Below are 113,022 nucleotides of genomic sequence, written 5' to 3' on the forward strand. Positions count from 1 at the left end.
GAGTCAAAGTCCGGTGCCTTACCGCTTGGCTATAGCCCAATAATAAAATGGCGGTCCCGACGGGAATCGAACCCGCGATCTCCTGCGTGACAGGCAGGCATGTTAACCGCTACACCACGGGACCATCCACAAAAACCGTCGGAAATAAAAAAAGTGACCCGTACGGGATTCGAACCCGTGTTACCGCCGTGAAAGGGCGGTGTCTTAACCGCTTGACCAACGGGCCATTGTTAGAATTTTCTGGCGGAGAAGGAGGGATTTGAACCCTCGCGCCGCTTACGCGACCTACACCCTTAGCAGGGGCGCCTCTTCAGCCACTTGAGTACTTCCCCAAATATGGCTCCGCAGGCAGGATTCGAACCTGCGACCGTTCGGTTAACAGCCGAATGCTCTACCACTGAGCTACTGCGGAATAATAATAAACTTGATCGATAAAACAGTTAACATCTTATCGACTCTTCATATTATAAGGACACGGACTATAAAAGTCAAGCATGTTTTTATAAGTATTTATTAGCCGTTAATCCTGTATTGACCTGCGGCAATTATTAAATATAAAGCGTACCTATTCTCATGTCAATTCTTTTTTAAATACTAATTTTCCTCTGCATTTACCGCAAACGTATTTCTTCGTATCAACTTTTCTTTTTCTCTGAAAAGTTTGGCCGCATTCTTTGCACATATATACAAGAATCTTAGCAGATCTATTTGTTTTGGGACGATCAGGCAAGGCTGAACAAAATCGGGGTGCTCCCACTTTCTTCATTAGCATTTTGAAGTCCTGATCACGATGTTTATATCCTTTTCCTTCTAAGTGCAAATGATAATGACATAGCTCGTGCTTAATAATTCCCTCTAATTCTTCGGCGCCAAGCTGCTCATAATACTTTTTGTTTATTTCAACATGATGCGAATTCAGCATATATCTTCCGCCAGTGGATTTTAGGCGTGAATTAAAATATGCCTGGTGGCAAAAAGGCTTGCCGAAGCTTTCTAATGATATCTTTTCAACAAGTGTCTGAAGCTCCTGGTCATTCATCGCAATGTTTTTCCTCTCTTATCGTAAACATGACAACCTATTATAGCATACATTATATATACCTTTTACAGCTCTGAACTCGCCTTCAAGCCCAGGAAGCCATTATCAGATTCCAATTAACGGGAGGTAAACCTTATGCCTGTATGGTTTCAAAATCAAATCCAGCGTGCCTTTTATGAAAAAGACCGCTATCAGATCAAACTGCTGAATCAGTGCTGGTTTTTCTATAGAAAAAAACATTGCTCATAAATTTCCGGAGACCCTGAGGTCAATTCAGTTTAAGTCCCGCCGCACATTCATGACATATGCCGGAATGTCCTTAGTCCAGTGTGACTCATTCATTCCATCCATTATAAGCATAAGCCAAATCACGCTAGAAATAATGATTTCCGGTGTGATTTGGCTTATGACTCGAATGGGCTTTGAAGCTATTAATTTCTATTAATTAGAATGGCCAAGCATTGTTAAGGCGACTCTTCCCTTGTTTTTATCAACAGAGTCAACCCAGACTGTTACCACATCACCAACAGAAACGACGTCCAGCGGGTGTTTGACAAATTGGCGGCTGAGTTTGGATATATGAACAAGGCCATCCTGTTTGACTCCAATATCGACAAAGGCCCCGAAATCTACAACATTCCGCACTGTCCCCTGCAGTTCCATTCCTTCCTGCAGGTCTTCAAGCTTTAGAACTTCTTTTTTCAAAAGAGGCTTCGGCAGCTCATCACGCGGATCCCTCTCTGGTCTCATTAATGCGTCTATAATATCTTTCAGTGTCAGTTCGCCAATTTCAAGCTCCCGGGCTGTCTGGCTGATATCTATTCCTTTAAGTGCTTCTCTTAGCGATGGTGAACCAAGGTCATTTGATTTAAAGCCAAGATTAGCAAGCAATTTATTTACTTCTGCATATGTTTCCGGGTGGATTCCAGTCCGGTCCAGAGGTTCTTTTCCATCGATAATCCTCAGGAAGCCTATTGCCTGTTCATACGTTTTGGCACCAAGGCGCGGAATTTTTTTCAATTGCTTGCGGTCCGTGAATTTTCCTTCCTCATCCCGTTTTTTGATTATATTTACGGCAACTGTTTTTGACAGGCCGGCTACATGCTGCAGCAATGAAGATGAAGCTGTGTTTACATTGACGCCTACCTGGTTTACCGCAGTCTCTACAACAAAAGAAAGGGATTCTGACAGCTTTTTCTGGGATACGTCATGCTGATATTGGCCAACCCCAACTGACTTTGGATCAATCTTAACCAATTCTGCAAGAGGATCCTGGAGGCGTCGGGCGATTGATACAGCACTTCTTTCTTCCACCTGAAAATCAGGAAACTCTTCTCTGGCAAGATCCGAGGCAGAGTAGACGCTCGCCCCCGCTTCATTGACAATCAGGTAGAATATTTCCTCTTTCATGTCCTTTAATATATCTGCGATGAACTGTTCGGTTTCCCTTGAAGCGGTCCCATTGCCGACGGCAACCATTTTTACTTTGTAGGTTTTTAGAATTTGGATTACTTTCTCTCGAGCCTGATTCGTTTTGGAAACAGGCGGATGCGGATATATGACTCCGATATCAAGGACTTTTCCTGTTTCATCTACAACAGCCAGCTTGCAGCCTGTTCTGTAGGCAGGGTCTACCCCAAGCACGATCTTTCCCTTTAACGGGGGCTGAAGCAGCAGTTTTCTTAGATTTTCAGAAAAAATCATAATTGCCTGTTCTTCTGCTTTTTCAGTCAGCTCATTGCGTATTTCGCGTTCAATCGATGGCATGATCAGACGCTTGTAGCCATCATCAATGGCTTCCTTTACAATCGTGCATGCAGGAGAACGTTCATCCTTTACCCACTTTTTATATAAGTACTTTAAAATAAATTCGGTATTTGGCTTAATGTTAATCTTTAATACTTCCTCTTTTTCACCGCGGTTTAATGCAAGTGTGCGGTGCGGAACAATCTTGTTCACTGGTTCCTCATACTCGTAATACATTTCATAAACGCCTTTTTCGTCATTCTCTTTATTTCTCACAGAGGACTCAATGGTCCCCTTTTTGGCTGTTTCCATACGGATCCATTTTCTGCTCTCCGCTTCATCTGATACCCACTCTGCGATAATATCTTTTGCGCCAGCGATTGCTTCTTCCGGTGTGGTTACTTCCTTTTCATCAGATAAGAATTCTTTGGCTTTGGCAGCAGGGGCTTCATTTAGCGAAAAGGTGAGAAGCCACTCAGCAAATGGCTCCAGCCCTTTTTCTTTTGCAGCAGTTGCTTTTGTTCGGCGCTTTTGCTTATATGGCCGGTATAAGTCCTCTACTTCCTGCAGCTTCACCGCTTTGTCAATTTTGGCTTTTAGCTCTTCGGTCAATTTGCCTTGTTCTTCAATTAAGCGGACTACCTCTTCTTTACGCTGATTAAGGTTTTGTATGTATTGCCAGCGCTCCATGATATCGCGGATTTGAACTTCATCCAATGCGCCTGTCTGTTCCTTTCTGTATCGGGCAATAAATGGAACTGTGTTTCCTTCTTCCAGTAAGCTGATTGTGTTTTTTACTTGTTTGATGGCTATCGATAGTTCCCCAGCGATTAAATTTAGTATTTGATCTTGTCTATCCAATGTCTTTTCCAAGTTCATTCCTCCATCATAGAGTCTCAATATTCATTTTATCAAAAGAACAAACAAAAAGCTTACCCTGTCTAGAGTAAGCTTCCAAGTATGAAAGTAGCATCATCTGAAGTAGATGGATACTGCTTCTTTATATCTTCCGAGATAAGATCAATAGGGAGAAATGCTTTCAGCAAAGATTTAACCCCATGGATATTAAAGCCATCTGAGTATATCAAAAATTTAGACTCCGCTTCATACGTAAACCGCTGGGTATGAAACACCTGCGGCCTTCCTGACAGATATCCTGTTACAGGCAGGGGATAAGTGAGTTTTCCTGCAGATGAATAAAGGAAAAATCGAATATTCCCTACACAGCTGTATACAAATTCCCTGGAAGCAAAATGCACTTTAAACAGCGCGACTGCGGCTCCTCTTTTTTGCAAAAGAATTTCGTTGCAGAGCTTCATAAGCGTATCTACATCTTTCTCATGATGCTGCTCTACAACGGAAACAACAGCAGAAGAAGCCTCATACGCATATTCCCCGCTTCCAAGGCCATCTGCCAGTACACATACAAAGTATTCATCCGTTGCGGTAAAATAATATCCATCACCGCAGAAAGACTTGCCTTCTTTAGCTGTCTGGTGTGCAATCACTTCGATGTTATCTCTAACCAATTTGGTCATGAAAGGCACTCCGAGTTATTTGTTTCAGAGTGGATCGCTTCCTGAAGCTTTTTGATTGCACGGCGCTGAAGTCGTGAAACATGCATCTGGGAAATCCCCAGTTTATCTCCAGCTTCCTTTTGGCTCATATTCTCAAGATATGTGTATTGTATAATTAATTTCTCTCTCTCTGACAGGACATGCAGAACTTTTTCAAGCACCAGCATTTGGTTTACTTTTTCAAAGCCCTCGTCCACATTTCCGACGATATCTAAAAGGGTGACCGTTCCGCCATCAGAATCAGCTTCGATTGAATGGTCGACAGAAAGAGCCTGATAGCTTTTCCCCATTTCCATCGCTTCTAGCACTTCTTCTTCAGAAACCCCAAGCACATCGGCTATTTCGTCTACTCTAGGCGACCTATGAAGCTCTGTTGTAAGCTCTTCAACGGTAGCTTTAATTTTCGGACCCAATTCCTTTATGCGGCGCGGAACATGAACGCTCCAGGTTTTATCCCTTAAGAAGCGCTTAATTTCCCCGATAATGGTAGGCACAGCAAATGCCTCAAATGTTTTGCCGAAAGACTCATCATAGCGGCGGATAGCACCCAATAAGCCGATAATGCCTACCTGAACAATATCCTCATGATAGGATCTTCCTTTTGAGTACTTGCGCGCAATGGCTTCAACTAAATTCTGATATTGAAGAACCAGGGTATTTTGAGCATCTTCATCCTGGTGAAGCTGGTAGGCTTTGATTAAAGCATTTGTTTCTTCTTTGGATTTTTGATTAGGTTGAGATTGTTTTTGCATCCCTCTCCACCTGCTCTCCTTCTAGGTATTTGGTCATAAAGACCGTAACACCCTCTTTGTGATGAATTCTTACTTCATCCATCAATGTTTCAATCAGATATAGACCCAAGCCTCCTTCACGCAGAAATTCCACAGAATCTGTCTGGTCATATGGCCCAATGCCTTGTCTGGCAGATTGGAAATCAAAGCTATTTCCGCTGTCTGCGACCATTACCTCAAGCCGGTCAGTGTATAAACCGAACCCGATGACCACTTCACCTTGCTCATTCTGTTTGTATGCGTGTTGAACTGCATTGGTGCAAGCTTCACTTGTAGCGATCTTAAGATCTTCAATTTCTTCATATGCAAATCCCATTCTGCTGGCAATCCCCGATAACGTCAGGCGGATTACCCCGACAAACTCCGGCTTGGCCGGAATTTTCACCTCTATATAATCAAATGGCTCGTTCATTGTACTCCACCTTCAATCCCGCTGTTAATATCGATAATATCCGCCAGGCCTGTAATTTCGAAAAGTCTCTTTAAACGGTCCGATAAGCCAACAATCTGGAATTTGCCGTTATTGGCACGGACATTTTTAAATACACCAACAAATACGCCTAAGCCGGTACTATCCATATAAGAGACTTCAGATAGGTTGACCACCATTTCTACGCCTTCCTTTTCTGTTAAAGGAAAAAGCTCTTCACGGAGTTTAGGTGCTGTATACGCATCAATTTCTCCGCTTACCATTGCTTCAATTAGCATATCATTTTCTTTTACATCTATAGTAATATTCATAACTGACCCACCTCTTTACATGTCAACTGCTTTTTACTAGTTACCCGCTTTTAAAACTCATTAAACATTTCTTTTTAAAATAATTAAGGTAAAATCATCCCGCAATTGAAAATGCTGAAGTTTTTCAAGTTCTTTATATACGCTATTTACTATTTCCTGTGCATTTAAATGAATATATTTCTTGATTAATTCCAGCAATGATTCCTTTTCGATAAACCCTTCTTCTGTACGGCATTCAGTAACCCCGTCTGACATTAATATGATCATATCTCCGGGATTTACTCCTTTTTCGTACTGGCGGTATTTAGTTTTTTTATCAATACCGAGAAGGAGCCCCTTCGCAGTCAGCTCGGTGAATTGCTCAGTCCCGGCATTATAAAACAGTCCCGGCTCATGTCCTGCAGAACCATATGAAAACATATGGCTGTTTGTATCATATATTCCATAAAACATGGTAATGAACATCGTTAAATCTACGTTCTGTTCTACTACCCGATTAAGATTTTCAAGGACCGTTTTAGGGTCGTTGCGATTTTCAGGCACGCTGTCCATAGCATATTTAATCATGGACATACAAAGGGCTGCCGGAAGCCCTTTGCCGATTACATCAGCAATAGCGATGCTGATTGTGCTGTTTTCATCCTGAACAAAGTGGAAATAATCACCGTTCATATGCTTGGCAGGAACACTTATTGCGCCAATATCCAAGCCTTCAACAGAAGGAACCTGCGTCCCCAGCAGGGTTTGCTGAACGTTCGCAGCTATTTCCATTTCTGTCCTGAGTTCCTGCTGAATATGTTTTAAACTCTGATGTTCTCTATAGGCAAAACCATAGCCTATCATGACTTCCAGAAGGATATCAAAAGAATGGTGAACATATTCAGGCAAGTCCGGATAAAGTTCACCCATCAGACTTTTATGAACGCTGATAATCTCTTCAGGTGAGATTTTGTGCTCGATCGACTTCCTGCTGAACTTCTGGCCCTGATACAAGGCCTGTTCAGATTGTTCCTTAATATAATTCTCAAGAATATCCCGATACTTTGATTCCATCATTTCTCGGAAATCCATAACGCTTCCCCCTAACGAAGCCACTTAGTTGCTTTTATATCTGTACCGGTCCCGGGATTGGAGTCAATTAAGAACTCATCCATTAACCGCTTCACACCTGGCAGGCCGGCTCCTAATCCCCCTGATGTCGAATATCCATCTTCCATTACTTGGCGTAAATCATTGATTCCAGGGCCGCTGTCTACCGCAACTATACGCAATCCCGCTTTTCCGCCGTCGTATATTTTCTCAATACAGATTTGCCCTTGTCCGGCGTATAAGTAAATATTCCGGGCAAGCTCACTAATGGCTGTAGTGATTCTAGCCTGGTCAACTGTACCAAAACCAAGCTCTTTAGCAACATTCCGCCCAAGCTGGCGGGCTGCAACGATGTCCCATTCGTTTATGATTTTAACGCAGGATTGGTTTTCCATACAGTTACTCCCCCAATTCCTGTTGTAATTTCTCCAAACCTTTTTCTAGATCTAATGCAGTAAGGACATCATCTAACCCAATACCTAACTCAATAAGCGTAATTGCTACGGCAGGCTGTATCCCGGTTATGACTACTTTTGCACCCATCAGTTTGGACATATTTATTACGTCGCCTAGAACTTTAGCGATGAATGAATCAATAAAGTCAATGGATGTTAAATCGATCACGACTCCATTTGCGCTCGTCTCATGGATTTTATGGAGCAGATCCTCCTGAAACTGCAGAGCAGTCTGATCATCTAATTCCCACTGGATGGAGACTAATAGGCAATCGTTCAGCTTTAAAATTGGGATTCTCACTCTCATTCCACTCCCTCCACATTCACAATTTTGCGGCTGGTTAACTCAAGAGCCGCTTCTACTCCCTTTTTCAAGGTATTCTTTGTGGTGAACTGATTTAAATCAATTCCCAGGTTTACAATGGTCTGGGCAATCTCTGGGCGTATGCCTACGAGCATGCATTTCGCACCGACAAGTCTTACTGCATCTGCTGCCTGTATAATATGATGGGCTACCATCGTATCAACAACCGGCACACCCGTTATATCTATTAGGACCACTTCTGAACGGTGTTTAACCACTCCAGTTAAGAGGTTCTCCATAATCTGCTTCGCACGCTCGGTATCAATTGTACCTACAAGCGGCATGACCGTAATACCTTCAAATACAGGGATCAGCGGCGCAGATAGTTCCTGAAGGGCAATTTTTTGCAGGGACACTGTTCTTTCCCAAGTTGCCGAATACATATTTACCACTTCATTAACCATGGGAGTCATCCAGCCATCGAACTCGTAAATAACTTTCATCTGGTTTTCCTGGGTGACAATTCCGGCTTCCTGCATACCCTCAAATACAATCTTTCCGAATGTTTGAAGCCCTTTTGTCACAAAACTGAGCGGCCAGCCCAATCGCACAATTTTCTCAGAGAAATCACTCAATTTTGAAGTGAATTCCTCATTAGAGCTTTTTATATTTGAAATAATCAGGTCAATGAATTCCCGGCTTGTCCCGATAAATACCTGATCGGATACTACCTTTGTAACCCTTTCATCCGCATTTTCCTTTGTAGCCTCCAGCCAATGATTAAAAATAGAATCTTTATTATTTTGTATAAAATTCAATATTGTCGAATTCATTTGTTCCTCCCTATTTTATCATATATCTATTATTAGCCTTCCAATTCCCCTTTATTGTAAAGAAGCAAAAAAATCTTCCTGTTTCGTATATACCAATTAAATGATAACAATGAATGCCAGTCAAATGATACCTATAAGGTCTGCAATTAATAATTCCCATCTTTAGGTTAATTCGACAATTTCTTATGAAAACCCTTTTTCCAGTGGACTGATTTCCCATCAAACAGGAAGTTACCCCCAGCTGGAAACGGGTAAATTTACAAAACCAGACAATTTTATATATTAAATGACTTTCTTTTTTACCCTATTGAAAAAAAAGTAAACCTTTTTCGGCTGCAAAAAAAAATAAAAAACGCCCTTCAAAAGAGCGTTTGTTAAAATTCGATGAGGCCTAAGCTGATTTGCACGGCTTCATCCACTTTTTCCATCATTTCGTCATCGAGATGGGTTATTTTATCGGTTAAGCGTTGTTTATCAATTGTACGAATCTGTTCTAATAAGATGACCGAATCCCTTTCAAAACCATAACGCTTCGCATCAATTTCAACGTGAGTAGGCAGCTTTGCTTTTTGAATCTGAGCTGTGATTGCTGCAACAATTACTGTGGGACTAAACCGATTCCCGATGTCGTTTTGGATGACAAGCACTGGACGGACGCCGCCTTGTTCTGAACCAACAACTGGGGATAGGTCTGCAAAATAAACGTCACCACGTTTGACAATCAAAGGATTATCCTCCGCTAACTAGACGTTCAACTGTGTGTTCTGCCTCGTATTCCGCTTGAAATGCTTCAGATGCAATCGTCAAATTTATTTTCGCCATCTCCATGTAGCCTCGCCTCATGGACTCGCGAATTTGTCTCTTTTTGCGTTCTCGCAAATACATTTTGGTTGCTTGATAAATGAATTCACTCCGGTTAACGTTTTCCTGTTTAGCAAATCCGTCTAACTCGGTTAAAAGATGCTGCGGTAATTTCACCATTATCTCTGTTGTTGTGCTGGACTCAGACACAAACATACACCTCCACCATCACTACACACCATTTTTATATCTACCATTTTCAATATTACCATTAATAAAGCCCAATGCAAAGGGGATTTCTTAATTCTTCTGTATTATCGGCCAAAAAAATAGTATTTTATGCATGATTTCAGAAAAGCGGAAGCGCCTTCGGAACAATCCAAAACCGATTGTTCCTGCGAAGAATCATTCAAGGATGCCTTTCCTGTGTGCTCACCCCCGACAAGCACAAGACGAGTCCTGCAAGAAGGTGTTCTTTCCTTCTGGAAGGGATTGGCTTATGTCTCGAGTCCCAAGGAGCCGTAACTAGACAAGCTTGTGACCTCGAGGGGATAGGCGCTGAAGCTAGACAGTTAACTAACTTCAAAATTTATGATTTTTATCTTTTCAGAAAGCCGCCGCGCTTATAACATCCCTTTCTTCGGGCGGAAGCGCTTCTTAACAACAATTAATTTTTTTCAATTATAGCAGATAATTTATTCCCCCGATAATTTTACCATCTCTTTTATATATGCGCGGAACCCGGGAAGATACCATACAAGTAACTTCATAGTTGATGGTTTCAAGCTTTTCTGCGATTTCGTCAACCTGAATTTTTTCTTTCCCCTGCTCGCCGATCAGGGTTACCTTTGTTCCGACAGGCATTTCTTGAGGTATTTTAATCATACATTGATCCATGCATATCCTTCCAACAATTGGAACCCTCAATCCTTCAGAAAGTACCTCCTGTCCCTGAAGTTTTCGGATCCAGCCATCCGCATAGCCAATCGGCAATGTCGCAATCCATTCCTCTTCTTGTGCTTCATAAGTCGCACCATAACTGACTTTCTCTCCTTTATGAAGCTTTTTCACATGAACAATAGTGGTGTGAAGAGAAAAAGCCTCTTTCAGCTCGAATGGAAGTACAGACTTTATTTCCATGGATGGAGCCAGTCCATACATGCTGATCCCCATTCTGACAGCATTCAAATGCGCTTTTGGAAACCTGAGGCCAGCAGCACTGTTGCTGGTGTGGACATACTTCGGCAATACCTCGAGCCAGCCGATCATTTCTTCAAACCTGCTCAGCTGCGTTTCAAAATAGGCATTGTCCAATGAATCCGCGGTGGCGAAATGCGTAAATACCCCTTCAAGCAGAAAACGCTTGTCCTTTTTGATAACGCTCTCAATTCCCGCAAGCTCATCCCGGCTCCGAATCCCCAGGCGGCCCATTCCGGTATCAAGCTTTATATGAATATTCAGGGTTTCATCTTCTACATATACAGCTGCCTGTGACAGCCACTCCTGCTGAAAAACAGTGAGGGAGATTTTATTTGCTGCTGCCTCGCCTGCATGTTCCGGACGGCTCGCTCCCATAACTAAAATCGGCGCTTCAATTTTTTTCTTTCTCAATGCCATTGCCTCATCCAGAGTCGCAACCGCCAGGGAGGATGCGCCGGCTTCCAGTGCCGCCTTCGCTACAGCTGCATCTCCATGCCCATACCCATTTGCCTTAACAACCGCAATGATTTTTGTCCCTTCTTTTACATGTCTTTTCATTGACTCTACATTATATGAAATATGGTCCAGATTTATCTCTGCCCAAGTGTCACGATACATTTTTATCTGTTCATTCATCGATGTATTCACGTCCTTTAGCCATTGCTTTATACATGTCGATTATCAAACTCGGCAGATGGTTTGTCAAATGGATATTTTTTTGAACCTGGATTTACTTGAATGAGAAGGTTAAATCTGTGGTGGTGGATCCGGAAGCCCGGGCTTTCTTTGGACTCGGAATGCGTAAATTTGATGCGCTGGGTCTAAACCTTGGCTTACTTCGGACTCAGAAGGTGAAAATCTGTGGTGCTGAGTTCGAACCTTGGCCTACTTCGGACTCAGAATCCGTAAACCTGTGGACCCTGAGTCCAAACCTGAACCTTCTTCAGACTCAAAATGCCTAAATCCCACGCGCTGTGTCCGAACCCCGAACAAACTCAGACTCAGAATGCCAAATCCCATGCCCAGTGTCCGACCCCGTTCATCTTTCCACTCCAACACAAAAAACAGGCCCCATATGAGACCTGCTTTAGTCAATGATTTATTTCACCATTTCTCCTTGTACCGAGCGGGCAATATCGGACATTTCTTCAGGTGATAGATCGTTAGATGCGATCATATAATCCACGCCCTGGTAGGTCCAGGAGATGGTGTTGTCAGAAAGTGCACCAATGTTGAAGCCAAGGTCAACCGGTTCGCCTTTAACAGATGTAACGACGGATGATGTCGGCATGACAGCAGCCTTTTCCTGTACAAGCGTGAATGACTTTTCTCCATCATATGTCAATACAACGCGCTTGCGGTCTTCTGTTTTCATTTCCTGTTCATCAACCAGCTTTACATCTGCCATATCCATCTGCGGATATTTAACTGTGAATTCCTGATCCTCCACCTCTGCCATGACCGGCACTTCGAGCTGGGCGCCTGTCATATTCTTCTGCATGTCAAAGTCTTTCTTATCGAAGCTTGTATTGAACTTTACATTTGAAAATTCTACTGTTACAAGTGCATTTTTATCAGGATCCATAACCTTCACACTGACTGGGGATAAATCGGACTTCTTCAGTTTGATTTCCTGTACAGGAAGCATCTGATTATTTTGATAGCGTGTTTTTGTTTCAAACACATAATGCTCTTTTGTAGCGGAGAACTTAGCTTCTTTATCTTCCATAATGTCCTTGATTAATGATTCATATAAATAAGCCTGGCTGCTGTTCTGCGGCCAATCACTCTGGAAGCGGAAGCTTTTGTTCAGCGCAGGAGTGAGGACAAATACACCGTCATTGTTTCGCAGAATCATCTGGCTTTGTTCCTTTTGGGCGTTTTTTAAGTTTACCCGGTAAAAGTCCGGATCTTTATGCCACACTTCTATTTCATATGTCTGCGGGTCCGTTCCCATCTGCAGAGTCATTTTTGCCTCTGCCTTGTATCCCTTAACGTCTTCGAGCTTTTTATCAAGATCCTTTACAACATCCTCCTGTGTTTTAGAACCACAGGCAGACAATGCAAGAACAACCAAAAGCCCGGCAAGCAGCATGAACCACTTTTTCTTCATTCCTTCAGCCCCTTTGTCTCATTTCAGTGAGATTGGCCGAACTTCCGGCCTGTCTCTCCTATCGCATTATGAATATATGAGACAACCTTAAGGAATATGCTAGGAGGAATGACAAGCTTTTGAAATTCTTCCTGCAGTAAAAAGTCATTCTTTTTCTATAACCACCTGAGCCACAGCATACTCCCTGCTATGGGAAATCGACAAATGAATCCCATCTGTAAATGGCTTCGAAATAAACGGCTTACCCTTTTCATCCTTTTCAATTTCAATATCCTGAAAGGAAAGTTCTTCGCCAATTCCGGTTCCCCATGCCTTTGAAAAAGCTTCTTTCGCCGCAAATCTTCCGGCAAGAAACTCTGCGCGCCTTCTTTCCGGCAATTGCTGATAGCCATTCAGCTCTTTTGGCGTCAAAATCCGTTCAGGAAACCGCTCCTGTCTGGCAATAATTTTTCGTATCCGCTCCAGATCTGCAATATCAATCCCAATACCGGAAATCATCTCTCATCTTCCTTCTATTTATAATATTCGCTGCATAAAGAATACAGTAGAAGCAGGTTTATGTACACAAGATCCGCTGAATAAGTGTTATGGCATGCTGAGAAGCCGCTTTTCAGTCTATGATGTAGATATACGTTCAAACTATTTAAGCACGGAGGAGAGCCATGTTTACGAGAACGGAAAGCTTAAAGGAATTTATCCGCTACTACCCTGTTGTTTCTGCTATCATTTGTATCCATATTATCATCTATCTATTAACAGTCATTCCCCTTTTCCCAAATTCACTTATTTTTGAGAAGCTGGCTGGTGTCAATTTATATATTGTGGAGGGTGAATACTGGCGGCTGCTGAGCCCAATCATACTGCACAGCGGCTTCTCCCATGTTTTATTTAACAGCTTTTCACTCGTTTTATTCGGTCCTGTTCTGGAAAGGCTCATCGGGAAAACCAGATTCATTCTGCTTTATATCACCGCGGGGGCAGCCGCCAACATTGCTACACTAATCCTTGAACCATTAACGTATATTCACGCGGGAGCCAGCGGTGCGATCTTTGGCCTGTTCGGCTACTTTGCGGCAATCCTCGTCTTTCGAAAAGAACTTTTATCCAGGGAAAACTCACAAATCATCCTGACCATCACGATCATCGGGGTAATTATGACCTTCCTTCAGCCAAACATCAATGTGACGGCACATATATTCGGCCTGATTGCAGGCTTCCTTATTGGTGCAGCCTCTCTGGCCAAAGGCCGTACATCATCTTCATCCGGCAGCATAAGGTCAGGCGGACTTTCCGGCATCAGGCCTTCTTTAAAAGGAGTGCCTGCATCAAGGCTTGCTGTTTGGGGAGTCATCGTTATTTTAGCCATAGTGGGGTTTTTAACCAGATAATGGCGTCCACGGCTGGACAGTTAAACAAAAAAAGCGCTCACTGGCGCTTTTCTTTTTGCTTCAATCCGGTATAAGAATACCATTTATAAATAGCATAAACTTCTTTCCTGTCGAGATCCCGAACGGTTCCGCCTGTCCCGCCTGCCCCGGACATAGCTGCAGCTTCTATGGTAGCCAGACTGCGTTTTTTCTGAAAATAGCTTTCTTTCATGGAGAGGGACTGGATTCGATTTCTTCTCATAAAAACAGTTGTCCTCACTATTCCGCGATATCTGAGTGCAAGCTGCTGCGAGCTGATATCCCAGCCCGCATCCCTGTATTTGAGATGCGACCATCCCAGCGCAAGGATCAGCAGCACCAAAGAAAAGTATCCCCACGGCCTGAAAAAGAGGAGCGGCACAGCCACAAAAGGCAGTATCCACAGAAACCCTCTCCACAAATAGCGGTTGAGCGCTCTTTTCGGAGCTTTAAAGAAACCCGGCTGCAATTCATACTGTGGCAAGTGTGGTTTTAACAAACCGGCAATCCTAGTTTTTTTCACGATCGGCAGGATCATAAGGCGGGCGCTTTCATTGTCTTCAAGGGAACCCCCGGCACTTTCGATATAGACAGTTGCCAGGCCAAATGGCTGCCTAAGCAGGTTTTCCCTTATCTGAATAGCCTGTATGCGGTTCAGCGGGATCGTCATCTGCCGCTTTTCGAGCAAGCCTCTGGTGACAATCAATTCCTTCTCATTTTTTATTAAAGTAAAACCGGCGTATTTCAGCATGCTCCCAATAAGAGCGATCAGCCATGCCATTAGAAAAACGATGAATACCAGTACACTCACAAAGATCATCCCATTGGCAATAAACCCTTCGAGCCCGGCAAACACCTTTTCATAGGGAATGATTTCTTCAAATTGAAAAACAAAAGCAAAGACAGCTGAAATAACGACGCCTGCCCCGCCTGAAGTTGATGCCAGAAGGAACAGTTCGCCAGGCGTAATTTTATAAATCACTTCCCGGTTCTGCACGGCTGTTTCCATTTCTGAAGGATTATTTTTGGCAGCTGAAAATGCCTGCTGAATGAAATCGGCATCTTCTTTAGAAATAGCCGTCAATACCGCTTCTGCCTCACCCGCACCGCTTGAGCCCGCTGTCTCAACCTTCATTTTCACAAGTCCCAAGGGTCTTTGCAGCAAGCCTTCCGATAAGTCGAGACTTTGGATTCTTTCAAGCGGAATATATCTTTTCTTCCTTACAAGAACACCATACTCGATTCGAAGCTCGCCTTCCTCCAGTCTATAGGTATATCTCCACCAGGTAAGGATCCCGATTAACAAAACCGAGATTATGACCCCTATAGATAGGACAAGCTGAACAGTTTCCCCATTTCCTCCTCTGCTTCCAAAGACAACAAAAATAAGAAAAGGCACCAGCATTTCCTTAAGGTGTTTCAGGAAATTGACTGCCGCAGATATTGGGTGCAGCCGTTTCGGATTAGACATCATTTTCTGCAGCCCTTGCCAGCAGAGAAATGAAAAAGCGCAATTCCTCAGCTTCATCCACATCCAATGCCGGTATTTCATGAATCGTCGCAGCTGTCGAGATGGTGACGGTAGCCAGGCGATATTTACGCAATATCGGCCCTTGTCTGGTATCTACATGCTGCACCCGAATCATGGGAATAAGCGTCCTTTTTATCACAAATAGCCCATATTTAAGCTCTATTTCATTTTCCCGGACCTCATACCTCCATCTTTTCCACCTTAAAGCTGGGAAAGTCATAATGACCAGGTAAGCATAGGCGGAATAAAACATTAGAGAAGCTCCAATAATCCAAATAGGCCAATTTAACAGGATGGCAGCAGCAATAGCGCCCCCTGACAACACAAAAGGAAAAACAGAGTGGAGCGTGCCGGAGATTCTCCAGGCAAGCAGCCCCCTTGCCGGGATCCTTTTATGCGGCTCTGTAATCATGCAGTACCCCCCGCAATTCCATAAAATTAATAGCTGTTCAAAAACACCAAACTTTTTAGTGCTTTAAATCCGCTCTTTCACTTCTATAAGTATACATGACAAAAAAAAGAAGTGTCTCCCTTTTATGAAAAAAATGGGGGGTGCCAGTTATATTTTAAAGCTGGATGAATCAATAAAAGTCAGATTAGGGTTCATTTTCAAATCTTCAGCAAGCTTAAACAGGGCGCTGTCCTTCATCTTCGCTTCAATCATGCAATGAATCTCAGGCACTGACCCCTTAATGTTCTGCAGAAACTCCATGAACATATCAGCATCAATATAATCCGCATGCGCTCTGAAGTCTTTGTCTGATTTTGGGCTGGAAATATGCATTTTCACAGGCAGTTCAGAATGGTCCCATGTTGCTGCGACCCTTTCCCATTGCCCTATCCAGTCATCATTCTTGAAGTTGGCAAGGTGGTGATGGTAATCAAATACAAGCGGTATCCCAAGCTTTTCACAAAGGTAGAGCGTATCATCAAGTGTAAAGGTAGTATCGTCATTCTCGAGTATAATCATCTGCTGGATTCCGGAAGGCGTAAAGCCCCAATTATGGATAAATTGTTCGAGCGCTTTTTCTTTATCATCATATCCTCCGCCCACATGCAGGACACAGCGGTGAGCAGGATTCAGACGCATGCCTTTCAGCAGGGCTTCATGCATAGCCAGCGTTTTGATGGACATATTCAATGTGTCAACTTTCGGTGTATTAAGGAGCACAAAATGGTCAGGGTGAAAATCCACACGCATGGGATGTTCATCCAAAAAGTCGCCGATGCCGGACAGAATTTCTTTGAGTGGACGCATATACTTCCAATCAGAAAGTTCCTCATGATTAGCAAGCGGAATCAGTCGTGAGCTGAAGCGGAAAAAATGGATATCATGGGCTGTATTGTGCTTTAGCAGCCTCAGGCAATTCTCCAAATTTGAAACGGCAATTCGCTCCAGTCTTGCTATAGCCGCCTCCCGGTCTTTAAGACTTGAGAATTGTTTGAACGTCATCGTTTGCGATGGCGATGCATTTTTCAGATTCATACTCATCGCCACATACCCAAGGCGTACAATCGTCATGTCGATCACTCCCGTTCAGCATTTCTCTTAGTATGTACGGCGGCCGCAGAGAAATTGCATGTGTGGACGGCTCTTCAAATGCAGACCAAAAAAAGAGAGCAGAATTTCTGCTCTCCAAATTTCTTATCTATAGCTGTTGCTGTTTGAACGGTTGTTATTGTGGCTTGGACGTTTTCCAGTGTGGCCTTGGCGGGATTTGTATGATCCTTTTTGGCCGCCCTGTCTGCCTCTTCCATTGTATCCTCCGCGGCTGCGGTCATTTGGCTTTCTGTCGCGCTTAGATGGAAGCGGCTTTTCCTCTGTTAATTTAACAGGCGTAGTATCCGGTTCCTTTGTCAGCATCTTCAGCACTGCCTGAACAACTGTTGAAGCGTCCTTTTGTGCCAGAAGCTCATCTGCCGCTTCTTTATAGCTTTCAAGATTGTTTTCCTCGATGGTTTGCATGATTTTTTCCATTACAGCTTTTTGCTGGCCTTCAAGCGCCTCATCCAGTGTTGGAGCATCCATGCGTTCCATTTTTTTCTTGGTTGTACGTTCCACGACATGCAGGTACGATTTCTCGCGCGGATTGATGAATGTCATCGCAACACCCGTTTTTCCAGCACGTCCAGTACGGCCGATGCGGTGAACATAGCTTTCAGGGTCCTGAGGAATGTCAAAATTGTATACATGCGTGACGCCGGAAATGTCCAATCCGCGCGCCGCAACATCTGTTGCCACAAGGACGTCAATGCTTCCCTCTTTGAACTTCCTGAGAACAGAAATCCGTTTAGCCTGGCTTAAGTCACCATGGATTCCTTCAGCCATGTATCCGCGAAGATTTAAGGCTTCAGCCAGTTCATCAACACGGCGCTTTGTACGTCCGAATACGATCGCCAATTCCGGTGATTGAATATCCAGAAGTCTTGTCAGCACATCAAATTTATTTTTTTCATGAACTTCAACATAGAATTGTTCAATAGATGAAACAGTCATTTCCTTAGCTTTTACGCGGACAATCTGTGGGTCCTTCATAAAGCGTTCTGCCATTCTGCGGATTGGCGCAGGCATTGTAGCAGAGAAGAGCAGTGTTTGGCGCTCTTCAGGAATTTGAGCAAGAATCGCTTCAATATCGTCAATGAATCCCATGTTAAGCATTTCATCCGCTTCGTCAAGGATGGCCGTATGGACATGGTCCAAACGCAAAGTTTTGCGGTTGATGTGGTCCAGAATACGTCCCGGCGTTCCCACAATGATATGTGGTTTGTTCTTTAAAGCGCGGATTTGGCGGTTAATATCCTGGCCTCCATAAATGGAAAGGACTTTCGTTCTTTTTCCGTAGCCGATTTTATACAGTTCTTCCGATACTTGAATCGCCAGCTCACGTGTTGGGGCAATAACAATTCCCTGAATAAAATCTTTCGTGTTATCGATTTTATCGATCATCGGGATTCCGAATGCAGCCGTTTTTCCTGTTCCTGTCTGCGCCTGCCCGATCAGGTCTTTATTCTCCAAACTTAACGGAATGGTCTGTGTCTGAATAGGAGTCGCTTCTTCAAATCCCATTCGTTTCAGTGATTTCATTGTCTCCGGGCTAATGCCCAAGTCTTGAAACTTTGTCAATGTATTCATTCTCCTTCTAATCATAGAAAAATTTTGTCCCTGCAAACCTGCAGGCAGGAGTTCTCCTGAAAAATTGGCCTATGAGTCACTCTTCCGGACGATTATAAGAAATGTTATGGCACCCTGTAAGGAGCCTATTTACCGGCGTACCCGGCATCTAGATGCTGTAACTTCTCATTTTTATAAAAAGTGCGGTTATGTTTCGTTAAGAAGAGTCCCACTCACTATGAAACCCGCTTGAGGAAAGGATGAGGGTAAATTCTATCCAAATTGTTCACGGACAATCAGGTCTCTTAAGATAAGTGCATTTAAGCACTCATCTATTTATGGCCTTACTGAAGTATGCTTTTTCAGCAATACTTCTGTATTTAATGAAAAAAGACATTCTCCTGCTGGAGTATGTCCGGGTTCTCAAAAGAAGTTCCTGTTGGCACTTTGGTGTTTATATTACCATTTTCAAGTAAGCATTGCAAACGTGAAGGCTGGCTGAAAACCTTATCATTCAGGCTTTTTTTTGCAGAAAGCCAAGGATTTCCTTAAAGAGGCGGTCCCCTTCCCCGCAATGGCAGATAAGATGCTTTGAGTCTTTTATAAAAATTAATTTTTTGGCCGATGAACCAATATTATTATATAAATATCTGGCACTTCTCGGAGGCACAACTCCATCACTTTCACCCTGCGCAATTAATGTCGGCACTGTAATCTGATTTAAAATAGGCCTGATAGAAGCCACAAGCCTGCGGAATTGAAGTGTTGCCGTAATCGGTGTCGCACTAATTTTCCGCTTATATCTGACGAACATTTCATTGTCAGCCAGGTTCCCTCTGAAAGCATCTCTTACCATCTCTTTAATATCGAAGAATAGCTGCTTCGGGTTTACATAATAGGCAGCAGCACTGAGCAGAACCAATTTATCTACAGGGTAATGAACAGTTAAATAGCTGGCGATCAGGCCGCCCATTGAAAAACCGATGACATATACTTTCTCACAGCGGCTTATCAGCCTCTTCAGCTCTTCCTCTGCATGCTCAATCCACTTGTTGTAGGCGATTCCTTTAAGCTTTAACTCATCACCATGACCCGGCAATGTCGGCACGGAAATCTCCCAGTCTGTATGCTCTTTTAAATACTCTGCCAAAGGTTCTACTTCAAATGGAGCTCCTGTAAAACCATGTATGCACATGCAGCCAATCATTCACGAGTCACCGCCATTTTTTTTAAATTTAAGTACATTTTATTTTACACTTTTTCCTTTTCGCCATACTAATCAAACCTGTTGGAAAATAAAAATTACAACGGAGGAACTATTTAAGAATAACTTAAACCCCTGTTTCACGTGAAACAGGGGTTTATTTCCTATAAACAGATATATACATTTACCTGTTTTTCAAAATGATATTATTGAGAATCTTCATGCTGTATCAGTCCTGCTCCCCTTCTGTTGGGGTTAAAGGGTATCTAAGATATTATTGAAGAGCTGATACAACTTCTTCAAGCTTCATGCCACGGGATGCCTTGAACAGCACAATGGTTTCCTGGTCTACATGTTTCTTCAGTTCTTGGATCAGATCCTGTTTGTCAGTAAAGGCTTCCACCCGTTCATGAGGCAGGACTTCCTTCGCCCCCTTGGCGATAAATTCGCCAAGCTTGCCGAAAGTAAACACGTAATCAACCTTTTTTGCATCCACAGATTTTCCGATGGAATAATGGAAATCCTCTTCCTGAGGGCCAAGCTCCAGCATATCGCCAAGAACGAGAACTTTCTTTTTATAGCCAGGCAGATTGGCGACCAGTTCAATGGCTGCATTCATGGATGTCGGACTTGCATTATAGGCATCATTAATGATCTTCTCACCCATTTTTCCCTCGAGAAGCTCCATTCTCATATTCGTCAGCTTTAAGCTTGTAAAGCCTTCGTTCATCTTTTCGTACGGAACGCCGAAATGAGTTGCTGCAATCATCGCTGCCAGGGCATTGAGAACATTATGGGTGCCCAGCACAGGCAGATAAAATTTCTCGCTGGATCCATTGATCTCAAACGTGCTGCCGCTGTCATTCTGCTTGATATCCACCGGATACACATCGTTTTTCCCGGTTCTCCCAAAGGTTCTTAATGCAGCCGAACCATTGTAGGTTTTCAGCTTTTCGTCAAGAAGAGGCTCATCACCGTAATAAATAACCAGGCCATTTTCCTGAAGGCCATTTATGATCTCCAGCTTCGCTTCTGCAATTCCTTCTCTGGAACCTAAATCCTGCAGATGGGATTCGCCTATATTCGTAATGATCACGGCGTCCGGACGGGCAAGCTTCGTAAGAAAATCGATTTCTCCCCTTCCGCTCATTCCCATTTCCAGTACGGCGATCTCCGTATCTTCCTCAAGTGCCAGAATGGTTAAGGGCAGACCGATATGGTTGTTATAGTTGCCTTCCGTTTTTTGAACCTTATAGTTTAGTGACAGAAGGTTTGCGGTCATATCCTTGGTCGTTGTTTTGCCGTTGCTTCCTGTAATCCCTAAGACCTTTACCTTTAATTCATCACGATAGCTTCTCGCCAATTCCTGAAGAGCCGTCAGTGTATCTTCAACAATCAGGATTGGAAGATGCAGTGGAGGATTGGGAACATCCCTTTGCCAAAAGGCCGCGGCTGCCCCCTTTTCAATGGCATCTTCTACAAATCGGTGGCCATCCGAATTTTCCCCTTTGAAAGGAACAAATAAATTGCCCTTCCCGATTTTTCTGGAGTCAATGCTGACGCCCTGTATGGACGTATCATTAAAAGAAGATACGTCATTATCTACTTTAATCATCTGTGTAATTTCTTGAAGTGTTTTTTTAATCATATGGCGCCTCCTATTGGGCAAAATCAAAAGACAGCAGAGAATCCTGATTTTGCCAATTATGTATGAACAAAAGGAACACGACAAAAATGCCGTGTTTCCTTTAACAGTTATGCCCTTTTACATGGTGTGTTTGATGCTTTGTTTCTCAGCATGACGTTCGATGGCCAGATTGACAAGCTTTTCAATCAGCTGAGGATATTCCACTCCCGTATGCTTCCACAGAAGCGGGAACATGCTGAAAGGTGTAAAGCCCGGCATGGTATTGACTTCATTAATGTATAGCTTACCCTCTCTTGTTAAGAAGAAATCAGCCCGGACAAGACCTGAACAGTCAAGGGCTTTAAATGCCTTAATGGCCATGTCCCTCAGTTCATTGTACTCATTTTCGGAAATTTCAGCAGGAATGATTAATGCTGTGTCTCCATCCTCATATTTCGCTTTATAGTCATAGAATTCAACCTTCGGCACAATTTCACCGGCAACAGAGCATTCCGGATTATCATTGCCCAGCACGCCAGCTTCAATTTCTCTTGCAGTGACACCTTCTTCGATAATGATTTTACGGTCAAATTGGAAAGCTTCTTTAAATGCTCCCTCAAGCTCTGAGCGGTTCATGCACTTGCTGATGCCCACACTGGAACCCAGGTTGGCCGGTTTTACGAAACACGGGTAGCCGAGTTCTTTTTCCACTTTTTCATACGCTGCCTCTGTTTCATTTTCCCACTCACTGCGAATAAACCAGACATACTTCACCTGCGGCAGGCCTGCCTGTGCAAATATATTCTTCATGATGACCTTATCCATGCCCGCTGATGAAGCCAATACTCCATTCCCCACATATGGCAGGTTTAAGAGCTCAAGCAGCCCCTGAACTGTGCCGTCTTCCCCGTTCGGACCGTGAAGCAGCGGGAAGATGACATCAAATGGGCCTTTCTCCTGAGCATCCTGGAAAAGGGTCGGTGCCAACGCTGTTGGAGGAAGTGCTTCCCCCTGGGAGAATTCCAGCTCTTTTACATTGGAAACAGGACCTTGCAATTGAGGCCCCTTCACCCATCGGCCTTCTTCAGATATATAAATAGGATGAATTTCAAATTTCTCTAAATCCAATGCTTTAATGACAGCCATTGCAGTCTGCATAGAAACTTTATGCTCTGCAGATTTCCCGCCGTATAAAAGGCCAACCTTTGTTTTCATAAAAAGAACCTCCAATATTCAATCATGGACTAACCGGCTTCTAATGCCGCTTTTGTTTTTCTTAAGCTGATTTATATGTTCATTCAAGCTACTCTATATTGTAACACTTTCACATTTAAGATAGGGAGTGATTACCTGTTCAATTCTTCAGGAATTTTTTTCTGCACATACGCCCATATTTCTATATGTATGACAGAGCACTGAAAAAGGAAACTTCAACAAAATAATTTCCTTTTCTGGGATTAATTATTTCAGGAAAACGTTTACCTGCCTTCCATAGTGCAATACCCTTAATCTACTAGTAATAATCAGAGTTTTTTTATTATTAAAACAAAAGTTTTAGCTATTAACTTTTACAGCAAAACAGGATATAATCCTCCTATCAAAAACAATTGTATTCTTTAGGAGGACAAAAAACATGAAGTTCGGTTTGCTTCCCAGAATTATTGCAGCTATTGCATTGGGTATTTTAATAGGTTCTTTTTCTCCCCAATGGCTTATTCAGCTATTTGCTACTTTTAATGGTCTGTTCGGAAACTTTCTTGGTTTCGCGATTCCGTTAATTATTATCGGATTCATAGCGCCAGGAATCGGCAGCATGGGGAAAGGCGCAGGGAAACTGCTTGGGATTACAACCGGTTTTGCTTATGCTTCTACGATAACTGCCGGTTTAGTCGCCTATTTTTCTGCGACAGTGTTATATCCTGTCCTATTAAAAAACCAAAGCTTCAAAGAGTTTGAGAATCCTGAGGATGCTTTGCTTTCACCCTTTTTCCAGGTGGACATGCCTCCGGTAATGGGTGTCATGACGGCACTGCTGATTTCATTCACTCTAGGTCTGGGATTGGCTGCGATTAAAGGGAACACTCTGCAAAATGCGATGAATGATTTCCGTGATATTATTGAAAAACTTATTGAAAAGGTCATTATTCCTTTGCTTCCCGTCCATATTTTCGGGATCTTCGCCAATATGACGCAGGGCGGACAGGTTGGCGCCATTATTTCTGTATTTGCTAAAGTATTTGTCATGATTATTGCTCTTCATCTTTTATTTTTACTGCTTCAATATTCAGCGGCAGGCAGCCTGATGAAAGCCAATCCGCTAAGACTTATGAAAAATATGATGCCTGCTTACTTTACGGCGCTTGGAACCCAGTCATCCGCATCCACGATTCCTGTAACGCTTAAACAGGTTAAAAAGCTTGGTGCACGCGAAAAAGTTGCGGATTTCTCTGTACCATTACTGGCAACGATTCATCTTTCCGGAAGCACAATAACCATTGTGAGCTGTGCGATCGCCGTAATGATGCTGCAGGGTCAAACCACATCATTTGCAGAAATCCTGCCATTCATATTAATGCTTGGAATCACAATGATCGCGGCTCCAGGTGTACCTGGAGGAGCTGTCATGGCCGCATTGGGTCTGCTTGAAAGCATGCTCGGATTCAACGAAACCATGCTTGCGCTAATGATTGCCCTATACCTTGCCCAGGATAGCTTCGGAACTGCGTGCAATGTAACTGGTGACGGTGCATTGACCCTGTTGTCTGATAAGGCAAGCGGCAAAGAGAAGAAGCTCAAGCCTCAAACGGCTGTGAAAGCTGGCTGATTGAAAAAAGATGTCCCTGTTGGGGCATCTTTTTTTATTTTCAATGACAAAAAACGCCACAGTCCAAGCAGACTGTGGCAGTGAATTACAATTGTTTAATGGCCCGATAGGTTTGCGCCGTCTTTACGGTGAACCCCTAAACGGTTAATCAAATTCGAGCTTGATGCGTTTAATCCAGTCAGGCGGACTAAAGTTCCATGATCTCGAGGTTTCAGCACTATTTATCTATCGCAGCGACACCTGAGTCATCCCAGACATGCGCCTGTGTAGTGGACTTTCACCACCTAGATAGTTGCCATGCCTGGCACACACAAAAAAAATGACCCTGAAACAGAGTCATCTATTATCCGATAGGCGAACAAATCTCAATATAATGCCCATCCGGATCTTGCACGTATGCCACTTTCTGCCCCCAAGGCTTTTCAACAGGCTCGAGCAGGACAGGCACTCCTGCAGCCTTCAGCTTTTCAACAGCCGCTTCTACCTCTTCCGTGACAAAGCCCAGCTCGAATGTCTGCTCCTTCCTCACTCCATCCGGTATCGGCAGCCCGGTGACTTCCCGTCCGCCTTCTCTCGTATTGAAGGAAAGAATGGTGCTGCCTGTATCATACTCGATGTAAGTTCCAAATTCATTTCTCAGCTTCAGGCCCAGCAATTCACCATAAAAATGCTTCGTTCTTTCCAGGCTCTCCGCATATAAAATGACATAACCCAGCTTCAATTCCATTACGTTCACCTCTTCAAAGTTTCTTTACATGATATGATTTCAATATAGGAGGTATTTTCTCCTTTTAGACTCTGGAATCATTTTTAAAAGGTGCAGTAATTAGAAAGAAATTGAGCAGCTTTTTTCATAATTTTATATTCAATAAATGAAAATAACAGCCTGCCATCTTCCTGATCTCTTCCGATTTCTTCTCAGGAAATACCGCGATAAAGCAAGTGGATGGACCTGCTGATTTTTCCAGGTCCAATTCTGATTCAAGATTCTCAACCTCAAACTTCCTATTGGAGAACAGCCCGTTCAGCTCGTTCAGAATGCCCTTTGAACCTATAGGAAGCGTCTTAATTTCTTCAATGGAGTTGATGATTTTAAAAAGTTTCAAGGGTGCTGCCTCCGCCTCCCTCTCAATCAGCTCCTGGCCAACCAAAGGGAAACCGATCACCGCTATCCTTGTATCATCTGTATACGTTAGGGTATCAGCGGGAAACTCTCCCTTCCTTTTGCCAAGTACAGATAAGCCTACCGCAGATTGAAGCAGGTTAAAGTTGCTTTCTGTACTGCCCGTTATTTGCAGTTCCGTAAGGCCTAATTCATCAGCCCCCTTTTTAATGCCCCGTATAAGCTGGTCCCAGGCATCATCTCCGCAGAAATTCTGAATGGCAGCAGCAAATGGCTGAGCACCTGATGACAAGCATTCCATGACAGCGACACGGAAGGAATAGTACGAAACGGTCTCGTAAGGAACCTGGACAGCATCCTGCTCTTTCTCGCCGATTGCTCCGCTGTTATCACTGGCTACCACAATGGTTTCTTCAGCATTAAAAGGGAAATTCAGGACATCCCTCACTGCTCAGCACCCGCTTTGGTCATAGCCGGGCCCACAAGCTTGACAAGTCTTGGAATCGCTATATAAGCAATAACAGCATTAATCACAGAACCTATAAAAAGGGAAGGCACAATCGCCAGGTAAAAGGCTTGACCCATTAAAAAGATAAACGGAAGCGGGGCTGCAAAGGCATTGCCGAGCACAAAAAGAATTCCTGCCAGAAAGTAGCGGCCTCTCTGGTACAATGAGCTGAAAACAAAGGCTAGAAATGCCATTTCAACAGCAATCAGGAGATGTAGGGGACCTAAAGGCAAGCCGCCCAATAATGCTGACAGCAGATGCCCGATGGCAGCAACGGCCGCTCCGCCATAGCCGCCAAGCAGCACGGCTGCGAGCAATGCAGGAAATGCATCCAGTGCTACGCTTCCGATAACGGCAGGAACTTTAATCGCTGCACCGATTGCTGTCAGTGCAATCAGCATGGCGGCCATGCCCAGTCGCATGCTTTTCATTACTTATCCTCCTTGCGCTTTCCTTCACGGAATACATTCGCACTGCGCACATATTCCACATCCTTCTGGTTCAGACGGAAATTAATCACTCTTGCCAGGGCAAAAAAGTAATCAGATAAGCGATTCAGGAATTTCAGTGCCACTGCGGAGGTTTCCGGATCCGCTTTTTTTAGTGAGACCACAAGACGCTCCGCTCTCCGGGTTACTGTCCTGGCAATATGAATGGATGCAGATGCAGGTGCTCCCCCAGGCAGAATAAACCTTTCAAGCTTTGGCGCTTCTTCAATCAATCTATCAATCTTAGTCTCCAAATAATCAACAGAATCCTTCGTTAATTTAAGCTCCCGCTTTTTCGTAACATTTGCAAGGTCGCCGCCACAGTCAAAAAGCTCATGCTGAATCTTCTCCAGATCCTCCAGGACATCCTGAAAAATGGCCGGATCCAGTTGTGTCATAGCCTGCCCGACAAAACAGTTGACTTCATCCACTGTTCCGTATGCTTCAACCCTTACATCATCCTTCTCCACTCTGCCCCCGATAATGCTTGTTTTTCCCTCATCGCCAGTTCGTGTATAAAGTTTCATCAGCAATTCCCCATTTCATTTTATTTTTTGATTGATGCCATACCAAATCAAATCGACTCTATCTGCAGCAGCAGCGGCATCCTGAAAGGCCCATCCTGAAGCATCCCGCCACTTTCGGTCAAGCGCCTCCATCGGAACAATCCCTTTTGAAATATCAGATCCGATTAGAACAACTTTCCGGTTAACCTCTGCTTTTTCCCATTGGAGCCACTTTTCCAGCCTCTCCTGCCACTTTTCCCGAATCTCTTCAAACTCCAGTGCTTGTGACCACTCCCGAATCATTAGCTCAATTCCCTCAAAGACAATCAGGTTTCGATCCAGATCGCCGGCCGACTCACCATGATAAGCTGATATCCATTTATGGGGAGTATCATCCAATTGATAAAATCCCTTCACCCATTCGGATTTCCCGTTAAACCTGCCTCCTGTAATGAAGTGCATCGTTCTCCCCTCCTAAACGCTTTCCGTGTCCATTTAAGCTCATAGCCTCTTCCAAACGGAACCTGCCATTCCCAGAATTCCTTTTGCTCCGGTGCATACTTTCCAAGAAGGTACCTTATGACTCCGCCATGTGTAATAACAGCAGCATCACGAATATCTTTCCGAAGCAATTGATCGGTTAAATTTTGCCACCCTTTATCCACTCTTGCTGTAAATGCTGCAAAAGATTCCCCTCCAGGCAGCACTCCTGAGAAAGGGTCTTCCAGCCATTTTTGATATGCAGGGTTATCCTTCAGCTCTTGATATGTCCTGCCTTCCCACTCGCCAAAATGCATTTCTCTCCATTCGGGACAAGATTCAATAGAATGATCCGGGAAAAGAATTGCTGCGGTCTTCATACATCTGCCTAAATCACTTGCAAAAACTCTTCTGTAGCCTTGAGCTGCCGCGGAAAGGTTATCCAAGTATGCCGGACACAGAGGAGAATCTGTCCAGCCCAGATAAGCATGGGACTTATTGGCTTCTGTCAGCCCATGACGAAATAATGCAACAGCCACAGTATCATCCATAAAAGCACCTCCGTCCCTTCCACACTGGCCCCAAGTACATCCCCTGTCATTCCGCCAAACCAGGCAATGACTTTCCTAGATAAGAATGCGAATAACAATATTGAAAAAAGAACCATGAAAAGAAACCCAACAATAGCCGGGTAACCAGCCAGCCACGCAGCTGCCGCGATCCCCAGAAGGAAGACAGGGTAAATAGACAGGGTGGTTTTAGAAGCAGCCTGCTGAAATAATGAGCCCAGCCCTTCTTTTTTGGCTGCCTTAACGTTTATCAGCAATACCCCCATTACCATCTTGCTTAAAAATGGAATCACCGCGATTAAAAAATAGGAAGATGGATTTGATAAAAGCACAATTTCATAGATAAATAGAAATCGGGCACCCAGCAGGACAATAACAGACAGCACCCCGAACGCGCCCACCCGGGGATCACTCATGATTTCAAGCCGCTTCTCCTGATCGCGATAGGAGTAGAACGCATCGCTCGCATCCATCCACCCATCGAGATGGATCCCGCCAGTCAGCAAAATGCCGGCCAGCCAGACGGCAAAGGCCGCTGCCAATAGAGAAAAAGGAGTCCATTCAAGAAAAGCATAGAGTATAGATGCATATATCCCACCCTGGATGAGGCCGGCTATAGGGAAGGTTCTGATTGCCTTCTCCAGATGAGGCTTATCCATGGGCAGGGATATCGGAATGGGAATGCTTGTGAAAAATTGAAGATTGATCAATAATCCTTTAAGCCATTTCATTCTGTTTTCTCCAGCTAAAGACAATTTCCTTTAATTTTTTCCAATCAAGATGCTGCATCATATTTTCCGCCAGTTCGTTGTATTTCCTATCCTTCAGGGCTTTTATTCGGACAGGCTCCTTACTTGGAATGCCTTTTTGTTTGCGCAGGGAATTAAGCCACGCACCCCTCCATTCATCATTATGGAAGATGTGGTGCATATAAGTCCCTACCAGACGGCCATCATTCCCATAAAATCCATCTTCTTCGCCATTTTGAAGCAGCAGAAGGCGATTGCCATCAAAATCATTTTCAAGAACTGTTTCACCTAAATGGATTTCATATCCATCCAAGATCTCTTTTACGGGAAGGTTCGTGCTTGAATGCAGACTGCCCTTCACTTGCACGGTCTTCTTACGTTCATGAAAAATGGTGTCTGCCGGTATCAAATTTAAGCCTTTTTCCTTTTCATTAGGATTTCCGGTATCAGAACCCGCCATATCGATTAATCTCCTGCCGAGCATCTGGTATCCTCCGCAAATGCCGGCAATTGAACCTCCAGCGGCAGCATAGCGCACAATCCAATCCGCCAGACCTTTTTCCTTGAAATAGCGCAAGTCTCGAATCGTGCTCTTTGTGCCGGGAATGATCACCGCATCAGGCGAGCCAGCCTCCGATAGATGTCTTACCCACCTAATGTTCACGTCATCTTCATAGTAAAACGGATCGATGTCACTGAAGTTTGAAATAAATGGCGGCCGCAGCACTGCAATATCCAGAATACCCTCTCCAGCTCTTGGAACAGCAGCCTGAATGGATAGGGAATCCTCTGCATCGATCATATGGTCTTCCAAGTAAGGCAGAACGCCAAGGACAGGGACGCCCGTCTTTTCCTCGATCCAGCGGATGCCATCCTCAAACAGCGTGATATCTCCGCGGAATTTATTAATGATAATGCCCGCAACCCGCTGTCTTTCCTGTTTGGTGAAAAGCTCCAGAGTTCCAACAATACTGGCAAAAACACCGCCCCTGTCAATATCAGCAACCAGGATTACTGGCACATCCGCCATTTCGGCGACTTTCATATTCACAAGCTCTTTATCTTTTAAATTAATTTCAACAGGGCTGCCAGCTCCTTCGATCACAAGCAGCTCGTATTGAGCATCAAGCAGACTCAGTGCCTCTTTGATGGTTTCAAGCCCTTTTTCATAAAAGGATTCCCGATAGCTTCTTCCTGATAGGGAGTTGACTGCTTTTCCCAGGAGAATGACCTCAGCATTCTGAGCGGATTGAGGCTTAAGGAGGATGGGATTCATCCAGACAGCAGCTTCAGTTCTTGCCGCTTCAGCCTGAATGCCCTGTGCCCTGCCGATTTCATTTCCATCCTTTGTCACGTATGAATTATTGGACATATTCTGGGATTTAAAAGGAGCCGTGCGGAAACCTTCATTGGAGAATGCCCGGCAAAGAGCCGTAGCAATCAGGCTTTTACCGGCATCGGATGAAGTCCCCTGAATCATGATCCCTTTCATGCCGGTTCTCCTTTCATTTGTATGGGGATGCCTGCTTCAACAAGATAGGCTTCATCAGCCATCTTTACGATTTCCCTGTGGAGCATCCCCAATATTCTCGCATATGTAAATACCAATTCGTTTTCGCCAATTGGCTCATTCAAGACTTCATTGCTGACTACGATAAAGGACCTGCACTTTAGGCGGATTTCATGGATGGCCCTGAGAATATCTGATGAAAGTTTTTCCTGGAATTCTCTGGTCCGCCAGCCATCCTCCGCTCTAAAAAGCTCATTATTCAAGAGAGTGGTCAAGCAATCGAATAGAATAATATCCTGATTGCTAAAGTTTCCCGAGATCTCTTCAAGTGCGGAAGGCTTCTCCCAGGTTGTCCAGCCCAAGCCGCTCTTTTCCCGGTCATTCTGGTGCCTCCGAATCCGTGCCTTCATCTCGGAATCGTATACTTTTCCGGCAGCAATGTAATGAAGCTTTCCGTCTGTTTTTTCTGCCAGCCCGGCTGCAGTCCTCTCCGCAAATGAGCTTTTTCCGCTTCGCACGCCCCCCGTGATAAAAATCAGCGATCCTTCCGCCATTGCTGCATCGCCTCCATCAGTACATCGTTGTCTTTGGGCCCTTTAATCGCAAAGCGTAGCCATTTCCCTTCCAGGCCAGGGAAATTCATTGTATGCCTCGGAATAACTCCTTTTTCAAGCAAAAATCGAAATAGAGGCAGCTGCACATCAATGCTCGGATCTCTTAACAAATAGAAATTAACTGAAGAAGGAGAAATCTCAAAATCCAATTGCTGATAAAATTGAACAAGCCTAGCCCTCTCCTGCCGGATCAAATTCTTTGTCAGCCTGACATGCTCTTTACTGTCCAGACACCATTCACCTGCTTTTAATGCAAGAGCATTCACGCTCCAGTGCGGTTTCAGCGCATTTGCTCTTTCAATTAACCGCTCACTTGCCATCATGTATCCAAGACGCAGGCCTGGTATCGAAAACATCTTTGTCATGGAGCGCAGCACCACAACATTTGAATCCTTTCCTATGAAAGGAACGATAGATTGATAGTCGCAGGCAAAGTCATAAAAAGCTTCATCCATAATAAGGAGGCAGCTATGGATATGACACTTCTTAATCAATTCCTCTACAATGGCAGATGGGTAAAAAATACCTGTCGGGTTATTTGGGTTGCAGAAGAAAACAACATCAGCGGCTTTTAGCTTTTCAGATAGCGCTTCCAAATTAAGATCCCAGTCGCCGGGCACCAGCTGATGATAGGAGACTGTACATTGATTAACGCGGCAGGCCTCTTCATATTCCGAAAAGGCCGGCTGAATAATCAGCGCCCTTTTTCCGGCTATCATCCGGCCAATCAGGGTAATCAGCTCGGCGCCTCCATTTCCGACCAGAATCTGTGATTCTTTTATTCCCTCTGCAGCCGCTAATTTGCTTTTCAATAAGGAAGAGTGGGGATCCGGATAGTCGCTAATATATTGGAATAGGCTTCCCCACCTCTCTTTTAATTCATGGGGAGGCCCAAGTGGATTGATATTGGCACTGAAATCAATCCGCTCCTCAGGCATTTGCTTATCCATCGCTTCATATAAATATTGCGGATTAGATCCATGTGAAGGCCAATTCAAGGAACATCCCTCCTGTCCATAATAAAAGCAAGAATAAGAAAACCGTCTTGTTCATGATCGAAATGGTTTTTATGATATGTTCTTTTTCAAGCAGCACCATTGGCTTTCCCATCGTTGCACGGTTTGAGATTACACCTTTATAAAAATTGATTCCTCCCAGCTGAATTCCCAGAAGGGCTGCAACAGCTGCTTCGCCCCAGCCGCTATTTGGGCTCGGGTGCATTGGTGCATCTCTTAATAGAACTCCCCATGCTTCTCCATATGGAGAATGTTCCGGCTTTTGTGTGAGCATGATGCAAACCGATGTCAGCCGGCTTGGGATCCAGTTTGCGATATCATCCACCTTGGCTGATGCCCATCCAAAATCCATATATCTATCATTTCTATGGCCAACCATCGAATCACATGTATTAATGGCCCGGTAGATAAGAGCCAGCGGTGCACCGCCAATCAGGGCCCAAAATAATGGAGCAGTAATGCCATCACTTGTGTTTTCCGCCACTGTCTCCACGGCAGCCCGGACAATGCCTGGTTCATCCAGCCGATCTGTATCCCTGCCGACAATGTAAGAAAGCTTTACTCTTGCTGTTTCCATATCACCTTTTGCCAGAGGCTCATATACCTCCAGAGCTGCCTCTTTTAAACTCTTTTGAGCAATGGCTGTGAATATAAGAATTCCTTCTGCCAGGATGCCCGCGATCGGATGAATTTCATAGAAGAGCCGGGTAATGAAAAAGGTGATGCCGCCTGCTGCCAGCAGTACGATCAATAGCATGAGGCTCCCTTTTAATTTTCTAAAGCGGCCTTTATTCAGAGCTTGTTCAAGTTTATGTATCAGGGCACCCATCCACCTGACTGGATGCGGCCAGTTTGGCGGATCACCTATCAGCTTATCCAGTAACCAGGCAAAGGTTAGCGCGAACAGGTGATATAAAATCATCTTTTTATCCTGCTTTGCGATTTTTTTATAGCCTCAACGGTACATTCGTAGACACCCTTGCCAATCACTTTGCCAAGCGGTGTAATGGTACCCGCATACTCCAGGTTTTCTCCCTGCTGTGCGGCGGCAATCAAAATACTGTCAGTTGATGTTCCGGTCGCTATCGTCCCTGTGACGGCATCTATAACTTCCTGATCATATAGTGCTCTGGTCTTGGCCTCGGTTGCGGTCATAATGGATTGGATAAAGGCTTCCTCTGTCAGATGGCCATTAACGAAAATCCATGTATTGATTGTACCTGGAGTAAGATGATAAGAATGCTCTTCACTTTTCGAGGCATCAACAGCATTGCCGACACCAGCTGTCACGACCACATACACAGAGAATGTATCTTCTTCATAAAATTGGCTGCTGTAATCCTCAATATATACAGCGGTCATCATCCCCACAGTTTCCCCGGGTTCAAAGCCGATTTCCCGGACAAATTCCGCCATCTCTGCCCGATGATCACTGCAGTCATAATTCTTGCTCACATGCCGGTTAAGAAAAATCCGATTCCAGCCAGTCCCCGATCCGGTTACACCTGAAGACATGGTTTTAAGCGGAAATGGCGAGCGAAGGACCAGCAAGTCTTCCTTTACCTCCAGGCTGGCTGGATCGATCCGCTTCTCTAATTGGCTTTCCGCCTTTGAGCGTTCAGGCACCAGCAACATCTGAGGGGCCGCCACTCTTGGATGCGGCAGCTTCTCGATCTTCGTCCTGTAAACCTCCCGTATCCGCCCTTCTTTTAAAACCTCATTAGGAACATGGTTAATATTGACTTCGCCATTCTCCAGCAGCAATAGGCGGTCACAGTACAGGCCGGCCAGATTCAAATCATGGAAAATGGAAATGACCGTCAGTCCGCAGTCCTTTGACCATACAGAAAGGAGATCTAGCAATTCTTTTTGATAGGATAAATCAAGATGGTTCGTCGGCTCATCCAGCAATAGAATTTCCGGCTCCTGGGCAAGGGCCTGGGCTAAAAACACCCTCTGTCTTTCGCCGCCGGATAATTGCTGAATATCATCATCCTGAAATCGGGAGATGCCCGTCTGCTCCATAACCCGTTTTACCGCTTCTTCATCTTTACCGGACCAGCTCTGGAACCAGCCCTTTTGATGAGCATACCGGCCAAGGGAAACTGTTTCCTTTACGGTATATGAAAAGGCCTGAGAGGAATGCTGGGGCAGAACAGCAATGATTTTCGCCAGTTCTTTGGGTGTATACTGTGAAAGGTTCTTACCTTTAATCCGTATTTCACCTGACTTATAAGGCAAAATGCCGCTCAGCATCTTGAGAATCGTGGTCTTGCCGCTTCCATTCGGCCCCAATATCCCGAAAAGCTCCCCTTTTTCTACTTCAAAGCTGATATTTTTAACAACCGGCGCACCGGCATATCCGCCAGTAACCTGATTAACGCTAAGCATGATTAACCACTTCTTTCTGAACTAAGATATGCCTTCGGAACAAGGTGAAACCGCTTGTTCCTGCGAAGAAAATCCGCGGAAGCCTTCCCCTTGAATGGGTGGACACTTATGCTGGACAGTTATCGAAGTTCAAAGTTTATTCTTTCTTTTAATTAAAATAATGGCAAACGCAGGTGCACCAATGATCGCTGTAATCACGCCGATTGGAAGCTCGGTAGGTGCAATGATCGTCCGTGAAACCAGATCGGCAATAATAAGAAAACCTGCACCCATAAGAATCGATAAGGGCAATAGGTGCCTATGATCCGGCCCCCATAACAGCCTGGTCAGATGAGGGATCACAAGGCCGACAAATCCTATCGTTCCAGACACAGCTACAGCCGCACCAGTTAAGATGGAGCCAGCTACCAGAACCATCATCTTTCTCTTCTGAACGTCCACCCCTATATGCTGGGCCTTTTCTTCCCCAAAGCTCATAGCATTCAGCTCTTTACTGTTCACTAACAGAAGGATGGCACCAATTACAAAAAACGGAAGGATAATGTTAATATACGCCCAGCCTCTCATGGATACACTGCCAAGAAGCCATCCAATAATCTGTCTAAGCTCCTCACCGGTCAGGGCAATCATCAGAGAAATTAGAGCGCCAAGAAAAGAACTGAAGATAATGCCCGTTAAAATAATCGTTTCCACTTTCATGGATCTTTCAATTTTTCTGGCAAATAGCAGAACGGCAAAAATGGTTAAAAAGGAAAATAAGATGCTGAATAAAGGCAGTGTAAACATTCCTGCAAACGGAATGGATAATCCCAGGAACAATGTTAAAACAGCACCGAGTGAAGCCCCGGAAGAAACTCCAATGGTATATGGATCTGCCAGCGGGTTTCTTAATAAACCTTGAAAGGCGGCTCCCGCAATTGCAAGAGACGCCCCTACTAAGCCAGCCAGCAAAACGCGCGGCAGGCGAATGTTCATAATGATATTTGCATGCATAGCATCCGTGTTTCCCAATGAAATAAAAGGGAAAATCTCAGCGCTTATTACTCTGATAATAGTGATGGGGTGAACAGACACTGTACCAATTGAAATCCCCATCAGCATAGCACAGAACAGGAAAGCTGCTGCTGTTAGATAAGCCAGAAATTTATTATTTAAATACGTCCGGATATACTGCTTTTGCAAGTTCCTCGACTCCTTCAATAATACGAGGGCCAGAGCGGGTTACCATATCGGAATCAACATCGGCAACCTGCTTATTTTTCACTGCTGTTATATCCTGCCAGCCATCCCTTTTCATTACATCGCCAGCAGCATCTTCAGTGTAATAGCCATGAGTTGTGATGATTACATCCGGATTCCGTTCGATAATCGCTTCCGGATCCATTTTCGGCCATCCTTCTTCCGTAATGATATTTTCTGCATTAATCGCACTTAGCATTTCGTCCATAAAGGTTTCTGCACCAGCTGTATAGATTTCAGGAGCTGGTGAAACTTCCACGAATACCGATTTGCGGTCTTCTTCTTTTATATCCTGAGCTTTTGTCTTAATTTCCTCAAGCTTGCTCTTCATATCTGAAATGAGCTGCTCTGCTTTATCTTTCTCCCCTGCTGCGGTTCCAACCATTACAATGGATTCAAAAACCTGGTCAAAGCTCTTCGCATCATTGACAACAAGGACGGTCACGCCTGCATCCCTTAATTGCTGAAGGCCTGCTTCGGAATTATGTGCGCTCGACGCGTGAGCAAGGACAAGATCCGGGTTTAAAGAAATAATTTTCTCGACATTAAATTCCATGCCGCCAATCTTTTCTTTTTCTGTGGCTTCGGGCGGGTAGTTATCAAAATCGGAGACTCCGACTACCTCTTCTCCAAGCCCCAATTCAAAAGCAATTTCTGTGTTGCTTGGAATCATGGAAACGATTCTTTCTGGCTTGGATTCGATAACGATTTCATTATCAAGGGCATCCTTTATCGTAACAGGAAAAGCAGCCTCTTCCCCGCCGGCATTCTGCCCTTCCTCAACTTTTTTCTCTTCTTTTGGCTGTTCAGCACTCTCGCCGCAGCCTGCAAGCACTCCTGCAGCAAGCAGCATAGTTAATAAAAATGCATAAAATTTCTTCATACTAAGCAATCCTCCATTACTTTCGACAAAATTCGGGTGGTGCCTGTCACCACCGTTTAAAATAAAAAAACATCTCCTCGAACGGCAAGGAGATGTTGGTATGGTCATTTACAATAAATGCAGATTAGATGGCCGGACCAAACACCTCCCTATCCTCGTAGGTTAATGGGTGCTTAAGAATCAGGCAGGTCTCCTGGCTCATGGTCAATGCATTCTGCTCCTTCCCATACTTGTATGTACAGTGGATTTGCAGACAGCTTCCATTTACAGTGGCGGGACCGCGCTGGAATTTCACCAGCTTCCCTATTAAGTCTTCAAAAGAGCTTGCTTTAAAGCCCTTTTGAGAAGACACCTGTTCTATTGCGGATATAAAATTTTCTATTTCCGATTATACACCATCCCGCAGAAAAAGTAACAGAAAATTGCTGAATGTTGTAAAAAAGTTCAGAATTCTAACGCGAGTATATTTTCCATTCCCTTGTTTTCTTATCGAACACAATCTTCGCCTCACATGGCTCTTTCGCTATGGCTTCGTACTCATCATACATATCATCCATATTCGCAAAATCACCAATAATCCAAATAGGAATTTCGATCCGGATCCGATTCTGTTCAATATCCTTAATGGAAAGGACCGCTCCTTCTTTCATAAGGGGCTTTAATGAAAGCAGGACATCTCTGGTGATTGGAGGATACGTCTTTTTCTTTTTAATGCCAAGGAGCGTTTTTTCCACCTTCATCTGTCCCATTTTACCGGGGATCACTTCCCCAAGCATACGGTAAAAATCGTTCAGATCGCGATAATATGTGCGGTTAAACCAGCCATCATCATGGGCAAGGTACACATAGCGGTTGCTCAGATAATTGTAAAAAGGGAGCTTAAGATGCTCTTTGATATGGCCGAGATAAAGAAGCTCCGCGATTGTCTGGCCGGGAAGCTCATTCACCGCTTCCTCTTCCTCGAAGTCGATCCAGCAAAAATCGCCATAGCCGTATACATCATCCTCAACCAGCCTGCCCAGCTTGTCCCTCGACACATAATCGAACATCGTGTGGCTATTAAAGTCCCCATGTTCATAACGGTGCTTTAACAGCAGCAAGTTATTAATAGAATCTGATAGAGTTTGGGCAAACTCTGCAAACTCAATTCCATAAGTCATCACATACTGATCCTGTTCATTAAGATGGATGTAGATGAGATCACGAATAGCTTGATTCCTTCTTTTCAATGACGAAACCTCCGAACCGTTACCCACAGTAGTATTTTCATAGCCTTAATTGATAAAAAGACAGCTTCTTATGAAACTGCCTGCCAAACTTCCAATATTTTATTCTCTTATTGTAGCAAAAATATCTGAAAATATCTTTGCCGATGAGAAAAAAATTTAAACCCGTTTTTTTGAAAATACAGGAAACCATCATCGTGATTTTCTCGTCTAACTAATGAAATCTCTTTCTCTATTGTTAGGTTAATTTTTCTCTGATAGGATAAAAATGTAAAAAGGTAAAGAAACCAGGTGCATATAATGAACCAGAATAATAGATTCTCAGACCGATTCGATTGGACGTTATGCTTTCTTCTGCTGCTGTTTTTTCTCATCAGCTGCATTGCGATTTACAGCGGACAATCCTCCAATCAATATGAAGGGAATTTTGTTGTCTCACAAATTAAAAATTATATTGTTGGTGCCGTCATTGTAGGGATTGTCATGTATTTTGACAGCGAGCAAATCCGAAGACTCACATGGCTGCTGTACGGTTTAGGCATCCTGTTGCTTGTCGGGCTATTCATTGCACCGGAAAGCATCGCACCAGAGCGCAAAGGGGCTACATTGTGGTATATCATTCCCGGACTCGGATCGGTGCAGCCTTCAGAATTTGTAAAGGTGTTCCTTATTATTGCCCTCAGCAAAATCATCGCTGATCACCATCTGAAGTATCAGGCTAAGTCAGCCGGCACGGACTTTTTTCTCCTAATCAAACTAGGTGCGGCCACATTGCCTCCATTAGGATTGATTATTATAGAAGACCTGGGTACCGCTCTTGTCATCATCGCGATATTAGCAGGAATCATCCTGGTATCCGGAATCACCTGGAAAATCCTTGTTCCGATTTATGGAATCCTCGGTGCTTTAGCAGGAACCGTTCTATACCTGGTGATCATAGCACCGGAGATTTTAGAGAAATACCTTGGGATCGATCCCTATCAGTTCAGCAGAATTTATTCCTGGCTTGACCCGGTCAATCACAAGCAGGGGGCCGGTATGCAGCTGTATAATTCCATGCTCGCTATCGGCTCGGGTTTAATTTCCGGTAAAGGCTTTACCGACAGGCAGGTATATGTGCCGGATGCCCACACTGATTTTATCTTTAGCGTCATCGGCGAGGAATATGGCTTCTTCGGCGCCAGTGTGGTAATCAGCCTTTTCTTTCTGCTTATCTATCACTTAACGAAAACCGGCCTTGAGACGACTGATCCTTTTAATACCTATATTTGCGTAGGGGTCATCAGCATGATCACCTTCCATGTATTCCAAAATATTGGAATGACCATTCAGGTCCTTCCAATCACCGGCATTCCGCTGCCGTTTATCAGCTACGGCGGAAGTTCACTTATGGGAAACATGATGGCAATGGGACTGATATTCAGCATTCGCTACCATCACAGAACCTATATGTTTTCAACCGATTCAAATTATGTTGCAAAATAATCCCAACCGCGTATAATAACAGTAATATATTTAGTGTCTATGATGAAGAAAGTAGCAAAGGGCTCTTTCCTAAAAGCGAGACAGGGTCGGTGCAAGCCTGTCGGAAATCCTTTTTGTGAAGCGCACTTCGGAGATGCACAGCTGAAAAAAAGTAGGCTGTGCCGGGTAAGGAGTCCCGTTACCAAACCCCTAAAGGAATGTGTTCAAATAATTTGAAACGTCCTTTCGCAAGAGGTCCTTTGGACAATCAGAGTGGTACCGCGGGAAGATTTCAGCTCGTCTCTATTTTATATAGAGGCGGGCTTTTTTATTTTCAGGGAGGTGTGTTTAAAATGATTGATTTTAAAGCGATATTTACAGATCAGCTGGCTTCTGTGCTGAATGGGCAGCTTTCTGAGGAAGCAATTTCAGCCTTAATTGAAACGCCAAAGAATCCGGCATATGGCGATCTTGCTTTTCCCTGTTTTACACTGGCAAAAGCATTCCGAAAATCACCTGCCTCCATTGCTGAAGAGGCTGCTTTCCAGATAAAAGGTGCGTACATTGAAAAAGTGGAAGCTGTTGGGCCCTACATTAATATCTTTTTTTCCAAAGGAACTGCTGGTGCAGACATAATGGAAAAAATCCTGAAAGAAGGAAAAGAATTTGGACTGCTGAAGGATGCTGCAGGCAAAACAGCCGTGCTTGATTTCTCTTCGCCCAACATCGCAAAGCCCTTTTCCATGGGTCATCTGCGGTCAACCGTCATTGGAAATGCCCTCGGAAACCTCGCTGAAAAATGCGGTTATACAGCGGTCAGAATCAACCACTTAGGCGACTGGGGCACACAATTCGGCAAGCTGATCACCGCTTATAAAAAGTGGGGCAATCCGGATAAAGTGAATGAACATCCGATCAGGGAGCTGCTCAGTCTTTATATACAGTTCCATAAAGAAGCAGAGGCAGATCCATCCCTTGAAGACGAGGCGCGTTCCTGGTTCAAAGAGCTTGAAAACGGAAATAAAGAAGCACAGGCACTCTGGAATTGGTTTAGAGATGAATCATTGAAAGAATTTCAGCGGGTTTATGACAGGCTTGGCATTCATTTCGACTCATACAATGGCGAAGCTTTTTATAACGATAAAATGAAACCCGTCATAGAGGAGCTGATGGCAAAAGATCTGCTGGCTGAATCAGATGGTGCAGAGGTCGTTGAGCTTCCGGATGAAGACCTGCCTCCATGCCTGATCAAGAAATCCGACGGAGCGACTCTTTATGCAACACGGGATCTGGCTGCAGCTTTTTACAGAAGGGAAAACTATCAATTTGATCACTCCCTATATATTGTCGGCCAGGAACAAAGCATCCATTTCAGGCAGGTCAAAAGCGTGATCAAAAAGATGGGCTATGAGTGGGCAGACAGTATGAAACATGTCCCGTTCGGCCTCTATTTAAAAGATGGAAAAAAGATGTCTACCAGAAAAGGCAGAGTCATCCTCCTGGAGGAGGTTCTGGATGAAGCAGTTCTTCTCGCAAAGAACAGCATCGAGGCTAAAAATCCCGGCCTGGAAAATAAAGATGAAGTCGCTGAAGCAGTCGGCATCGGAGCCATATTGTTCCATGATCTGAAAAATGACCGCATGAACAATATTGAATTTTCCCTTGAAGATATGCTGACATTTGAAGGAGAAACAGGTCCCTATCTGCAATATACCAATGCCCGGGCCTATTCCCTGCTCCGTAAGGCAGACGATCTCCCATCTGCCGCAAGCGGGCTATCCGATCCTTACAGCTGGGAAATTATTAAGCTGCTCCATCAATATCCTGAGAAAATCAGACAATCTTATAGGCAGCTTTCCCCTTCCGTTCTCGCTAAATATCTGATTGATGTGGCCCAGGCCTTCAATAAATATTACGGGCAGGTAAGAATACTGGAGAAAGATGCCGGCATCCAGGCAAGACTTGCCCTTGTCAAAGCAGTCACCATTGTTCTTACAGATGGCATGCAGACACTCGGCATGAAGGTGCCCCGTCAAATGTAAAAGGAGAAGCCGTTATGGCCTCTCCCTTTTTGCCTTTGTCCGGGCTTTTGCTTTCTGCATTTTCACAAGGCTTCTTACCAGAAATCCGCCGACAAAAATGGCCATCAGCACTAACCCGGTATAATTCAAATGTATTAATTTCAGAATCACACTTGCCACTGTCGCCATATATAAGGCTCCGAGCATATAAGTGATCTCTTCGTTCTCAAAATAGGAGGTAAGTTTCGCACCAAACTGTGAGCCAATGAGGCCTCCTCCTACGAGTGAAAGGCCAATCCAATAATCAATGCTGACTGTGGAAACGTAGGACAGGAAGCCTGCAGATACGATTAACATGACAGCAAACAAGCTGGTCCCTACCGCATTTTTCGGCATCATCCCTAAATAGGCGACCGATAAAGGCACCATAATAAAACCGCCGCCCACCCCTAATGTTGTAGAAACAAATCCTGCAAAAAATCCAATCAGCAACATCTTCAAAATGGAAGGCAAATGTTCAGAAGAGTGAACAGCATTGGCTGACTTTTCCCTTCTTTTCAGCATGCTCAAAGCAAAATAAGACAGCAATATGATATAAAAAACAGGCACGGCCCACGTGTCCCAGCCTTTATTCTCAAGAAACAGAACAAATGGATGTGCGGCCTGAGTAGCTGCCATTCCGCTTAATCCAAGTATCAGCCCCTGCTTAAGCTTTATATTCTTCAGCCTGATATGAGCGGAGATGCCAGAAAGGGACGTTCCAATCGAAAACAGCAAACTCGTGGTGATCGCTTCTACTGGAGAAAAACCAAAAAGCATAAGCGTTGGAGTAAGAATGAATCCCCCGCCTACCCCAAAAAAACCCGAGAGCACACTAATAAGCGCCCCGAGAGTAATAAAGAAAACATATTCCATTTATATTCCTCACTAACTGTCTCTGCTATTAATCGGTACTATATCACTTTACCATAATTGGCCACAGTTATACTGTGGATTTTAATTTACTTATTTATAATAATTATAAATAAGTATTGATTATAATTTAATATCTGTTATAATAAGTATATAAATTACTTAGGGGGAATTAAGATGGAAAAATTATATGATGCATTAAACGTACAAATCGCTGACTGGAGTGTCCTTTATACGAAATTGCACCGCTACCACTGGTTTGTAAAAGGCCCTCTTTTCTTTACCCTTCATGAAAAGTTCGAAGAATTATATAATGAAGCAGCGGAAGTTGTTGATGAGGCAGCGGAACGCCTGCTTGCAATCGGCGGTTCACCAGCAGCAAGCTTAAAGGATTTTCTAAGCATTACGACTCTAGAAGAATCTAATGGGGAAAAGAAAGCAGAAGACATGGTTGCCGCTCTTGCTTCGGATTATAAACATATTAAGGAACAATTAATCTCATTAGCCCAGCTTGCCGAAGAACAGGAAGATCAAGTGACAGCCGACTTCGCCATCGGGTTAATGGAAAAATTGGATACGCATATTTGGATGCTGCAAGCCTACTTAGGAGAATAATCGATTTTGGCAAGAGAGTCAGTGAGAATGATCACTGGCTCTTATTTTTGTGCTGAAAAATTTTTTGCCCTTTGGACACTCTAAGGTGTTATGATTGACCTGATTGCTTCATTTATTTTCAGAAAGGAGTCTCCCTAATGGCAAACTTAAAATATTCATTATTTATTTTTCTGGGCGCATGCAGTTATGGCATTCTTGCATCGATTGTTAAACTAGGGCTTCAGGCTGGCCACTCTGTTCCCGAACTGACCGGAAGCCAATATTTAATTGGGCTCCTTTTATTATTGCTTTCTTTCCCATTTATCAAAAGAACGAAAATCACCCTTAAACAAGCGGCAGCTTTGTTATTGACCGGCGCCTCCCTAAGCTTAACCGGCATTCTGTATGGAATGAGCCTTGACCGGAACCCGGCCTCCATCGCTGTTGTTCTATTATTTCAGTTCACCTGGATTGGAATTCTTTTTGAAGCACTATATGAAAGAAAGATGCCCAGCAAAGCAAAAGTCATTTCTTCGATCCTGCTTATTATAGGAACGGTATTTGCAAGCAACCTGATTAATTCCGGGTCCCATGCTATTCAAGCAGATGGCCTGATTTATGGCTTATTATCTGCGGTTACATTTGCCGTGTTCATTTTTGCAAGCGGCAAGGCAGGCAAAGGAATTCCAACCATCCAGAGGAGCATCTTCATCACATTTGGCGGACTTCTTCTGGTTGCAGCTGTTTCTGGCCCCGTCTTAATAAGCGGCGGCGTTCAGCTTGAGGGCCTATGGAAATTCGGACTGCTGATGGCATTGTTCGGCGCCATTTTCCCTATTGTATTCTTTGCAATCGGTTCACCCCACTTAGATTCAGGGCTTGCCACGATTGTAGGCTCTGCCGAACTTCCGGCAGCTGTTGCTGCCGCTATGCTGATTCTTGGCGAAAGAATATCAGAAGCCCAGACTTTCGGGATTGTCCTGATCCTGATCGGAATCAGCATACCGCAGTTCTCATTTAAGAAAGCAGCAAAGAATCGTTTGAGCACGTAGGATTTTTTATGGCTGGATTCGCTGGGCACCGCCTGAGCCGGCGATCTGCTTGCCCAAAGAGACTTTGGAACTCATTCCAAGGTCTTTTTTTTGCAGGCTGGTGTTTTGCGGGTGTTTATTGCTGGTGCAGCTGGGTTCCGACTCTGACTGGCTCTTTTCTCCACTTTGTGTCCGAAGTTGGACCGAGTTCAGACTCTGACTGGCTCTTTTCTCCACTTTGTGTCCGGAGTTGCACCAGGTTAAGACTCTGACTGGCTCTTTTCTCCACTTTGTGTCCGAAGTTGGACCGGGTTCAGACTCTGACTGGCTCTTTTCTCCTTTCTGTGTCCGAAGTTGGTCTGGGTTCCGACTCTGTTCACCGGATTTAGCTTTTTGTGTCCGAGTCTACTCATGGTTGTATCCATCCCCGCCGCTTTCTTCTTCTCAGGACACCAGCCTCCTTAAAAACTTGTTAATGAAGCTGTTTACCCCAATAAGGTTTGGGTATATGAAAGTATGCAATTCTACAAATTCTTTTAAGGAGTGACAATATTGGACAATAATCGGTACTGGGGCGGATTTGATTATCTTTTGGCCAAACTGCCTGATTTATTACTAGCGGTATTAGTATTATTAGTTGGCTGGATTATTGCAAAAGCAATCGAAAAAGCCGTTCTAAAAGGCCTGCGCAAAACCAGCCTTGATGATAGAGTATTCCCTGATAAAGCAAATAGAAAATATTCATCTGAGAAAATAATCAGCAAGATTATCTACTATCTGCTTTTAGTCTTTGTGTTTATCCTGTTCTTCAATATATTGGACCTCGATATTATCGCTGCACCGCTTGTGGGTATGTTCTCCTCCATAATGGCAGCAGTGCCAAGCATTTTAAAAGCAGCTCTAATTCTATTATTCGCATGGCTAATCGCTACTGGAATCAGCGTGCTGATCAGAAAGAGCGGCAGAACGCTCAAAGTTCATGAAAAGCTGAGCAAATGGAATTTAACAGACAATAAAGAGCAGCCTGCCAATGTTGTTGATAACGTGGCTAAAATTGTATTCTACCTAACCTTGCTGGTATTCCTGCCGGCTGTATTGGGAGCTCTAAACCTGAATGGAATCGCCGGACCGTTCACCGGCATGCTTGAAAGTATCCTGGCCTTTTTGCCTAAGCTTCTTGCAGCAGCTCTGATATTATTTGTCGGCTGGTTTGTTGCAAAAATCGTCCGCGATATTGTAACGAATTTCCTGCAGGCTGTTGGAAGTGAAAAACTGACTGCCAGACTTGGCTTAAACCGATTGTTTGAAGGGACAAGCCTGGCATCTGTGATTGGCTCAGTCGTGTTTGTGCTTATTCTAATTCCAACCGTCATCGCCGCTCTCGAGCGATTGGATATTGAAGGCATTTCTGCACCTGCCATTGCCATGCTGAATGATGTCCTGACGATGCTCCCGAATATTGCTGTAGCTATATTCTTCGTGCTGATTGGAGTTTGGCTCGGAAAATGGGTCCGCAAATTCGTCTCCAGTATACTCGAACGCATTGGATTAAATTCTTACTTCTCCGGTATGGGATTAAACAAGTCTGCTGCAGCAGGCAATGGTTTAAGCTTCTCCCAGGTAATTGGCTATATCGCAGAAGTGATTATCGTCCTGCTGTTTGTGGTGCAGGCTCTTAATATCCTTGGCCTCGACTTCCTGGTTACATTAGCGACAGGTGTAATTGCCTACCTGCCTCATGTGATTGCAGCTCTTGTCATTCTTGGTGTAGGTTTGTGGCTGGGCAGCCTGGTTAAGAAATTGCTGAGCACAGTTCTTCAAGGACCGCATTATAAATTCCTAGCCAACGTCGCTCAGGCAGCCATTATCGCGATTTCAATCTTTATGGCACTTGATCAGCTTGGTCTTGCTGCTTCCATTGTCAATGCTGCGTTCATTCTAACGCTTGGTGCACTTGCACTGGCGTTCGGCTTATCATTTGGTCTGGGAGGGAAAGACTTTGCTGCCAAGTATCTTCAAAAGCTTGATCGTAAAATTGAAGAAACAACCATTAATAAAGATGCCGATACGAAAGCAGTGATGAAAGAAGTCATGCCTGAAATGAAACCAGACAACGCCACTAGCACTGTTGATAAACCGTTTAACCCAACAAGTCCGGATCCATCTATGAATCCGGCAAATGACCCGTTAAATCCGCGCAATAACCGGATGAATGAAAACAATGGGCCGTTGAAATAATAGTGGAAGCACGTCCCTAGTGGGCGTGCTTTTTTATTTTTCCAGGCTTTTTCTCTTCACAAAACCACACAACTTCAGTAAACTATTAATACCAATAAAACCAATGAGAAAGGTCGGAAAAAATGGCAAATACACCGGTTTCGATTCCCCGTCCGCTCGTAAGAACCAATCAATGGTCAATTGTATTAAGTGTTTTAGCTTCGTGGTTTACCGGAGAAGCATGGATTCTTGCCATTCCCCTGCTTGCAGGTGCAATGGGATTATTGTTCGGCTTCAATCCAATTATGCGTACAGCAAGGCATTTTCTTAGAAAGAGTCCTTCTGAGTACATTCCCGAAGACTGGGAACAGCAGCAATTTAATCAGGTGATTGCCGTTGCCTGCCTGGCGCTTGGGCTGATCAGCTTTTTCCTAGGCTGGACAGCTGCAGGGTATGTTTTTACAGCTATGGTCGCTCTTTCAGCATTTATTGCCATTCTGGGATTTTGCATCGGCTGTTTTATCCGCTTTCAGCTTAACCAGTATAAATACCGAAAATCGTAAGGCAGCCATCACGGCTGTCTTTTTCGTTTCCTAATTCACCCAGCTAGTTTCAAAGGACTTTATAAGGGGTACATATTTCATAAGTAAATCATTCTGAGGTGAAAAAATGAAAACTGCCAGTAAGTTTCTTTTAACAAAAGAAGATATGACTAACCCCGATATTGTGCCTGAGTGGGTTATTCAGGAATATAAAACATTTCATGATACAGTTACAGATAAAACCTTCCCGTGCTATTTTGGAATGACTGCAGAAATGCGCGGCGAATTGAGATATGCCTATATTACACAAGAGGACTGGTCTAATCTTCCGGAAGCTCTTGAATCCTTTATCGAGCTCTTTGACGCACCAAAGCTTATTCGCCATGGCCTGTTTGTATTTGTGGAGCCGGAAAAAGATGAAAAGCCGCTTGAACATTACAGAGAATATTTCTGGAATATCCTTCAGTATTTGCATAAGGTTGATACAAAGCCTTGGCCGAAGGATTATCCGACAGATCCGGACCATCATTTATGGGCGTTTTCTTTTGCGGAGGAGCCATTCTTTGTGTTTGGAAATGCGCCTGCATACAAGCAGAGAAAGACGAGGGATTTAGGCAATAGCCTTGTGCTCGGATTCCAGCCGCGCCGCATTTTTGAAGGCCTTGAAGGCACCTCTAAAGGCGGCATCATGTCCAGGGAAAAAGTAAGGGAACGTGTTGAAAAATGGGATGGCCTTCCTACCCATCCAAACATCAGCCACTATGGCGATCCCGAACACCGTGAGTGGAAACAATACTTCATCGGTGATGACATTAAGCCAATTGAAGGGAAATGCCCTTTTCATCATAAATAATTGAAATGCCTTGGGCACAAATTAATTTATGGGATATCCGGGCAGATCTGTGGTCAGCCTAAAAAGTAAAAACTGCATAAATAAGGAACCGTTCTCAGCGATCGGTTCCTTATTTATGTGTAATATATTGATTAATACGGCTGCCAATTGCGGACAGTACTTCTTTGCCGGCTGCCTGATTTTGGAGCCTGTCCACAAGTACCGCAGCGCAGACTGTTTTTCCTTTATGGGTAAATATGGCGCAATCATGCTCTATGCCGGGAAGTTCGCCTGTTTTATTGGCAACCATGACTTTTTCCTCGTCTATCGTGTTGGCAAGTTTATTTTTAAACTGCTGGTTTTCCAATATATACAGTGCTTTTTCAGTATACTTCCCTGATAAAAGCTTTTGCTCTGCCAATGCCTTTATGCCATACACCATATCCCGGGCAGTCGTGGTGTTGTCGATGCCGTTTTTCAGTGCTTCAAAATCCATCATTTTTCTGTTTAATGATGTATTATTAAACCCCAAATCTTTGAAAAGCTGATTGATTTTCTCTATACCGAGCAGCTCAATGATAAGATTAGTCGCTGTATTATCAGACACAATGATCATTAGTGTCATTAGGTCTGTCACCTTGATCTTCAAATCTCTGGCCATGGCCTGCAATACACCCGATCCGCCAACCCGGGCAGAAGCAGTGACTTCCACTTCCTCCTCAAGCTGAAGCAGCCCTTTCTCCGCCTGTAAAAGTCCCGCAAGTAAAATCGGCACCTTTATTAAGCTGGCTGAAGAGAAAATGGCATCGGCATCTTTTTCGATGAAATCATCTTCAGTATGGATATATACAGCAACGCGGCCTTCACAGCAGCTGGCCAATGTAAGAATTTCCGCTTTAAGAGTATGAAAGTCCATTTTATTTCGCAGCCGCTACTTGAGGCCGGTTATGGTCGCCCGTTACTTTTTCATTATATAAATGGCAGGCCACAAAGTGATCCTTCTCAATCTCCTGCCACACAGGCTTCATGGAAGCACAAGCCTCCATCGCATAAGGGCAGCGCGTGCGGAATACGCAGCCGCTTGGCGGATTCATTGGACTTGGGAGCTCCCCTTCCAAAATGATTCTTTCCCGGTTATCCTCGACATCAGGGTCAGGGATGGGAATCGCCGACAACAAGGCCTGTGTATAAGGGTGAAGCGGATTTTTATATAAGTTTTCGCTTGTGGTTAATTCCACTAGATGCCCTAAGTACATAACGCCGATTCTGTCGCTGATATGCTTAACCATTGAGAGATCATGGGCGATAAATAAGTAGGTCAGCCCTTTTTTCTTCTGGAGCCCCTTAAGCAGGTTCACCACCTGGGCTTGTACCGATACATCCAGTGCTGAGATTGGCTCGTCAGCAATAATGAATTCCGGATCCAGCGCCAAAGCGCGGGCAATTCCAATTCTTTGTCTCTGCCCGCCGCTGAATTCATGTGGATAACGGTTAGCATGGTCGCGGTTAAGACCTACATCCTCCAGAAGCTGATAGACCCGCTCGAGGCGCTCCCTCTTATTCGGATATAACCCATGAACCTCCATGGGCTCGGAAATAATCTCCTGTACGGTAGAACGCGGATTCAAGGAAGCATACGGATCCTGAAAAATCATCTGCATCTTCCTGTGAAAAGCAAACCTCTCTTTTTCAGTCATGTTATGGACATTTTTTCCGTCATAAAGGACTTCACCTTCTGTACGGTTATATAAACCAATGATGGTACGCCCTGCGGTTGATTTTCCGCAGCCGGATTCACCGACAATCCCGAATGTTTCTCCCTGTTTGATATGAAAGGAGACATCATCAACAGCCTTCAGGGTTTGTCCTTTTCCCATTGAAAAATGCTTTTTGAGATTGTTGACCTGTAAAAGTGCTTCTTTTGCCATGTTTATTCCCCCGTCTCTTGCCAGTAACGTCTAGCTGCACATAGTTCCTTTTCATAGATGGTATCTTTCAAGTCGATAACTTCGATGCTTTTACCGGTATTTGGAGAATGAAGCAGCTTTCCATCACCATAATAAATGCCTACATGATGGAGTTTGCCTTTCCCTTCTTCATAAGCAAAGAATAATAGGTCCCCTGGTTCAATGGCATCCAGTTCGACCGGCTTCCCTGCTTCCGCCTGATCATGGGCATCACGGGGAATGATCACTCCATTTGCTTTGCACATTGAAAAGCTGAACCCTGAACAGTCATATCCATAGCTGCTCATGCCGCCCCATAGATAGGGAAGGCCTATAAATTGTTCACCCGCAGCAATGATGTCTCTGCCGCTGCCTTTCCGTATAGCCTCAAATGATTCAAAGACCTTTACGTCAGCAGATTTTAAGAATCCTTCTCCTCCAGGTGTCTGAACCTGGATCCACTCGGCTCCTTCTTTTAAGACCGGAAGTACAGTTTGATAACTTAGAATTAGTTCCGGCTCTCTGTCAGTCGAATAGAGAGTTGCTTTTTTGTTCTGGATGACAGCGGCCTTTTCACTATCAAGCTTCCAATCTTCATTCTGAGTCAGCTGGGCCTTCGGCAACCAGCCGGGATACCCTCTCCCGTCCTTTGAAGAAGGCTGGCTCGGGACAACAACATGTACCCATCCATCTCTCTCCTCCAATACAATCACTTCTTCTCCGTACAGAACTTGTGATTGCACAAGATTCCCGTCGCAAAGCTCCAGTCGGGGCTCATAGGTGAGCTTTTCAAGCCAGGCATCCAAATTAACTGGATTAGTGATGGCTTCAAAGTCAATTTCTCTTGATGAATCGCTCGCTGTCCACAAGGTAGCAGCAGGAACCGAAACCAGCCATTTCTGCTTAATTGCCAAACCGAATTCCTCCTTTTTAAAATTGTCAGGATGTCAATTCCTGCTTGTTCACTGCCAATGATACATTCCTGATGCCAAGGCCAGTTTCAGATGGCAGGGTAATTTTGCGGCCGGAATAGCGGATTCCGCCTTCCACAATTTCTTTTGCCATCATCAATGGGGCATCAAAATCAAAGCGGGTTATATTCTTTTTGCTGGCTGCAAAATGGGCTGCGGCCGTAATGCCGATCTTTGTTTCAATCATGCTGCCTACCATGCATTCCATCCCGCATACTTCAGCAAGCTGATTAATGATCTGCGCCTGATAAATGCCGCCTGACTTCATCAGCTTGATATTAATCAGGTCAGCACTTCGCGTTTTAATGACTTCAAATGCCTGCTTCGGGGTAAAAACACTCTCATCTGCCATAATCGGTGTATTAACCGCATCGGTAACCTGCTTAAGCCCCTCTATATCCCAAGCCTTTACCGGCTGTTCGACAAGCTCAATGTTCAAGTCAAGTGCTTCCATTTTTCGGATGGCATAAATAGCATCCTTTGGTTTCCAGCCCTGATTGGCATCCAGGCGGATTTTAATTTTCGATCCTACCCGGGTGCGGATTTCCCGTATTCTCTCTATATCTGTTAAAATATCATCCTTGCCGACCTTTACCTTAAGGACATCGAAGCCTTGCTGAACATAGGAAACCGCATCTTCTCCCATTTCTTCCGGACCATTGACGCTTACTGTATAATCCGTTTCCACCTCATTTTTATGTCCGCCTAAAAATTGGTAAAGAGGCAGTTTGCATTGCTGTGCAAGACAATCGTACAAGGCCATATCCAAAGCTGCCTTTGCACTCGAATTTCCTATTAAAGCGGACTGAATCCCCTGGAATATCTCCTCATAGTTTAGAAGACTCTTATTGATCAGCATTGGCTTTAATACATGATGGATGGCTGACTCTATGCTTGATAGGCTGTCCCCGGTGATCACCACAGTGGGTGGTGCTTCCCCCCACCCGGCTATCCCGTTATCACATGTTACTTTTACAACAAGCGTTTCAGCTGTCTCAACTGTTCTCAAAGCTGTTTTAAATGGTTTTTTCAGTGGTACTGCAGCTCTAAATGTTTCGATCGTGTTTATTTTCATCTATACCACCCTTTTACTTAACTCCGCTTTCAATTGTCAGCTTTTTACCGGCTGCATCCAATTCTGCCCTTACACCTAATGGCACAGAAATATGCGGAGAGCAATGGCCTATATGAAAGCCTTTAACTGCAGGCTTATTCACCCTTTTGATATACGTATCCAGAACTTCATCCAGTTCCAGGGAAAGTTCTCTTTCCGGAACACAATTATTAAAGTCCCCAATGATAAAGCCGGCCGCATCCGAAAGCTTCCCTGCCATATGCAGCTGGTTTAGCATGCGGTCGACCGCACGGGGCTCTTCGTTAATGTCCTCAATAAGCACAAGTTTATCTTTTGTATCAATTTCAAATGGTGTTCCGATTGTACTGGCCATAAGAGACAGATTTCCGCCCGTTAAGACACCCGCGGCACTCCCGTTCACCATCGTCTCCAATTCTGAAATTCCTTCTGGATAGTCAAGAGTGACTGACTCAAATAACTGGTTAAAATATTGCCTGGATAGCGGATCCGCACCCTCTTTGCCAATATCAGAGGCGAGCATCGGCCCATGGAAGGTGACCAATCCTGTTTCCTGGCGGATGGCTGTGTGCAGGAATGTTATATCACTGTATCCCCAGAAAATTTTCGGGTTTTCTTTTATCAGACCGTAGTCGATTTGGGACGCAATTCTCCCGGTTCCATAGCCCCCGCCTGCACAAATGATGGCTTTGACTTCCTTATCCGCAAACATGTTATGTAAATCAGCCAGACGGTCTTCATCCTTCCCGGCCAGGTAACCATATTGATCTGTCACATGCTCGCCCATCTTTACCTTTACACCAAGCTCTTCCAAAAAAGAAAGGGATCGTTTCAGGTTCTCCTGATTGGGCGGGCTTGCCGGTGCTATAATTCCAATCGCATCACCTTTTTTCAGGCGCTGAGGTTTGATTGCCATGCTGTCACATCCTTTTCGTTTTATAGCATTATATGCTCCTTCAGCAAAAGCATTATTTGGGAAATGAAATAATTGTCGAGGATATAAGCTAAATTTCGGGAAAATGTATTATTTTTCGGGAAATAAACTAGAAAAGCGCAGAGCGCCAGCTTATCGGCGACAAGCTTAAGACAAGCGCTGACGGAAGGCGTATTTTGCCTTCAGAAGTGATTGTCCGAAAAACGAAGGCGACTGCTTAGGGACGACAAGCATAAGACGATTACTGTAAGATGGTGTTCTTTCCTTCTGGAAGGAATCGTCTTATGACCTCGAGTCCCTAGGAGCCGCCGTTAGCCAAGCTTAAGACCTCGAGCCGATGGCGCTCGGAGCTAGACAGTTATCAAAGTTCAAAAATCCTTGTTCTGCAAAAAAAATGAGCTTCTGAAAAAAAGGGATGTTCACACGAACACCCCTTTTCCTGTCACTTTCACATCAAGCCGAAGAAGTATTACTTCTTATCTGCCCATTTAAGCTCCAGGTATCCAACCGGATGGCGGACGATTCCTGAAACAGCATCATTGTAGAGATATACCTGGTTGTAGAAATGGATAGGGATAATCGGCATTTCTTCGAATAAGATTTTTTCCGCTTCATACATCAGTTCAAAGCGCTTTGCTTCGTCTGCTTCATTCTTCGCATCTTTGATCAGCTGATCGTACTTCTCATTGCTCCAGCCAGTGCGGTTCATGGAATGTCCTGTCTGGAAGTTTTCAAGGAAGTTGATTGGGTCAGCATAGTCAGCAAGGAATGAGCTTCGGGATAATTGGAATTTAAGCGCTTTTTGTTCTTCAGCGAATACATTCCATTCCATGTTGGCAAGCTTCACTTCAACGCCAAGGTTTTCCTTGAACATTTGCTGAAGAGCTTCTGCGATCTTTTTGTGAGAATCACTTGTGCTGTACGTTAATGTAACTTCAGGAAGTGTTTCATAGCCTTCCTCTTCCATTCCTTTTTTAAGAAGGGACTTGGCTTCTTCTACATTCGTTTGGACAAGATCTCCTGCTGTTTCACGGAAATCCTTGCCATCAGCATCCTTAAATCCATAGGATACAAATCCGTATGCAGGCTTTTCTCCATTCTTTGTTACAAAGTCAACGATTTGCTTCTGGTCCACTGCCATTGCGAAAGCTTTACGGATGTTTTCATTCTGGAATGGCTCCATATTTACGTTAAATCGGTAGAAATAATCACCGGCCTGGTCTTCAACCTTCGCTTCGCCTAATAGCTTTTCACTCAGCTCAGATGGAACAGCCGATACATCAAGCTCTCCGGTTTGATACATTTGGTATTCTGTATTGGTATCGTCAATGATCGCCCAATTAATTTTATCCAGTTTTACATTTTCGGCATCCCAGTACTGATCGTTTTTCTCCATTACAAAGTGGCTGTCATGCTCCCACTCTGTCAGGTTGAAAGGACCGTTGCCCACAAAAGATTCTGCTTCAGCAAACCACTGAGGGTTCTCTGTTGCTACTTTTTCATTGATCGGGAAAAATGCAGGGTTTGTGATTACACTTAAGAAATAAGCCTGCGGACTGACTAAAGTCACTTCAAATGTTTTGTCATCAACTGCTTTTACTTTCACATCATCAGCTGATCCTTCCCCATTGTTATAAGCTTCTCCGCCTTCAATGAAGTAGCCGAGGAAAGCGGCTGAAGAACCTGTATCAGGATTTAAAAGACGCTTCCAGGCAAATTCAAAATCACCTGCTGTTACAGGATCGCCATTTGACCATTTTGCACCTTCGCGGATATGGAATGTATAAGTCTTTCCATCTTCAGAAACATCCCACTTTTCGGCAATGGCTGCTTCTGGCTCATGATTTTGTCCCAGACGTGTCAAACCTTCCATTAAGTTGTTCAGCGCACTCCAGGAAACAGAGTCAAAGCCGATTGGAGGGTCAAACGAAGTCGGCTCCTGGCCATTGTTCAAATAAAGCACTTTTTCAGCACTTTCTTCTTCTTTCTTGCCATCATCCTTGCTGTCTGTTTCTTTGCCTGCATTTTCATTTGCCGTACAGGCTGCCATGACGAATAGCAACACACCTGCAAGCAGCAGAGATAAAAACTTTTTCATTCCTTTTCCCCCTCTTAAAATATATTTCTTTATCTACCAGATGCCTGCCTGACAGCTGATAGAATCATAACTTTCGCCGTACCGGGCCGGCACTGCGAAAGGAAGTACCTACTTTACACCTGCAAGCATTTTCTGTGCCCGCTCATCCTGGAGCCAGCAGTCCACATGATGATCCCGGCTTAAATGCGTTTTATAGGGATAGACCCGGTCACATACCTCCATTGTGTATCCGCAGCGGGCAGCAAATGGGCATCCGGCCGGCGGAGCAAATAAATCCGGCGGGGATCCGCCAATAGGAATAAGATCAGCCCCATCCAGGTCAAGACGCGGAACAGAATTCAGCAGGCCCTTCGTATAGGGATGCTGCGGATTATAGAAGATTTCCCTTCGTTCCCCAGCCTCCACTATTTTTCCTGCGTACATGACTGCGATGCGGTCTGCTACTTGAGCGACAACCCCCAGATCATGGGTGATGATAATGATGGATACACCAGTTTTTTTCTGGATATCTTTAAATAAGTCCAATATTTGCGCTTGGATCGTTACATCAAGTGCTGTGGTGGGCTCATCGGCAATCAGCACTTCCGGCTCGCAGACAAGGGCCATGGCAATCACTATCCGCTGCCTCATCCCTCCGCTGAATTGGTGTGGATAATGCTTCAATCTTTCGGATGGATTTGGTATTCCAACTAAATTCAGCATGTCCAGAGCCTTTTTACGGGCACCCTGCCTTGATACGGTTTCATGCTGCATAATTCCCTCTATAATTTGCTCCCCGATGGTAATCGTAGGGTTTAAAGCCGTCATTGGATCCTGAAAAATCATCGAAATGTCTGCGCCGCGGATATCCCGCATTTCAGACTCTTTTAGTTTTGTCAGGTCCTTCCCTTTAAAAAGAACAGCGCCATCGGCTATTCTCCCGGGTGGGGATGGAATCAGCCGCATGATGCTTTGGGACGTTACACTCTTTCCGCAGCCGGATTCACCGACAATCGCCAGGGTTTCCCCCTTGAAGAGATCAAATGATACACCCCTTACAGCCTGGACTTCCCCGCCATAAGTGGTAAATGTGACATGCAGGTCTTTTACTTCTAGTACTTTCTCCATGCTGCTACCTCCTTAACTTCGGATCGAGGGCATCCTGCAATCCGTCTCCAAGCACATTAAATGAAAACATAGTCAGGGAGATGAAAAAGGCAGGGAAGAACAGGCGCCACCAGTGACCTGATAGAATCGTAGACAGCCCATCATTGGCCATGGAGCCCCAGCTGGCAAAAGGCGGCTGAATGCCTAATCCCAGAAAGCTCAGGAATGCCTCTGCAAAGATGGCCGATGGCACTGTTAATGTCATCTGTACAATGATAGGGCCCATCGTGTTGGGCAGCAGGTTTTTCTTTATAATCCTCGATGTTTTTGTTCCGAAAGTCTTTGATGCCAGTACAAATTCATAGTTCTTGATCTGCAGAACCTGTCCGCGGACAATCCGGGCCATCCCGACCCAGCCCGTTACGGAAAGGGCGAATATAATGGTGAACAAACCAGGTCCCATTACAACACTGATTAAAATAACAACGAGCAAATATGGGAGTCCATACAAAATTTCCACTACCCTCATCATGGCATTATCTGTTCTGCCGCCTTTATAGCCGGCAATACCGCCGTAAATGACTCCAATTGCAAAATCAATCATGGCTGCCACGATTCCAACGAATAAGGATATCCTTGCTCCGTACCATGTTCTTGCGAAAACATCCCGACCTAATTCATCTGTTCCGAACCAATATTTTGAAGACGGTGGAAGGTTCTGATTAGCCAATGACTGCTGGGATACATCATGCGGGGAAATCATCGGGCCGAATATGGCCATAAAGGCTAAAGCAATAAGAAAGAATAGCCCTGCCATCGCCAGCTTATTTTTCAAAAGCCGGCGCCATGCATCCTGCCAATAAGAAAGGCTTGGCCTTACAACTGCTTCCGCTGCATCCTCGTCTTTGGCCTTTGGGACAAACCAATCATCCGGAATATCGGGTGCCAGGTTGCGGTTATCATGCTGTTTGCGCAGTTCCATTAGCTCGCCTCCTTTTTGTGAAGCTTAATTCTCGGGTCTAGAACTCCGTATGCAATGTCCACCAGGAACAGCATAATAATCAAAATGGAGCTGTAAAAAACGGTGGTTCCCATTATGACGGGATAATCACGTGTATTGATGCTTTCTACGAAATACTTTCCCATTCCGGGAATGGCAAATATTTTTTCAATTACAAAGGTTCCTGTCAAAATGCTTGCAGCAAGCGACCCCAATACGGTTACAACAGGCAGAAGGGCATTTCTCAGTGCATGTTTAAAAACAATTTTCACCGGTGACAGGCCTTTAGCCTTGGCCGTCTTGATGTAATCCTGTGTCAGAACTTCCAGCATGCTTGAACGTGTCAGACGGGCGATGATCGCCATGGGTCCTGTCGCAAGCGCCAGAGTCGGCAGAATCATATGCTTTGGGCTTGACCAGGTAGCCACCGGGAGGATTGCCAGATTGACAGCAAGCTGCTGAATTAATAATGTGGCAAGCACAAAGTTCGGCACTGATATTCCCAGAACTGCAATGGTCATCGCTAAATAATCAATAAAGCCATTGTGCCGGAGGGCTGCGATGATTCCGAGGGCAATCCCTGAGAAAACAGCCACAATCAAAGTGACGATTCCCAGTTCAAACGACACCGGGAACCCCCGTCCCAGCATTTCATTAACCGTCTGGGAGGACTTTTTAATAGATGGTCCAAAGTCAAATGTTGCAACTGATTTCAAGTACATCCCATATTGGACATACAGCGGTTCGTCCAAATGATAGAATTTCTCCATATTCCGCTGGACCGCTTCGCTGGTATTTCTTTCTTCATTAAAAGGCGACCCGGGTATGGAGTGCATTAAGAAAAACGTCAGAGTGATAATGAACCAAAGTGTGACGACCATTGCGATGAGGCGTTTTATTATGTATCCAGTCATTCATTAACACTTCCTAACAGAATGTAGTTCTCATGGCCAGCTCAGTCATCACGAGCATAGCCTGGTATGCTTCAAGAATATCTTTAGCCTGATAGCGGACAATGGTTGTATTTTCTTCTATCTCTGCACCAGGCATCAAAGCAGCCCACTCAGCCTGGCCATAGTTGGCAAATTCAATTTTCAATACAGGATTTTCCGGCGGAACAAGCGGCTTGACAAGCTCCTTTTTGCTGAGCGCCTCTGCCGCTTTTTCTCTTAAAAGCTGGCCGGCTTTCGCGGGAGTAAGCGATTTCACAGCAGACCGTGATATCGTCTCTTTTACAACAGCTGTTGTAACATTCGGGATTAATTTCTCTGCTTCCAATGCAGCCTGGTCATCTCCGGCCACCATTAGAATCGGCACGCCATGATAGCCAGCCACATAAGCATTGAAGCCCATTTCTCCAATGGCATGATCATTGATGTACATATGTCTTACACCGAAAATCATAGAGTGGGACATAACACCTTTCATGGAAGCACGTGCATGATATCCAACAAAAATGGCACCGCTAAAGCTTGAATCCAGGCCCTGAACCATTGAATATGGCTTAACATCACCAGTAATCAGCTGTGTCTCAGGGTGCATTCTTTCAATAAGCAGGTTGTTCATTTTGGAGTGGCTGTCATTGACAATCACCTCACTGCAGCCTTCTTCAAAGGCAGCTGTCACCACATGGTTTGCCTCATCAGTCATAATCACCCTGCTGCGTTCATAATTGTGCTTCGAAGAGCCGACATGGGTATGATCAGCAAGACCAGTAATTCCTTCCATATCAACAGATAGATAAAGCTTCATTCAGAATCCCCCAAAATATTATATTATTATAGTTTTCTATATTGCGAATTATTTTGATATTTTCTGTAAATTGAATCAGCAATTTATCTTCTTACTGTTAAATGCAAAAAATCCAGCTATCGGAGATGTTCTCTGATAGCTGGATTTCATCTGCGGAAAACAGAAAAAGCAGCTTTATTTATTCATAATTTGTGTATATTTTATATGGGCGTTTTTAAAGGCAACGATCAGGGCCTTTTGCGAGGAGCCGAAATAGCGGCTTTCGATTTCTTCCATTACCTTGTCTGCTTCCAGTATGGATTTGCCGACAAATATCGATTTAATAAATAATGAGGTTAAATTAATGGTAGATGAACATTCGGCATCTACAATTTCATCAGTTTCCCTGTCGATCACAAGACCGATAAAGAAGCCATTATATTTTTGCATAATCGGATTGTTCAGTGATGTTTTGCTGTCTCCGATGATATAGACGGTATTTTGTCTGTACATGAACTTGCCTCCTGCAGACCGGATATTATATGAGGCGTTTATGAGGTTATCATAAACATTCATTATAATGCATGGCCCGTACCAAAATTGTAATACAACAGAAGCTGTATTACAATCATTTTTCAATACTTTTCTAAATATTTTATCAATTGAATCTGTCCATTAGATGCGGATTCAATTACTTTTGGCCTGCAAGTCTCATTGCATATTCCAGCAGGTCCTCCCCGCTCATGAGCTTGTCTCCTCCACCCTGTGCAAATTGAGGATTCCCGCCGCCTTTGCCGTTAATCTTCTGCAGAAGTTCTGCTGAAAGGCTCTTCATATCAGATTCAGAATCTGCTCCCCTGGCACAGACAAATTGGAGTTTATCGGCGGTTTCATTGATTAGGATAACATCGGCATTTTCAGTTTGGGAGGCGATTAAGCGTGCCAGCTTCTGCAGCTCCTGGATGGATCGCCCCTCAAAGACCTTGCTGATGCACTTCTCCTTTCCGCCTGTGAACATTTCTTTAGCTTCATAAGCTAACAGGGCTTCCTTTGCTGCTTCCAGCTGCTTCTCCAGGTCCTTTCCATTTTCAATCAGGCGGCTGGCCGCTGAAGGCAGGTCCTGCTCTGGTGCATTTAGAAGCTGACTCAGATTCCCGGTAATTTCATGTTTCGTCTGAAGCTGCTTGAGAATCCGGCTGCCGCAGATAAATTGTACGCGGATTTTCTTTTTTTGGCGCTCCCAGTCCAATATTTTTACACCGGCTACCTGGCCGGTTGATGTTGGGTGTGTTCCGCCGCATCCGTTATAATCAAACTCCGGAATGATCACAAGCCGGATATCTTCACTGACAGACAGCTGCTTACGGAGCGGGAATTGGGAAGCTTCCTCTGCACTCACCCACCTGGCTTCAATCGGACGATTTTCAAGAATGATGGCATTAGCCAGTCTCTCCGCTTCCTCTGCGTGCCCGACAGGCAGTTCACTAATTTCCAAGTCAATAGTTAATATTTCTTTGCCTAAATGAAAGCTGACTGTTTTATAGCCGTAAAGCTCTTCAAATGCAGCCGATAATATATGCTGGCCTGCATGCTGCTGCATATGGTCCAACCGTCTGTTCCAATCGATTTTTCCTGATATTTCGGAAATAGAAGGCTCCAATTCTCTTTCTAAATAATGACGGATCTCCCCTTCCGCTTCTTCGACATCCACCACTTTTATGCCATTGAGTGTCCCCTCATCATGAGGCTGTCCTCCGCCAGTCGGATAAAAGGCCGTTTCTTTCAGGACGGCATATATCCCCCTGTCGTCTGCTGCCTGATATACAAGTTCTGTTTCAAATGTTTTGATATATGGGTCTTCATAATAAAGTTTTTTCATAGAGATCAACCTTCCTTGTGCCTGTTCTATTTTTAAAACTACCGATTATCCAGTTACAGGTCAAGCCACCTATCAGTCAAGGGGAAATTATTAGTAATTTTATCCACGCGGTTTATGGGCTTAATGAAAAAGGTATGTACACCAATAGATAAACAAAAATTATTAAGGAGGATGATGAACATGGCAACAAACAAGCATGTTGTAGGTGCATACGATACAGAACAGGAAGCTATTCAAGCGGTTGAAAAGTTAAGAGCAGAGGGATACCGTCCTGAAGATATTTCCGTAATCAGTAAAAATAAGGACGATGTGGATGCCGTTACAGAAGAAACAGGCACAAAAACGGAAGAGGGATTAGCTGCTGGTGCGGCTACTGGCGGTGTTCTGGGAGGATTAACAGGTCTTCTGGCCGGTGTAGGCGCATTGGCGATTCCCGGAATCGGGCCAATTGTGGCAGCAGGACCAATTGCTGCTACATTAACAGGAGCCGCTGTTGGTGCAGGTGCGGGCGGTATTGCCGGAGCACTTATCGGCATGGGCATTCCAGAGGAAGAAGCACATCGCTATGAAGCAGATGTCAAATCAGGAAAAATCCTTGTGTTAGTCGATCCTGATACGAAGTCTGCAGACTTTACTGACGGCTATACAAATACGGACCGTTCCGTTTTAGATGGAGATCGGACGACGTACACAAGCACTGATCCTTTGAACCCTGGCGAGCTTGATCGCGGAACGAATGCTTTTAAGGATAACACCAGAAACAGCAGCGGTGTTTGGACTGATGAGAATCTGGATTTAAACCGTCCGCTGAGCGGAAACCCTGAAGATCTGAGCACAAATGACCGCACGGTTTCGGCCTATAACGATGATGTCGATACCCGCAATCGAGATGCGTATGATTTTAACAATGTCAGGGAAAACCGTAATAACCCTTATAAAGGATAATGGAAAAAGAGCTATTCCCATGTGGGAGTAGCTCTTTTTAATTAAATTAGCTTGGCCACAATTTTCCCCTTAACAGCCCGCTCAGATAAGCGCTTCAGAGCAGAAGGAACTTCCTCGAGAGCAATCACTTCTTCAAGAAGCGGACTTATCTTTTTTTCTTGCATTAATTTCAGCATTTCATCCCCCATTACCGAGAGATCTGTCTGTTCTGCCAGGTTATTGGATTGATGAGCACTCCCAAGAGCAACCATATGAAAAGATAATGGATGAGCAAAGGAAACGGCCTGTGAAAAATCAGGCTGTCCTGCTATAAAAGCCAGCTGGCCATTAAATGCTAAAGCTTTCAGTGACTTAGTGGCATTATCTCTGCCTACCGTATCCAAGACGGAATGAACACCTTTTCCTTCCGTGATTTCCAGGGTTTTTTCAACAAAGTCATCCCTTTTATAATCTATAGGATAATCAGCACCAAGACTCCTCACATATTCATGATTATGGGAAGATGCCGTAGTAAGAACGGTTAAACCTGCAAGTTTGGCCAGCTGAACAGCAAATCCGCCTACACCGCCTGCACCTGCATGGATTAAAATGGTTTGTCTTTTTTGAATGTGGAGCTTGCGGAAAAGCGATTGATAAGCTGTATATCCGGCACACGGCAAAGCTGCTGCCTCTTCAAAAGATATGGAGTCAGGAATGCGCGAAACGGTATGTGCGGTCGTTACTGCAAATTCAGCAAAGTTTCCCTTTTTGGTTAAATCGCTATGGTAAACAACTCTGTCTCCAGGCTGCCATCCTTGTACGCCTTCGCCGACTTCTTCGATAATACCCGCCGCGTCAACTCCCAGAATATGGGGATATAGCCAATTTGGATTGCCGCCAGTCGCTGTTTTATAATCCACAGGGTTCAAACCAGCCGCATGTACTTTAACCAGAATTTCTCCTTTTTGAGGCTTTGGTTTTTCGGCTTCCCCGATTTTCATCTCTTCCCATAAGCCTTTTCCTTCTAATAATAAAGCTTTCATGATGCTCCTCCTTTAATAAGCGCCCTGTGAATAGGTAAGCTCATAACTGTGTGAATAGATTTCCAGCAGGTTCCCGAACGGATCTTCACAGTACACCATTCGATACGGCTTTTCTCCTGGATAGTATTCCCGAATTGGCATTCTCTGTTTTCCGCCATGCTCCACAATTTTCTCCACAAGCCCTTCGACATCCGGATCTTGCACACAAAAATGAAAAATGCCTGTCTTCCAGAACTCGAAGTTATTTTCAGGATCCTCATTATTCGGAAATTCAAATAGTTCAATTCCCACTTTATCAGAAGTAGACAGGTGGGCAATTTTAAAGCTTCCCCAGCCTGGACCAAACACGTCTGTGCACATCTGCCCGATTGGGCTGTTATCTTCAATTACCTCAGAAGGCTCCATGATGACATACCAGCCGAGCACCTCCTGATAAAAATGGACAGCTTTAGTGATATCCGGCACGGAAAGCCCTATATGCGAAAACGAACGAGGATATGGATTATTCATTTTTTCATCTCCTTATAAAGAATAGTAATTAGTATAGTATTCCCGCTTATTGTTTGTTAAGCAGGCACTTTTAAGTACCTGTTGCTTACTTCCCATCCACCTTCCATAAATTCCATATTTTTCAGGTTTGTCCCTCTTATTTTTCAAAGTTATACTTAAATGTAATGGAATGGAAAATATGAATTCTAGCGGGGGGATATGATAATGAGAAGAGTGTTGCCGGCACAAATTATTTCTCATAGTCAATTTGGTTATAGGAAGATACCATCAAGTGTCCGATGCGAGTGTCCTAAATGCAGTAAGCCGAGCCTTTTTACGATAAAAGCAAATTACAATCATACAAGCAAGTCAAGCATACTTTCCCATGGGAATTGTTCGGCCTGTAAAAAGGAATCCGTTTTTATCATGATACTCAATCAAGATGACCAATCAAGCGACGAGACTATTCTTTATATCTATGATCCTAATTCAGCGAAGGAGCTCCTTACTCAGCTGGAGAAAATAAAGGAAGTGCCGGGAGACCTGACACGCGCCTACCGATCAGCTTTAAACGTCAGCTATTCCAAAGATACGATTGCAACAGCCGTGATGTCCAAGCGGGTCCTTGAGAGTATCCTGAAAAACTTCCTTGGTGAAGAAGTCAAAGGGCAAAACCTTTCAAAGCAGTTTGAACTGCTGCCAAAACATGTTGATTTAGCAAGGCCTCTGCAGTCTTTAAGCCAGCTGGCACAGCCAGGCAGCGCCTTTTACGAGATGCTTGATCTTGAAAAGGATATTGATCTGGATATGGCCTCCCTGCTGATGGAGCTTTTAGAGAGTTTAATAGAGTACTTATTTGTCCTGCCAAATAAAATTGAAATGCTGCAGCAAAAACTAAATCAAAAACTTCACTGATCCCATATTTAACCCCCTTATCTTCACTGATTAAGGGGGTTCTTTTTTACTCTTAATTATTCAACTGTCTTCTGATCTGGTCTTCTGCCTGCTTTAAAATTTCTTCGTCACCGGCTTCTTTATTTGTTATGATATTTGTTTGGTATTTTAAACCTTCATAGTCAACTGTAACTGTAATTTCTTTCATTTTTCCTGATCCTTTCCTGATGTTTTACTATATAAATACCAACAAAAGAACGATTTAAAACTTCTCTATGCCGGTTTCATTTGCTCTTCCAAAATACGGGCCAGCCTTTCTTTCATTTCCTCTTCCGTTACTACCAGGCTGTGGCTGTACATTTTCGTCTTTAGAATAAGTTCGCAGCTTTCATTTACTTCCGGAGAATACCCATAGTATTTGTGATCTAAATCTATTTTTTTGAACTGGAAGGATTTCAGGTTTTTCCATGGAACAAACCTGCTTCCGCTTATAAAGCCGTCATCATAGACTGCAAATACATTAAGGATATCTTTGGCGTTGATTAATGGGATAAACAGTAGATAGAGATATGTCCAGCTAAATTTCATATTATATTTACCGAGTATAAACATAGCGATTAGAAATACAAGCATAACAGCATACATAGTGAGCCCCAGCTTGTTCTTGGAGATAACAGCGCTGTTCGCTGTTTTTTGGGGGAATTTCCTTACTCCTCTCAGATCATTCTTATCTGAAGGAATAAGGGCAGTTTTCTTCATCTTAGTTATGAGGATAATATAGTGATAGCTGAAATAGATAATAAATAACAGAAATATGACCTCGAATAATAATTTCATCGCACCCGCCTCCTTATTCATCTTTACGATTCTATATTGGTAAAGTTTCATCATTACAAAATTTATTATTGTGTTAACAAACTAATTTGAATATAATCTAATTAGATATATATCTAATAAATTACCTCTTCCAGCAGATTAAATAACTATCGAATCAATTTACGCTGAGGTGCGTTAACATGACAAATTGGATTGTATGGAAACAGGAGAAAAATTATCAAAAGCTCTTTTGGGCTGGTGTCATAAATGGAATTGGAAATCGATTTACACAGGTTGCGCTGCTTGCGCTGCTCTACCGTGTAACCGGCTCTGGAGTCGCAATCGGACTTTTATTCGCCATTCGCATGGCACCCTTTTTCTTCATTGCCCCAATAGGGGGCATGCTCGCAGACCGTTTTTCCAAAAAAGCCATTCTGGTGACAGTGGACTTGCTGAGAGTGCCGGCGGTCCTCTGCCTTCTTTTCGTAAGGGAACCGGGGGATCTATGGATTGTTTATACAAGTGCACTCCTGATCTCAATGGGCGACGCCATCTATTCACCGGCCAGGATGTCTGCGATACCTGCCCTTGTAAAATCTGATAGGCTTATATATGTAAATGCGATTGAACAAGTCATGATTGGGGCAGTTCTCATTTTGGGATCAAGCACCGGAGGGATCCTCGCCTACTTTCTGGGAAACCATGCTGCTTTTATGATTAACGGCCTTACCTTTCTGTTATCAGCGTATCTGATCTCCAGGATGGTTTTCCCGTCAGTTTCTGAGGAACACAGGAGGAAACCGGGAACATCGGGAGCCATTTCACCAGGGAAACTGATTCTTGGCTCTTCCGCACTGATTGCCTTTTTTATTATGATGCTGACCATGCCGCTCGCCAATGGTATAGATAATATTCTTGTCAGCATATATGGACTGGAAGTTTTTGATATGGGTGAGTTGGGTGTTGGTTTTATGTATGGCGCACTGGGTATTGGCCTTATTCTAAGCTCCTTTTTTTCCCATATGATGAAACGCAGCCTCCTGGTGCTTGCGATCATCTTTATCGCATTAGAAGGCACCGGCCATATTTTATTGAGCCTTGCACCAAGCTTTTATGCTGCTCTTCTCACCGTTGTGCTGATCACTTTTGCGGGCGGGCTTGGCAACATATGCCTGGACACGGTCATGATGAAATTTATACCCCGATCCAAACAGGGAACCTTTTTTGGTTTAATGCAGATGGTTTCAAACCTTTCACTGGCTATCTCCATGGGCACAGCAGGATTCCTGCTGGAGATATTTGCTCCAAGGACCCTTAGCCTGATCATTGGCCTGGCCTATCTTATTTTTGCTATTATGTATGCACTTTTATTTGCAAGAGTCGATCTTGTAAAAGAAAAGAGGGAGTTTATCAGGGGGATTTAGTTGAATAAGAAAAGCGCAAGCGCCTTGCCCACCCCCGACAAGCACAAGACGAGCCTTACGGAAAGGCGTTCTTTGCCTTTTTGGGAGGATCGGCTTGTGACCTCGAGGAGGTAGGCGCTGGAGCTAGACAATTATCGACGTTCAAAATTTTATACTTTCTTAAAAAGCCCTGCAGGCATTCATTTATCCTGCAGGGCTTCCTTTTAGTTTTCTTCGATTTCTCTGCGGTTTTTCTTAAACATCTTCGATAATACTTCGTACACAATCGGCACAATGATCAGGGTCAATAGTGTCGAGCTTGCCAGACCGCCGATAACGGTAATCGCAAGGCCTTTGGAGATAAGCCCTCCACCGCCGCCGGATCCGATGGCCAGTGGAATTAATGCGCCAATTGTTGCAATGGCTGTCATCAGGATAGGGCGAAGGCGGGTTGCTCCAGCTTCCAGCACAGCTTCCCTCATGACCAGGCCGTCACGTTCCATATGGATGATCCGGTCCACCAGAACGATGGCATTGGTTACGACGATACCAATTAGCATCAGCATTCCCATCATGACCGATACAGAAATGGTTTCACCGGCAATTAATAAGCCAACAAACGAACCAATCACGGCAAATGGAAGGGAGAAGAGAATCGCAAATGGCGCCACTCCTTCTCGGAATGTGACAACCAGAATAAAGTACACAATCGCGATCGCAGCAAGCATCGCAGCGCCAAGCTGTGTAAATGTCTCATTCATATCCGCCTGAACGCCGGCTACACCGACTGTTACACCTTTCGGCAGATCCAATTTATCAATCGCTTCATCTGCTGCAGATGTAGCCTTTGAGATGTCATCGCCTTTTACCTTACCTGATACGGTTGCATAGTACTCACCTTTACTGCGGGCAAGCGTGTTATGTGTTGTCCCCTCTTCCACTGTGATCAGCTCGGAAAGAGGCATGGTTGTACCCAATGCTGTCGGTACTTGAGTCTCCAGAATATCCTCAACGGATTTCGGCTGTTCCGCCTTCTCCTGCTGGACAATGACTTCAAGGGTTTCACCATCTTTTTCAATCGTTGTCAGAACATCCTTGGTGTTTGAAGGATTCAGCATCATGACAATTTGACCCGCTGTCAGACCGTACTGCAGCAGTTCATCCTGCTCCACATTGAAGGTATACTCAACAAAGGCATCTTCTGCACTTGAAGAAATATCCTCCAATTCTTTATTTTCCTTCAGCACATCTTCTACCATTTTGACAGCATCATTCAGTTTATCTAAATCTTCACTGTAGAATGTGTAGCTGACGTCATTGGTTGAACCGGACATAGATGTAAAGCTCTGGCTCTTCCACTCACCAGATTGTCCAATATTAAACACATAATCTTCTATTTCTTCACGGACTTCAAGAAAATTATCCATTTCAGGGTCAAAGATCAGGTACATTAAAGCTCCGCCTGCACCTCCGCCCATCATGGCAGCCATTTGGTCTGCTTCTTCGGTTACAGATATTTGAACGATGTCAATATCATCACGTTTAAGCATTTTTTCTTCTACTGCTTCAACGTTCTTTAATGTTTCTTCTTTCAGTTCTCCAGCTTCAGGTGTGTACGTTAAGTACATCACTTTTTCTTCTTCACTGCCCATAAAGCTGAATCCGATCATTGGTGTCAGTGCTAAGCTTCCTGCCAGCAGGACAACGGCAATGATGGAAGTAATAATCTTATGATTAAGAGACTTCTCAAGTATGCTTTTATACCATTTTGATAGCTTTCCAGCTTCTTTGTGGCTGCCTTCCGTTTTTTCACTATATAATTTCTTTTTAAACAAGAAATGAGATAGTGCCGGAACAATGGTGATCGCTACAAGAAGTGAAGCACCGAGCGCGAAAGTCATGGTCAAAGCGAATGGCGTAAACAGCTCGCCAACCATTCCTCCGACAAAAATGAGCGGCGCGAATACAGCAACGGTTACCAATGTCGAGGAGAGGATTGGCTTGAACATTTCAATCGTAGCTTCTCGAATAAGTGCGCGCCCTGTCAGTTTTTCTTCCTTCAGATGAAGGCGGCGGTAAATATTTTCAACGACTACAATTGAGTCATCAATAACACGGCCAATGGCAACCGTAACGGCTCCCAATGTCATGATGTTCAGCGTAATATCCATCCAGTGAAGCAATAGGAGCGCCATAAAAATCGAAACTGGAATTGATACGATCGAGATGATCGTTGATTTAAAATCACGCAGGAACAGCAAAATAATCAAGACTGCGATCAGCCCGCCGAACACAGCCTTTTCAATCATAGTTGAAACGGATTCTTCAATCGGCTTCCCCTGGTCAAGTGAAAGATCTATGACAAGGCCATCAATCTTTTCCTTTTCTTCCTTGATTAATTCTTTGACATTGTTGACCACTTCAACAGTGTTAGCCTGCTGTTCTTTGACGATTTGAATGGCAATGGCATCATCACCATTTGTACGGGATACAGATTGCACCCTGCCGACCGTATCAATCTCGGCAATGTCGCTCAGCTTTACAAAAGGTGACTGGTTTTGTGCAGTTGGTGTTACCGGGATGAGCATGTTCTTTAATTCATCCTCGGTCATGAACTTGCCGTCCACTGCGACAGCCTGCTCACCCTCTTCAAATTCGTAAAGTCCCAATGATACAGCCATGTTGCTTGCCTGAATCATTTCCTTTACTTTATCTTCGGTGAGCTCAAGCTCAGCCAATTTTTCTTCGTTGTATGTGAGCTGCACTTCTTCCACATGCTGGCCCGTGATGGTCGCTGATGCTACACCATCAATCTTTTCAAGTTTTGGCAGTATGATATCTTCTACCGTTGAAGTTAACTCAACGATATCCTCTGATTTGCTGCTTACACTCAGCGCAGCAACCGGCATCATGTTCATGCTGATGGCCGTAATTGTCGGTTCCTGTGCTCCTTCCGGCAGCTCCACTGCATCCAGAGCAGATTGAAGAGCACGCTTGGCTTCGTCCATATCAATACCATATTCATATTCCACTTGGATATTCGACATGTTAGAATATGAATTTGAGTAAACATATTTAACGTCTTCAAGACCTTCGACGGCTTTTTCGATTGGGATGGACACATCATCCATCACTTTTTCAGGAGTTGCCCCCGGATATACGTCCATTACCATTAAGTAAGGAATTGAGACATCCGGAATAGTCTCCATATTCATCCGTGTACCTGAATAAATGCCAGATACCGTGATAATAATTGTTAACAGCCAGACTGCAAGCTTATTCTGCAGGACAAAATTCACTAACCCTTTCACTTGTGCACCTACCCTAAATTGACTTATTAGACTCAATTACATATAATAATGACCAGGTGGTCATTTGTCAATCATAAAGGAGTGACATTCTTACATGAGCAAGAAGCAATTAATTATGGAAAGCGCTTTAGAACTCTTTGCCAAGCAAGGGTTTGAAGCTACCTCTGTTCAGCAGATCACCGAGCACTCCGGTATTTCCAAAGGAGCTTTCTACTTATCATTTAAATCAAAAGATGAATTGATTATGGCTTTGATCGATCAGTTTATGGAGCAGTTCATCTCAGATGTTGACCGAATAGTCAAAGACCCGAATAACACAGGCGGAGAGCTTTTAAGGAAGTTTTATTACACCACTTTCCACTCCTTTCAAAAGCATTCTGACTTCGCCAAGGTTTTTATTAAGGAACAAGCGCATACTTTTAATGAAGAACTGCTATCAAAAGGCCGCCACTTTGACCAATTAATTGATGATATCACCCTATCGATGCTGGATCGGCTATATGGTGAGGCTGCCCAGCATACAAAATATGATTTAATTTATTGCATTAAAGGCTTCATGCATGTGTACTCTCATTTATTTTTATTTTTCAATATACCTTTGGATTTGGACCTTCTATGCCGGTCACTTGCGGAAAAAACGGACCTGCTGGCAAAGCACTCAACCATTCCGTTTATAACAGACGAGCTCTATGACACGTTCAGGAAGTCCGGACATGAAGAGGTGACAGACGGGCAAATGATTGAAATCATGGAGCAGAAAATAGAGGAATTAGAAGATTCAATTGAAAAAGAATCCCTCGTCCTCCTAAAGAAGGATGTACAGGAGCGCAGCCTGAGTCCTGCTATCGTTCAAGGGCTGATTACAAATATTAGAAACATTCCTCAAAGCAGATGGATTGCTTATCTGCTTTTAAATTACTATGATCTATAGAAAAAAAGGCAGAATGCTTTATCGAGCATCCTGCCTTTTGTATTCAACTTGCTCCTGACATGGATACCAGCAGCATTGTTCAACTAATCTCCCGTTTTCTACTGGCGTTTAATTGTTGTTCCCTAATTTGCTTCTTTATTCTCCTGTCTTTTGTTAGAATCCAGCTTCCCCGCTTTTGGACAAAAAAACGAGGAAAACTGGAGGCAATCCTCCAATTTTCACTCGTTTTAGGGAACATCTTTTTTATGAAATACCCCTTACTCCACAGTAACCGACTTAGCCAGATTACGCGGCTTATCTACGTCACACTCGCGGTGCAGCGCAGCAAAGTAAGAGATCAATTGTAATGGTATTACAGAGATAAGAGGTGTTAATAGCTCGTTCACTTCCGGAATGATAAAGCTGTCTTCTTCTGTTTCCAGCCCTTTCATGGAAATGATGCAAGGGTTTGCTCCGCGGGCAACAACCTCTTTAACGTTGCCGCGAATGCTTAGGTTTACACTTTCTTGAGTTGCCAGAGCAATGATTGGCGTACCGTTCTCAATTAAAGCAATGGTTCCGTGCTTTAATTCTCCGCCTGCAAAGCCTTCAGCTTGAATATATGAGATTTCTTTCAGTTTAAGTGCACCTTCAAGGCCGACATAGAAGTCGATTCCACGGCCAATAAAGAACGCATTGCGAGTAGTGGAAAGGAATTTGCGTGCAATGTCTTCGAACTCTTCCTTTGCATCACAAAGAACTTCCATGGCATTCGCAACGATGCCGAGCTCCTGTACAAGGTTGAAGTCCAGCTCCAATCCGCGGCTCTTCGCAGTTACTTCTGCAAGAATGGATAATACAGCAATCTGGGCTGTATAAGCCTTTGTAGAAGCAACGGCAATTTCAGGGCCTGCATGAAGCAATAAAGTGTAATCCGCTTCACGGGATAGAGTTGAACCTGGAACGTTTGTAATCGTTAACGCCTTATGGCCCATTTCCTTAATATTCACAAGCACGGCACGGCTGTCTGCTGTTTCACCGCTCTGAGAGATAAAGATAAATAACGGCTTCTCTGAAAGCAATGGCATATTGTAGCCAAACTCACTTGAAATGTGAACTTCAACTGGGATTTTTGCGATTTTTTCAATAAACTGCTTTCCAACAAGTCCTGCATGATAAGAAGTACCTGCAGCAATGATATAGATGCGGTCCGCATCGTTCATCGCGTCAACGATTTCCTGATCGATCGTCAGCTCGTCATTATCATTTTGATACTTCTGGATGATTTTGCGCATCACTAAAGGCTGCTCATCGATTTCTTTCAGCATGTAGTGCGGGTATGTTCCCTTTTCAATATCGCTTGCATCCAATTCAGCTGTATATGGATCGCGGCTGATAGCCTCACCATTCAGTGTCTGAATCTGAACAGCATCTTTTGTGACAATAACGATTTCTTTGTCCATCAGTTCAACGTACTGATCTGTAACCTGCAGCATCGCCATTGCGTCAGAAGCGACTACATTGAAAGTTTCGCCTAATCCAACCAGAAGAGGGCTCTTGTTTTTCGCTACAAAAATCGTTTCATTGTTTTCCGCATCCAAAAGGGCAATAGCATAAGAGCCTTTTAATAGTGTCAGCGTTTTACGGAACGCTTCTTCAGTACTTAATCCCTCGCTCACGAATAAGTCAATCAGCTGAACGATGATTTCTGTATCTGTATCACTTTGAAGAGCTACTCCCTGCAAATATTCACGCTTTAAGATGTCATAGTTCTCAATAACGCCATTATGAACAAGCGTAAAACGACCGGAATTGCTTTGATGAGGATGAGCATTGACTGTGCTTGGAACACCGTGAGTCGCCCAGCGGGTGTGTCCAATTCCAGTGTTTGCCATCACATCTTCATCAACAATATTGCGAAGGTCCGCAATACGGCCTTTTTCCTTGAAAACCTGAACGCCATTTTCATTCATAACTGCGATTCCAGCTGAATCATAGCCTCTATATTCAAGCTTTTCCAAGCCTTTTAATAAAATTTCCTTTGAATCTAAATTTCCGATATATCCAACGATTCCACACATACTTCTTTTCCTCCTAATAATGAAGGGGCAAGAAGCCTTTTCGGGGCAGTCCTGCCCCTTATCTCTGATTTTTTATATTCGCCGCTCTGTGGGCATTACAGCCTTTTGAAAGAGCGTTTTTTAATATTAGCATTTCCTTCTCTTTGTCCATTCAGTTGCCTGAATGTTTTAAAGAAGAAATCATCGGTTGTGCTTTCAACCGGGAGGCATCCGCCGAACATTCGATAAACCTCCTCCTCGTCAACTAATCCTTGCGTCCAGGATCAGTTCAGGCGCTTTAAATTAATAGTCTCTCTCACTATCCACCTTTCTCTTTTTGAATGAAGCTGTCCTGTATTCTTAAATACAAAAACAGGACTATCATACATCAAAGTCAGACTTCCGTCAACAAATATGATATAGAAAAGATGGAAGCTGCCATATATAAAAATATGCATAAGGGAGCTCAGGAGTTCCCTTATGCATATGAATTGTGCTTTTTACTCTTTCAATCCCATTTCACTCTCTACAACAGCAGCAATGCGCTCTACATATGAAGCACATAGTTCACCTGTTGGCGCTTCTGCCATTACGCGGACCAGCGGCTCTGTTCCGGAAGGACGGACAAGAATGCGGCCGTTTCCGTTCATTTCTTCTTCAACCTGTGCAATGACTTCTTTTACTTTTTCATTGTCTGTCACATGGTGCTTGTCTGTTACACGGATATTCACAAGCTTCTGCGGAAACTTCTTCATTTCGTTTGCAAGCTCAGATAATGGCTTTTTAGTTACCTTCATAATGTTCACAAGCTGAAGCCCGGTCAAAAGTCCATCTCCTGTAGTGATGTAGTCCAGGAAAATAATATGTCCTGACTGTTCTCCACCAAGGTTATAACCATTCTTCTTCATTTCTTCCACAACATAGCGGTCGCCTACAGCTGTCTGCACACTTTCGACCCCGTTGGCTTCCAGCCCTTTATAGAAACCAAGGTTGCTCATGACAGTAGAAACGACTGTGTTCTGCTTAAGTCTTCCCTGTTCTTTCATGTATTTTCCGCAAATATACATGATTTGGTCGCCATCCACAATATCGCCATTTTCATCAATAGCAATCAAACGGTCTCCGTCTCCATCAAAAGCCAGACCAACATCTGCTTCTCTCTCCTTTACAAAGGCAGAAAGTGCTTCAGGATGAGTAGATCCGACGCCTGCATTGATATTTAATCCATTAGGAGATGCGCCCATCATGGATAAATCTGCATCAAGGTCAGCGAATAAGTGCGTTGCAAGAGGCGAAGTAGCTCCATGCGCACAATCAAGCGCAATATGAATGCCGGAGAAATCTTCATCAACTGTCTGCTTTAAGTACTGAAGATATTTCTGTCCGCCTTCAAAGTAATCATTTACCTGCCCCAGGCTTCCTCCGACCGGTCTTGGAAGCTGATCCTCTGCCATATCCATTAATTCCTCAATCTCCGCTTCCTGAGCATCGGACAGCTTAAACCCATCCGGGCCAAAGAACTTGATTCCGTTATCTTCAACCGGATTATGAGAAGCAGAAATCATGACTCCAGCCTCTGCCCCCAATGCTTTTGTCAAATAAGCAACACCAGGCGTTGAAATAACTCCAAGACGCATAACTTCTGCTCCAATTGATAATAGCCCTGCTACAAGTGCGCCTTCCAGCATATGGCCTGAAATACGGGTATCCCGGCCGATTAATACTTTCGGACGATCATGGTCTTTCGTTAATACATAACCCCCAAAACGGCCCAGCTTAAAGGCCAGCTCCGGTGTCAATTCACTATTTGCAACTCCGCGTACTCCATCTGTACCGAAATATTTACCCATTTTATAATCGCTCCTTCTTACTTTTAAAAAACTATATTAAGCTTCTTCTTTTTTTGTTATCGTTATGGTCGCTTTACCTGCAGCAGGCTTTATATCCACATCTGTAGGGCCCTCTACGTTGATTGGCACCTCATGATCACCTTCTCCAAGGTCTGCCAGGCTCAAATACAGATTAAAATCGTCCGCTTTGAGATCTTGAACTCTGCTGCTTTTCCCGGTAACCGTAATACTTGTCCTTCCGGAAGCAGGATTTTTAAGGACCGCTTCATATTCTTCTGATAAGCCGGCTAAGTTAATGGCAAGGCTGGAAAAGGTCTTGGTTACCTCCTGATCCTGTGCCTGTGCCTGTGTTTCTTCGGCAGGCTCCTCTGTGTTTTCCTCTTCTTCTTTTCCTGCATTCTCCTCAGTGCTGACGTCAATGGACGCCTTCACTGTTTTAGGATCTACTGCTGAAATCCCATCCGGGATAATAACCGGCAGGGTTAGCACAGTATCTTTCTGAATCTTGCTGACATCTACCTCTACCCTGACACTTTCAGTCTCATTCAAAATATCTTCCCGGCCCGTTATTGAAGCCTCATTAACATCAAGTTTAATCGAATTAATGGTTACCCCATCTTGAGCTTCCCCATTCCGGACGATCGTAATAGGCACCGTCTTGCTTAACTGCTTAACCGGAACTGTTACCCGAATCACCTGAGGCTCCACAACGACATCAAGCTTATTCATCTCACGGTCCAATACCCTGACTGTTGCATCATCAGCGATTGTCTCGGTTATAGGGCCCTTCACATCCAGAGTGGCTTTGACAAAACTGATCCGCTCGATCACTTCTTTGGCTCCCGTGATTTTAACCGTCTTTGGTTCTGCAGATGCCGCTTCAGCTGTATAGCCCTCACCAAGAAGGCCATTATTAAATTCTGCATCCACTTTGAATTCCTGTGTGACTTTTTCGTGGACGGTCACATCTGCATATTGAGGGTTAATGGTCACATCCAGTTTATCTGAGATATCGCGGACCTTTATTTTCACTCTTTGAGAGCCAATTTCAGCATTCGTTAAATCTGCATAAACTTCAAAGTTCTGCAGTTTTTTTGCTTGCTCCAGGTGGCTTTTGGGGCCTTTGATACTCAAATCAACTGTGTCAGGAATACCGGTAACGACCAGGTTTTCCGTATCATAATAGCTTTTCACGGGGACATCTTCAATAATGTCTGAATCCTGCTGGCCAGGAACGTTTGTTACTTTCAGCTCCTTATCTGCATCATATACAGAATAAAACAGAAAAAAGGCCAGGATCAGGGCGACAATTTTCATGAACCAGCGGGTATCAACCAATTTATCAATTAATTTATCCATTCCTTTTTCCCCTCCAGTTCCAACGACCTGAAGAAGTCTGCTTTATTTTTTGCTGCACAAGCAATTCATTGGAAAGCATATCTTTAAAAGCCTCTGCTTTTAAATCACGATGCAGTTCACCGTTTTTGGTTAAAGAAACATTTCCCGTTTCCTCTGAAACAATAATGGTAATACTGTCGGTTACTTCACTAATGCCTAAAGCAGCCCTATGTCTGGTGCCCAGTTCTTTTGAGATGAAAGGACTTTCTGACAGAGGCAGATAACAGGCTGCTGCCGCCACACAATTCTTTTGAATGATAACAGCTCCATCATGCAGCGGTGTATTCGGTATAAATATATTAATCAGGAGCTCAGATGAAATTTTGGAATCCAGCCCAATCCCGGTTTCAATATAATCGTTCAACCCTGTTTCCCGCTCAACTGAAATTAGCGCGCCAATGCGCCGTTTAGCCATATAATCTACAGCCTTCGCAATAGACTCGACCAGTTTCTCCTGATTTTCCTCCTCCTGATTAGCCGTCCTTGAGAAGAATCTTCCTCTCCCCAATTGTTCCAATGCTCTTCGCAGCTCCGGCTGGAAAATGATTATGATGGCCAGAAATCCCCAAAGAAGCACTTGTTCCATCATCCACCCTAAAGTTTGCAGGTGAAACATGTCACTTGCTACTTTAACCAGGATAATGACAAAAATCCCTTTCAGTAATTGGACAGCCTTTGTTCCTTTAACAATCATTATGAGTTTATAGATGACGTACCAGACAAGGAGAATGTCTATTGTATTAGCCAACAATTTCATTATAGAGAGATCCGCAAACGACATTATCCTTCCTCCAAATATATATTTCAAAAGCAAAAATGCCTAATGTTCCTTTATGTAACTTTCATATTATATCATATTCATCGCTAATTCCAATTTTGAAACAGCATATGCCATCTGGAAAATTCAGCATTGTCATTTGCATACTAAGAATCCCTGCTTTATAGCAGGGATTCTCTTTATTATTGACTACTTTTCTTTGTCTGTTTCTCCGGTTTCAAAGACATTTACAGCATCCTTTGTTGCGGTTTTGATGTGATACCACAGCCATTCGAATATGGCATCTACCTCTTCAATTTCACCGGTAACATTACCGGCCGAAGCCATATACTGCTGGCCATTGATGACCGTAGCATTTCCGTCTATTTCGCCCTTGATTTCCAAGTCGCCGTTCTTAACTACAACATCGCCTTTTACCACTTCACCTTCAGGTACAATCACTTTATCGTTTTGCACCACGAGGTTCGGCTGCTTAGAAACGGATAATTGTTGATCCTGATCCCAGGAAGATGCGATGCTTCCCATCATCAGAACAAGAAAGAGTGACGCCGCCGTTAAAAGCGGATGATGCCTGAACCAGCGCTGAACCCCGACCTTCCGCTTTTCTTTTGGCAATTTTGCCATAACATTTGCCGTGAAATTTTCAGGTGCCTGTATATGTGAAGTGCTTTGGACTAAAGCGATCGTTTTCTTTAATTCATGGAAATGAGTCTGACACTCCACGCAGTTTTGCAGATGTGCCCTTAATTCCTTCTCATGTTCGGCTGAGATCTCTTCATCTAGGTACTCGTGCATATAAACAACCATTTCTGCTGGACATTTCAAAGTTCTCACCCTCTTTATTAAACATATCTTAATTGATTTCTAAGAGCTTCCCGTCCCCGGTGAATCCGGGTCTTTACGGTTCCCAATGGAAGATCGAGCGTTTCACTGATCTCGTTCAGCGATAATTCTTCAATATATTTTAAAACAATAACCGAACGATATTTTTCAGGAAGCTTCGATATTTCTCTTTGGATTGTTTCCTGCAGTTCCAGGCTTTCTACATCATCCTCCGGCAGCCTCGCATCTGAAGCGATTTGAGAATACATGTTCAATCCATCCGTTCCGGCGACCTCTGCATCCAGATAATAATCAGGCTTCTTTTTTCTGATTCTGTCTATACAAAGGTTAGTGGCAATCCGATAGAGCCATGTGGAAAATTTCAAGTCAATATTAAAGCTGGCAATATTTACATAAGCTCTTAAGAAGGCCTCCTGAGCGATATCCTCTGCCTCATGCCTGTTTCCCAGCATTCTGTAGCAAATCTGAAAAACTTTATCTTTGTATATTTCAACAACTTCAGCATAAGCATCCTGGTCGCCTTTTAATACTTGCTTTATCCTATTTTTTACGAGTGTCTCCATTTTTTTACCTCCGCTCCAGTGCGGCTAATCGATAATACGAATCGATAGCGGAAAAGGTTTCGTTTTAATTAAAAAACATTCAATTTCTATATTAGCAAATTTTTACTTATTCTGGTTTATTTTTTTTCTTTTAGGGTATAAAAGTACTAAAATTATCGAAAAGGGTTGGTTACAGTGTGTGTTAAGGAATTATTGAGAGATATAGAGGATTGCCGGACAAGAATGATTCAATTAGCAGCTTCCGGATCTTTTACAGATCACATGGTAGTTGATACCAGCAATAAACTTGATGAACTTCTAAATAAATATTATACACTTACAGCAAAAAAATGAGCAGAACTTGTCTAAGTTCTGCTCATTTTTATTTTCCTTTATTATAGAAGCTTTTCTCCAAATAGTGAACCCATAAGTGCAACTGCTACAGTAGCTGTTTTGTTTTTGTCATCCAAAATGGGATTAACCTCTACAAATTCAGCCGATGTAATAATTTGTGCTTCTGCAAGCATCTCCATGGCCAAGTGGCTTTCACGGTAGCTGATGCCGCCAATAACCGGAGTTCCGACACCCGGTGCATCATGTGGATCCAGCCCATCCAAATCAAGAGACAGATGAACACCATCTGTATTTCTTTCTTTTAAATATGTAATAGATTCTTCCATGACCTTTGTCATACCAAGACGATCAATTTCATGCATGGTGTACACTTTAATGCCTTTTTCCTTAATAAGCTCCCGTTCTCCTTCATCCAATGACCTTGCCCCAATAATGACAATATTCTCCGGCTTAACCTTTGGACCATATCCCCCTACATTGGTTAAAAGCGGATGGCCCATACCCAGGCTTACAGCAAGCGGCATGCCATGAATGTTTCCTGAAGGTGATGTCTCAGCTGTATTTAAATCACCATGGGCATCATACCAGATTACCCCAAGATTGGAATAGTGCTTCGATACCCCTGCCAATGTTCCAATCGCAATGCTATGGTCGCCGCCGAGCACTAATGGAAAAGAACCGCCTTTTATTGCGTGATCAACTTTTTCTGCAAGCATTTCTGTTTTTTCAGCAATAAGGTGCAAGTTTCGAAGATTTGAATTTGGATCGATTTGAACCTCCGGACGGCCGACAGCAATATCGCCCTGGTCATGAATTTCTTCAAATAAACATTTTAATCGTTCATTCACTCCGGCATAACGAATCGCACTTGGCCCCATATCCACACCGCGTCTCATCTGGCCAAGATCCATCGGCATCCCAATTATCGATAATTTCTGTCTATTCATAATATAAGTCCTCCCTTTCCCTTCATATATACATTTTAACCGCTTTCAATCATATGACTCAACTCGACAAAATCGTGTATATATATGCGCTGCCGGGGGTGAAGGTCCTAATTTTCCGATGTATATATGATATTTATAAAATAAAAAATCCTTAAACCACATGGGTTTAAGGATTGGTATATTATGTATGTTGGTGGAGCCTAGCGGGATCGAACCGCTGACCTCCTGCGTGCAAAGCAGGCGCTCTCCCAGCTGAGCTAAGGCCCCATTTGGAGCGGAAGACGGGATTCGAACCCGCGACCCCCACCTTGGCAAGGTGATGTTCTACCACTGAACTACTTCCGCAGTATATTTGTATTTACAAGTAAGACCTTCAGGACTCGATTCCTAAGGTCTGCGTTTTTCTATAAAGTGAGCCATGAAGGACTCGAACCTTCGACCCTCTGATTAAAAGTCAGATGCTCTACCGACTGAGCTAATGGCTCATAATATAATACTGTTGCCTAAACTGTGCTTCAAAGCCCTTTGGTCTTTGTCGCAGATTTTAAAAGCTTGCCATTCAGAGATGTAACGCCTCGATGCTGCAATCTTTTAAAATCCTCTACCGATTGAGCTAATGGCTCATACTCATAAAAATGGCTGGGCTAGCAGGATTCGAACCTGCGAGTGACGGAGTCAAAGTCCGGTGCCTTACCGCTTGGCTATAGCCCAATAATTACAAAATAAAAAGGACATTCTTAGCTTGTCCAGTTTTTGTGATTTTATTAAGTATAAGTGGTGGAGGGGGGCAGATTCGAACTGCCGAACCCGAAGGAGCGGATTTACAGTCCGCCGCGTTTAGCCACTTCGCTACCCCTCCATCTGCGAAAAACAGATGGTGCCGGCGAGAGGACTTGAACCCCCAACCTACTGATTACAAGTCAGTTGCTCTACCAATTGAGCTACACCGGCAAATATGGTGGAGGATGACGGGATCGAACCGCCGACCCTCTGCTTGTAAGGCAGATGCTCTCCCAGCTGAGCTAATCCTCCATTATGGTGACCCCTACGGGATTCGAACCCGTGTTACCGCCGTGAAAGGGCGGTGTCTTAACCGCTTGACCAAGGGGCCTAGTATTCTAGTTGTCTACATTAAGAGAGCTTCCAACCGGGCTCGAACCGGTGACCTCTTCCTTACCATGGAAGTGCTCTACCTGCTGAGCTATGGAAGCAGCAGCTCATAATTCCCATAAGGGGCTTTATGAAAATGGCTCCGCAGGCAGGATTCGAACCTGCGACCGTTCGGTTAACAGCCGAATGCTCTACCACTGAGCTACTGCGGAAAAGTGGTATTATAAAACAGCCTGGCAACGTCCTACTCTCACAAGGGGACAGCCCCTAACTACCATCGGCGCTGAGAAGCTTAACTTCCGTGTTCGGTATGGGAACGGGTGTGACCTTCTCGCTATCGCCACCAGACTATTTTCAAAAGACAAGTATGATTATACTTTCTTTTGTAGTTTTTTTCAAGAGGAAATTTCATTTTCGTTCCCTCAAAACTAGATAATGTATGAAGAAGCATTTGCCGAGTATTCACCAATGACTTGGTTAAGTCCTCGATCGATTAGTATCAGTCAGCTCCACATGTCGCCACGCTTCCACCTCTGACCTATCAACCTGATCATCTTTCAGGGATCTTACTAGCTTGACGCTATGGGAAATCTCATCTCGAGGGGGGCTTCATGCTTAGATGCTTTCAGCACTTATCCCTTCCGCACATAGCTACCCAGCGATGCCTTTGGCAAGACAACTGGTACACCAGCGGTGCGTCCATCCCGGTCCTCTCGTACTAAGGACAGCTCCTCTCAAATTTCCTGCGCCCACGACGGATAGGGACCGAACTGTCTCACGACGTTCTGAACCCAGCTCGCGTACCGCTTTAATGGGCGAACAGCCCAACCCTTGGGACCGACTACAGCCCCAGGATGCGATGAGCCGACATCGAGGTGCCAAACCTCCCCGTCGATGTGGACTCTTGGGGGAGATAAGCCTGTTATCCCCGGGGTAGCTTTTATCCGTTGAGCGATGGCCCTTCCATGCGGAACCACCGGATCACTAAGCCCGACTTTCGTCCCTGCTCGACTTGTAGGTCTCGCAGTCAAGCTCCCTTGTGCCTTTACACTCTGCGAATGATTTCCAACCATTCTGAGGGAACCTTTGGGCGCCTCCGTTACTTTTTAGGAGGCGACCGCCCCAGTCAAACTGCCCACCTGACACTGTCTCCCGCCCCGATCAGGGGCGCGGGTTAGAATTTCAATACAGCCAGGGTAGTATCCCACCGACGCCTCCACCGAAGCTGGCGCTCCGGTTTCTCAGGCTCCTACCTATCCTGTACAAGCTGTACCAAAATTCAATATCAGGCTACAGTAAAGCTCCACGGGGTCTTTCCGTCCTGTCGCGGGTAACCTGCATCTTCACAGGTACTATAATTTCACCGAGTCTCTCGTTGAGACAGTGCCCAGATCGTTACGCCTTTCGTGCGGGTCGGAACTTACCCGACAAGGAATTTCGCTACCTTAGGACCGTTATAGTTACGGCCGCCGTTTACTGGGGCTTCGATTCAAAGCTTCGCTTGCGCTAACCTCTCCTCTTAACCTTCCAGCACCGGGCAGGCGTCAGCCCCTATACTTCGCCTTGCGGCTTCGCAGAGACCTGTGTTTTTGCTAAACAGTCGCCTGGGCCTATTCACTGCGGCTCATCAGGGCTATTCACCCTAATGAGCACCCCTTCTCCCGAAGTTACGGGGTCATTTTGCCGAGTTCCTTAACGAGAGTTCTCTCGCTCACCTTAGGATTCTCTCCTCGCCTACCTGTGTCGGTTTGCGGTACGGGCACCTTTTCCCTCGCTAGAGGCTTTTCTTGGCAGTGTGGAATCAGGAACTTCGGTACTAAATTTCCCTCGCCGTCACAGCTCAGCCTGTGTGGTAACGGGATTTGCCTCGTTACCGGCCTAACTGCTTGGACGCGCTAATCCAGCAGCGCGCTTACCCTATCCTCCTGCGTCCCCCCATTGCTCAAACGGTAAAGAGGTGGTACAGGAATATCAACCTGTTGTCCATCGCCTACGCTTTTCAGCCTCGGCTTAGGTCCCGACTAACCCTGAGCGGACGAGCCTTCCTCAGGAAACCTTAGGCATTCGGTGGATGGGATTCTCACCCATCTTTCGCTACTCATACCGGCATTCTCACTTCTAAGCGCTCCACCAGTCCTTGCGGTCTGGCTTCAACGCCCTTAGAACGCTCTCCTACCACTGACATCGGAAGATGTCAATCCACAGCTTCGGTGATACGTTTAGCCCCGGTACATTTTCGGCGCGGAGTCACTCGACCAGTGAGCTATTACGCACTCTTTAAATGGTGGCTGCTTCTAAGCCAACATCCTGGTTGTCTAAGCAACTCCACATCCTTTTCCACTTAACGTATACTTTGGGACCTTAGCTGGTGGTCTGGGCTGTTTCCCTCTTGACTACGGATCTTATCACTCGCAGTCTGACTCCCATGGATAAGTCTTTGGCATTCGGAGTTTGTCTGAATTCGGTAACCCGATGGGGGCCCCTAGTCCAAACAGTGCTCTACCTCCAAGACTCTTACTACATGAGGCTAGCCCTAAAGCTATTTCGGAGAGAACCAGCTATCTCCAGGTTCGATTGGAATTTCTCCGCTACCCACACCTCATCCCCGCACTTTTCAACGTGCGTGGGTTCGGGCCTCCATCCAGTGTTACCTGGACTTCACCCTGGACATGGGTAGATCACCTGGTTTCGGGTCTACGACCACATACTCATTCGCCCTATTCAGACTCGCTTTCGCTGCGGCTCCGTCTTATCAACTTAACCTCGCATGTAATCGTAACTCGCCGGTTCATTCTACAAAAGGCACGCTATCACCCATTAACGGGCTCTAACTACTTGTAGGCACACGGTTTCAGGATCTCTTTCACTCCCCTTCCGGGGTGCTTTTCACCTTTCCCTCACGGTACTGGTTCACTATCGGTCACTAGGGAGTATTTAGCCTTGGGAGATGGTCCTCCCTGCTTCCGACGGGATTTCTCGTGTCCCGCCGTACTCAGGATCCACTCTGGAGGGAACGAAGTTTCAACTACAGGGCTTTTACCTTCTCTGGCCGGCCTTTCCAGACCTGTTCATTTACCTCGTTCCTTTGTAACTCCGTGTAGAGTGTCCTACAACCCCAGGAGGCAAGCCTCCTGGTTTGGGCTAATCCCGTTTCGCTCGCCGCTACTCAGGGAATCGCGTTTGCTTTCTCTTCCTCCGGGTACTTAGATGTTTCAGTTCCCCGGGTCTGCCTTCCATATCCTATGTATTCAGATAAGGATCCCATCCCATTACGGATAGGGGGTTTCCCCATTCGGAAATCTCCGGATCAAAGCTTACTTACAGCTCCCCGAAGCATATCGGTGTTAGTACCGTCCTTCATCGGCTCCTAGTGCCAAGGCATTCACCGTGCGCCCTTTCTAACTTAACCGTATTTGACAGGTTCATCGAAGATGAACAAAATCAAAGGTTTTTAACTCTATTTAACATAGAGAGAATTCACTAAAATGGCGATTACTCGGTTATTGCTTCTTCATAATCATTATCTAGTTTTCAAAGAACGAATCTTTCATTGAGAGATTGAACTCTCAAAACTGAACGAACAAAGAACGTCACGTTTCTTGTAAATATTCCTTAGAAAGGAGGTGATCCAGCCGCACCTTCCGATACGGCTACCTTGTTACGACTTCACCCCAATCATCTGTCCCACCTTAGGCGGCTGGCTCCAAAAGGTTACCCCACCGACTTCGGGTGTTACAAACTCTCGTGGTGTGACGGGCGGTGTGTACAAGGCCCGGGAACGTATTCACCGCGGCATGCTGATCCGCGATTACTAGCGATTCCGGCTTCATGCAGGCGAGTTGCAGCCTGCAATCCGAACTGAGAATGGTTTTATGGGATTCGCTTAACCTCGCGGTTTCGCAGCCCTTTGTACCATCCATTGTAGCACGTGTGTAGCCCAGGTCATAAGGGGCATGATGATTTGACGTCATCCCCACCTTCCTCCGGTTTGTCACCGGCAGTCACCTTAGAGTGCCCAACTGAATGCTGGCAACTAAGATCAAGGGTTGCGCTCGTTGCGGGACTTAACCCAACATCTCACGACACGAGCTGACGACAACCATGCACCACCTGTCATCCTGTCCCCCGAAGGGGAACGCCCTATCTCTAGGGTTGTCAGGAGATGTCAAGACCTGGTAAGGTTCTTCGCGTTGCTTCGAATTAAACCACATGCTCCACCGCTTGTGCGGGCCCCCGTCAATTCCTTTGAGTTTCAGCCTTGCGGCCGTACTCCCCAGGCGGAGTGCTTAATGCGTTTGCTGCAGCACTAAAGGGCGGAAACCCTCTAACACTTAGCACTCATCGTTTACGGCGTGGACTACCAGGGTATCTAATCCTGTTTGCTCCCCACGCTTTCGCGCCTCAGCGTCAGTTACAGACCAAAGAGTCGCCTTCGCCACTGGTGTTCCTCCACATCTCTACGCATTTCACCGCTACACGTGGAATTCCACTCTTCTCTTCTGCACTCAAGTTCCCCAGTTTCCAATGACCCTCCCCGGTTGAGCCGGGGGCTTTCACATCAGACTTAAGGAACCGCCTGCGCGCGCTTTACGCCCAATAATTCCGGACAACGCTTGCCACCTACGTATTACCGCGGCTGCTGGCACGTAGTTAGCCGTGGCTTTCTGGTCAGGTACCGTCAAGGTACCGGCAGTTACTCCGGTACTTGTTCTTCCCTGACAACAGAGTTTTACGATCCGAAAACCTTCATCACTCACGCGGCGTTGCTCCGTCAGACTTTCGTCCATTGCGGAAGATTCCCTACTGCTGCCTCCCGTAGGAGTCTGGGCCGTGTCTCAGTCCCAGTGTGGCCGATCACCCTCTCAGGTCGGCTACGCATCGTGGCCTTGGTGAGCCGTTACCTCACCAACTAGCTAATGCGCCGCGGGCCCATCTGTAAGTGATAGCGAGATGCCATCTTTCAGCTTTTCCTCATGTGAGGAAAAGAGTTATCCGGTATTAGCCCCGGTTTCCCGGAGTTATCCCAGTCTTACAGGCAGGTTGCCCACGTGTTACTCACCCGTCCGCCGCTGACTTCAGGGAGCAAGCTCCCATCTGTCCGCTCGACTTGCATGTATTAGGCACGCCGCCAGCGTTCGTCCTGAGCCAGGATCAAACTCTCCATATAAGAGTTGATTAAGCTCGTTTTGTCTTTTCATAAAAGACTAATGATTTAAACGTTGACGTTTTTGTTCGTTCAGTTTTCAAAGATCAATCCGCCGCTCAGAAGCGACTTTCTCAATATATCACATGTCAACTTCGACGTCAACAACTTTTTTCAAGTTGTTATTATTAATGCTTTCCGTCATCAGCGACGTTTATTAATATACCAAGATACCAATAAGAAGTCAACAGCCTTTTTAAGTTTTTTTCTTCAGCACCAAATTATATTACCCCTTCTTTTGATGATGCTGGCGGGAACGCATGTATTTCAGGCAATCTGCTGGTGCTGCCAGACGCTGAAATAATGAAAATAAAATTTTATATCGTTCCTCCATGGCTCTTTTGACAATATGATCGATACGGTCATCTTTTAAATCAAATAATATTTCGTCCATTTCCCGCTTAATCAGATACTCCATTTCTTTTAGCTCTTTTTGGCTTAAAAGCATTCCCATCATTTTGATTGCCTCCAATACATTTTTCAATTTGTATTTTGTAGTATTTTTCCAATTAAGATTTTTTATGAATAAATTTTTTTATACATGGAAGAGACAAGTTCAGCATAGGTATGAGACTAGGAAGGTATCGGACGAGGTGATCGATTATGAACTTTTTTTATGTATTGAATGGTAAGTCTTTAAAACAAATATCGCTGGTTGTCATTGCAGCATTTTTCACGGCTTGGTTCCTCTTCATGCAGAGTATTGTCCACTTGCCTGCTTTTTCAGCTAAAGACGGGCCTAAGGCGATATACAAAGGGGAAAAGGATTTAGCCCTCACCTTTAATATAGGATGGGGGGATGTTAAAGCAGAGCCCATATTGGATATCCTTAAAAAAGAGAATGTTAAATCTGCGACCTTTTTTCTTGCCGGCTCCTGGGCTGAACGCCATCCGGATTTAGTTTCAAGAATCGTGAAAGAAGGCTATGAAATCGGAATTCTGGGCTATGGCTATGAAGATTATACAGAGCTTGAAGAGGATAAAATCAGGAGGGACCTCGCAAAGGCGCAGGAAGCATTTAGAAAGCTGAACATTAAAGATATTAAGCTCGTTCGCGCCCCAACAGGGCACTTTGACCAGAAAACCTTAAAGGTTGCTGACCGGATGGGCTATACCGTTGTCCATTGGAGCGTCGATTCAAAGGATTGGACGAATCCGGGTGTCGAGAGGATTGCAGAGAATGTATCAAAGGCAAAAAAAGGAGATATCGTACTTTTGCATGCTTCCGATTCTGCCAAGCAAACAGCCAAAGCACTTCCGCTCATTTTAAATGATGTAGAATCCAAGGGGCTCAACTTCGTTTCCGTCTCAGAAATGATTGCGAATGCAGAGACAAAGACAAATGAAATTAAATAAACAAAAGCCATCCGTTATTTGGATGGCTTTTTAGCTATATGGCTTCTTTGCTTTTGGGAATCTTCATTCAGCTTATGAAGAATAAGCAGCTGATAGGTGTTGCAGACTAATAACGGGATCAGCATAAGATATAGCCAGCTTTCTTCGTTTACCCTTAATACAGGCACCCACTCAATGGCGGTTACGACCACCATGAAGAAGACTGCAGGAATAAAGGCATGCTGGTTGGTCTGTTTGGTTTTAATTGCTGCGACCACAAGAGCGACTATAAGAAGAAATGCTGCAACGCCAACATACGGAAGCATGCTGTCTCCCGCACCAGCAAAAGCCTTATAGCGGAAATAAACCAAGTCAAATAATGCAAATAAAATAAGGACAATCTGAATAGGATTCCATAATCCTTTGAAAATCCCCAATCCAAAGCGGTGTACAGTCAAATAAGCAAAAAAGCCCATTTGGCTAATAATACTGAAGATTAATCCTACACCGATAAGCCAGAACAATACTGACAGAATCTCCAGGAAATCGAAGTCAGTAAAAATAGGCGCAAATTCATCCCAGCGCACAATGAACCCGACAACTCCAGTCGTTATTCCTCCGACTAAAAGAGTTGTTATAAAAAGCTTTACCCAATTACGGCTAGTCAATTTATTTTTCCCCCATAATAAATAAATTCATTCTTATTGATTGTACCAACCAGAGTTTGAAAAATCTAGGCATTGTATTTCCAGCGCATAATATTTGCTGAAAATCTTCATTCTAAAGGTAAGGACACCTCTGAAAGGAGCTTCACCATGAAGAAAAAATTTCGTTTGCTCCTTCCATTAGCGCTAGTGTTTTTCATATCAGGCTGCGGCCAAGGTGAATCGGGCGCCGGCCAAATGGATTATGAGCAAACTAAAAAAATGGTTGTTGATATATTAAAGACAGATGAAGGAAAAAAAGCACTCGAAGAATTGATGGCTGATGAAAAAATGCAGCAGAAGATGGTCATGGACCAAAAGGTAGTAAGCGAAACCATTGAAAAAACCTTAACTTCCGATAAAGGCACAGAGTTTTGGAAGAAGTCTTTTGACGATCCAAAGTTTGCCGAAAGCATGGCAAAAAGTATGCAAAAGGAAAATGAGCAGCTTTTAAAAGATCTTATGAAAGACCCTGAATACCGGGGAATGATGATAGAAGTATTAAAAGATCCCGAGCTTGAAAAAGAAGTTACAAATGTCCTTAAAAGCAAGGAATATCGGGAGCACATTCAGAAAGTAATGACTGAGACATTTGAAAGCCCGCTTTTTAAAGCCAAAATTCAGGACATCCTTCTGAAAGCAGCAGCGGAAACGAAAAGCGGCGGTGAGCAGGGCGGACAAGAAAGCGGGGGTCAAGGCGGCGGCCAGGGTGAAGCCCAGGGCGGTGGTGGCGGTGGCGCCCAGGGCGGCGGAGCATAACCCTTTTAAAAAGAAAACCTCTTCCATTTCGGAAGAGGCTTTTTCATTATTTGCTTTCAATTGTTTGGATAACTTTGCGGGCAATTTCCGTATAGATTTGACCGAGCTTATGGTCTTTATCATAAATGGACGGAGCGAAGTCTTCTTCATTCCAATCAGGCTGCTGAAGAGGCAGCTGGCCCAGCACTTCTGTCCGCAGTTCATCAGCAAGCTTCTCGCCGCCGCCCTGCCCAAATACGTGCTCTCTTTCTCCAGTCAATTGACTCTCAAAGTAGGCCATGTTCTCGATAACACCCAGGATTTCATGCTCTGTGCGAAGTGCCATTGCACCAGCTCTGGCCGCAACAAATGCGGCTGTAGGATGCGGAGTTGTCACAACAATTTCCTTGCAGGAAGGAAGCATTGTATGCACATCCAGGGCAACATCTCCTGTTCCCGGAGGCAAATCAAGAAGAAGGTAGTCTAATTCACCCCACTCAACTTCATTGAAGAAGCTGTTCAGCATTTTGCCAAGCATCGGCCCTCTCCAGATAATCGGCGCATTATCTTCCACAAAGAATCCCATTGAAATCACTTTTACGCCAAAACGTTCAACCGGCAGAATTCGCTCTCCTCTGACCACGGGACGCTTCGTAATGCCCATCATATCCGGAACGCTGAATCCATAGATATCAGCATCGATCAATCCAACTTTTTTGCCCAGCCTTGCCAGGGATACAGCCAGGTTGACCGAAACGGTGGATTTGCCGACTCCGCCTTTTCCGCTGGCAATGGCAATGAATTCCGTCTTATTACCAGGAGAAAGCAGGCCTTTGTCTTCTTCCGCCGCTGCCTCTCTATATTGTGAAAGCACTTCATCCGGAAGCTCGCTGAAGCGGATGCCGACGGTCGCCGCCCCTGCTTCTTTTAAAAGATTGACGACTTCCGTCTGAAGCTGAAGCTGTTCAGCTGTACCTGTCTTGGCGACTTGAATCTTAACGCTGACATGATTCTTTTCTTCCTTGATTTTAATTTCTTCAATGGCGTTAAGTTCGCCCAATGTTCTATGTATAAATGGTTCCTTCAAGCCGCTTAAAGCTTCTCTGACTTTCTGTTCAGTTAACATACATTGCACCCGCCTTTTGAATTCGTTTCCATTTCAGTATAACATATTGAAAATTCTTTACAGTTAATTGTATCACACCGGAAAAATATTCAAAAAAGAAAAGGCACTCTATCAGCACCTTTTCATTCCCATGTTTCGGTCAATTCTTTTTCATTGGTATAGTAGCGCATAATTCCATTATAGATGGAGGCAGCGATTTTATCCTGATATTCATCCGTTTTCAGGCTGGCCCGTTCCCCCGGGTTTGATAAGAATCCCACTTCTACTAAGACACCCGGCTTTTTGGCGTATTTTAAAATGAATACATTGTTTAAAGGCTTGGAATTCCGCTTCGTATTTTCCAGATTGCGACGGAGTTCATCCTGTATGAATTTTGCGGCTTTGGCATTTTCCTTAATCCCAGGCGCATAGAAAGTCTGCGCTCCGCTCCATCGTGGAGAAGGAATGGAATTTAAATGGATGCTGACATAAAAATCAGAATTTGACGTATTTATCATTTCAAGCCGTTTCTTCAGGTCTTCAACTTTTCTCCGGCTGTATCCCCTCGTTCCCTCTGGTGCGAGGTCCCTATCGTCCTCCCTCGTCATGAGCACAAGCGCTCCCTGCTCCTGGAGGTAATCCCTTACTTTTAATGATACTTCCAGTGCAATATCTTTCTCGAGTGCCCCTTCGTCACCTGCCCCGCCATCCGGGCCGCCATGGCCGGGATCAAGCAAGATGATCTTCCCGGTTAAAGGCAGATTCCACGATTCCCAGGAATCATCATCCATAAAGTCATATTGTAAAATAAGAAAAAGGACGATAAGCCCGATCGCAAACCCGCCTATTTTTAATTTTTTCTTCATACGCCCTAATCAGTCCCCTCCTGCTTATCCTCATTTCAATATATGGGACAAGACGGAGATCTAGAACTTCGATCAGGACAGCGGTCTGATCAAATTAACTTTTCAGTGGAGACGCAATTTATGCCTTCTCTCACCTTTATTGAATCCTTCCGACCACCAGCTGTTTACATATTGCTCGCACATATAATAAAGGGATTCACTCATAGCCGCTTCCGAACCATGGCCCCAATAAAGAAAAAAGTTATACAAGGTATCCACTAAATGCTTATGCTCTTTTTCACATCTATTGCGGACCTGATCCAGCGATTCGCCATAGCGCCCAAAACGGCTATAGTTGGCCCCCAGCAAATAGGCTTCAATCGCTACATCATAGCAGGCCTCCTCAATTCCGGCATTCATCATCAGACCGGAGACAAATCTGGAAGAACCAAAAAACTGCTGTACTTTTTCTTTTAAGACTTTTATCGAAATTTCCCTAAGGACTGATTTTTCATATTTGATCTGCTTCTCTCTTTTTTTCTCTTTGAACGTCGTTATGACAGTCACGCTTTCTCACCCCTTGTAAATAGTCTTTATCTGCAGCGGGAGAGAAATGCAAAAAGAAGCCGCGAATCGGGCTGCCAATTTTTTATCAGAAAAGCGGAAGGCGCCCGCTTATAAAGGAACGCAGACTAAAACCGCCACGTCCTGTGGCAGCGTCTGCATGACCCGCATCCTCCCAAAAGCTGTCGCTTTCGGTCGTGCGACGTTTATGCTGACGAAGCCTTCCTTGTCCTGCGGGCCTCAAGCATAAGACAAGCCGGCTGAAAGGTTGTTCTTTACCTTTTAGACGGATTGAAAGAAATGTGGAGGCGACTGCCCAGGGACGACTAGTATAAGACGAGCCCTGCAAGAAGGGGTTCTTTCCTTCTGGAAGGGATTGGCTTATGTCTCGAGTCCCTAGGAGCCGCAACAAGACAAGCTTATGACCTCGAGCCGATGGCGCCTGTAGCTGGACAGTTATCTAACTTTCAGGATTAATTCTTATTATTTTAGAAAAGCACCAGCCGGAGCTGATGCTTTTAAACATTTTTTATCGAATCTGTCCATTTCCGGACATTAGGTATTTGCGGGTTGTTAATGCAGGCAGACCCATCGGCCCTCTCGCGTGGAGCTTCTGTGTGGAAATGCCGATTTCAGCTCCAAAGCCAAGTGCGCCTCCATCCGTGAATCTCGTCGAAGCATTATGGTACAGCGCCGCAGCATCTGTCAGCTGCATGAACTTTTTGGCTGTTTCCCCATTTTCGGTGATAATCGCCTCTGAATGCCTAGTGCCATATTGATCAATATGATCGATGGCCTGTTCAAGACTATTCACGGTTTTTACAGCTAAGTCCAGGCTTAAATATTCATTGGCCCAATCGCTATAAGCTGCGGGTACCACATCAGGCAATGCAGCTGCTGCAGAGTCATCACCATGTACAGTTATCCCGTGATTCTTCAGAGCTTCTGCAAGCAATTCTTTATGCTGATCCAGCCATGCTTCATGAACAATCAGCGTTTCTGCCGCATTACAGACTGCGGGACGGTCGGTTTTGGCATTAATCAGGATATTGATCGCTTTTTCCGGATCTGCCTCTTTATCAACATAGATATGGCAGTTTCCAACTCCTGTTTCGAGTACAGGCACCGTCGCATTCTCAACCACAGCTTTAATGAGGGATGCGCCGCCTCTCGGAATTAAGACATCAATATGCTCTTTCATGGTGAACAGCTGCTTTGTCGCTTCTCTGTCTGCTGTGGCAATGAATTGGACAGTTTCTTTAGGTATCTTCGTTTTTTCAAGAGCTTCATGAATAAGCTCGACGATCGCCTGATTCGAATTCAGTGCTGATGATCCGCCTTTTAAGACTATGGCATTTCCAGATTTCAGCGCAAGACCTGCCGCGTCGGCAGTTACATTAGGTCTTGCTTCATAAATCATGCCGATGACACCAAGCGGAACACGGACCTCTTCCACCTTCAGCCCATTATCCAAAGTCCAGCCCGACATAACATCTCCAATCGGATCGGGAAGTTCAGCTACCTGGCGAAGGCCGTCTGCAAATTCATAAACCCGCTCCTTCGATAATGACAGGCGATCCATATATGCCTCTTCGAATCCTTTTTCCCTGCCATTATCAAGATCGGCCATATTAGCTGCAAGTATCGATTCATATCCGGTTTCCAAAGCATCTGCAACTGTACGGAGTGCTTCGTTCTTTTCTTCCGTTGTTAAAATACTTAATGTTTTTGCAGCCTTCCTTGCCTTTTTTGCCTGTTCTTCTACATTATTTATCTTTACTGCTGATGCAGTAATCATTGAATCCCTCCTAAAAAGTTTAAACAAGTGCCGGCAGCTTAAAGTCGCGGGAGCATACAAATTTTTCCTGAGCTACGGCCGGTTCAAGCTCTTCATCTGCTGTATGGCCGCTTAACTGTTCGTTTGAATAATTAATGCGGCCGAGGCCGATTTCTATTCCCTCTTCATCCAGAATGCGGACGACCGCTCCATCCTTAAATCGCCCTTTGACTTCCTGAATATCAGCGCAGTATAGATTTTCCTGCTGATCCACAATAGCCTCTATCCCATGGGAATTGATGGTCACCTTTCCTTCAGGACCTGAGTGGAACGCAATCCACTGCTTCTCATTATCCAGATTAAATGCATCCGGCTCCGGCGTGAAGTAGGTGCCTCTCGCTCTGTTTTCCACAGCTTCCATTAAAATATTTTCCGTTCCTGCTTTTCCTAAAAAGGAGTCAATCCCTGCAGCCATCGCAATTTTCACTGCCTGGATTTTTGATTTCATGCCGCCTGTTCCTACAGCACTGCCAGATCCTCCTGCAGCTGCTTCAATTTCAGGTGTAATGCTGTGAACCCTCTCCAGAAGAGTCGCATGGGGATTATCATTCGGGTTGCTGTCATAGAGGCCGTCAATGTCAGATAAAATAATCAGTAAATCTGCATCAATCAGACCGGCCACTTTTGCAGCCAGAGTATCATTGTCCCCGAAGCGCAAGCGGTCGACCGTAACCGTATCATTTTCATTTATGATTGGGATGATGCCTCGCTCCAGCAGCACATTCATGGTGTTATGCATATTGCCATAGCGATTTTCATCAGAGAAATCACTTCTGGTAATCAAGATTTGTGAAGCTACGTAACCATGAGATAAAAAGAGTTCTGAGTAAGATTCCATTAATAGCCCCTGGCCAATAGAAGCCGCAGCCTGTTTTTCCGGAAGGGAAGAAGGCCGGTCAAGGCAGCCAAGCTTCCTATATCCTGCTGCAACAGCACCTGATGACACAACCGCTGCTTCATAGCCTTCATCCTTCAGCTCGACAATTTGCTCAGCAAATTTTTCAAGCTTTCTGCGGCTGATCTCCCCGTGCATGCTTGTTAATGAGCTGCTTCCAATCTTAATAACAACTCTTTTTATCTGCTTTTCTTTAATCAACATCCAATACCTCCTGTGAACTTGTATATCCATTTCCCTTAGGAAGTGACAAGGGCGCCTTCCAACTCTTCGCTGATCTCCTTCGAACGTTTGGCGGCATGCTCAACTGCCTGCGTGATAGCTTCGCCTCCGTTGTATTTCCTTAATGCTTCCAGTCCTGAGGCGGTCGTGCCATTAGGAGAGGTCACTTTCTCTCTTAGAGAAGTTGGCGTTTCCTCCTTTTCAAGCACCATCTTAGCTGCTCCAAATATCGTCTGGGCAACAATTTTGCGGACAGTCTCTTCATCCATCCCTTTTTGAACCCCTACCCGCTCCATATTCTCCATCAGATAATAGAAGTAAGCAGGGCCGCTTCCGGCTAATCCTGTAAAAACATCCATCTGGTCTTCATCGATGATATACACTTCCCCCATGCATTCCAGCAACTCCTTAACCATTTCCACATTGGCCATGCTCGTATTTTTTCCTGCCACGACAGCCGTCGCAGATTCCTGAATCATGCTTGAAGTATTCGGCATCACACGCACTACCTGCTGCCCCGGATTTAAATGCTCTTCCATGAACTCTGTTGTAATGCCTGCCAACACGGAAAGAATCACCTGGCCGGGATATATTTTGTCTTTAATCGAACGAAGGGCATCTTCTGCCCCTTTTGGCTTCATGGCTAAAATGAATAGATCGATTTCCTCAAATGGAAGCTCGTTTTGAGGAATCGCACTTACCCCATACTGATCATGAATCTCTTCCAGTCTGTCTGCATTGCTCCTATTCGTTACAAAAACCCGTTCGGGTGACATTTTTTCAGCTGTAATGACTCCAGAAATCATTGATTCCGCCATCGACCCTGCTCCTAAAAATGCGATTGTTTTATTGGCTAACATGGACATCCTCCTTTAGATGAAAAACTGTTCGTATATCCGTTCGTAATTTATCAACGTTATCTATCGTAACATGCTCAAATTCAGATTCAAGGGTATTAGGGAAAGACGGGAGGATAAGGGCGAGATAATGAATAAAAACGCTAACATACATGGCCTAAGGTCCGCTGATGCTCTCTCAGCGTGAATAATCCCCTCTCAGCCCGATATTTGCAATAAAATAATTTCCAGTTTCTCATTGGTACAGAATTAAAGCCCAGCCAGCTTGCTGGGCGGCAGGGAATAAAGGGAGCAGAAGTTAAATAAAATAAGAAAAAAGCTCCCAGCCGAAATGGCTGAGAGCTTTGGTAAGCAATAATTAACGCTTTGAGAACTGAGGAGCACGACGAGCACCTTTAAGACCGTATTTCTTACGCTCTTTCATACGTGCGTCACGAGTTAATAGTCCTGCGCGCTTTAATGTTGGACGGAATTCAGGATCAGCTTGAAGCAATGCACGAGCGATGCCGTGGCGGATTGCGCCAGCTTGACCAGTGTATCCACCGCCGTTTACATTTACAAGAATGTCGTAGCTGTTAACTGTTTCAGTAGCTACAAGCGGCTGTTTTACAACTTCACGTAAAGCTGCAAAAGGAATGTATTCTGTGATTTCACGACCATTGATGATGATTTTACCGTCGCCTGGAACTAAACGAACACGTGCAACGGAGCTCTTACGACGACCAGTACCAATATATTGAACCTGTGCCAAGTTAATAACCTCCCTAAAAATTATCCACGAAGTTCGTAAACTTCAGGTTGTTGTGCTTGGTGCTTATGTTCGCTACCAGCATATACGTGTAATTTCTTGAACATTTGACGGCCAAGAGAGTTCTTTGGAAGCATGCCTTTAATAGCAAGCTCAAGCATTCTCTCAGGGTAGTTTGTACGCATTTCAAGAGCAGTTCTTGTTTTTAGACCGCCTGGGTGCATGCTGTGACGGTAGTAGATCTTGTCAGTAAGCTTTTTCCCAGTAAGTTCGATTTTTGAAGCGTTGATAAGAATTACATGATCACCAGTATCAACATGTGGTGTATAAGTTGGTTTATGTTTACCACGTAGGATTGACGCTACTTCACTAGCAAGACGACCAAGAGTTTTGCCTTCAGCATCAATCACGTACCATTTACGTTCGATATTGTTTGAATTCGCCATAAACGTTGTACGCATCAGTTTCCCTCCTAATAATTCCATTCATAATCAATTTTTTGGTTTATCTATTCGACACAATAAGTTCCGGGGCTTATCGTGGTTTTAATAATAATACCATATGCTATAATATAACTTTGACAGTCTAATGTCAAGCGAATGTTACACCTGGTTTAGTTGTTTTAAAATCTTTTTTTATATGAGTTTGGCTTTACAACGCGCCCCCGCGGTTCCTCAAATGTTTTTTCCAAAATTTTAATAAAAAACTTTCCACAAATATAACCCTTGGGGAGGAGCTGTTTTTCCTGCGGCTGACCTGTTTTTTTCCTTAAGGACAGATGGCATGGAGGCTGAATCTCTTTCCCCTGAGCCGACTTCCAGAAGGGTGCCTGTCAGAATCCGGACCATATTATATAAGAATCCTGTGCCTCTAAAGCGGAAGATGAGCATATTCCCTTCTTCCAGCACATCTATCTCCTGGAGTTCCCTGACTTTATCCTCCACTTCCGTCTTGGCTGAGCAGAAGCTTGTAAAATCATGCGTTCCTATTAATTCCGCTGCTGCTTGTCTGATAGCATCCGTGTTTAAGGAATAGGCGTACTGGCAGGCATAGTGGCGCTTAAACGGGTCTCTCCTGGAGGATCGGTGCACGAAGTACCGATATTCCTTCCCTTTCGCATCAAAACGGACATGAAAGTCATCAGGCACTGTCTCCGTCCCGAGGATGGCCACATCATCCGGCAGAAGGGAATTAAGGGCGATTTCCCATTTTTCAATCGGAATGTTCAAAGGGGAATCGAAATGAATTACCTGGCCCCTTGCATGGACACCTGCATCGGTTCTGCCTGAGGCAGTCACCCTGATGTCTTCTCCTTTATGAATCTTCTTTAAGGCCCGTTCCAGCTCTCCCTGCACAGTCCGCTTGCCAGGCTGCACCTGATAGCCTGCAAAAAGAGTGCCGTCATACGTCACAATACATTTAAATCTTTGCATATGGTCACCCCATTACGTTCTCAGCAGGATTAACACCAGAGCCAGGGCTGCAAGCATGGTGAGCATTGCCGTATCCTTCAGGCCCCAGCTAAGCTGCCTGTATTTCGTTCTGCCTTCCCCGCCTCTATAGCCGCGTGACTCCATCGCCACAGCAAGCTCTTCAGCCCGCTTGAACGAGCTGACAAACAAAGGAATTAAAAGAGGTATAATGGCTTTAACACGTTCTTTTATCGGCCCGCTTGTAAAGTCGGCTCCCCTGGCTGTCTGGGCCTTCATGATTTTATCGGTTTCCTGCATGAGTGTCGGAATGAAACGGAGAGAAATCGACATCATCAAAGCCAGTTCGTGCACCGGAAACTTGATTTTATTTAATGGATTGAGCAGACTTTCCAGACCATCCGTAATTTCAATCGGAGTCGTCGTCAAAGTCAGTATAGAAGTCATCAGAATGAGCAAGAAGAAGCGCAATGAGATGAAAATCCCCTGTCTCAAACCTTCCTCATAGATCGTAATCCATCCAAACCGGAAGAGAACTTCACCCTCTTTTGTCAAAAACAAATGGAGGAATAAAGTGAAAATAACAAGCAGAAGGACCGGCTTCAATCCTGTATAGATAAACCGGATCGGAACCTTCGATAAAGCAATCATAAGAAAGGTATAAACCGTCAGTAATCCATATGTCAGCAAATTATTTGCCAGAAAGACTATGCACACAAATAAGAAAATAAGGACAAGCTTTGAACGGGGATCCATCCTATGGATGAGAGACTCGGCCGGAACATAGCGCCCAAAAATCATTTTGTCCATCATGTAGCTGTCCCCCTTTTCATCACAGCAGCAATCTCATCCGTCAGCTCATCCATTGTCAGACACGTCTTAGAAAGACGGATGTTAAGTGATTTCTCCATTTTCAGCTGAAAGCGGACAACCTCCGGAACATCGAGGCCCAGCTTAAGCAAGCCTTCCGGAGAAGAAAAGATTTCTTTCGGAGTTCCCTTTTTGTAGACTTCACCGTTGTGCATGATGACAATCTGATCAGCATAGCGGGAAGCATCCTCCATGCTATGTGTCACAAGCACCGTCGATAGCCCCCTTGTCCCATGAAGACTGTAGAACATATCCATGATTTCCTTCCGGCCCCTCGGATCAAGTCCTGCAGTTGGCTCATCCAGGACAATGACATCAGGCTCCATTGCCAGCACTCCAGCTATGGCTACACGTCTCATTTGGCCGCCTGACAGGTCAAATGGGGACTTGCTTAAAATTTCTTCCGGCAGGCCCACCTGTCCTATAGCTGCTCTGGCTCTTTTTTTGGCTTCCTCTTCTGATACTCCGAAGTTCATCGGGCCAAAGCAAATATCTTTCTCGACCGTTTCCTCAAACAGCTGATGCTCGGGAAATTGAAATACGATTCCGACCCTTTGGCGGATTTCTTTCAGGTTCTTTTGTTTCTTTTCCGGGGTGATCATCCGCTCTCCAATCACCACCTGGCCTTCTGTCGGCCTAAGCAGGGCATTTAAATGCTGGAGGACAGTCGACTTGCCTGATCCGGTATGACCTATGATCGCAAGAAACGTGCCAGAAGGAATATCGATGGAGACATCCTTTATTGCGAGACGTTCAAATGGCGTATTAACCTGATAACGGTATTCTACATTTTGGAGTGAGATGTCCATAATTCTTCCACCAACTCTTCTTCAGATAAATAATGCCTTGATAACGGCAATCCTTTTTCTCTTAATATCTTGCTCAGCTTTACAGGAAAAGGAATATCCAGGCCAAGGTTTACAAGCTCCTCATCCATTTGAAAGATCTCCCCGGGTGTGCCTTCCCGATATAATTGTCCCTTGTTCATTACCACGATGCGGTCAGCCTTTGCTGCCTCCTCCAGGTCATGAGTGATGGAGATGACAGTCATATGATAATCCCGCTTGAGCTCTCTGACGGTCTCAAGCACCTCTTCACGCCCTCTTGGGTCCAGCATGGAGGTTGACTCATCGAGAATAATAATATCCGGTCTTAAGGCAATAATGCCTGCAATGGCCACCCTTTGTTTCTGGCCGCCGGAAAGATGGTGCGGCTCTTGATTAAGAAATGATGCCATTTTGACCTTCTCAAGTGACTCTGTCACACGCTGAACCATGTCATTTCTTTCAATACCATGGTTTTCTAAACCAAAAGCCACATCATCCCGTACGGTCGTTCCGACAAACTGGTTATCCGGATTTTGAAAAACCATGCCAATCTTCTTTCTTGTTTCCCATACCGTCTCTTCGCTCAATGAAATTCCGCCTACTGTAATGCTGCCTTCCAGAGGAAAGTGGAGGCCATTAAGCAATTTAGCAAGTGTTGATTTTCCGGAGCCATTATGCCCGACTATTGCGAGCCATTCTCCTTTAAAAATATTAAAAGAGATATTGTCCAGCGCATATGCTGCTTCTGCATCGTACTTAAACGAAACATTTTTTAATTCTACCAGCGGCTCGGTCATTTGAAGTCCTCCTCTCAGCTCTGCTTCTCTATTTCAGCTCTGCTCTTTTCAAAAGCTCCAGCGCCTTCGAAACAAGCAAAAAACGCTTGTTCCTGCGAAGAACATCCAAGGAAGCTTTTCCTTGGTGCTCACCCCCGACGCCTCGAGGGGGCAGCCGCTGAAGCTGGATGCAAACACCCTTCCACAGAGTTGTTCCCATCGTTCAATATTATATAGTTTCTTATATAATGAAAAAACCCGCCATTGTTGGCGAGCTTTAAATAGTTCGATAATAGGTTATGTTACCGGATAGCAAGCGTTGAATGATACCATTCTCCCACACTTGTAATACACAAGAAAATCTGGATTTCTGCTATCTAAGCTTATTGGATGCCTATTATGCCTCCCTATTAAAAGCTCATACTGACGCAGTATGGTGGTTGGTTCTTGCTACTGTATAAATGTTCAAAGACCTCGATTTCCTTATGGTTTATGAACAAACTTAATTTAAAAAAGCCTGCACCTCTTTCCGTCAGGCAGTAAACTGCCGGGCGCATTTCATATTTCCGGAAGAGGTGCATGAGCTAGACGAGTCAATGTACCAGGCAATGGCGAATCTATTGCTCATCCATCCCTGTTTACTAGCTGTACATGCTCATCGTAACGCTCGTTTTTGGCCTGATTTCGGCGCTCCTGACAAATTAAGGAAGCAGCCGCTTTTATAGAAAAAGGGCAAAGAACAAGTTCAATAAAACCGTCCCGCGCCCTTCCTTAAAAATTATACTAACTCGATGATTACCATTGGCGCACCGTCTCCACGACGAGGTCCAAGTTTCATAATACGAGTGTATCCGCCTTGGCGCTCTTCATAACGAGTTGCGATGTCGCTGAATAATTTTTGAACTGCATCCTGGTCAGTTTCAGCGTTAGCTACCTCGTTGCGAACAAATGCAGCTGCTTGACGGCGTGCATGCAAGTCGCCGCGCTTTCCAAGAGTGATCATTTTCTCAACAACTGAACGAAGTTCTTTCGCACGAGCTTCAGTTGTTTCGATGCGCTCATTGATGATTAGATCTGTTGCTAAGTCACGCAGCATAGCTTTACGTTGTGAGCTAGTGCGTCCTAACTTTCTGTATCCCATGAAAGTTTCCCTCCTTTGTTGAAGTCATTCAATCTGCTGAAAGCAAACATATAGATAATCAATTAATCTTCATTAATCAATCGTCTTTGCGTAAGCCCAGTCCAAGATCTTCTAATTTATGTTTTACTTCCTCAAGTGACTTTCTGCCAAGGTTACGGACCTTCATCATATCCTCTTCAGTCTTATTGGCTAATTCCTGAACAGTATTGATGCCAGCGCGCTTTAAGCAGTTGTAAGAACGTACAGACAAGTCAAGTTCTTCAATTGTCATCTCAAGTACTTTCTCTTTTTGGTCTTCTTCTTTTTCAACCATGATTTCGGCATTTTGAGCTTCATCAGTTAACCCGACAAAGATATTCAAATGCTCAGTTAAGATCTTCGCTCCAAGTGCAACCGCATCTTGAGGACCTGTACTGCCGTCAGTCCAAACATCGAATGTTAACTTATCATAGTTAGTCATTTGACCCACACGTGTATTCTCTACCTGGTAAGAAATACGAGCTACTGGAGTGTAGATGGAATCGATCGGAATCACACCGATTGGCTGATCTTCTCTCTTGTTTTGGTCAGCTGGTGTATAGCCTCTTCCGCGTCTTGCAGTTAAACGCATGCGCAGGTGGGCATTCGAACCTAGAGTAGCAATATGAAGATCCGGATTAAGGATTTCAACATCGCTGTCATGTGTTACGTCAGCTGCCTTCACTACACCTTCACCCTGAACATCGATTTCCAATGTTTTTTCTTCATCAGAGTAGATTTTAAGTGCTAGTTTTTTAATGTTTAAAATGATAGATGTTACATCTTCTACGACGCCTTCAATTGTTGAGAACTCATGAAGTACCCCATCAATTTGGATCGATGTGACAGCGGCACCTGGGAGTGAGGATAAAAGGATACGACGTAAGGAGTTACCCAAAGTTGTACCATATCCACGCTCAAGTGGCTCGACGACGAACTTGCCGTACTTGGCATCATCGCTGATCTCAACCGTTTCGATTTTTGGTTTTTCTATTTCGATCATCAAAATATACCCTCCTTCAAAACGTCGAAACCCCGGCTAGCAATCTCTAACCGAAATTCCCCCATGTATACGTTCCCGTTTTGTGCACAACAACTGGAATAATTGTTCTGTATAACTAAAAAATTAGTATCATATCCCATTATAGACAAGGATACAAATTCTATACAGAAAAATTATACACGGCGGCGTTTTGGCGGACGACATCCGTTATGAGGAACTGGAGTTACGTCTCTGATAGCAGTAACTTCTAGACCAGCAGCTTGAAGAGCACGGATTGCAGCTTCACGTCCTGCACCAGGTCCTTTAACAGTTACTTCAAGGGATTTCATACCGTGTTCCTGAGAAGTTTTAGCTGCAGTTTCAGCTGCCATTTGTGCTGCGAATGGAGTAGATTTACGAGAACCTTTGAATCCAAGAGCTCCAGCACTTGACCATGAAATAGCATTTCCATGAACATCAGTGATAGTTACGATTGTGTTGTTGAAAGTAGAACGGATATGTGCAATACCCTGTTCAATATTCTTTTTCACACGACGCTTACGTGTATTAGTTTTACGAGCCATTTAAAGTTACCTCCTTTACCGATTATTTCTTCTTGTTCGCTACAGTCTTACGAGGACCTTTGCGTGTACGAGCGTTGTTTTTAGTGTTTTGTCCGCGAACCGGTAAACCACGGCGATGACGTAGACCGCGATAGCTTCCGATCTCCATTAGACGTTTGATGTTTAGTGAAACCTCACGGCGAAGGTCACCTTCAACTTTCAATTTGTCGATGATGTCACGGATTTTGTTAAGTTCATCTTCTGTAAGATCACGAACACGAGTGTCTTCAGAAACACCAGCTTCAGCCAAAACTTTCTGAGCTGTAGATTTACCAATACCAAAGATATAAGTTAATGAGATTACTACACGTTTTTCACGTGGAACATCTACACCAGCAATACGTGCCATTGTATAAGCGCACCTCCTTCGAATTAACCTTGTTTTTGTTTATGTTTAGGGTTTTCACAGATAACCATTACTTTTCCACGTCTGCGGATAACTTTACACTTTTCGCAGATTGGTTTAACTGATGGTCTTACTTTCATTATCCTAACCTCCTTAATAGTACGGAGTGCAATGATTATTTAAAACGATATGTGATTCTACCGCGTGTTAAATCATATGGAGATAGCTCAACTGTTACTTTATCTCCAGGTAAAATGCGGATGAAGTGCATGCGGATCTTACCGGATACATGAGCTAGCACTGTATGACCATTTTCTAATTCTACCTTAAACATTGCATTTGGCAAAGTATCAACAACTGTGCCTTCTATTTCGATTACATCGTCTTTCGCCATTGAACTTTTTCTCCCTTCTTCATGTCATATACGAATTCATTTACATACTTTGCAAGCGCAAAGCGCAACTTTCCATTTGTTACACGGCCGGTCTCCTGGAGACTGGTCTGAACTTCTGGAGAGATATAATTAAGCAATTGCAGATGCTGAACGTTCTTTTTCTTCGGGCGGTCGAATTTCTTCTTGCCGCCGTCAGCAAGCATAACATATCTTTCATCCAACAACCTTATAATTATAGCATATTGACCAGCATCGCTTCCACTTTTGATCAAAACAATTTGACCAGGCTGCGGAACCGTTTCAGAACCAACCAATGGAATCACCTGCACCTTAGGCTTTTGTCAGTATTTCATAACCGGATTCAGTGATCGCTATTGTATGCTCAAAATGTGCACACCTTTTACCGTCAACCGTTACAACTGTCCAGTTATCGGTTAAGGTTTTAACATAACGACTTCCTGCATTCACCATAGGTTCAATAGCAAGTACCATTCCCGGCTTTAAGCGCGGACCTCTGTTCGGGGGTCCATAATGAGGAATTTGAGGATCCTCATGTAAGTCTTGCCCTATACCATGGCCGACATACTCGCGTACAATGGAAAAGCCATTAGATTCCGCATAAGTTTGGATAGCATGGGAGATGTTCGACAAGCGCTCACCCGGTTTTGCTTCTTCAAGGCCCTTATATAACGATTCCTCTGTCACATCCATCAGACGCTCGGATTCCTCATCAACTTGGCCAATAGCATAAGTCCAGGCTGAGTCACCATGATAACCGTTATATTTAGCACCGATATCAATGCTGATTATATCACCGTCATTTAAAACTCGACCACCAGGAATGCCATGAACAAGTTCATCGTTAACTGAAGCACAGATGCTGCCGCGGAAACCATTATACCCTTTGAATGATGGAATTGCATCGTGTTTACGGATAAACTGGTCAGCAATAACATCCAGTTCGCGGGTTGTGATACCGGGTGCAATATGTTTTTTCAGCTCCTGATGTGTAAGTGCTACGATTCTGCCGGCCTCACGCATTATTTCAAGCTCACGCGGGGTTTTGCAAATGATCATTGTAAGCCCCCGAGCAATGCATCAAGATCAGAAAATACTTTATTAATATCCTGCTGACCATCAATATTGCGCAGATAACCTTTCGTTTCGTAGAAATCAAGCAACGGTTTAGTTTGCTTAATATTAACGTCAAGTCTATTCTGAACAGTCGCTTCATTATCATCAGCACGCTGATACAGCTCACCGCCGCAGCGATCACACACTCCGTCTTTCGCTGGCGGATTGAATACTAAATGATAAGTAGCTCCGCAGTCTTTACAGATGCGGCGTCCTGTAAGACGTTCCATTAGAATACTCTGATCAACATCAATATTAATAACATAATTAATTTTCTTGTTCAAATCAGAAAGGATGTTTTCAAGGGCATCTGCTTGGGCAACCGTTCTTGGGAAGCCATCCAGCAAAAAGCCTTTTTCGCAATCATCCTTGCTTAATCGTTCACGTACAATGCCGATTGTTACCTCATCAGGAACAAGCTCGCCTTTATCCATGAATGATTTTGCTTTAAGGCCTAGGTCCGTTTCGTCTTTAATAGCCGCACGGAACATATCTCCGGTAGAAATATGAGGGATGCCGTATTTTTGGACGATCTTCTCGGCTTGTGTACCTTTACCGGCACCAGGGAGCCCCATTAAAACTAAATTCACGTCAATTTCCCCCTAGTCTCTAAATGGTATAAGGGAACATGCGTCCCCTACAACCAAATTATTTAATGAAACCTTTATAATGACGTTTAACCAGTTGTGCTTCAAGCTGCTTCATCGTTTCAAGTGCAACACCGACAACGATCAGCAGGCTTGTGCCTCCAATTTGCGCAGATTCAGGCAATCCGGCGATATTGATGAAGAATACCGGCAGGATTGAAATCACTGTCAGGAATAGCGCACCGACAAAAGTTAAACGGTATAAGACGCGAGTCAGATATTCCTGCGTGTTATTTCCTGGACGGATGCCCGGGATATAACCGCCCTGCTTCTTCAGGTTTTCCGCAACTTGTTCCGGATTCACCTGAATGAAAGCATAGAAATAAGTAAAAGCAATGATTAATGCACTATAGATGACCATTCCGATTGGAGACGTATAGTCAAATATTCTTTGAATCCATAGCGTCACATCATTCTGCTCAAAGAAACCGGCAATGGTTCTTGGCGTGATGATGAAAGAAATCGCAAAGATTACTGGAATTACACCAGCTGCATTAACTTTTAACGGAAGATGAGTTGATTGTCCGCCAGCAGAATTTTGTCCTGCTGTTACACGCTTAGCATATTGAATAGGAATTTTTCTTAATGCCTGTTGGATGAAGATTGTTCCTACAACAATAGCAATGACTGCGACTAAGATAAGCACGATTGTCACAATGCGAAGGAATAGCTGCTCTCCAGCATTTTCAAACTGCTGAGCGTAAATCTGGTTCACCGTTGAGGGAATCCCAGCTACGATACCAGCAAAGATAATGATGGATATACCATTTCCTACACCTTTTGATGTAATCTGCTCACCAAGCCACATTAGAAATGCAGTTCCAGCAGTCAATACCACAGCAATCAATAGATAAGAGGTAATTCCCGGATTCTCAATCAGCATTCCGCCTGCTAGGTTATTAAACCCATAAGACATACCGAGAGCCTGGATAAAACCAAGCACGATAGTAAAGTAACGGGTAAACTGAGCTAACTTACGGCGTCCAACGTCTCCCTGCTTTGACCATTCCGTAAACTTAGGAACAACATCCATCTGCAGAAGCTGCACAATGATGGATGCCGTAATGTACGGCATGATACCCATTGCAAGAATTGAGAAGTTTAGGAGCGCCCCGCCGCCGAATGTATTCAGAACACCGAATACATTAAGTTCATCCTGGGCTTTTAATAGCTCTGCATTTACGCCCGGTACAGGGATAAATGTACCGATGCGAAATACAATCAGCATTAAAAGGGTGAAAATAATCTTTCGTCTTATATCACCCACACGCATAAAATTGGAGATTGTCTGAAACATTAAATCACCTCTGTTTGACCGCCGGCAGCTTCAATAGCTTCCTTTGCAGCAGAGGAGAATTTATGAGCTTTAACTGTAAGCTTTTTCTCAACTTTGCCTTTTGCAAGAATCTTGATTCCTGCTTTTTCGTTGCTTACTACACCAGTTTCGATAAGAAGCGCTGGAGTTACTTCAGCTCCATCTTCGAAACGGTTTAAAGCATCAAGGTTCACAATCGCGTACTCTTTACGGTTGATGTTAGTGAAACCGCGTTTAGGCAAGCGTTGGAATAAAGGTGTTTGACCACCCTCGAATCCAGGACGGACACCGCCGCCAGAACGAGCGTTTTGACCTTTATGACCCTTACCAGCAGTTTTACCGTTACCGGAACCGATACCACGGCCTTTGCGTTTGCGTTCCCCACGAGAACCTTCTGCAGGCTTTAATTCATGAAGTTTCATGTTGGCACCTCCTTATTTGTAGAAGAATAGATTTATTTTTCTTTTACCACAACAAGGTGAGCAACTTTGTTGATCATTCCGCGGATAGCAGGATTATCTTGATGCTCAACTGTTTGGTGCATTTTGCGTAAGCCAAGAGCCTTAACTGTTTCGCGCTGGTCTTGCGGGCGACCAATCACGCTGCGAGTGAGGGTTACTTCTAGTTTATTCGCCATTTGATATCCCTCCTTATCCTAACAGTTCTTCTACTGATTTACCACGTAATTTCGCTACGTCCTCAGCACGTTTTAATTGAGTTAAACCGTTCAAAGTGGCGCGAACCATGTTGATTGGTGTGTTAGTACCTAAAGATTTAGATAAGATATCACCAACACCAGCTAATTCTAGAACCGCACGAACTGGACCTCCGGCGATTACACCAGTACCTTCAGAAGCAGGCTTAAGAAGGATTTCTCCAGCACCGAAGTGACCAATTACCTGGTGAGGAATTGTAGTTCCAACCATAGGTACTTCGACTAAGTTTTTCTTAGCATCTTCAATAGCTTTGCGGATCGCTTCAGGAACTTCCTGTGCTTTACCTGTACCAAAGCCAACGTGACCGTTTTTGTCACCTACTACTACAAGAGCAGAGAAACGAAAACGACGTCCACCTTTAACAACCTTTGCTACACGATTAACCGTAACTACGCGCTCTTCAAGTTCAAGTTTGTTTGGATCAATACGACGCATCTTTTTGTGTCCCTCCTTTGTCTATTAAAATTCTAAACCATTTTCACGTGCTGCATCAGCTAATGCCTGAACACGTCCATGATATAGATAGCCACCACGATCGAAAACGACAGCTTTAACGCCTTTTTCGACTGCGCGCTTTGCAACTAATTCTCCGACCTTTACTGCTGCATCAACGTTGCCAGTTGCATCAAGGTTCACTTCTTTATCTTGTGTAGAAGCACTTGCTACAGTAACTCCGTTTACATCATCAATAAGTTGAGCATAAATGTGCTTGTTTGAACGATACACATTTAAACGAGGACGAGCCGCAGTTCCAGAAAGTTTCGCACGCACACGAGCATGTCTTTTCTTACGAACTGCATTTTTATCAGCCTTCGTAATCATTTCGGTCACTCCTTTCGTTTACCTAAGCGGCATTACTTACCAGTTTTACCTTCTTTACGACGAACATATTCGCCTTCATAGCGGATACCTTTACCTTTGTAAGGCTCTGGAGGACGAACATCACGAATGTTAGCAGCCAATGCGCCAACACGCTCTTTGTTAGTACCTTTAACAATGATCTTTGTGTTAGATGGCACTTCAACCTCAATACCTTCTTCAGGCTCGATTTCAACAGGATGAGAGTAACCAACGTTTAAAACAAGCTTTTTGCCTTGTTTTTGAGCACGGTAACCGACACCGATAAGCTCTAGTCCTCTTTCGAATCCTTTTGACACACCCTCAACCATGTTAGCTAGAAGTGCGCGAGTTGTTCCGTGCAATGCGCGGTGTTCTTTCGCATCAGATGGACGGGAAACGTTGATTACGCTGTCCTCCACCTTGATTTCGATATCCTGGTTGAATGAACGAGTTAGTTCACCTTTAGGACCCTTCACAGTAACAGTGTTATTGTCATTAGTAACAGTAACACCAGTTGGAATTTCGATTGGTTTTTTACCTATACGAGACATTTAATTGCACCTCCATTCATGAAAAACTCTATTACCAAACGTATGCTAATACTTCTCCGCCGACTTGTTTAGCGCGGGCTTCTTTATCAGTGATAACTCCTTGAGAAGTAGAAACTAGTGCGATTCCAAGACCGTTAAGTACGCGAGGTACTTCATCAGCCTTTGCGTATACACGAAGACCAGGCTTACTGATACGCTTAAGACCAGTGATAACGCGTTCGTTGTTTGAACCGTATTTTAGGAAAATGCGGATGATGCCTTGCTTGTTATCCTCGATAAGCTCAACATCACGTACAAAACCTTCACGCTTTAAGATCTCTGCAATTTCTTTCTTGATGTTAGAAGCAGGAACTTCTAATTTTTCGTGACGAACCATGTTCGCATTACGGATGCGAGTAAGCAAGTCTGCAATTGGATCTGTCATGACCATTGTTTTTACCTCCTTCCCATGCTTGGGGTTTACCAGCTAGCTTTTTTCACGCCAGGAATTTGTCCTTTATATGCTAATTCACGGAAACAAATACGACAAAGCTTAAATTTACGGTATACAGAATGTGGACGTCCGCAGCGTTCGCAGCGAGTGTACTCCTGTACCTTGTGTTTAGGCGTGCGTTTTTGTTTCGCAATCATTGACTTTTTAGCCACGTTTTCGCCTCCCTCTATTTAGCGATTACTTTTGGAATGGCATTCCAAATTGAGTTAAAAGTTCACGAGCTTCTTCATCAGTGTTAGCTGTAGTTACGATAACGATATCCATACCACGAACTTTGCTTACTTTATCGTAATCAATCTCAGGGAAGATCAACTGTTCTTTGACACCTAGAGTATAGTTACCACGGCCGTCAAATGACTTCTTAGAGATACCGCGGAAGTCACGTACACGTGGAAGAGATACAGATACTAACTTATCAAAGAACTCATACATGCGCTCTCCACGAAGAGTAACCTTCGCACCGATTGGCATACCTTCACGAAGACGGAAGCCAGCGATTGATTTCTTAGCGCGAGTGATAACCGGTTTTTGACCAGTGATCAAAGTTAATTCCTCAACAGCTTTATCTAGTGCTTTAGCGTTTTGAACAGCGTCACCAACACCCATGTTGATAACGATTTTTTCAAGCTTAGGTGCTTGCATAACTGATTTATAGTTAAACTTGCTCATTAGAGCAGGAGTAATTTCTTTTGAATGCTTTTCTTTTAGGCGGTTCATTCATTGTACCTCCCTTCTTCTTTGAACTATTTATCTAGAACTTCACCGGATTTTGTTGCAACACGTACTTTTTTGCCATCAACCGTTTTATAGCCTACACGAGTTGGTTCACCAGATTTAGGATCGACAGGCATAACGTTTGATACATGAACAGGTGCCTCTTGGCTGATGATTCCGCCTTGCGGGTTCATCTGAGAAGGCTTAGAGTGTTTCTTTACAATGTTAACTCCTTCAACAAGCACTCGGCTTTGTTTAGGGAACGCTGCAAGAATAACGCCCGTTTTGCCTTTATCCTTACCAGAGATGACCATAACTTTGTCACCTTTTTTCACATGCATCTGTGCGCACCTCCTTAAAGGCAATTTGATTTGTTATTTATAATACTTCTGGAGCTAAAGATACAATTTTCATGAAGTTGTTTTCACGTAGTTCACGGGCAACCGGTCCGAAGATACGAGTTCCGCGTGGTCCTTTGTCATCACGAATAATTACACATGCGTTTTCATCGAAACGAATGTAAGTACCGTCATTACGGCGTACACCGCTCTTAGTACGAACAACTACCGCTTTAACAACATCACCTTTTTTAACAACGCCACCTGGTGTTGCTTGTTTCACTGTACAAACGATAACATCACCGATGTTAGCAGTTTTGCGGCCAGAGCCACCAAGAACTTTGATTGTAAGTACTTCACGAGCACCAGAGTTGTCAGCAACTTTTAAACGTGATTCTTGTTGAATCATGTGTGTAACCTCCCTTCGGGATAAATCTCCCAACCGAACAATTAGATAATAACTGCTTTTTCAACTACTTCTACAAGACGGAAGCGTTTAGTCGCAGATAGTGGACGAGTTTCCATAATACGAACGATATCGCCAGTTTTTGCTTGGTTTTGCTCATCATGAGCCTTGAACTTTTTAGAGTACTTAACGCGTTTACCGTAAAGTGGATGCTTTTTGTAAGTTTCGACAAGAACCGTTACTGTCTTATCCATTTTGTCAGAAACGACGCGTCCAGTGTAAACTTTGCGTTGGTTGCGTTCACTCATTGTGCGAACCTCCTCTCAATATCACTTGCTAAAGCCGATTTCTCTTTCACGAATAACAGTTTTCATGCGGGCAATCGCTTTGCGTACTTCACGAATGCGAGCTGTGTTTTCAAGTTGTCCAGTCGCCAATTGAAAGCGAAGGTTGAAAAGCTCTTCTTTTAATGATTTTACTTTTTGTTCAATTTCGGCAGTGGTAAGGTCACGAATTTCATTAGCTTTCATTTGATTCACCACCAATTTCTTCTCGTTTTACAAACTTGCACTTAACTGGAAGTTTGTGTGCTGCAAGACGTAATGCTTCACGAGCGATCTCTTCAGATACACCAGCGATTTCGAACATTACTTTACCAGGCTTAACAACTGCTACCCATCCTTCAGGAGCACCTTTACCGGAACCCATGCGGACTTCTAGAGGCTTTGCAGTGTATGGTTTGTGAGGGAAAATTTGAATCCAAACTTTACCGCCACGTTTCATGTAACGAGTCATTGCAATACGTGCAGATTCAATTTGACGGTTAGTGATCCAAGAAGCTTCTAGAGCTTGAAGGCCATATTCACCGAAGTTTACTTCAGTTCCGCCTTTTGATTGACCACGCATTTTTCCGCGGTGTACACGACGATATTTTACGCGCTTTGGCAATAACATATTATTTGCCTCCTTCCCCAGTTTTCTTCTTCGTAGGAAGGACCTCTCCACGATAGATCCATACTTTTACGCCCAATTTACCGTAAGTTGTATCAGCTTCAGCTGTAGCATAATCGATATCAGCACGAAGAGTATGAAGTGGAACTGTTCCTTCGCTGTATGATTCTGAACGAGCGATATCAGCACCGCCTAAACGACCAGATACCATTGTCTTGATACCTTTAGCGCCAGCGCGCATTGCACGTTGAATAGTTTGTTTTTGAGCACGACGGAAAGATACGCGGTTTTCTAATTGACGAGCAATGTTTTCCGCAACCAATTTCGCATCGATATCTGCTCTTTTGATTTCAAGAATGTTGATGTGAACACGCTTGCCAGTTAATGAGTTAAGTGACTTACGAAGTGCTTCAACCTCAGTACCACCTTTACCGATAACCATTCCTGGTTTCGCAGTGTGGATAGTGATGTTCAGGCGATTAGCAGCACGTTCGATTTCTACTTTAGAAACAGAAGCATCGCTTAAGCGCTTTGTGATGTACTCACGAACCTTAAGGTCTTCGTGTAAAAGATCAGCATAGTCTTTGCCTGCGTACCATTTTGACTCCCAATCACGGATGACACCGACACGCAAACCGACTGGATTTACTTTTTGACCCACTGATTATCCCTCCTTCTTTTCTGATAAAACGATAGTAATATGGCTAGTGCGCTTGTTGATTTGGCTTGCACGGCCCATAGCGCGAGGACGGAAACGTTTTAAAGTTGGTCCTTCGTCTACGAATGCTTGAGCAACTACCAGGTTGTTAACGTCCATTTCGTAGTTGTGCTCAGCGTTAGCTAGTGCAGATTTTAAAACTTTCTCTACGATTGGAGAAGCAGCTTTAGGTGTAAGGTTTAAAATCGCCACTGCTTCGCCTACTTGCTTTCCTCGAATTAAATCTACGACTAAACGAGCTTTACGAGGAGCAATACGAACTGTTCTTGCAACAGCTTTAGCTTGCATTAGAATGCCCTCCTCTCATTAACGTCTTGTTTTCTTATCATCATTGCCATGGCCTTTGTACGCACGTGTTGGAGCAAATTCTCCAAGCTTGTGGCCTACCATGTCTTCAGTGATGTATACAGGCACATGTTTACGACCATCATAAACTGCGATTGTGTGTCCGATGAATTGTGGGAAGATCGTAGAACGGCGAGACCAAGTTTTAGTAACTTGCTTGCTTTCTGTTTCATTAAGCTTTTCGATCTTTGTCATTAAATGTTCATCAACAAAAGGTCCTTTTTTTAAGCTGCGACCCATGATTGAACCTCCCTTCGTGATTGCTCTACGGTTCTTAGTTGGAACCGTAGTACAATCCCGTTATTTTTTACGACGACGTACGATAAATTTGTCTGATTTGTTGTTCTTCTTGCGTGTCTTGTAACCAAGTGTTGGCTTGCCCCAAGGAGTCATAGGAGACTTACGTCCGATTGGCGCACGTCCTTCACCACCACCGTGTGGGTGATCGTTAGGGTTCATTACAGATCCACGTACAGTTGGGCGCTTGCCTAACCAGCGTGAACGACCTGCTTTACCAATGTTAATAAGCTCGTGCTGCTCGTTTCCGACTTGACCAACAGTCGCACGGCACTCAGCAAGAATCATGCGAACTTCACCAGAGTTTAAACGAACTAATACGTACTTGCCTTCTTTACCAAGAACTTGTGCAGAAGTACCAGCAGAGCGTACTAATTGTCCGCCTTTACCAGGTTTTAATTCGATGTTGTGGATTACAGTACCCACTGGAATGTTAGCTAGTGGAAGTGCATTACCCACTTTGATATCTGCTTCAGGACCAGACATTACTTCCATGCCCACCTGTAAGTTCTTAGGTGCAAGGATGTAACGCTTTTCTCCATCTACATAGTTAATTAGTGCAATATTTGCAGAGCGGTTTGGATCATATTCGATTGTGGCAACGCGTCCTGGAATGCCATCTTTGGTACGTTTAAAATCGATGATACGATATTGACGTTTATGACCGCCGCCTTGATGACGAACTGTCAACTTACCTTGGTTGTTACGGCCGCCTTTTCTCTTTAAAGGAGCAAGTAAAGACTTTTCTGGTTGGTTAGTCGTGATTTCTGCGAAATCAGAAACCGTCATGCCGCGACGACCATTAGAGGTAGGTTTATACTTTTTAATCGCCATTTCGTTTCCCTCCTCTTCTAGTTATAGTGATTAAGCTTCAAATAGCTCGATTTCTTGGCTTTCAGCTGTTAATTTAACGATCGCTTTACGGCGTTTGTTAGTGTAACCGCCGAATTTGCCCATACGCTTGAACTTGCCTTTGTAGTTCATGATGTTAACTTTCTCAACTTTAACGCCAAAGATTTGCTCTACAGCGTCTTTAACTTGAGTCTTGTTAGCTCGTACGTCAACTTCGAACGTATATTTTTTATCAGCCATAATGTCAGTAGAACGTTCAGTGATTACGGGGCGCTTAATGATATCGCGTGCATCCATTATGCAAGCACCTCCTCTACTTTTTCAACCGCTGCTTTCGTCATGATAAGCTTATCATGGTTTAAAACATCTAAAACAGTGATTCCAGAAGCAGACACAACTGTTACACCAGGGATGTTACGGGCAGATAGTGCCACGTTCTCATCTAGGTCTGCAGTTACGATAAGCGCTTTTGAATCAACAGAAAGACCAGTTAATACACCTTTAAAGTCTTTAGTTTTAGGAGCTTC

123 protein-coding genes, 15 tRNA genes, 3 rRNA genes, 1 riboswitch and 1 other annotated feature (2 of these 143 cut by a window edge) are annotated in these 113,022 nt (G+C 44.3%); of the genes, 17 read left to right on the plus strand and 124 right to left on the minus strand.

Annotation, left to right across the window (positions count from 1 at the left end; all coding sequences use genetic code 11):
* From NYE23_RS19770 to NYE23_RS19795, 6 genes are all read right to left on the minus strand, one after another.
* Positions 1-39: transfer RNA gene (locus NYE23_RS19770), tRNA-Gln, on the minus strand (it extends 36 nt beyond the left edge of the window).
* Between the two features lie 9 nt (positions 40-48).
* Positions 49-124: transfer RNA gene (locus NYE23_RS19775), tRNA-Asp, on the minus strand.
* Between the two features lie 30 nt (positions 125-154).
* Positions 155-226, minus strand: a tRNA-Glu gene (locus tag NYE23_RS19780).
* A 15-nt stretch (positions 227-241) separates the two neighbouring features.
* Positions 242-332: transfer RNA gene (locus NYE23_RS19785), tRNA-Ser, on the minus strand.
* Positions 333-337: 5 nt separating this feature from the next.
* Positions 338-412: transfer RNA gene (locus tag NYE23_RS19790), tRNA-Asn, on the minus strand.
* Between the two features lie 159 nt (positions 413-571).
* Positions 572-1,039 carry a SprT family protein gene (locus NYE23_RS19795; protein WP_341080196.1) on the minus strand — a complete coding sequence of 156 codons (468 nt, stop codon included), beginning with the start codon at positions 1,037-1,039 and terminating at the stop codon, positions 572-574.
* Between the two features lie 135 nt (positions 1,040-1,174).
* Here NYE23_RS19795 and cmpA point away from each other — a divergent pair, with 135 nt between their 5' ends.
* Complete coding sequence (cmpA, locus tag NYE23_RS19800) at positions 1,175-1,288, plus strand: cortex morphogenetic protein CmpA (protein ID WP_009336300.1); 114 nt, start codon at positions 1,175-1,177, stop codon at positions 1,286-1,288.
* A 192-nt stretch (positions 1,289-1,480) separates the two neighbouring features.
* Here cmpA and NYE23_RS19805 read toward each other — a convergent pair whose 3' ends face one another.
* The 14 genes from NYE23_RS19805 to acpS all read right to left on the minus strand — a co-directional run bounded on the left by NYE23_RS19805 (position 1,481) and on the right by acpS (position 13,187).
* Positions 1,481-3,658 (minus strand): Tex family protein, encoded by a 2,178-nt coding sequence (locus NYE23_RS19805; RefSeq protein ID WP_341080198.1) that lies wholly within the window; start codon positions 3,656-3,658, stop codon positions 1,481-1,483.
* A gap of 68 nt (positions 3,659-3,726) precedes the next feature.
* Complete coding sequence (locus tag NYE23_RS19810) at positions 3,727-4,323, minus strand: PP2C family serine/threonine-protein phosphatase (protein WP_035331803.1); 597 nt, start codon at positions 4,321-4,323, stop codon at positions 3,727-3,729.
* The gene (gene sigB / locus NYE23_RS19815) at positions 4,320-5,114 is read right to left on the minus strand and encodes an RNA polymerase sigma factor SigB (protein WP_159870744.1); all 795 of its coding nucleotides are present in this window, start codon (positions 5,112-5,114) and stop codon (positions 4,320-4,322) included. Before sigB ends, NYE23_RS19810 begins: the two co-directional genes overlap by 4 nt.
* A complete protein-coding gene (gene rsbW / locus NYE23_RS19820; RefSeq protein ID WP_076263021.1) occupies positions 5,092-5,565 on the minus strand; it encodes an anti-sigma B factor RsbW in 474 nt (157 codons plus the stop codon). The genes sigB and rsbW overlap by 23 nt, the downstream gene beginning before the upstream one ends.
* The gene (locus tag NYE23_RS19825) at positions 5,562-5,894 is read right to left on the minus strand and encodes an anti-sigma factor antagonist (protein ID WP_009336305.1); all 333 of its coding nucleotides are present in this window, start codon (positions 5,892-5,894) and stop codon (positions 5,562-5,564) included. The genes rsbW and NYE23_RS19825 overlap by 4 nt, the downstream gene beginning before the upstream one ends.
* 60 nt (positions 5,895-5,954) lie before the next feature.
* The gene (locus NYE23_RS19830; protein ID WP_035331809.1) at positions 5,955-6,965 is read right to left on the minus strand and encodes a PP2C family protein-serine/threonine phosphatase; all 1,011 of its coding nucleotides are present in this window, start codon (positions 6,963-6,965) and stop codon (positions 5,955-5,957) included.
* Positions 6,966-6,976: 11 nt separating this feature from the next.
* On the minus strand, positions 6,977-7,378 hold the full coding sequence (locus tag NYE23_RS19835; RefSeq protein WP_035331811.1) for an anti-sigma regulatory factor: 402 nt from the start codon (positions 7,376-7,378) through the stop codon (positions 6,977-6,979).
* A 4-nt stretch (positions 7,379-7,382) separates the two neighbouring features.
* Positions 7,383-7,745 (minus strand): STAS domain-containing protein, encoded by a 363-nt coding sequence (locus NYE23_RS19840; protein WP_009336309.1) that lies wholly within the window; start codon positions 7,743-7,745, stop codon positions 7,383-7,385.
* Entirely contained in the window at positions 7,742-8,575 is an 834-nt protein-coding gene (locus NYE23_RS19845) for an RsbT co-antagonist protein RsbRA (RefSeq protein WP_341080206.1), read from the minus strand. The genes NYE23_RS19840 and NYE23_RS19845 overlap by 4 nt, the downstream gene beginning before the upstream one ends.
* Before the next feature lie 374 nt (positions 8,576-8,949).
* Positions 8,950-9,300, minus strand: a complete 351-nt coding sequence (gene ndoA / locus NYE23_RS19850) for a type II toxin-antitoxin system endoribonuclease NdoA (protein WP_009336311.1) — start codon at positions 9,298-9,300, stop codon at positions 8,950-8,952.
* Positions 9,301-9,304: 4 nt separating this feature from the next.
* A complete protein-coding gene (locus NYE23_RS19855) occupies positions 9,305-9,586 on the minus strand; it encodes a CopG family ribbon-helix-helix protein (RefSeq protein WP_035331931.1) in 282 nt (93 codons plus the stop codon).
* A gap of 471 nt (positions 9,587-10,057) precedes the next feature.
* Entirely contained in the window at positions 10,058-11,212 is a 1,155-nt protein-coding gene (gene alr, locus NYE23_RS19860) for an alanine racemase (RefSeq protein ID WP_341080208.1), read from the minus strand.
* Positions 11,213-11,675: 463 nt separating this feature from the next.
* Positions 11,676-12,689 (minus strand): LolA family protein, encoded by a 1,014-nt coding sequence (locus tag NYE23_RS19865; RefSeq protein WP_341080210.1) that lies wholly within the window; start codon positions 12,687-12,689, stop codon positions 11,676-11,678.
* A gap of 144 nt (positions 12,690-12,833) precedes the next feature.
* On the minus strand, positions 12,834-13,187 hold the full coding sequence (acpS, locus tag NYE23_RS19870) for a holo-ACP synthase (protein WP_341080212.1): 354 nt from the start codon (positions 13,185-13,187) through the stop codon (positions 12,834-12,836).
* Positions 13,188-13,351: 164 nt separating this feature from the next.
* Between acpS and NYE23_RS19875 the strand changes: the two genes are divergently transcribed.
* On the plus strand, positions 13,352-14,077 hold the full coding sequence (locus tag NYE23_RS19875) for a rhomboid family intramembrane serine protease (RefSeq protein WP_341080213.1): 726 nt from the start codon (positions 13,352-13,354) through the stop codon (positions 14,075-14,077).
* Between the two features lie 37 nt (positions 14,078-14,114).
* On the opposite strand, the gene NYE23_RS19880 is transcribed toward NYE23_RS19875, so the two are convergent.
* The 7 genes from NYE23_RS19880 to NYE23_RS19910 all read right to left on the minus strand — a co-directional run bounded on the left by NYE23_RS19880 (position 14,115) and on the right by NYE23_RS19910 (position 22,784).
* Positions 14,115-15,569 (minus strand): PH domain-containing protein, encoded by a 1,455-nt coding sequence (locus tag NYE23_RS19880; protein WP_341080215.1) that lies wholly within the window; start codon positions 15,567-15,569, stop codon positions 14,115-14,117.
* A complete protein-coding gene (locus NYE23_RS19885; protein ID WP_341080218.1) occupies positions 15,559-16,038 on the minus strand; it encodes a PH domain-containing protein in 480 nt (159 codons plus the stop codon). Before NYE23_RS19885 ends, NYE23_RS19880 begins: the two co-directional genes overlap by 11 nt.
* A gap of 147 nt (positions 16,039-16,185) precedes the next feature.
* On the minus strand, positions 16,186-17,148 hold the full coding sequence (uvsE, locus tag NYE23_RS19890) for a UV DNA damage repair endonuclease UvsE (RefSeq protein WP_341080220.1): 963 nt from the start codon (positions 17,146-17,148) through the stop codon (positions 16,186-16,188).
* 123 nt (positions 17,149-17,271) lie between these two features.
* Positions 17,272-18,750: a DEAD/DEAH box helicase gene (locus tag NYE23_RS19895; RefSeq protein ID WP_341080222.1), complete on the minus strand. Its 1,479-nt coding sequence runs from the start codon at positions 18,748-18,750 to the stop codon at positions 17,272-17,274.
* A gap of 502 nt (positions 18,751-19,252) precedes the next feature.
* Complete coding sequence (locus NYE23_RS19900) at positions 19,253-19,945, minus strand: alpha/beta hydrolase (protein WP_341080224.1); 693 nt, start codon at positions 19,943-19,945, stop codon at positions 19,253-19,255.
* 271 nt (positions 19,946-20,216) lie between these two features.
* Positions 20,217-21,590 carry a UDP-N-acetylmuramoyl-tripeptide--D-alanyl-D-alanine ligase gene (locus NYE23_RS19905; protein ID WP_341080226.1) on the minus strand — a complete coding sequence of 458 codons (1,374 nt, stop codon included), beginning with the start codon at positions 21,588-21,590 and terminating at the stop codon, positions 20,217-20,219.
* A 117-nt stretch (positions 21,591-21,707) separates the two neighbouring features.
* Complete coding sequence (locus tag NYE23_RS19910; protein WP_341080228.1) at positions 21,708-22,784, minus strand: D-alanine--D-alanine ligase; 1,077 nt, start codon at positions 22,782-22,784, stop codon at positions 21,708-21,710.
* Positions 22,785-23,202: 418 nt separating this feature from the next.
* Here NYE23_RS19910 and NYE23_RS19915 point away from each other — a divergent pair, with 418 nt between their 5' ends.
* A complete protein-coding gene (locus NYE23_RS19915) occupies positions 23,203-24,393 on the plus strand; it encodes a dicarboxylate/amino acid:cation symporter (protein WP_341080229.1) in 1,191 nt (396 codons plus the stop codon).
* 343 nt (positions 24,394-24,736) lie between these two features.
* Here NYE23_RS19915 and NYE23_RS19920 read toward each other — a convergent pair whose 3' ends face one another.
* The 15 genes from NYE23_RS19920 to NYE23_RS19990 all read right to left on the minus strand — a co-directional run bounded on the left by NYE23_RS19920 (position 24,737) and on the right by NYE23_RS19990 (position 37,698).
* The gene (locus tag NYE23_RS19920; RefSeq protein ID WP_341080230.1) at positions 24,737-25,120 is read right to left on the minus strand and encodes a VOC family protein; all 384 of its coding nucleotides are present in this window, start codon (positions 25,118-25,120) and stop codon (positions 24,737-24,739) included.
* A 124-nt stretch (positions 25,121-25,244) separates the two neighbouring features.
* Positions 25,245-25,964 (minus strand): ATP-binding protein, encoded by a 720-nt coding sequence (locus NYE23_RS19925; RefSeq protein ID WP_341080232.1) that lies wholly within the window; start codon positions 25,962-25,964, stop codon positions 25,245-25,247.
* Positions 25,961-26,455 (minus strand): ECF transporter S component, encoded by a 495-nt coding sequence (locus NYE23_RS19930; RefSeq protein WP_341080234.1) that lies wholly within the window; start codon positions 26,453-26,455, stop codon positions 25,961-25,963. Before NYE23_RS19930 ends, NYE23_RS19925 begins: the two co-directional genes overlap by 4 nt.
* On the minus strand, positions 26,455-27,039 hold the full coding sequence (locus tag NYE23_RS19935; protein ID WP_076262977.1) for a cob(I)yrinic acid a,c-diamide adenosyltransferase: 585 nt from the start codon (positions 27,037-27,039) through the stop codon (positions 26,455-26,457). The genes NYE23_RS19930 and NYE23_RS19935 overlap by 1 nt, the downstream gene beginning before the upstream one ends.
* Positions 27,040-27,054: 15 nt before the next feature.
* Positions 27,055-27,480, minus strand: coding sequence for a bifunctional adenosylcobinamide kinase/adenosylcobinamide-phosphate guanylyltransferase (locus NYE23_RS19940; protein ID WP_341080237.1), 426 nt, complete (start codon positions 27,478-27,480; stop codon positions 27,055-27,057).
* Positions 27,432-28,049, minus strand: a complete 618-nt coding sequence (locus NYE23_RS19945; RefSeq protein ID WP_341080239.1) for a histidine phosphatase family protein — start codon at positions 28,047-28,049, stop codon at positions 27,432-27,434. The genes NYE23_RS19940 and NYE23_RS19945 overlap by 49 nt, the downstream gene beginning before the upstream one ends.
* The gene (gene cobS, locus NYE23_RS19950) at positions 28,007-28,798 is read right to left on the minus strand and encodes an adenosylcobinamide-GDP ribazoletransferase (protein ID WP_341080240.1); all 792 of its coding nucleotides are present in this window, start codon (positions 28,796-28,798) and stop codon (positions 28,007-28,009) included. The genes NYE23_RS19945 and cobS overlap by 43 nt, the downstream gene beginning before the upstream one ends.
* Complete coding sequence (locus NYE23_RS19955) at positions 28,785-30,308, minus strand: cobyric acid synthase (RefSeq protein ID WP_341080241.1); 1,524 nt, start codon at positions 30,306-30,308, stop codon at positions 28,785-28,787. The genes cobS and NYE23_RS19955 overlap by 14 nt, the downstream gene beginning before the upstream one ends.
* Positions 30,305-30,880, minus strand: coding sequence for a bifunctional adenosylcobinamide kinase/adenosylcobinamide-phosphate guanylyltransferase (locus NYE23_RS19960; RefSeq protein WP_341080242.1), 576 nt, complete (start codon positions 30,878-30,880; stop codon positions 30,305-30,307). The genes NYE23_RS19955 and NYE23_RS19960 overlap by 4 nt, the downstream gene beginning before the upstream one ends.
* Entirely contained in the window at positions 30,862-31,938 is a 1,077-nt protein-coding gene (gene cobD / locus NYE23_RS19965) for a threonine-phosphate decarboxylase CobD (RefSeq protein WP_341080244.1), read from the minus strand. Before cobD ends, NYE23_RS19960 begins: the two co-directional genes overlap by 19 nt.
* Positions 31,913-32,878: an adenosylcobinamide-phosphate synthase CbiB gene (cbiB, locus tag NYE23_RS19970; RefSeq protein ID WP_341080245.1), complete on the minus strand. Its 966-nt coding sequence runs from the start codon at positions 32,876-32,878 to the stop codon at positions 31,913-31,915. The genes cobD and cbiB overlap by 26 nt, the downstream gene beginning before the upstream one ends.
* The gene (locus tag NYE23_RS19975; RefSeq protein ID WP_341080249.1) at positions 32,875-34,347 is read right to left on the minus strand and encodes an adenosylcobinamide amidohydrolase; all 1,473 of its coding nucleotides are present in this window, start codon (positions 34,345-34,347) and stop codon (positions 32,875-32,877) included. The genes cbiB and NYE23_RS19975 overlap by 4 nt, the downstream gene beginning before the upstream one ends.
* Before the next feature lie 129 nt (positions 34,348-34,476).
* The gene (locus NYE23_RS19980) at positions 34,477-35,529 is read right to left on the minus strand and encodes a FecCD family ABC transporter permease (RefSeq protein ID WP_341080251.1); all 1,053 of its coding nucleotides are present in this window, start codon (positions 35,527-35,529) and stop codon (positions 34,477-34,479) included.
* Complete coding sequence (locus NYE23_RS19985; protein ID WP_341080253.1) at positions 35,495-36,469, minus strand: ABC transporter substrate-binding protein; 975 nt, start codon at positions 36,467-36,469, stop codon at positions 35,495-35,497. Before NYE23_RS19985 ends, NYE23_RS19980 begins: the two co-directional genes overlap by 35 nt.
* Positions 36,470-36,635: 166 nt before the next feature.
* Positions 36,636-36,840, minus strand: a riboswitch (cobalamin riboswitch).
* Between the two features lie 81 nt (positions 36,841-36,921).
* A complete protein-coding gene (locus tag NYE23_RS19990) occupies positions 36,922-37,698 on the minus strand; it encodes a hypothetical protein (RefSeq protein ID WP_341080254.1) in 777 nt (258 codons plus the stop codon).
* A 297-nt stretch (positions 37,699-37,995) separates the two neighbouring features.
* Between NYE23_RS19990 and NYE23_RS19995 the strand changes: the two genes are divergently transcribed.
* Together NYE23_RS19995 and argS are read left to right on the plus strand one after the other, a co-directional pair.
* Positions 37,996-39,180, plus strand: coding sequence for an FtsW/RodA/SpoVE family cell cycle protein (locus NYE23_RS19995; RefSeq protein ID WP_341080255.1), 1,185 nt, complete (start codon positions 37,996-37,998; stop codon positions 39,178-39,180).
* A gap of 30 nt (positions 39,181-39,210) precedes the next feature.
* Positions 39,211-39,467, plus strand: a binding site (T-box leader).
* A 48-nt stretch (positions 39,468-39,515) separates the two neighbouring features.
* The gene (gene argS, locus NYE23_RS20000; RefSeq protein ID WP_341080819.1) at positions 39,516-41,201 is read left to right on the plus strand and encodes an arginine--tRNA ligase; all 1,686 of its coding nucleotides are present in this window, start codon (positions 39,516-39,518) and stop codon (positions 41,199-41,201) included.
* Between the two features lie 12 nt (positions 41,202-41,213).
* Here argS and NYE23_RS20005 read toward each other — a convergent pair whose 3' ends face one another.
* On the minus strand, positions 41,214-42,095 hold the full coding sequence (locus NYE23_RS20005; RefSeq protein WP_341080257.1) for a sulfite exporter TauE/SafE family protein: 882 nt from the start codon (positions 42,093-42,095) through the stop codon (positions 41,214-41,216).
* A gap of 174 nt (positions 42,096-42,269) precedes the next feature.
* On the opposite strand from NYE23_RS20005, the gene NYE23_RS20010 reads away from it, so the two are divergent.
* The 5 genes from NYE23_RS20010 (at position 42,270) to NYE23_RS20030 (ending at position 47,329) form a co-directional block, all read left to right on the plus strand.
* The gene (locus NYE23_RS20010; RefSeq protein ID WP_341080259.1) at positions 42,270-42,707 is read left to right on the plus strand and encodes a Dps family protein; all 438 of its coding nucleotides are present in this window, start codon (positions 42,270-42,272) and stop codon (positions 42,705-42,707) included.
* A 137-nt stretch (positions 42,708-42,844) separates the two neighbouring features.
* Complete coding sequence (locus NYE23_RS20015; protein ID WP_341080260.1) at positions 42,845-43,738, plus strand: EamA family transporter; 894 nt, start codon at positions 42,845-42,847, stop codon at positions 43,736-43,738.
* Between the two features lie 531 nt (positions 43,739-44,269).
* Positions 44,270-45,955 (plus strand): mechanosensitive ion channel, encoded by a 1,686-nt coding sequence (locus tag NYE23_RS20020; protein ID WP_341080261.1) that lies wholly within the window; start codon positions 44,270-44,272, stop codon positions 45,953-45,955.
* Between the two features lie 122 nt (positions 45,956-46,077).
* On the plus strand, positions 46,078-46,497 hold the full coding sequence (locus NYE23_RS20025; RefSeq protein ID WP_341080264.1) for a DUF4395 domain-containing protein: 420 nt from the start codon (positions 46,078-46,080) through the stop codon (positions 46,495-46,497).
* Between the two features lie 106 nt (positions 46,498-46,603).
* Positions 46,604-47,329 carry a YqcI/YcgG family protein gene (locus NYE23_RS20030; RefSeq protein ID WP_341080265.1) on the plus strand — a complete coding sequence of 242 codons (726 nt, stop codon included), beginning with the start codon at positions 46,604-46,606 and terminating at the stop codon, positions 47,327-47,329.
* Between the two features lie 109 nt (positions 47,330-47,438).
* On the opposite strand, the gene NYE23_RS20035 is transcribed toward NYE23_RS20030, so the two are convergent.
* The 12 genes from NYE23_RS20035 to NYE23_RS20090 all read right to left on the minus strand — a co-directional run bounded on the left by NYE23_RS20035 (position 47,439) and on the right by NYE23_RS20090 (position 60,046).
* Entirely contained in the window at positions 47,439-48,224 is a 786-nt protein-coding gene (locus NYE23_RS20035; protein ID WP_341080266.1) for a serine hydrolase, read from the minus strand.
* Between the two features lies 1 nt (position 48,225).
* Positions 48,226-49,236: an ABC transporter ATP-binding protein gene (locus NYE23_RS20040; RefSeq protein ID WP_341080267.1), complete on the minus strand. Its 1,011-nt coding sequence runs from the start codon at positions 49,234-49,236 to the stop codon at positions 48,226-48,228.
* Between the two features lie 2 nt (positions 49,237-49,238).
* A complete protein-coding gene (locus NYE23_RS20045; protein ID WP_341080269.1) occupies positions 49,239-50,168 on the minus strand; it encodes a C40 family peptidase in 930 nt (309 codons plus the stop codon).
* A 25-nt stretch (positions 50,169-50,193) separates the two neighbouring features.
* Positions 50,194-51,300, minus strand: coding sequence for a dipeptide epimerase (locus NYE23_RS20050; protein WP_341080271.1), 1,107 nt, complete (start codon positions 51,298-51,300; stop codon positions 50,194-50,196).
* Between the two features lie 13 nt (positions 51,301-51,313).
* Positions 51,314-52,234, minus strand: a complete 921-nt coding sequence (locus NYE23_RS20055; protein WP_341080274.1) for a S66 peptidase family protein — start codon at positions 52,232-52,234, stop codon at positions 51,314-51,316.
* 487 nt (positions 52,235-52,721) lie between these two features.
* Positions 52,722-54,350 (minus strand): peptide ABC transporter substrate-binding protein, encoded by a 1,629-nt coding sequence (locus NYE23_RS20060; RefSeq protein WP_341080276.1) that lies wholly within the window; start codon positions 54,348-54,350, stop codon positions 52,722-52,724.
* A 108-nt stretch (positions 54,351-54,458) separates the two neighbouring features.
* Positions 54,459-55,457: an ABC transporter ATP-binding protein gene (locus NYE23_RS20065; protein ID WP_341080278.1), complete on the minus strand. Its 999-nt coding sequence runs from the start codon at positions 55,455-55,457 to the stop codon at positions 54,459-54,461.
* A gap of 4 nt (positions 55,458-55,461) precedes the next feature.
* Positions 55,462-56,418 (minus strand): ABC transporter permease, encoded by a 957-nt coding sequence (locus tag NYE23_RS20070; protein WP_048008727.1) that lies wholly within the window; start codon positions 56,416-56,418, stop codon positions 55,462-55,464.
* Positions 56,418-57,350 carry an ABC transporter permease gene (locus tag NYE23_RS20075; protein ID WP_048008726.1) on the minus strand — a complete coding sequence of 311 codons (933 nt, stop codon included), beginning with the start codon at positions 57,348-57,350 and terminating at the stop codon, positions 56,418-56,420. Before NYE23_RS20075 ends, NYE23_RS20070 begins: the two co-directional genes overlap by 1 nt.
* Positions 57,351-57,363: 13 nt before the next feature.
* The gene (locus tag NYE23_RS20080) at positions 57,364-58,188 is read right to left on the minus strand and encodes a M55 family metallopeptidase (protein ID WP_048008725.1); all 825 of its coding nucleotides are present in this window, start codon (positions 58,186-58,188) and stop codon (positions 57,364-57,366) included.
* A gap of 174 nt (positions 58,189-58,362) precedes the next feature.
* Complete coding sequence (locus NYE23_RS20085) at positions 58,363-58,680, minus strand: DUF3870 domain-containing protein (RefSeq protein ID WP_048008723.1); 318 nt, start codon at positions 58,678-58,680, stop codon at positions 58,363-58,365.
* 178 nt (positions 58,681-58,858) lie between these two features.
* Entirely contained in the window at positions 58,859-60,046 is a 1,188-nt protein-coding gene (locus NYE23_RS20090) for an alanyl-tRNA editing protein (RefSeq protein ID WP_341080281.1), read from the minus strand.
* Between the two features lie 180 nt (positions 60,047-60,226).
* On the opposite strand from NYE23_RS20090, the gene NYE23_RS20095 reads away from it, so the two are divergent.
* On the plus strand, positions 60,227-60,991 hold the full coding sequence (locus tag NYE23_RS20095; RefSeq protein WP_445662607.1) for a general stress protein: 765 nt from the start codon (positions 60,227-60,229) through the stop codon (positions 60,989-60,991).
* 41 nt (positions 60,992-61,032) lie between these two features.
* Here NYE23_RS20095 and NYE23_RS20100 read toward each other — a convergent pair whose 3' ends face one another.
* Together NYE23_RS20100 and NYE23_RS20105 are read right to left on the minus strand one after the other, a co-directional pair.
* Positions 61,033-62,013, minus strand: coding sequence for a zinc-binding dehydrogenase (locus NYE23_RS20100; protein ID WP_341080283.1), 981 nt, complete (start codon positions 62,011-62,013; stop codon positions 61,033-61,035).
* 12 nt (positions 62,014-62,025) lie between these two features.
* A complete protein-coding gene (locus NYE23_RS20105) occupies positions 62,026-62,523 on the minus strand; it encodes a lactoylglutathione lyase family protein (RefSeq protein ID WP_341080286.1) in 498 nt (165 codons plus the stop codon).
* A gap of 204 nt (positions 62,524-62,727) precedes the next feature.
* Here NYE23_RS20105 and NYE23_RS20110 point away from each other — a divergent pair, with 204 nt between their 5' ends.
* Positions 62,728-63,417, plus strand: a complete 690-nt coding sequence (locus tag NYE23_RS20110; protein WP_341080289.1) for a hypothetical protein — start codon at positions 62,728-62,730, stop codon at positions 63,415-63,417.
* 52 nt (positions 63,418-63,469) lie between these two features.
* Here NYE23_RS20110 and NYE23_RS20115 read toward each other — a convergent pair whose 3' ends face one another.
* Together NYE23_RS20115 and NYE23_RS20120 are read right to left on the minus strand one after the other, a co-directional pair.
* Positions 63,470-63,604 (minus strand): BA3454 family stress response protein, encoded by a 135-nt coding sequence (locus tag NYE23_RS20115; protein WP_341080291.1) that lies wholly within the window; start codon positions 63,602-63,604, stop codon positions 63,470-63,472.
* A 65-nt stretch (positions 63,605-63,669) separates the two neighbouring features.
* Positions 63,670-64,233: a hypothetical protein gene (locus tag NYE23_RS20120; RefSeq protein WP_341080293.1), complete on the minus strand. Its 564-nt coding sequence runs from the start codon at positions 64,231-64,233 to the stop codon at positions 63,670-63,672.
* A gap of 179 nt (positions 64,234-64,412) precedes the next feature.
* On the opposite strand from NYE23_RS20120, the gene NYE23_RS20125 reads away from it, so the two are divergent.
* Positions 64,413-65,636 carry an MFS transporter gene (locus NYE23_RS20125; RefSeq protein WP_341080295.1) on the plus strand — a complete coding sequence of 408 codons (1,224 nt, stop codon included), beginning with the start codon at positions 64,413-64,415 and terminating at the stop codon, positions 65,634-65,636.
* Between the two features lie 203 nt (positions 65,637-65,839).
* Here NYE23_RS20125 and NYE23_RS20130 read toward each other — a convergent pair whose 3' ends face one another.
* Positions 65,840-68,926, minus strand: coding sequence for an efflux RND transporter permease subunit (locus tag NYE23_RS20130; RefSeq protein ID WP_341080297.1), 3,087 nt, complete (start codon positions 68,924-68,926; stop codon positions 65,840-65,842).
* A 94-nt stretch (positions 68,927-69,020) separates the two neighbouring features.
* Between NYE23_RS20130 and NYE23_RS20135 the strand changes: the two genes are divergently transcribed.
* Entirely contained in the window at positions 69,021-69,857 is an 837-nt protein-coding gene (locus tag NYE23_RS20135; protein WP_341080299.1) for a TetR/AcrR family transcriptional regulator, read from the plus strand.
* 257 nt (positions 69,858-70,114) lie between these two features.
* Here the strand turns inward: NYE23_RS20135 and glmS are convergent, their stop codons facing one another.
* The 7 genes from glmS to sigW all read right to left on the minus strand — a co-directional run bounded on the left by glmS (position 70,115) and on the right by sigW (position 77,328).
* Complete coding sequence (glmS, locus tag NYE23_RS20140) at positions 70,115-71,917, minus strand: glutamine--fructose-6-phosphate transaminase (isomerizing) (protein ID WP_341080301.1); 1,803 nt, start codon at positions 71,915-71,917, stop codon at positions 70,115-70,117.
* 95 nt (positions 71,918-72,012) lie between these two features.
* A complete protein-coding gene (locus tag NYE23_RS20145; protein ID WP_341080302.1) occupies positions 72,013-72,138 on the minus strand; it encodes a hypothetical protein in 126 nt (41 codons plus the stop codon).
* A gap of 258 nt (positions 72,139-72,396) precedes the next feature.
* A complete protein-coding gene (gene glmM, locus NYE23_RS20150; protein WP_341080304.1) occupies positions 72,397-73,746 on the minus strand; it encodes a phosphoglucosamine mutase in 1,350 nt (449 codons plus the stop codon).
* Positions 73,747-73,782: 36 nt separating this feature from the next.
* Entirely contained in the window at positions 73,783-75,105 is a 1,323-nt protein-coding gene (locus NYE23_RS20155) for a CdaR family protein (RefSeq protein ID WP_341080306.1), read from the minus strand.
* Positions 75,098-75,925, minus strand: a complete 828-nt coding sequence (cdaA, locus tag NYE23_RS20160) for a diadenylate cyclase CdaA (RefSeq protein WP_341080308.1) — start codon at positions 75,923-75,925, stop codon at positions 75,098-75,100. Before cdaA ends, NYE23_RS20155 begins: the two co-directional genes overlap by 8 nt.
* A gap of 186 nt (positions 75,926-76,111) precedes the next feature.
* On the minus strand, positions 76,112-76,747 hold the full coding sequence (locus tag NYE23_RS20165) for an anti-sigma factor (RefSeq protein ID WP_341080310.1): 636 nt from the start codon (positions 76,745-76,747) through the stop codon (positions 76,112-76,114).
* Between the two features lie 17 nt (positions 76,748-76,764).
* Entirely contained in the window at positions 76,765-77,328 is a 564-nt protein-coding gene (gene sigW, locus NYE23_RS20170) for an RNA polymerase sigma factor SigW (RefSeq protein ID WP_341080312.1), read from the minus strand.
* A gap of 174 nt (positions 77,329-77,502) precedes the next feature.
* On the opposite strand from sigW, the gene NYE23_RS20175 reads away from it, so the two are divergent.
* Positions 77,503-77,661 (plus strand): aspartyl-phosphate phosphatase Spo0E family protein, encoded by a 159-nt coding sequence (locus NYE23_RS20175; RefSeq protein ID WP_341080314.1) that lies wholly within the window; start codon positions 77,503-77,505, stop codon positions 77,659-77,661.
* A 41-nt stretch (positions 77,662-77,702) separates the two neighbouring features.
* Here NYE23_RS20175 and rocF read toward each other — a convergent pair whose 3' ends face one another.
* From rocF to NYE23_RS20250, 15 genes are all read right to left on the minus strand, one after another.
* Positions 77,703-78,608, minus strand: coding sequence for an arginase (gene rocF / locus NYE23_RS20180; protein ID WP_341080316.1), 906 nt, complete (start codon positions 78,606-78,608; stop codon positions 77,703-77,705).
* Positions 78,609-78,799: 191 nt separating this feature from the next.
* Positions 78,800-78,875, minus strand: a tRNA-Ala gene (locus NYE23_RS20185).
* 3 nt (positions 78,876-78,878) lie between these two features.
* A tRNA-Gly gene (locus NYE23_RS20190) sits at positions 78,879-78,953 on the minus strand.
* A gap of 67 nt (positions 78,954-79,020) precedes the next feature.
* Positions 79,021-79,093: transfer RNA gene (locus NYE23_RS20195), tRNA-Lys, on the minus strand.
* A 151-nt stretch (positions 79,094-79,244) separates the two neighbouring features.
* Positions 79,245-79,319 (minus strand) — tRNA-Gln (locus tag NYE23_RS20200).
* 64 nt (positions 79,320-79,383) lie between these two features.
* Positions 79,384-79,467, minus strand: a tRNA-Tyr gene (locus NYE23_RS20205).
* Between the two features lie 16 nt (positions 79,468-79,483).
* Positions 79,484-79,559 (minus strand) — tRNA-Thr (locus NYE23_RS20210).
* Between the two features lie 5 nt (positions 79,560-79,564).
* A tRNA-Val gene (locus NYE23_RS20215) sits at positions 79,565-79,640 on the minus strand.
* A gap of 4 nt (positions 79,641-79,644) precedes the next feature.
* Positions 79,645-79,719: transfer RNA gene (locus NYE23_RS20220), tRNA-Glu, on the minus strand.
* 27 nt (positions 79,720-79,746) lie between these two features.
* Positions 79,747-79,819 (minus strand) — tRNA-Thr (locus NYE23_RS20225).
* 36 nt (positions 79,820-79,855) lie between these two features.
* Positions 79,856-79,930: transfer RNA gene (locus NYE23_RS20230), tRNA-Asn, on the minus strand.
* A 19-nt stretch (positions 79,931-79,949) separates the two neighbouring features.
* Positions 79,950-80,066 (minus strand): 5S ribosomal RNA (rrf, locus tag NYE23_RS20235).
* Positions 80,067-80,191: 125 nt separating this feature from the next.
* Positions 80,192-83,127 (minus strand): 23S ribosomal RNA (locus tag NYE23_RS20240).
* Positions 83,128-83,334: 207 nt separating this feature from the next.
* Positions 83,335-84,885, minus strand: a 16S ribosomal RNA gene (locus NYE23_RS20245).
* Together the 16S, 23S and 5S rRNA genes with 10 tRNA genes alongside form the textbook arrangement of a ribosomal RNA operon.
* A 262-nt stretch (positions 84,886-85,147) precedes the next feature.
* Positions 85,148-85,378, minus strand: coding sequence for a hypothetical protein (locus NYE23_RS20250; protein WP_341080319.1), 231 nt, complete (start codon positions 85,376-85,378; stop codon positions 85,148-85,150).
* 146 nt (positions 85,379-85,524) lie between these two features.
* Here NYE23_RS20250 and pdaB point away from each other — a divergent pair, with 146 nt between their 5' ends.
* A complete protein-coding gene (gene pdaB, locus NYE23_RS20255; RefSeq protein WP_341080320.1) occupies positions 85,525-86,277 on the plus strand; it encodes a polysaccharide deacetylase family sporulation protein PdaB in 753 nt (250 codons plus the stop codon).
* 14 nt (positions 86,278-86,291) lie between these two features.
* On the opposite strand, the gene NYE23_RS20260 is transcribed toward pdaB, so the two are convergent.
* Positions 86,292-86,924, minus strand: coding sequence for a KinB-signaling pathway activation protein (locus tag NYE23_RS20260; protein ID WP_048011493.1), 633 nt, complete (start codon positions 86,922-86,924; stop codon positions 86,292-86,294).
* A gap of 147 nt (positions 86,925-87,071) precedes the next feature.
* On the opposite strand from NYE23_RS20260, the gene gerD reads away from it, so the two are divergent.
* Complete coding sequence (gene gerD, locus NYE23_RS20265) at positions 87,072-87,719, plus strand: spore germination lipoprotein GerD (RefSeq protein ID WP_341080323.1); 648 nt, start codon at positions 87,072-87,074, stop codon at positions 87,717-87,719.
* Positions 87,720-87,765: 46 nt separating this feature from the next.
* Here the strand turns inward: gerD and NYE23_RS20270 are convergent, their stop codons facing one another.
* The 41 genes from NYE23_RS20270 to rplD form a co-directional block, all read right to left on the minus strand.
* Entirely contained in the window at positions 87,766-88,824 is a 1,059-nt protein-coding gene (locus tag NYE23_RS20270; protein WP_341080324.1) for an Mrp/NBP35 family ATP-binding protein, read from the minus strand.
* 122 nt (positions 88,825-88,946) lie between these two features.
* The gene (cwlD, locus tag NYE23_RS20275) at positions 88,947-89,669 is read right to left on the minus strand and encodes an N-acetylmuramoyl-L-alanine amidase CwlD (RefSeq protein ID WP_341080325.1); all 723 of its coding nucleotides are present in this window, start codon (positions 89,667-89,669) and stop codon (positions 88,947-88,949) included.
* A 102-nt stretch (positions 89,670-89,771) separates the two neighbouring features.
* Positions 89,772-90,215, minus strand: coding sequence for a YbaK family protein (locus NYE23_RS20280; RefSeq protein WP_341080326.1), 444 nt, complete (start codon positions 90,213-90,215; stop codon positions 89,772-89,774).
* Positions 90,216-90,741: 526 nt separating this feature from the next.
* A complete protein-coding gene (locus tag NYE23_RS20285) occupies positions 90,742-92,007 on the minus strand; it encodes a glutamate-5-semialdehyde dehydrogenase (RefSeq protein ID WP_341080821.1) in 1,266 nt (421 codons plus the stop codon).
* 22 nt (positions 92,008-92,029) lie between these two features.
* The gene (gene proB, locus NYE23_RS20290) at positions 92,030-93,148 is read right to left on the minus strand and encodes a glutamate 5-kinase (protein WP_341080330.1); all 1,119 of its coding nucleotides are present in this window, start codon (positions 93,146-93,148) and stop codon (positions 92,030-92,032) included.
* Between the two features lie 35 nt (positions 93,149-93,183).
* Entirely contained in the window at positions 93,184-94,026 is an 843-nt protein-coding gene (proC, locus tag NYE23_RS20295) for a pyrroline-5-carboxylate reductase (protein ID WP_341080332.1), read from the minus strand.
* A 355-nt stretch (positions 94,027-94,381) separates the two neighbouring features.
* The gene (gene rpsI, locus NYE23_RS20300; RefSeq protein WP_048011502.1) at positions 94,382-94,774 is read right to left on the minus strand and encodes a 30S ribosomal protein S9; all 393 of its coding nucleotides are present in this window, start codon (positions 94,772-94,774) and stop codon (positions 94,382-94,384) included.
* A gap of 20 nt (positions 94,775-94,794) precedes the next feature.
* Positions 94,795-95,232, minus strand: coding sequence for a 50S ribosomal protein L13 (gene rplM / locus NYE23_RS20305; protein ID WP_009336613.1), 438 nt, complete (start codon positions 95,230-95,232; stop codon positions 94,795-94,797).
* A 234-nt stretch (positions 95,233-95,466) separates the two neighbouring features.
* The gene (truA, locus tag NYE23_RS20310; protein WP_341080334.1) at positions 95,467-96,204 is read right to left on the minus strand and encodes a tRNA pseudouridine(38-40) synthase TruA; all 738 of its coding nucleotides are present in this window, start codon (positions 96,202-96,204) and stop codon (positions 95,467-95,469) included.
* A 12-nt stretch (positions 96,205-96,216) separates the two neighbouring features.
* A complete protein-coding gene (locus NYE23_RS20315; RefSeq protein ID WP_341080336.1) occupies positions 96,217-97,014 on the minus strand; it encodes an energy-coupling factor transporter transmembrane component T family protein in 798 nt (265 codons plus the stop codon).
* Positions 97,011-97,880: an energy-coupling factor ABC transporter ATP-binding protein gene (locus NYE23_RS20320; protein ID WP_341080338.1), complete on the minus strand. Its 870-nt coding sequence runs from the start codon at positions 97,878-97,880 to the stop codon at positions 97,011-97,013. Before NYE23_RS20320 ends, NYE23_RS20315 begins: the two co-directional genes overlap by 4 nt.
* Positions 97,856-98,695, minus strand: a complete 840-nt coding sequence (locus NYE23_RS20325; RefSeq protein WP_341080339.1) for an energy-coupling factor ABC transporter ATP-binding protein — start codon at positions 98,693-98,695, stop codon at positions 97,856-97,858. Before NYE23_RS20325 ends, NYE23_RS20320 begins: the two co-directional genes overlap by 25 nt.
* A 757-nt stretch (positions 98,696-99,452) precedes the next feature.
* Complete coding sequence (rplQ, locus tag NYE23_RS20330; RefSeq protein ID WP_009336608.1) at positions 99,453-99,815, minus strand: 50S ribosomal protein L17; 363 nt, start codon at positions 99,813-99,815, stop codon at positions 99,453-99,455.
* Positions 99,816-99,891: 76 nt separating this feature from the next.
* Positions 99,892-100,836 (minus strand): DNA-directed RNA polymerase subunit alpha, encoded by a 945-nt coding sequence (locus tag NYE23_RS20335; protein WP_035332273.1) that lies wholly within the window; start codon positions 100,834-100,836, stop codon positions 99,892-99,894.
* A 173-nt stretch (positions 100,837-101,009) separates the two neighbouring features.
* Positions 101,010-101,399: a 30S ribosomal protein S11 gene (gene rpsK, locus NYE23_RS20340; RefSeq protein ID WP_035332274.1), complete on the minus strand. Its 390-nt coding sequence runs from the start codon at positions 101,397-101,399 to the stop codon at positions 101,010-101,012.
* Positions 101,400-101,421: 22 nt separating this feature from the next.
* On the minus strand, positions 101,422-101,787 hold the full coding sequence (rpsM, locus tag NYE23_RS20345; RefSeq protein WP_009336605.1) for a 30S ribosomal protein S13: 366 nt from the start codon (positions 101,785-101,787) through the stop codon (positions 101,422-101,424).
* A 23-nt stretch (positions 101,788-101,810) separates the two neighbouring features.
* On the minus strand, positions 101,811-101,924 hold the full coding sequence (gene rpmJ, locus NYE23_RS20350; RefSeq protein WP_000868344.1) for a 50S ribosomal protein L36: 114 nt from the start codon (positions 101,922-101,924) through the stop codon (positions 101,811-101,813).
* Positions 101,925-101,959: 35 nt separating this feature from the next.
* Positions 101,960-102,178 (minus strand): translation initiation factor IF-1, encoded by a 219-nt coding sequence (gene infA / locus NYE23_RS20355; protein ID WP_009336604.1) that lies wholly within the window; start codon positions 102,176-102,178, stop codon positions 101,960-101,962.
* Complete coding sequence (locus NYE23_RS20360; RefSeq protein WP_341080341.1) at positions 102,160-102,492, minus strand: KOW domain-containing RNA-binding protein; 333 nt, start codon at positions 102,490-102,492, stop codon at positions 102,160-102,162. The genes infA and NYE23_RS20360 overlap by 19 nt, the downstream gene beginning before the upstream one ends.
* A 16-nt stretch (positions 102,493-102,508) precedes the next feature.
* Positions 102,509-103,255 (minus strand): type I methionyl aminopeptidase, encoded by a 747-nt coding sequence (gene map / locus NYE23_RS20365; RefSeq protein ID WP_341080343.1) that lies wholly within the window; start codon positions 103,253-103,255, stop codon positions 102,509-102,511.
* On the minus strand, positions 103,252-103,902 hold the full coding sequence (locus NYE23_RS20370) for an adenylate kinase (protein WP_095245987.1): 651 nt from the start codon (positions 103,900-103,902) through the stop codon (positions 103,252-103,254). Before NYE23_RS20370 ends, map begins: the two co-directional genes overlap by 4 nt.
* A gap of 58 nt (positions 103,903-103,960) precedes the next feature.
* The gene (gene secY, locus NYE23_RS20375; RefSeq protein WP_341080347.1) at positions 103,961-105,256 is read right to left on the minus strand and encodes a preprotein translocase subunit SecY; all 1,296 of its coding nucleotides are present in this window, start codon (positions 105,254-105,256) and stop codon (positions 103,961-103,963) included.
* A complete protein-coding gene (rplO, locus tag NYE23_RS20380) occupies positions 105,256-105,696 on the minus strand; it encodes a 50S ribosomal protein L15 (RefSeq protein ID WP_035332284.1) in 441 nt (146 codons plus the stop codon). The genes secY and rplO overlap by 1 nt, the downstream gene beginning before the upstream one ends.
* Before the next feature lie 32 nt (positions 105,697-105,728).
* Positions 105,729-105,911 carry a 50S ribosomal protein L30 gene (rpmD, locus tag NYE23_RS20385; RefSeq protein ID WP_009336598.1) on the minus strand — a complete coding sequence of 61 codons (183 nt, stop codon included), beginning with the start codon at positions 105,909-105,911 and terminating at the stop codon, positions 105,729-105,731.
* 13 nt (positions 105,912-105,924) lie between these two features.
* Positions 105,925-106,425, minus strand: coding sequence for a 30S ribosomal protein S5 (gene rpsE / locus NYE23_RS20390; protein WP_009336597.1), 501 nt, complete (start codon positions 106,423-106,425; stop codon positions 105,925-105,927).
* Between the two features lie 24 nt (positions 106,426-106,449).
* Positions 106,450-106,812, minus strand: a complete 363-nt coding sequence (rplR, locus tag NYE23_RS20395; protein ID WP_035332285.1) for a 50S ribosomal protein L18 — start codon at positions 106,810-106,812, stop codon at positions 106,450-106,452.
* 32 nt (positions 106,813-106,844) lie between these two features.
* On the minus strand, positions 106,845-107,381 hold the full coding sequence (rplF, locus tag NYE23_RS20400) for a 50S ribosomal protein L6 (protein WP_035332287.1): 537 nt from the start codon (positions 107,379-107,381) through the stop codon (positions 106,845-106,847).
* A gap of 31 nt (positions 107,382-107,412) precedes the next feature.
* Positions 107,413-107,811 (minus strand): 30S ribosomal protein S8, encoded by a 399-nt coding sequence (rpsH, locus tag NYE23_RS20405; protein WP_035332289.1) that lies wholly within the window; start codon positions 107,809-107,811, stop codon positions 107,413-107,415.
* A gap of 29 nt (positions 107,812-107,840) precedes the next feature.
* The gene (gene rpsN / locus NYE23_RS20410; RefSeq protein ID WP_009336593.1) at positions 107,841-108,026 is read right to left on the minus strand and encodes a 30S ribosomal protein S14; all 186 of its coding nucleotides are present in this window, start codon (positions 108,024-108,026) and stop codon (positions 107,841-107,843) included.
* Between the two features lie 25 nt (positions 108,027-108,051).
* Positions 108,052-108,591: a 50S ribosomal protein L5 gene (gene rplE / locus NYE23_RS20415; RefSeq protein WP_009336592.1), complete on the minus strand. Its 540-nt coding sequence runs from the start codon at positions 108,589-108,591 to the stop codon at positions 108,052-108,054.
* Between the two features lie 26 nt (positions 108,592-108,617).
* Positions 108,618-108,929: a 50S ribosomal protein L24 gene (rplX, locus tag NYE23_RS20420; RefSeq protein WP_035332291.1), complete on the minus strand. Its 312-nt coding sequence runs from the start codon at positions 108,927-108,929 to the stop codon at positions 108,618-108,620.
* A gap of 37 nt (positions 108,930-108,966) precedes the next feature.
* On the minus strand, positions 108,967-109,335 hold the full coding sequence (gene rplN, locus NYE23_RS20425) for a 50S ribosomal protein L14 (RefSeq protein WP_009336590.1): 369 nt from the start codon (positions 109,333-109,335) through the stop codon (positions 108,967-108,969).
* 41 nt (positions 109,336-109,376) lie between these two features.
* On the minus strand, positions 109,377-109,640 hold the full coding sequence (gene rpsQ / locus NYE23_RS20430) for a 30S ribosomal protein S17 (RefSeq protein ID WP_009336589.1): 264 nt from the start codon (positions 109,638-109,640) through the stop codon (positions 109,377-109,379).
* A gap of 21 nt (positions 109,641-109,661) precedes the next feature.
* Positions 109,662-109,862 (minus strand): 50S ribosomal protein L29, encoded by a 201-nt coding sequence (rpmC, locus tag NYE23_RS20435; RefSeq protein ID WP_009336588.1) that lies wholly within the window; start codon positions 109,860-109,862, stop codon positions 109,662-109,664.
* The gene (gene rplP / locus NYE23_RS20440; protein ID WP_048011516.1) at positions 109,852-110,286 is read right to left on the minus strand and encodes a 50S ribosomal protein L16; all 435 of its coding nucleotides are present in this window, start codon (positions 110,284-110,286) and stop codon (positions 109,852-109,854) included. Before rplP ends, rpmC begins: the two co-directional genes overlap by 11 nt.
* Before the next feature lies 1 nt (position 110,287).
* A complete protein-coding gene (gene rpsC, locus NYE23_RS20445) occupies positions 110,288-110,944 on the minus strand; it encodes a 30S ribosomal protein S3 (protein WP_009336585.1) in 657 nt (218 codons plus the stop codon).
* Between the two features lie 3 nt (positions 110,945-110,947).
* Entirely contained in the window at positions 110,948-111,289 is a 342-nt protein-coding gene (gene rplV, locus NYE23_RS20450) for a 50S ribosomal protein L22 (protein ID WP_009336582.1), read from the minus strand.
* Positions 111,290-111,307: 18 nt separating this feature from the next.
* Positions 111,308-111,586, minus strand: a complete 279-nt coding sequence (gene rpsS / locus NYE23_RS20455) for a 30S ribosomal protein S19 (protein ID WP_009336580.1) — start codon at positions 111,584-111,586, stop codon at positions 111,308-111,310.
* Positions 111,587-111,646: 60 nt separating this feature from the next.
* Complete coding sequence (rplB, locus tag NYE23_RS20460; protein WP_035332294.1) at positions 111,647-112,477, minus strand: 50S ribosomal protein L2; 831 nt, start codon at positions 112,475-112,477, stop codon at positions 111,647-111,649.
* Positions 112,478-112,507: 30 nt separating this feature from the next.
* Complete coding sequence (gene rplW / locus NYE23_RS20465; RefSeq protein WP_035332296.1) at positions 112,508-112,792, minus strand: 50S ribosomal protein L23; 285 nt, start codon at positions 112,790-112,792, stop codon at positions 112,508-112,510.
* A protein-coding gene (gene rplD, locus NYE23_RS20470; RefSeq protein ID WP_035332298.1) for a 50S ribosomal protein L4 crosses the window boundary here: on the minus strand, positions 112,792-113,022 show its end. The gene runs 393 nt beyond the window's last position; 231 of the gene's 624 nt are visible here — the last part of the coding sequence; its start codon lies off the right edge, out of view; it ends in the stop codon at positions 112,792-112,794. The genes rplW and rplD overlap by 1 nt, the downstream gene beginning before the upstream one ends.

The sequence above is a fragment of the Cytobacillus sp. FSL H8-0458 genome (assembly GCF_038002165.1).
Taxonomy (GTDB): Bacteria; Bacillota; Bacilli; order Bacillales; family Cytobacillaceae; genus Cytobacillus.

What these genes read in the sequence shown, in the direction of transcription:
- NYE23_RS19795 (WP_341080196.1), bottom strand. Translation starts at nt 1,039, where the DNA reads ATGAATGACCAGGAGCTTCAGACACTTGTTGAAAAGATATCATTAGAA.
- cmpA (WP_009336300.1), top strand. Translation starts at nt 1,175, where the DNA reads ATGCCTGTATGGTTTCAAAATCAAATCCAGCGTGCCTTTTATGAAAAA.
- NYE23_RS19810 (WP_035331803.1), bottom strand. Translation starts at nt 4,323, where the DNA reads ATGACCAAATTGGTTAGAGATAACATCGAAGTGATTGCACACCAGACA.
- sigB (WP_159870744.1), bottom strand. Translation starts at nt 5,114, where the DNA reads ATGCAAAAACAATCTCAACCTAATCAAAAATCCAAAGAAGAAACAAAT.
- rsbW (WP_076263021.1), bottom strand. Translation starts at nt 5,565, where the DNA reads ATGAACGAGCCATTTGATTATATAGAGGTGAAAATTCCGGCCAAGCCG.
- NYE23_RS19825 (WP_009336305.1), bottom strand. Translation starts at nt 5,894, where the DNA reads ATGAATATTACTATAGATGTAAAAGAAAATGATATGCTAATTGAAGCA.
- NYE23_RS19830 (WP_035331809.1), bottom strand. Translation starts at nt 6,965, where the DNA reads ATGGATTTCCGAGAAATGATGGAATCAAAGTATCGGGATATTCTTGAG.
- NYE23_RS19835 (WP_035331811.1), bottom strand. Translation starts at nt 7,378, where the DNA reads ATGGAAAACCAATCCTGCGTTAAAATCATAAACGAATGGGACATCGTT.
- NYE23_RS19840 (WP_009336309.1), bottom strand. Translation starts at nt 7,745, where the DNA reads ATGAGAGTGAGAATCCCAATTTTAAAGCTGAACGATTGCCTATTAGTC.
- NYE23_RS19845 (WP_341080206.1), bottom strand. Translation starts at nt 8,575, where the DNA reads ATGAATTCGACAATATTGAATTTTATACAAAATAATAAAGATTCTATT.
- alr (WP_341080208.1), bottom strand. Translation starts at nt 11,212, where the DNA reads ATGAATGAACAGATAAAAATGTATCGTGACACTTGGGCAGAGATAAAT.
- NYE23_RS19865 (WP_341080210.1), bottom strand. Translation starts at nt 12,689, where the DNA reads ATGAAGAAAAAGTGGTTCATGCTGCTTGCCGGGCTTTTGGTTGTTCTT.
- acpS (WP_341080212.1), bottom strand. Translation starts at nt 13,187, where the DNA reads ATGATTTCCGGTATTGGGATTGATATTGCAGATCTGGAGCGGATACGA.
- NYE23_RS19875 (WP_341080213.1), top strand. Translation starts at nt 13,352, where the DNA reads ATGTTTACGAGAACGGAAAGCTTAAAGGAATTTATCCGCTACTACCCT.
- NYE23_RS19880 (WP_341080215.1), bottom strand. Translation starts at nt 15,569, where the DNA reads ATGATGTCTAATCCGAAACGGCTGCACCCAATATCTGCGGCAGTCAAT.
- NYE23_RS19885 (WP_341080218.1), bottom strand. Translation starts at nt 16,038, where the DNA reads ATGATTACAGAGCCGCATAAAAGGATCCCGGCAAGGGGGCTGCTTGCC.
- uvsE (WP_341080220.1), bottom strand. Translation starts at nt 17,148, where the DNA reads ATGACGATTGTACGCCTTGGGTATGTGGCGATGAGTATGAATCTGAAA.
- NYE23_RS19900 (WP_341080224.1), bottom strand. Translation starts at nt 19,945, where the DNA reads ATGATTGGCTGCATGTGCATACATGGTTTTACAGGAGCTCCATTTGAA.
- NYE23_RS19905 (WP_341080226.1), bottom strand. Translation starts at nt 21,590, where the DNA reads ATGATTAAAAAAACACTTCAAGAAATTACACAGATGATTAAAGTAGAT.
- NYE23_RS19910 (WP_341080228.1), bottom strand. Translation starts at nt 22,784, where the DNA reads ATGAAAACAAAGGTTGGCCTTTTATACGGCGGGAAATCTGCAGAGCAT.
- NYE23_RS19915 (WP_341080229.1), top strand. Translation starts at nt 23,203, where the DNA reads ATGAAGTTCGGTTTGCTTCCCAGAATTATTGCAGCTATTGCATTGGGT.
- NYE23_RS19920 (WP_341080230.1), bottom strand. Translation starts at nt 25,120, where the DNA reads ATGGAATTGAAGCTGGGTTATGTCATTTTATATGCGGAGAGCCTGGAA.
- NYE23_RS19930 (WP_341080234.1), bottom strand. Translation starts at nt 26,455, where the DNA reads ATGAAAAGCATGCGACTGGGCATGGCCGCCATGCTGATTGCACTGACA.
- NYE23_RS19935 (WP_076262977.1), bottom strand. Translation starts at nt 27,039, where the DNA reads ATGAAACTTTATACACGAACTGGCGATGAGGGAAAAACAAGCATTATC.
- NYE23_RS19940 (WP_341080237.1), bottom strand. Translation starts at nt 27,480, where the DNA reads ATGCACTTCATTACAGGAGGCAGGTTTAACGGGAAATCCGAATGGGTG.
- NYE23_RS19945 (WP_341080239.1), bottom strand. Translation starts at nt 28,049, where the DNA reads ATGGATGATACTGTGGCTGTTGCATTATTTCGTCATGGGCTGACAGAA.
- cobS (WP_341080240.1), bottom strand. Translation starts at nt 28,798, where the DNA reads ATGAAATGGCTTAAAGGATTATTGATCAATCTTCAATTTTTCACAAGC.
- NYE23_RS19955 (WP_341080241.1), bottom strand. Translation starts at nt 30,308, where the DNA reads ATGAAAGGGATCATGATTCAGGGGACTTCATCCGATGCCGGTAAAAGC.
- NYE23_RS19960 (WP_341080242.1), bottom strand. Translation starts at nt 30,880, where the DNA reads ATGGCGGAAGGATCGCTGATTTTTATCACGGGGGGCGTGCGAAGCGGA.
- cbiB (WP_341080245.1), bottom strand. Translation starts at nt 32,878, where the DNA reads ATGATTTTATATCACCTGTTCGCGCTAACCTTTGCCTGGTTACTGGAT.
- NYE23_RS19975 (WP_341080249.1), bottom strand. Translation starts at nt 34,347, where the DNA reads ATGCTTAGCGTTAATCAGGTTACTGGCGGATATGCCGGTGCGCCGGTT.
- NYE23_RS19985 (WP_341080253.1), bottom strand. Translation starts at nt 36,469, where the DNA reads ATGAAGAAATTTTATGCATTTTTATTAACTATGCTGCTTGCTGCAGGA.
- NYE23_RS19995 (WP_341080255.1), top strand. Translation starts at nt 37,996, where the DNA reads ATGAACCAGAATAATAGATTCTCAGACCGATTCGATTGGACGTTATGC.
- NYE23_RS20005 (WP_341080257.1), bottom strand. Translation starts at nt 42,095, where the DNA reads ATGGAATATGTTTTCTTTATTACTCTCGGGGCGCTTATTAGTGTGCTC.
- NYE23_RS20010 (WP_341080259.1), top strand. Translation starts at nt 42,270, where the DNA reads ATGGAAAAATTATATGATGCATTAAACGTACAAATCGCTGACTGGAGT.
- NYE23_RS20015 (WP_341080260.1), top strand. Translation starts at nt 42,845, where the DNA reads ATGGCAAACTTAAAATATTCATTATTTATTTTTCTGGGCGCATGCAGT.
- NYE23_RS20025 (WP_341080264.1), top strand. Translation starts at nt 46,078, where the DNA reads ATGGCAAATACACCGGTTTCGATTCCCCGTCCGCTCGTAAGAACCAAT.
- NYE23_RS20030 (WP_341080265.1), top strand. Translation starts at nt 46,604, where the DNA reads ATGAAAACTGCCAGTAAGTTTCTTTTAACAAAAGAAGATATGACTAAC.
- NYE23_RS20035 (WP_341080266.1), bottom strand. Translation starts at nt 48,224, where the DNA reads ATGGACTTTCATACTCTTAAAGCGGAAATTCTTACATTGGCCAGCTGC.
- NYE23_RS20040 (WP_341080267.1), bottom strand. Translation starts at nt 49,236, where the DNA reads ATGGCAAAAGAAGCACTTTTACAGGTCAACAATCTCAAAAAGCATTTT.
- NYE23_RS20050 (WP_341080271.1), bottom strand. Translation starts at nt 51,300, where the DNA reads ATGAAAATAAACACGATCGAAACATTTAGAGCTGCAGTACCACTGAAA.
- NYE23_RS20055 (WP_341080274.1), bottom strand. Translation starts at nt 52,234, where the DNA reads ATGGCAATCAAACCTCAGCGCCTGAAAAAAGGTGATGCGATTGGAATT.
- NYE23_RS20060 (WP_341080276.1), bottom strand. Translation starts at nt 54,350, where the DNA reads ATGAAAAAGTTTTTATCTCTGCTGCTTGCAGGTGTGTTGCTATTCGTC.
- NYE23_RS20065 (WP_341080278.1), bottom strand. Translation starts at nt 55,457, where the DNA reads ATGGAGAAAGTACTAGAAGTAAAAGACCTGCATGTCACATTTACCACT.
- NYE23_RS20070 (WP_048008727.1), bottom strand. Translation starts at nt 56,418, where the DNA reads ATGGAACTGCGCAAACAGCATGATAACCGCAACCTGGCACCCGATATT.
- NYE23_RS20075 (WP_048008726.1), bottom strand. Translation starts at nt 57,350, where the DNA reads ATGACTGGATACATAATAAAACGCCTCATCGCAATGGTCGTCACACTT.
- NYE23_RS20080 (WP_048008725.1), bottom strand. Translation starts at nt 58,188, where the DNA reads ATGAAGCTTTATCTATCTGTTGATATGGAAGGAATTACTGGTCTTGCT.
- NYE23_RS20085 (WP_048008723.1), bottom strand. Translation starts at nt 58,680, where the DNA reads ATGTACAGACAAAATACCGTCTATATCATCGGAGACAGCAAAACATCA.
- NYE23_RS20090 (WP_341080281.1), bottom strand. Translation starts at nt 60,046, where the DNA reads ATGAAAAAACTTTATTATGAAGACCCATATATCAAAACATTTGAAACA.
- NYE23_RS20095 (WP_445662607.1), top strand. Translation starts at nt 60,227, where the DNA reads ATGGCAACAAACAAGCATGTTGTAGGTGCATACGATACAGAACAGGAA.
- NYE23_RS20100 (WP_341080283.1), bottom strand. Translation starts at nt 62,013, where the DNA reads ATGAAAGCTTTATTATTAGAAGGAAAAGGCTTATGGGAAGAGATGAAA.
- NYE23_RS20105 (WP_341080286.1), bottom strand. Translation starts at nt 62,523, where the DNA reads ATGAATAATCCATATCCTCGTTCGTTTTCGCATATAGGGCTTTCCGTG.
- NYE23_RS20110 (WP_341080289.1), top strand. Translation starts at nt 62,728, where the DNA reads ATGAGAAGAGTGTTGCCGGCACAAATTATTTCTCATAGTCAATTTGGT.
- NYE23_RS20115 (WP_341080291.1), bottom strand. Translation starts at nt 63,604, where the DNA reads ATGAAAGAAATTACAGTTACAGTTGACTATGAAGGTTTAAAATACCAA.
- NYE23_RS20120 (WP_341080293.1), bottom strand. Translation starts at nt 64,233, where the DNA reads ATGAAATTATTATTCGAGGTCATATTTCTGTTATTTATTATCTATTTC.
- NYE23_RS20125 (WP_341080295.1), top strand. Translation starts at nt 64,413, where the DNA reads ATGACAAATTGGATTGTATGGAAACAGGAGAAAAATTATCAAAAGCTC.
- NYE23_RS20135 (WP_341080299.1), top strand. Translation starts at nt 69,021, where the DNA reads ATGAGCAAGAAGCAATTAATTATGGAAAGCGCTTTAGAACTCTTTGCC.
- glmS (WP_341080301.1), bottom strand. Translation starts at nt 71,917, where the DNA reads ATGTGTGGAATCGTTGGATATATCGGAAATTTAGATTCAAAGGAAATT.
- NYE23_RS20145 (WP_341080302.1), bottom strand. Translation starts at nt 72,138, where the DNA reads ATGTTCGGCGGATGCCTCCCGGTTGAAAGCACAACCGATGATTTCTTC.
- glmM (WP_341080304.1), bottom strand. Translation starts at nt 73,746, where the DNA reads ATGGGTAAATATTTCGGTACAGATGGAGTACGCGGAGTTGCAAATAGT.
- NYE23_RS20155 (WP_341080306.1), bottom strand. Translation starts at nt 75,105, where the DNA reads ATGGATAAATTAATTGATAAATTGGTTGATACCCGCTGGTTCATGAAA.
- cdaA (WP_341080308.1), bottom strand. Translation starts at nt 75,925, where the DNA reads ATGTCGTTTGCGGATCTCTCTATAATGAAATTGTTGGCTAATACAATA.
- sigW (WP_341080312.1), bottom strand. Translation starts at nt 77,328, where the DNA reads ATGGAGACACTCGTAAAAAATAGGATAAAGCAAGTATTAAAAGGCGAC.
- rocF (WP_341080316.1), bottom strand. Translation starts at nt 78,608, where the DNA reads ATGAATAGACAGAAATTATCGATAATTGGGATGCCGATGGATCTTGGC.
- NYE23_RS20250 (WP_341080319.1), bottom strand. Translation starts at nt 85,378, where the DNA reads ATGATGGGAATGCTTTTAAGCCAAAAAGAGCTAAAAGAAATGGAGTAT.
- pdaB (WP_341080320.1), top strand. Translation starts at nt 85,525, where the DNA reads ATGAACTTTTTTTATGTATTGAATGGTAAGTCTTTAAAACAAATATCG.
- gerD (WP_341080323.1), top strand. Translation starts at nt 87,072, where the DNA reads ATGAAGAAAAAATTTCGTTTGCTCCTTCCATTAGCGCTAGTGTTTTTC.
- NYE23_RS20270 (WP_341080324.1), bottom strand. Translation starts at nt 88,824, where the DNA reads ATGTTAACTGAACAGAAAGTCAGAGAAGCTTTAAGCGGCTTGAAGGAA.
- cwlD (WP_341080325.1), bottom strand. Translation starts at nt 89,669, where the DNA reads ATGAAGAAAAAATTAAAAATAGGCGGGTTTGCGATCGGGCTTATCGTC.
- proB (WP_341080330.1), bottom strand. Translation starts at nt 93,148, where the DNA reads ATGTTGATTAAAGAAAAGCAGATAAAAAGAGTTGTTATTAAGATTGGA.
- proC (WP_341080332.1), bottom strand. Translation starts at nt 94,026, where the DNA reads ATGTTAGCCAATAAAACAATCGCATTTTTAGGAGCAGGGTCGATGGCG.
- rplM (WP_009336613.1), bottom strand. Translation starts at nt 95,232, where the DNA reads ATGCGTACAACGTTTATGGCGAATTCAAACAATATCGAACGTAAATGG.
- truA (WP_341080334.1), bottom strand. Translation starts at nt 96,204, where the DNA reads ATGCAAAGATTTAAATGTATTGTGACGTATGACGGCACTCTTTTTGCA.
- NYE23_RS20315 (WP_341080336.1), bottom strand. Translation starts at nt 97,014, where the DNA reads ATGATGGACAAAATGATTTTTGGGCGCTATGTTCCGGCCGAGTCTCTC.
- NYE23_RS20320 (WP_341080338.1), bottom strand. Translation starts at nt 97,880, where the DNA reads ATGGACATCTCACTCCAAAATGTAGAATACCGTTATCAGGTTAATACG.
- NYE23_RS20325 (WP_341080339.1), bottom strand. Translation starts at nt 98,695, where the DNA reads ATGACCGAGCCGCTGGTAGAATTAAAAAATGTTTCGTTTAAGTACGAT.
- rplQ (WP_009336608.1), bottom strand. Translation starts at nt 99,815, where the DNA reads ATGGGATACAGAAAGTTAGGACGCACTAGCTCACAACGTAAAGCTATG.
- NYE23_RS20335 (WP_035332273.1), bottom strand. Translation starts at nt 100,836, where the DNA reads ATGATCGAAATAGAAAAACCAAAAATCGAAACGGTTGAGATCAGCGAT.
- rpsK (WP_035332274.1), bottom strand. Translation starts at nt 101,399, where the DNA reads ATGGCTCGTAAAACTAATACACGTAAGCGTCGTGTGAAAAAGAATATT.
- rpsM (WP_009336605.1), bottom strand. Translation starts at nt 101,787, where the DNA reads ATGGCACGTATTGCTGGTGTAGATGTTCCACGTGAAAAACGTGTAGTA.
- rpmJ (WP_000868344.1), bottom strand. Translation starts at nt 101,924, where the DNA reads ATGAAAGTAAGACCATCAGTTAAACCAATCTGCGAAAAGTGTAAAGTT.
- infA (WP_009336604.1), bottom strand. Translation starts at nt 102,178, where the DNA reads ATGGCGAAAGACGATGTAATCGAAATAGAAGGCACAGTTGTTGATACT.
- map (WP_341080343.1), bottom strand. Translation starts at nt 103,255, where the DNA reads ATGATCATTTGCAAAACCCCGCGTGAGCTTGAAATAATGCGTGAGGCC.
- secY (WP_341080347.1), bottom strand. Translation starts at nt 105,256, where the DNA reads ATGTTTCAGACAATCTCCAATTTTATGCGTGTGGGTGATATAAGACGA.
- rplO (WP_035332284.1), bottom strand. Translation starts at nt 105,696, where the DNA reads ATGAAACTTCATGAATTAAAGCCTGCAGAAGGTTCTCGTGGGGAACGC.
- rpmD (WP_009336598.1), bottom strand. Translation starts at nt 105,911, where the DNA reads ATGGCGAATAAACTAGAAGTAACCCTCACTCGCAGCGTGATTGGTCGC.
- rpsE (WP_009336597.1), bottom strand. Translation starts at nt 106,425, where the DNA reads ATGCGTCGTATTGATCCAAACAAACTTGAACTTGAAGAGCGCGTAGTT.
- rplR (WP_035332285.1), bottom strand. Translation starts at nt 106,812, where the DNA reads ATGATTACGAAGGCTGATAAAAATGCAGTTCGTAAGAAAAGACATGCT.
- rplF (WP_035332287.1), bottom strand. Translation starts at nt 107,381, where the DNA reads ATGTCTCGTATAGGTAAAAAACCAATCGAAATTCCAACTGGTGTTACT.
- rpsH (WP_035332289.1), bottom strand. Translation starts at nt 107,811, where the DNA reads ATGGTCATGACAGATCCAATTGCAGACTTGCTTACTCGCATCCGTAAT.
- rplE (WP_009336592.1), bottom strand. Translation starts at nt 108,591, where the DNA reads ATGAACCGCCTAAAAGAAAAGCATTCAAAAGAAATTACTCCTGCTCTA.
- rplX (WP_035332291.1), bottom strand. Translation starts at nt 108,929, where the DNA reads ATGCATGTGAAAAAAGGTGACAAAGTTATGGTCATCTCTGGTAAGGAT.
- rplN (WP_009336590.1), bottom strand. Translation starts at nt 109,335, where the DNA reads ATGATTCAACAAGAATCACGTTTAAAAGTTGCTGACAACTCTGGTGCT.
- rpsQ (WP_009336589.1), bottom strand. Translation starts at nt 109,640, where the DNA reads ATGAGTGAACGCAACCAACGCAAAGTTTACACTGGACGCGTCGTTTCT.
- rpmC (WP_009336588.1), bottom strand. Translation starts at nt 109,862, where the DNA reads ATGAAAGCTAATGAAATTCGTGACCTTACCACTGCCGAAATTGAACAA.
- rplP (WP_048011516.1), bottom strand. Translation starts at nt 110,286, where the DNA reads ATGTTATTGCCAAAGCGCGTAAAATATCGTCGTGTACACCGCGGAAAA.
- rplV (WP_009336582.1), bottom strand. Translation starts at nt 111,289, where the DNA reads ATGCAAGCTAAAGCTGTTGCAAGAACAGTTCGTATTGCTCCTCGTAAA.
- rpsS (WP_009336580.1), bottom strand. Translation starts at nt 111,586, where the DNA reads ATGGGTCGCAGCTTAAAAAAAGGACCTTTTGTTGATGAACATTTAATG.
- rplB (WP_035332294.1), bottom strand. Translation starts at nt 112,477, where the DNA reads ATGGCGATTAAAAAGTATAAACCTACCTCTAATGGTCGTCGCGGCATG.
- rplW (WP_035332296.1), bottom strand. Translation starts at nt 112,792, where the DNA reads ATGGATGCACGCGATATCATTAAGCGCCCCGTAATCACTGAACGTTCT.